This is a genomic window from Curtobacterium sp. MCPF17_003 (genome assembly GCF_003224385.1).
GTDB lineage: Bacteria > Actinomycetota > Actinomycetes > Actinomycetales > Microbacteriaceae > Curtobacterium > Curtobacterium flaccumfaciens.
Genome location: NZ_QKLC01000002.1, coordinates 1 through 115,343 on the forward strand (window position 1 = coordinate 1; position 115,343 = coordinate 115,343).

Sequence of the window (115,343 nt, forward strand, 5' to 3'; positions counted from 1 at the left end):
GCATCTTGGTACGAGTGGCGGGACGCGGATCGGTGCTGCCCCGCACGCCGTGAGCATCTTGGTACGAGTGGCGGGACTTGAACCCGCACGCCGTGAGGCAGAGCATTTTGAGTGCCCCGTGTCTGCCGATTCCACCACACTCGCGAGGAGGCCAACACTACCAGCCCGACCCGCGCCTCCCGGCCCGTCGTCGACCGTCTCAGGAGCCCTCGAGCGCCTCGATCGCCGCCACGAGACCAGCCCGTCGCGGCGACCGCCGCGGCAGCACCGCGAGCAGCGCGCGGAGCACGAGCGCGTCGGTCGCACCGTCCGGGGTGCGCGCCCACGCGAGCAGGGCGTCGACGCCGCCGTCGGCGACGACCGACTCGCGGAACCGCAGCCGCACCAGGTCACGGACAGCGTCGACGCCGGGTGCGGCGGAGCCCGGCAGGACCGGTCCGGCGTACCGGTCGACGGCCTGGAGGCGCGCCCCGCGTTCGAGCGCGGACAGCACGCCGTCGACGTCGGTCCGGACCCCGGTCACCCGGTACGGCCGCGACGTCACGGTCACGTCCGGGGCGTGCTGCGCGAGGACCCGGCGCAGCCGGACGACCTCGGCGCGCAGGGTGACGACCGAGCCCGGGTCTCCGTAGACGGCGGCGGCGAGGTCGGTCGCCGCGAGGCCGGCGGGGTGCGCGGCGAGCACGACGAGCAGTTCGGAGTGCCGGGCGGACAGCTCGACCCGGCGGTCGGCGATCCGGAGCACGGCGGTGTCGGTACCGAGCACGGTCAGCTCGGCCGACGGCACGCCGGGTGTCCGCACCGGTGGGCGGACCGCGGCCAGGGCGAGCTGGGCCTCGGCTGCGGCGACCGTGGCGGCGAGCAGCGACAGCGTGTGCCGTTCGACTGCGCGGTCGTCGCCCGTCAGGTCGAGCACCCCGACGGTGGCGCCGCTCGCGTCGTGCACCGGGACGGCGGTGCACGAGAAGGGCTTGACGGCGTTCGCGTAGTGCTCATCGGAGCGGATCTGCACCGGACGGTCCAGGCGCAGTGCCGTGCCGGGCGCGCTGGTGCCGATGCGGTCCTCCGACCAGTCGGCTCCGGGGACGAAGCCCATGTCCTCGGCGGCGCGACGCGTGGAGCGGGCACCGTCGACCCAGACGAGACGACCCGCGGCGTCCGCGACGGCGACGACGCACCCGGCCGAGCGGGAGTCGTCGAGCAGCAGCCGACGGACCACCGGCAGCAGGGTGGCGATGGGGCCGTCGTGCCGGACGGCATCGAGTTCCTCGTCGCCGAGGGCGAGGACCGGGGCGGCGTCGGGGTCGACCCGGGCGGACCGCTGCCACGACGCGGCGACGAGCGGGCGGAGCCGACCGGGTGCACGCATGCGTCCTCCGATCGACCCCACCCGCCGCTCCGTCGCGACGCGCGCCATCAGCCTACGTCCGGGCCACCCGCGGGACCAGGCCGAGATCGGCGAGCTCGGCGTCGTCGAACATCCGCGACCGGGTGAGGAACCGTTTGCCCTCGGGGACCTCGACCGAGAACCCGCCGCCCCGGCCGTCGACGACGTCGATCGTCAGGTGCGTGTACTTCCAGTACTGGAACTGCGACACCGACATGTAGACCTCGACCGGGTCCAGCCCGTCGACCTGCAACGCGCCGAGCAGGACGTCCCCCGGGCCGGTCCGGAACATGCCGACGGGGTAGCACATCGGGCTCGAGCCGTCGCAGCAGCCGCCGGACTGGTGGAACATCAGCGGGCCGTGCCGGGTGGTGAGGGTGCGCAGGAGCTCCCCCGCCGCCGGGGTCGCCGCGACGCGTGCCGTGTCGGGCATCAGAAGAAGCCCATCGGCCCGTCGGCGTAGGAGACGAGCAGGTTCTTCGTCTGCTGGTAGTGGTCGAGCATCATCTTGTGGTTCTCGCGCCCGATGCCGGACTGCTTGTAGCCGCCGAAGGCCGCACCCGCCGGGTACTGGTGGTAGGTGTTCGACCACACCCGCCCGGCCTGGATGTCACGTCCGGCGCGGTACAGGGTCGTGACGTCACGGCTCCACACCCCGGCGCCGAGCCCGTACAGGGTGTCGTTGGCCGTGGCGATCGCGTCGTCGTAGCCGCTGAAGGACGTCAGGGCGAGCACGGGCCCGAAGATCTCCTCCTGGAAGATCCGCATCGAGTTGTCGCCCTCGAACACCGTCGGGGTGACGTAGTAGCCGCCCGAGAGTTCACCGCCCAGGTCCGCGCGTTCACCCCCGGTCAGGAGCGTCGCACCCTCCTGCTTGCCGATGTCGATGTAGCTCAGGATCTTCTCGAGCTGGTCGTTCGACGCCTGGGCGCCGATCATCGTGGACAGGTCGAGGGGGTGCCCCTGCTTGACGGCACGGACGCGTTCCAGGCCGTCGGCGACGAACCCGTCGTAGATCTCCTCCGCCACCAGTGCCCGGGACGGACACGTGCAGACCTCGCCCTGGTTCAGGTTGAAGAACGTGAAGCCCTCGAGCGCCTTGTCGTAGAAGGAGTCCTTCTCGGCCGCCACGTCGGGGAAGAACACGTTCGGGCTCTTGCCGCCGAGCTCGAGCGTCACCGGGATGAGGCTCCGCGAGGCGTACTGCATGATCAGCCGCCCGGTGGTGGTCTCCCCCGTGAAGGCGATCTTCCGGATGTCCGGGTGCTGCGCGAGCGGTGCGCCGACCTCGATGCCGAAGCCGTTGACGACGTTGAGCACCCCGGCGGGCAGCAGGTCGCGGATGAGCTCGACGAGCACGTGGATGGACGCCGGGGTCTGCTCGGCGGGCTTCAGCACGACGCAGTTGCCGGCGGCGAGGGCCGGGGCGAGCTTCCAGACCGCCATCAGGATCGGGAAGTTCCACGGGATGATCTGCCCGACGACGCCGAGCGGTTCGTGGAAGTGGTAGGCCACGGTGTCGTGGTCGATCTCGCCGGCGGACCCCTCCTGCGCACGGATCGCCCCGGCGAAGTACCGGAAGTGGTCGATCGCGAGCGGGATGTCCGCGCCGAGGGTCTCGCGGATCGGCTTGCCGTTCTCCCACGTCTCGGCGACGGCGAGCACCTCGAGGTGCTCCTCCATGCGGTCCGCGATCTTGTTGAGGATGACAGCGCGCTCGGCCGCGCTCGTCCGGCCCCAGGCCGGGAACGCCTTCCAGGCGGCGGCGACGGCGCGGTCGACGTCCGTCGAGTCGCCGCGGGCCACCTCGGTGAACACCTTGCCCGTGACGGGCGTCGGGTTCTCGAAGTACTGCCCGCTGGCGGACGGCACGTACTCGCCGCCGATGAAGTGGTCGTACCGGGATCGGTACTCGACCAGGGAGCCGGGCTCGCCGGGTGCGGCGTAGCTGGTGGGCGAGGGTGCGATGGTCATGGTGGTGCCCTTTCGACGACGCTGTCGGGGCGCACGGGTCGCGCGCCTGCTCCGCACGGTACGACCGCGGGGGTTGCAGGTCGTTGCACGGCCCGGGGCTCGGACGGGTAGCGTTCTGGACACCAGCGCTGGCGATCAGGGAGGAGCGCTCGTGGATTCTCGTGCAGTCAGGACGTTCCGGGTGTTCGTCGTCGTCACCGCGGTCGTCGCCATCGCACTGGGCATCGTGGCCATCGTCTGGCCCCGCCCGTCGCTCGTGCTCGTGGCGCTGCTGTTCGGCGTGTACCTCGTCGTGGCCGGGGCACTGCGCGTCTTCGCCGCGGTGCGGGGCCACGGCACCCGGCCGGTGTGGCGGTGGACGTCCGGCATCGTCGGCGGTCTGGTCGCGGTCGCGGGGCTCGTGACGCTGCTCGACCCGGCGATCCCGCTCGTCGTCTACGCCGTGCTCGCCGGGGTCGGGTTCCTGATCGAGGGGGTCGCCGCGATCGTCGGCGGCTTCGTCGGCCACCCGGGATCGTCACGCGTCCCGACGATCGTCAGCGGCGTGCTGTCCATCATCGGGGGCATCGTCGTGCTCGTCGCGCCCGGACTCGCGCTGACCGTCTTCATGGTCTTCGCCGGCATCGCGCTCATCGTCGTCGGGGCCGCGGCCCTGCTGCTCCTGCCGCCGCGCGCTGCCGTCCGCCGCTAGCCGCCGAGCGCCGCCGTCCGCTGCTCGACCGCGGCGCCCCTGCCGTCCGCCGCTAGGCCGACCCGGTGCCGAAGAGCAGCCCGAGTGCGTAGGTGACGATCGCCGCACCGAACCCGATGGCGAGCTGCCGGAAGGCCCGCTTGCCGGGAGACGCTCCGCTCAGCACGCCGACGACGGCACCGGTGCCGAGCAGGGCGATGCCCACCAGCCCGCCGGCCACCGCGATGGCCGGCCACCCCTGCATGCCGAACAGGAACGGCAGCACCGGGATGATCGCGCCCGAGGCGAAGAAGCAGAAGCTCGACACCGCGGCGCTCAGCCCGGTGCCGACCGCCTCGTGGTCGTCGGCGACCGCGGTGGAACCGGTCGCCGGCCGCCGCTCACCGATGCCGGACAGCACCTGCGCAGCGTGCTCGGTCGCCTCGGCCTCGGACATCCCGCGCGCCCGGTAGACCAGGGCGAGCTCGTTCGCGTCGACGTCGAGGTCCGACACCGCCCTGCCGGCCTCGGGATGGGGCGCGGACGCCTCGAGCAGTTCGCGCTGCGACCGGACGGAGACGTACTCCCCCGCCCCCATCGACAACGCACCGGCCAGCAGGCCGGCGATGCCGCTCAGCAGCACGAAGTGCCGGTCGGCCCCCGAAGCGCTGATGCCGATGATGAGCGCCAGGTTGGACACCAGGCCGTCGTTCGCGCCGAACACCGCCGCCCGGAACGTGCCGGACAGCCGCATCCGGCCACGGTTCGCGAGCCCGCGCACGACCTCGCCGTGGATCCGCTCGTCGGCGGCCATCCGCGCGGTCGCGTCCGAGTCGTCGGCGTACGGCGAGCGGTCCTCGGCGCGCTGCATGAGCGCGAGGACGAAGACCGACCCGAACCGCTTGGCCAGCACGGCGAGCACCCGGGTGCGCAGGCTCCCCCGCTGCGGCCGTCCGACGTCGTCGCCGAGCAGGTCGAGCCAGTGGTCGGCGTGCCGTCCCTCGGCCTCGGCCAGCGCGGCGAGGATCTCGCGCTCCTCGCCGGAACGGCGGGCAGCGAGGTTGCGGTACACGGCCGCCTCGGCACGTTCGTCGGCCAGGTAGCGACGCCAGCGGCGGACGTCGGCGCGCGGCGCCGGGGTGTCGGATCGGAGGCTCACAGCGACCATCCTGCCGCCTGCGGCCGACGTCCGGTCACCACCAGGGCCGTGGAGACGCGGCAGGGCGCGGACCGGAAGCGGTCGGCGCTGCTCGCACCGGGCCTCCAGTCCGCGCCCTGGTGGCGACGGAGCCTCGGGATCAGTCCCGGACGTACGCCGGCGCGGCCTCGGCGTGGGCGTCGCCCACCCGGTGCACGCGCAGGTCGTTCGTCGAGCCCTCGATGCCGGGAGGGGACCCGGCCGTCACGATGACGCGGTCGCCGGGGGCGGCCAGGCCGTTCTCGAGGAGGACGTCGTCCACCTGCGAGAAGAGCTCGTCGGTGTGGGTCTTCCGCTCCACCAGGAACGAACGGACACCCCACGTGAGGGCCATCCGGCGGCGCGTGGCCTCGTTCGGGGTGAAGGCGATGATCGGCAGACCGTGGCGCAGGCGCGACATGCGGCGGGCCGAGTCGCCGGACTCCGTGAAGACGCAGAGGTACGACGCCTCGGTGAACTCGGCGATCTCGACGGCGGCGAGGGTGATCGCTCCGCCGAGGGTGCGCGGCTTGGTGCCGAGCGGGGCGATGCGCTCGAGACCGTGGTCCTCGGTGGACTCGACGATGCGGGCCATGGTGCGGACGGTCTGCACCGGGTACTCACCGACGCTCGTCTCACCGGACAGCATGACCGCGTCGGCACCGTCGAGGACGGCGTTGGCGACGTCGGACGTCTCGGCGCGGGTGGGGATCGGCGACGAGATCATCGACTCGAGCATCTGCGTCGCGACGATGACCGGCTTCGCCATGCGGCGGGACAGCTCGACGGCGCGCTTCTGCACGATCGGGACGGCCTCGAGCGGGAGCTCGACGCCGAGGTCACCGCGGGCGACCATGATGCTGTCGAAGGCGTCGATGATCTCCTCGAGCGCGTCGACGGCCTGGGGCTTCTCGACCTTGGCGATGACCGGCAGGCGCTTGCCCTCTTCGTCCATGATCTCGTGGGCGCGCACGACGTCGCTCGCGTTGCGCACGAACGACAGCGCGATGAGGTCGGCGCCCTGGCGGATCGCCCAGCGCAGGTCGGCCTCGTCCTTCTCGCTCAGCGCGGGGACGTTGACGGCGACACCGGGCAGGTTGATGCCCTTGTTGTTGGACACCGTGCCGGGGACGACGACCTCGGTGCGGACCCGCACGCCGTCGGTGTCGAGGACACGGAGGCGGACACGGCCGTCGTCGATGAGCAGGGGGTCGCCGGGCTTGACGTCCTGCGGCAGGCCCTTGAACGTCGTGCCGCAGATCTCCTTCGAGCCGGGGACGTCCTCGGTCGTGATGGTGAAGATGTCACCGACCGCCAGGTCGTGCGGGCCGTCGGCGAACCGAGCCAGACGGATCTTCGGACCCTGCAGGTCGACGAGGATCGCGACGGGCTTGCCGAGTTCTTCGGCGGCACGACGGACGTTGACGTAGTTGGCCTCGTGGACGCTGTAGTCACCGTGGCTGAGGTTGAGGCGGGCGACGTCGACGCCCGCTTCGATGATCTCCTTGACGGTCTCGTAGTCCGACGTTGCCGGTCCGAGCGTCGAAACGATCTTTGCGCGTCTCAATGGATTCCTTCGTGGTGGTGGATGGAGCTTGGGTTTCCGCGCTGTGGGGCCGCGCGGAACGAAGCGAGGCCACCAGCACCCTACCGAGTGCTGGTGGCCTCGCGCTCACGGGAGCGTGAGCATCTGGTGGATCGCCGACATCAGACGGAGATCGCCCGGTCGGTCGCCTTGACCGGTGCCGGCAGGATCGTGGAGCCCTCGAGGTACTCGTCGACCTGGGCGGCCGCGGCACGGCCCTCGGCGATCGCCCACACGATGAGCGACTGCCCACGACCCGCGTCGCCGGCGACGAACACGCCGGCCTCGTTGGTCGCGTAGTCGGCACGGCGGTCGAGCGCCCCGGAGACCGTGGTCGGCAGACCGAGCTGCGGCTCGATCGTGTCCGACTCGGGGCCGGTGAAGCCCATCGCGATGAGGACGAGGTCGGCCGGGATCTCCCGCTCGCTGCCCGCCTTCGGGACCCGTCGGCCGTCGAGGTACTCGGTCTCGGCGACCCGCAGCGCACGGACCTCGCCGGCGTCGTTCGACAGGAACTCGACGGTGGAGGCGAGGAAGTGCCGCTCGCCGCCCTCTTCGTGGGCGCTCGTGATCTCGAACACGGTCGGGAACATCGGCCACGGCTGGTCGGACGGACGCTCGAGCGGCGGCTGCTTGCCGATCGCCAGGTTCGTCACGCTCAACGCACCCTGGCGGTGAGCGGTGCCGATGCAGTCCGCGCCGGTGTCGCCGCCGCCGATGACGACGACGTGCTTGCCCTCGGCCGTGATCTGGTTGTCGACCGTCGTGCCCGCGTTCGCCTTGTTCTGCTGGACCAGGTAGTCCATGGCGAAGTGCACGCCCTCGAGGTCGCGCCCCGGGATCGGCAGGTCGCGCGGCACCGTGGCACCGGTGGCGACGACGACCGCGTCGTAGCGTGACTTCAGGTCGTCCCAGGTGATGTCCCTACCGATCTCGACCCCGGCACGGAACCGGGTGCCCTCGGCCTGCATCTGGGCGAGACGCGCGTCGATCTGGCGCTTCTCCATCTTGAAGTCCGGGATGCCGTAGCGGAGCAGGCCGCCGATGCGGTCGTCCCGCTCGTAGACGGCCACCGTGTGGCCGGCACGCGTGAGCTGCTGCGCGGCGGCGAGCCCGGCGGGGCCGGAGCCCACGACGGCGACGGTCTTGCCCGTCAGGCGCTCCGGCGGGTGGGGCGTGACCCAGCCGTTCTGGAACGCCTGGTCGATGATCGAGACCTCGACCTGCTTGATCGTCACCGGGGGCTGGTTGATGCCGAGTACGCACGACGACTCGCACGGCGCGGGGCAGAGCCGACCCGTGAACTCCGGGAAGTTGTTCGTCTCGTGCAGGCGCTCGATCGCCTGCCGGCCCTCACCGCGCCACGTCAGGTCGTTCCACTCCGGGATCAGGTTGCCGAGCGGGCAGCCCTGGTGGCAGAACGGCACGCCGCAGTCCATGCAGCGGCCGGCCTGGCGCTTCAGGACACCGGACTCCTGCTGCTCGTAGACCTCTTTCCAGTCCATGAGCCGCACGGGCACGGGTCGCCGGGGCGGGAGTTCGCGTTCCTGGACCTTCAGGAATCCCTTGGGGTCAGCCACCGGTCACCTCCATGATCCTGTTCCAAACGATGTCACCGTCGGGGTCGAGCCCCTCGTCGACGGCCTGTCTGCGCGTCTCGAGCACCGCCGCGTAGTCGCGCGGCAGCACCTTGACGAAGTCGCTCAGGTCTCCGGACGCCAGCAGGTCGGACGCGAGCGTCGACCCCGTCTCGTCGGCGTGCCGGGTGAGCAGGTCGGTGACGATCTCGACGTCGGCGCTGTCGAGCGCCTCGAGCCGGAGTTCGCCGGACGCCAGGGCGTCGGTGTTCACGTGCTCCTCGCGGAGCCCACGGACGTACGCCGTGCCACCGGACATGCCGGCACCGAGGTTCCGGCCGGTCTCGCCGAGGATGAGCGCGAGCCCGCCCGTCATGTACTCGAGCGCGTGGTCCCCCACGCCCTCGACGACGGCCGTGGCACCGGAGTTCCGCACCAGGAACCGCTCGCCCACGATGCCGCGGATGAACATGCTGCCCTGGGTGGCGCCGTACCCGATGACGTTGCCGGCGATGACGTTCTCGGCGGGGTCGAAGCCCGAACCGGCGTCGGGGCGGACGACGATCTGGCCGCCGGAGAGCCCCTTGCCGACGTAGTCGTTGCTGTCGCCGATCAGCCGCAGCGTGATGCCCGCCGGCAGGAACGCGCCGAGCGACTGCCCGGCGGAACCGCGCAGCGTCACGTCGATCGAACCGTTCGGCAGACCGTGTTCGCCGTGCCGCAGGGTCACCTGGTGGCCGAGCATGGTGCCGACGGCACGCTCGGTGTTGCGGATGGGCAGGTCGAGCGCGATCGAACCGCCGTGGTCGAGCACGTCCGCTGTCTGCTGGATGAGCTGCACGTCGAAGTGCTGGTCCAGCTCGTGGTCCTGCTCACGGTGGTGACGGCGCGGTTCCGCGTCGTCGAAGTGCGGTCCCTTGAGCACCGGCGCGAGGTCGAGCCCCGAGGCCTTCCAGTGCTCGACGGCACGGTCGACGTCGAGCACGTCGGTCTGCCCGATCGCCTCGTCGAGGGTGCGGAAGCCGAGCTCGGCGAGGAGCTCGCGGACCTCTTGCGCGATGAACTCGAAGAAGTTCACGACGAACTCGGGCTTGCCGGAGAACCGCTTGCGGAGCTCGGGGTTCTGCGTGGCGACGCCGACCGGGCAGGTGTCCAGGTGGCAGACGCGCATCAGGATGCAGCCCTCGACCACGAGCGGGGCGGTCGCGAAGCCGTACTCCTCGGCACCGAGCAACGCGGCCACGACGACGTCGCGCCCGGTCTTCATCTGCCCGTCCACCTGCACGACCACGCGGTCGCGCATGCCGTTCAGCATGAGCGTCTGCTGGGTCTCGGCCAGGCCGATCTCCCACGGGGTGCCGGCGTGCTTGAGCGAGTTCAGCGGGCTCGCGCCGGTGCCGCCGTCGTGGCCGGACACGAGCACGACGTCGGCCAGGGCCTTCGTCACGCCGGCCGCGACCGCACCGATGCCGGACTGGCTCACGAGCTTCACGTGGACGCGGGCAGCCGGGTTGGCGCGCTTGACGTCGAAGATCAGCTGCTTGAGGTCCTCGATGGAGTAGATGTCGTGGTGCGGCGGCGGCGAGATGAGGCCGACGCCCGCGGTGGCGTGCCGGGTGCGGGCCACCCACGGGTAGACCTTCGCCGGGGGCAGCTGACCGCCCTCGCCGGGCTTCGCACCCTGCGCCATCTTGAGCTGGATGTCGGTGGCGTGCGTGAGGTACATGCTCGTCACGCCGAAGCGGCCGGAGGCGACCTGCTTGATCGCGCTGCGGCGCTCGGGGTCGAGCAGCCGGTCGACGTCCTCGCCGCCCTCGCCCGTGTTCGAGCGACCGCCGAGTCGGTTCATCGCGATGGCGAGCGTCTCGTGGGCTTCCTTCGAGATGGACCCGTAGGACATCGCACCGGTGTTGAACCGCTTGACGATCGACTCGATCGACTCGACCTCGTCGAGTGCGATGGGCTTCCGCGTGCCCTGCTTGAAGCGGAACAGCCCGCGGAGCGTCATGAGCTGCTCGGACTGGTCGTCCACGGCGCTCGAGTACTCGCGGAAGATGTCGTACCGGCGAGCACGCGTGGCGTGCTGCAGGCGGAACACCGTGTCCGGGTTGAACAGGTGCGGCGGGCCCTGACGGCGCCACTGGTACTCGCCGCCGATCTGCAGTCGCTCGTGGGAGAGCACCGCGCCGTCCTGCGGGTACGCCTGGGCGTGCCGCTCGGCGTTCTCCTTGGCGATGACGTCGATGTCGACGCCGCCCAGGATCGACGAGGTGCCCGTGAAGTACTTGTCGACGAACTCCTGGCTGAGCCCGACGGCCTCGAACGCCTGCGCACCGGCGTAGCTGGACACCGTGGAGATGCCCATCTTCGACATGATCTTCAGCACGCCCTTGCCGAGCGCCTTGATGACGTTCTTGACGGCCTGCTCCGGAGTGATCCCGGGGATCATGCCGGCGCGCACCAGGTTCTCGCAGGTCTCCATCGCCAGGTACGGGTTGATCGCCGAGGCGCCGTACCCGATGAGGGTCGCCACGTGGTGGACCTCACGCACGTCGCCGGCCTCGACGATGAGCCCGACCTTCATGCGCTGTTCGGTGCGGATCAGGTGGTGGTGGACCGCGGCGAGGAGCAGGAGGCTCGGCACCGGTGCCTGCTCGGAGTTGCCGTCGCGGTCGGACAGCACGATGAACTGCTTGCCGGACTCGATCGCGGCGTCGACCTCGTCGCACACGGCAGCGATGCGCTTCTGCATCGCCTTCTTGCCGGCGTCGACGCGGTACAGGCCCTTGATCGTGACGGTCAGGTGGCGACCCGACTCGGTCTCGAAGTGCTGCACCTTGGCGAGCTGGTCGTTGTCGATCACCGGGAAGTCGAGCGTGATCTGCTTCGCGTGCTCGGGACCGGCGGAGAGCAGGTTGCGCTCCGGACCGAGCCCCATCCCCATCGAGGTGATGACCTGCTCGCGGATCGAGTCGAGCGGCGGGTTGGTCACCTGCGCGAACTGCTGCGTGAAGTAGTCGAAGAGCAGGCGCGGACGCTCCGACAGCACGGCGATCGGGGTGTCCGAGCCCATCGCGCCGAGGGGCTCGGCTCCCGCTGCCGCCATCGGGCGCAGCAGGATCCTGACCTCTTCTTCGGTGTACCCGAACGCGCGCTGACGACGGGTGACCGAGGCCGGGGTGTGCACGATGTGCTCGCGCTCCGGCAGGTCGTTGAGGTTGATGCGGCCGGCTTCGAGCCAGTCGCCCCACGGACCCGAGGCGGCGAGCTCGCGCTTGACCTCGTCGTCCTCGATGATGCGGCCGGCCTCGGTGTCCACCAGGAACATCCGGCCCGGACGCAGACGCCCCTTGCGCACGACCTTGGCGGCCGGCACGTCGATGACCCCGGTCTCGGAGCCCATCACGATGAGGCCGTCGTCCGTGACCAGGAAGCGTCCGGGGCGCAGGCCGTTGCGGTCGAGGGTGGCGCCGACGAGCGAGCCGTCGGTGAAGGTGATCGCGGCGGGGCCGTCCCACGGCTCCATGAGCATCGAGTGGTACTCGTAGAACGCGCGGAGGTCCGGGTCCATCCCGACCTGGTTCTCCCACGCCTCGGGAACCATCATCGACACGGCGTGCGGCAGGGTCCGGCCGGTCAGGGTCAGCAGCTCGAGGACCTCGTCGAACGAGGCCGAGTCGCTCGCCCCCGGGCTCACGATGGGCAGCAGCGGGGCCATGTCGCCGAGCAGTTCGCTCTCGAGCTGCGACTGGCGGGCGCGCATCCAGTTGCGGTTGCCGCGCACCGTGTTGATCTCGCCGTTGTGGGCGATCGTCCGGAACGGCTGCGCGAGCGGCCACGACGGGAACGTGTTGGTGGAGTAGCGCGAGTGCACGATCGCGAGCTTCGAGGCGAAGCGCTCGTCGCTGAGGTCCGGGTAGAACGGTTCGAGCTGCAGCGTCGTGACCATGCCCTTGTAGACCATGGTGCGGCTCGACAGCGACATGAAGTAGAGGTCGTTGTCGTGCTCGGCGCGCTTGCGGAGCCGGAAGGCCTGGCGGTCCAGCGCGATGCCGCTCCACGACGCACCGTGCACGTCGTGCCGGATGGAGGCGACGAAGAGCTGTTCGAAGGCCGGCATCGCGGCACGGGCCAGCGTGCCGAGGACCTCCGGACGCACCGGGACCTCGCGCCACCCGAGGACCTTCAGGCCCTCTTCACGGGCGAGCCGCTCGACGGCGCCCTTCACCGCGTGGCGCGCGTCGTCGTCCAGGGGCAGGTAGGCGGTGCCGACGGCGTACTCCCCCGCTGCCGGCAGCTCGAAGGGCACGACGGCCCGCAGGAACTCGTCGGGCACCTGGCACAGGATGCCCGCGCCGTCACCGGTGCCCGCGTCGGAGCCCACGGCACCGCGGTGCTCGAGGTTCCGGAGCGCACCGAGCGCCGCGTCGACGATGTCGTGACCGGGCGTGCCGCGCAGGGTCGCGACCATCGCGAGCCCGCATGCGTCCTTCTCGTTCGCCGGGTCGTACATGCCCGTGGCGTCCGGGATCGCGGAGAAACGGCGGTGCGGCGGCACGAGGCTCGTCGGTGCCGAGGGCTGGGTTGGCTGGAGCGCCATGGGGAACCGTCCTCACGAGGAAGTGGAACAGGGACAGCGGTGGCCCGGTGGTGCGTTCCGCCCGAGCGGGCGGGACTGGTGCCCGTGCCCGCCGTCAGTGAGTTGCCCTGCCGGCCGGCGAGGTTGCTGGGCCCCGCTTGTGGCGGGGGCCGTCTGGTGCTGCTGGTGGTGCTGCTGCGCGTCACCGGTGGTGGTCGGGAGGGGGTGTCTCCGCGACGCGATCAGCGAGTGGTCGTGACCGGATCGTCGCTCGTGACGCCGTCTGCTGCGTCGTCGTCGTGCTCCGAGAAGGTGTCGTCCGAGTCTACAACGGACCTCGGACGGGGCTCGCGCCCCGGCAGGTACGGGCTCGGCTCCTTGCCGGTGTGCCGACGGCTCTGCACCACGAAGATCAGGATGCCGATGACGACCGCGGCGAGGGCGACCCACACGTTGGTGCGGACGCCGAAGAAGGTCTCGCTCGTGTCGACGCGGATGGACTCGAGCACCGAGCGTCCTGCGCCGTACCAGATCAGGTACAGACCGAGGACCTTGCCCCACTGCAGCGTGAACTTGCGCGCCAGGAACAGGATGACGACGACACCGAGGACGTTCCAGATGATCTCGTACAGGAACGTCGGGTGGAACAGCGTGCCCTCGGGCAGGCCCTTCGGGAACGCGGCGTTGCTCGAGTCGATCTCGAGGCCCCAGGGCAGGCTCGTCGGCATGCCGAAGAGCTCCTGGTTGAAGTAGTTGCCCAGGCGGCCGAAGGCCTGCGCGAGCAGGACGCCCGGCACGACGGCGTCGATGAACGACGTGAACCGCAGGCCCACCTGGCGGCAGCCGATCCACGCGCCGACCGACCCGAGGATGAGCGCGCCGAAGATGGCGAGCCCGCCCTCCCAGATGTACAGGAAGGACAGCGGGTCGATGCCGGGGCCGAAGTAGTCGGACACGTGGGTGAACACGTGGAAGAGGCGACCGCCGATGATGCCGGCGGGCACGGCCCAGATCGCGATGTCGATGATGATCCAGCGCTCGACGCCGCGGGCGTTGAGTCGGCGGTTCGCCAGGACGACCGCGGCCACGATCCCGATCAGGATGCAGATCGCGTACGCGTGGATGCGGAAGTCGAGGGGCAGCGACCAGCCGAACGCGTCGCGGAGCCAGGCGGTCAGGTCGAAGTACTGCCAGGCGGTGCTCGGGCTCGGGATGCTCAGGAGGGGCATGGAGGTGCTGTCGCCTTTCGGAACTGACGGGGCGCGGTCGACGTGGCGTCGGCCTCGCTCACTGTAGCGCGGGTCGCGGGCCCGACAGGAACTGGACTAGCGGCGGCGGGCGCCGGTGGAGAGGTCGGCGGCACGGTCGGCCACACCCTGCACACCGAGGTCGGCCAGCGCGCGGACGAACGCGGACCCGACGATGGCACCGTCGGCGTACTCGAGCACCTCGCCGACCTGCTCGGCCGTCGAGATCCCGAGACCCACGCAGGTGCGCTCGACCCCGGCGTCGCGCAGGCGCGACACCACCGTGCGAGCGGCGACGTCGACCCCGGCCCGTGCACCGGTCACACCCATCGTGGAGACGGCGTAGACGAACCCACGGCTGGCCTGGACCGCCTGGCGCATGCGCTCGTCGGACGAGGACGGTGCGGCGAGGAAGACCCGGTCGAGCCCGGTCCGCTCGGAGGCCTCGGTCCACGCGGAGGCCTCGTCGGGGATGAGGTCGGGCGTGATCAGGCCGGCGGCACCGGCGGCGACGAGGTCGTCCGCGAAACGGTCCACGCCGTAGCGCAGCACCGGGTTCCAGTAGGTCATGACGAGCACCGGCACGTCGGCCCGCTCGGTGATCTGCTGCACGGCATCGAAGACCTGTGCGACCCGGAAGCCGTTCGCCAGGCTCTCCTCGGCCGCCCGCTGGATCACGGGGCCGTCCATCACCGGGTCGGAGTACGGCAGGCCGAACTCGATGACGTCCACGCCGTTCTCGGCGAGGGCGACGGCGGCGTCGACGCTGGTCTGCAGGTTCGGGTACCCGGCGGGCAGGTAGCCGACGACGGCTCCGGCGCGCTCGGCGTTGGCGGTGTCGATCGTCGTGGCGACGGTCCGGTTCGTGGTCACAGCTGCACCGCGTTCTCGTCGAGGATGCCGAAGTAGCGACTGGCGGACGCGACGTCCTTGTCACCCCGGCCGGACAGGTTCACGAGCACGACGCCCTCGGGGCCGAGCTCCTTGCCGAGCTTCATCGCACCGGCGAGGGCGTGGGACGACTCGATCGCCGGGATGATGCCCTCGGTCTGGCTCAGCAGTCGGAACGCCTCCATCGCCTCGGTGTCGGTGATCGGCTGGTACTTCGCGCGGCCGATCGACGCCAGGTACGCGTGCTCCGGTCCGACGCTCGGGTAGTCGAGTCCGGCGGAGATGCTGTGGCTCTCGATCGTCTGGCCGTCCTCGTCCTGCATCAGGTACGACTTCGCGCCCTGCAGCACGCCCTCGCGACCGAGCGTGATGCTCGCCGCGTGGCGACCGGTCTCGACGCCGTCGCCGCCGGCCTCGAAGCCGTGCAGCGCGACGGACTCGTCGTCGAGGAACGCCTCGAAGATGCCCATCGCGTTCGAACCGCCGCCGACGCAGGCCGCGACGGCGTCCGGCAGGCGCCCGACGCGGTCGAGGACCTGCTGCCGCGCTTCCTCGCCGATGACCTTGTGGAACTCGCGCACCATCTCGGGGAACGGGTGCGGACCGGCGACCGTGCCGAGCAGGTAGTGCGTCGACTCGACGTTGGCGACCCAGTCGCGCAGGGCGTCGTTGATGGCGTCCTTCAGGGTGCGCGAACCGGTCTCGACGGGGATCACCTCGGCGCCCAGCAGGCGCATCCGGGCGACGTTGAGGGCCTGTCGCTCGGTGTCGACGGCGCCCATGTAGACGACGCACTCCATGCCGAACAGTGCGGCAGCGGTCGCGGTGGCGACGCCGTGCTGGCCGGCACCGGTCTCGGCGATCAGGCGGGTCTTGCCGAGCCGACGGGCGACGAGGGCCTGGCCGAGGACGTTGTTGATCTTGTGGGAGCCGGTGTGGTTCAGGTCCTCACGCTTCAGGATGACCCGGGCACCACCGGCGTGCTTCGCGAACCGCGGCACCTCGGTGATGATCGAGGGGCGCCCGGTGTAGTCACGCTGCAGCTCGTCGAGCTCCGCACGGAACGCCGGGTCCGCCCAGGCCTGACGGAAGGCGGCCTCGAGCTCGTCGAGCGCGAGGACGAGGGACTCGGGGACGAAGCGTCCGCCGAAGTCACCGAAGTAGGGGCCGTGCAGGTCGCGGAGTGAGGTCACGATGTGTCTCCCGGGACGAGTCCGACGCGGCCGGTCGGCCGCGTCGGACGGGTGGAACGTGCGGCCGCGGTCGGCGGCCTCGATGCGTTGGCGGGTCAGGCCGCTCTTCGGCGGCACCGTGGGCGGATCGGGCCACGATTCGGCGGGCCCGTGGGCCGGTCAGGCCTGGTCGGCGGCGTCGACGAACGACGCCAGGGTCGCGGCGGGGTCGTCGCCCGTCACGAGCGCTTCACCGACCAGCACGACGTCGGCACCCGCTGCACGGTAGTGGGCGACGTCGGCCGGACCGGAGACCGCGGACTCGGCGACCCGTACGACCCCGGCGGGGATGCGGTCGGCGAGCGACCCGAACAGGTCGCGGTCGAGCGAGAAGTCGGTCAGGTCACGGGCGTTGACGCCGAGGATGCGGGCACCGGCGTCGAGGCCACGCGTGACCTCGTCACCGGAGTGCGCCTCGACCAGCACGCGCATGCCGAGTTCTTCGGCCAGGGTGTGCAGTTCGACCAGGCGGGCCTGTTCGAGCGCCGCCACGATGAGCAGCACGACGTCGGCTCCGGACGCCCGGGCCTCGATCACCTGGTACGGGTCTGCGATGAAGTCCTTGCGGAGCACGGGGACCCCGACGCGGGCCTTCACGGCTTCGAGGTCGGCCAGGCTGCCGAGGAACTTGCGGCCCTCGGTCAGGACGCTGATCGTCGAGGCCCCGCCACGCTCGTAGTCGGCGGCGAGGGCGGCCGGGTCGGCGATCGCGGCCATCGACCCGCGGGACGGGCTGGCACGCTTGACCTCGGCGATGATCTTCACCCGATCGCCCGGGCTGAGGAACGCGAGGGCGTCGAGCGGCGACGCCACCCGGTCGAGGTCGCGTTCGACGTCCGAGTACGGACGATCGACACGACGGGCGGCGGCGTCCTCGAGCGCGCCCGCGACGAGGGTCTCGAGCACGTTCGGCATCGGGAGACCCCTACTCGCCGTGGTGCTTGGGGACGAACTTCGGACCGTCGACGCCGTAGCCGGCCTTCTTCATCACGCCACCGGCGATGAGGCCGATGAGGACGACGCCAGCGGAGGCCCAGACGCCCCACGGCTGGTCGAACCAGAAGAACAGCGTGCCTGCCGCGAATCCGATCAGCATGATCACGACGGCGGTCCAGGCGGCCGGCGAGTGGCCTTCGCCGAGTTCTGCGGGCTCAGTGTTGCTCACGGTGCTCCTCGTTCTGCTCCGGCGTCGTCGGTCGAGCGACGCCCTGTCGATCCTACCGTGTCGTCACTCGGCGCCCCCGCGCCCGCGCCGTCGGCGGTGGTCGGGTCCACGCCCGCGCTCAGGTCGTCCCAGTCGACGACCGCGTCGCGCTGGACGGGTGCTGCTGCGCGTGCCGCCGCGGCGGCCCCGGCGGTAGCGGCACCGTACTTCCGGCTCGGGCCGGGCCAGGCGCGCTGGACCACGATGACGACCACGCCGAGCAGCACGGCGAGCACGCCGCCCGCGATCCCGACGGCGGGCCACGGGCTCACGGAGACGCTCGACACGACACCGCGGACGGCGCCGAGGTCGCTGACCCCGGCGACCTCGCCGACGGCACCGCGTGCAGCGGCGATCGGGTCACCGAGTGCGGTGATCCCGCTGACGACCACGCCGAGGCCGAGCAGGATCTCGACGGCGGCGAGCACGATGCGCAACACCCGGCCGGCGATGGTCATCGCCAGGAAGAGTGCGAGGCTGGCGATCGCCAGCGCGGTGTACTGCGGCACGACCGCCGCCCCGTCGGCCGAGACCGTCGAGGTGACGGCGGCACCCGCGTGCAGGCGCACGGTGAACCAGGTCTGGGTCCAGGCGAGCATGATGACGCCGGCGACCAGGAGCCCGGCAACCACGACGATCGGACGCGAGCGCTTCACGAGCGGACCTCGCGCATCCGGTTGGCCGTGGCGACGGCACGCAGCGGCGCGGCGGCCTTGTTGACCGCCTCGACGTGCTCGGTCTCCGGGTCGGAGTCCGCCACGAGCCCGGCACCGGCCTGCACGCGGGCGACGCCGTCCTTGATCAGGGCCGTTCGGATCGCGATCGCCAGGTCGGCGTCACCGGCGAAGTCGAAGTACCCGACGACTCCGGCGTACGCACCGCGCTTCGCCGGCTCGAGCTCGTCGATGATCTCGAGCGCACGCGGCTTCGGCGCACCCGAGAGCGTGCCGGCCGGGAACGTCGCCCGGAACACGTCGATCGCCGAGGCGTCGGGACGCACCCGCCCCTCGACGCTCGACACCAGGTGCATGATGTGGCTGAACCGCTCGACGGTCATGAACTCGGTGACGCTGACGGTGCCCGGCTCGCACACCTTCTGCAGGTCGTTGCGGGCGAGGTCGACGAGCATCAGGTGCTCGGCGCGCTCCTTCGGGTCGCCGAGCAGGTCCTCGCCGAGGCGGACGTCCTCTTCCGGGGTCGCACCGCGCGGGCGGGACCCGGCGATCGGGTGTGTGATCGCGCGGTCGCCCTGCACCTTGACCAGGGCCTCTGGCGAGGCCCCGACGATCCAGAACCGCTCGTCGGCGGTGTCCGCGAGGGCGAGGAAGTACATGTACGGACTCGGGTTCAGCGTCCGGAGGACCCGGTAGACGTCGAGCGGGTCGGCCGTGACCTCGTGGTCGAACCGCTGCGAGATGACGACCTGGAACACGTCGCCGTCGCGGATGAAGCCCTTCGAGCGCTCGACGGCCGCCATGTAGTCGGCCGGGCTCGTGCGGTGGGTCGGGGTCGGCTCGGCGATCTCGAAGGCCTCGGCGACGGTCGCGACGCTCGGTTGCACCAGGTCGCCCTGCATGCGGTCGAGGCGCTGCTGCGCGTCCGCCCAGAGGGTGTCCGCGTCGTCGGTGCCGTCGTTCAGCACGCTCGCGACGAGCAGCACGAGACCGGTGCGGTGGTCGAGCGCGGCGAGTTCGGAGACGAACGACAGCGCCTGTCCGGGGACGTCGAAGTCGGCTGGCGGCACGTTCGGCAGGTGCTCGAGCTGCCGCACGGCCTCCCACCCGATGAAGCCCACGGTGCCGCCGACGAGCGGCGGCGAGCCGGGCACCCGCGGCGTGGCCCAGCGCTCGTGCAACCGTGCGAGGACCTCGAGGGGGGCGCCCTCGAGCGACCCGACGGCGCGCTCGGCGTCGATGCCGGTGTCGATCCAGGCCGCGCGGTCGCCGTCCTGCGTCAGGACGCCGAAGCTCCGGACGCCGACGAACGACCAGCGCGACCACAGGCCGCCCTGGCCGGCGGACTCGAGCAGGAAGGACCCGGGGCGGCCGTCGGCGAGCTTGCGGTAGACGCCGACCGGCGTCTCGCTGTCGCCGTACAGCGCGCGGACGACCGGCAGGACCCGGTGGTCGCCGAGCAGGCCGTCGAACTCAGGTCGGGAGGTCGTGTGCGGGGTGTCGGAGATCGTCGCGGTGGTCATCGCGTCGGCTCCCCGGCCGTGTCCGCCGGGGCGGACATGGTCACGGGCGCGAGCGGGTCGACGTCGAAGCACCGGTGCGCCCCGGTGTGGCACGCCGCCCCGACCTGCTGCACCGTGACGAGGAGCGTGTCGTCGTCGCAGTCCAGCGCAGCGCCCCGGACGTACTGGGCGTGTCCCGACGTGTCGCCCTTCCGCCAGTACTCGTTCCGCGACCGCGACCAGAAGGTCACACGGCCTTCGGTGAGGGTGCGGCGGAGGGCTTCCCGGTCCATGTAGCCGAGCATGAGGACGTCCTTCGACGATTCCTCCTGCACGATGGCGGGGAGCAGGCCGTCCGCACCGAAGCGTGCGCGGTCGAGGACCGCCTCGGTGTCGGTGCTGGTGCTGTCGGTCATGAGACTCCTAGCCTACGGCGGCGGATCAGCGGACGGCGTGGCCGGTCGCGCGGAGCGCGGCCTTGACGTCCCCCACGGTCATCTCGCCACGGTGGAAGACGCTGGCGGCGAGGACTGCATCCGCACCCGCGTCGACGGCCGGGGCGAAGTGCTCGACGCGACCCGCGCCTCCCGAGGCGATCACCGGGACGGACGAGACGGCGCGCACCGCGGTCACGAGTTCGAGGTCGAACCCGTTCTTCGTGCCGTCGGCGTCGATGGAGTTGACCAGCAGTTCCCCCGCGCCGCGCTCGACGGCCTCGCGTGCCCACGCGATGGCGTCGAGGTCGGACTCGGTCCGCCCGCCGTGGGTGGTCACCACGAAGCCCGAGGGCATCCGGTCGGACCGCTTGACGTCGAGCGACAGCACGACTGCCTGGGCGCCGAACCGGTCGGCGATCTCGCCGATGAGCTCGTGCCGTGCGATGGCTGCGCTGTTCACGCCGATCTTGTCCGCGCCGCACTGCTGCAGCCGCGAGACGTCGTCGACACTGCGCACCCCACCGCCGACGGTGAGCGGGATGAAGACCTGCTCGGCCGTCCGGGTCACGGTGTCGTACATCGTCGCGCGGTTCTCGACCGTGGCGCCGACGTCCAGGAAGGTCAGCTCGTCGGCACCCTGCTCGTAGTAGCGAGCCGCGAGCTCGACGGGGTCACCGGCGTCCTGGAGGTCCAGGAAGTTGACGCCCTTGACGACGCGACCGCCCTTGACGTCGAGGCACGGGATGACCCGCACCGACACGCCACCGGCGGTCACAGGCGTGCGGCGTGGATCGGGCTGACGAGGATCGCCCGGGCGCCGAGGTCGTAGAGCGCGTCCATGATGAGGTTCGCGTCGTCGCGCGGGATCATCACGCGGACCGCGGCCCAGTCGCGGTCGTGCAGCGGCGACACGGTGGGCGACTCGATGCCGGACGCCACCGCGGTCGCCTGCTCGAGCAGGGCCGTGGGGACGTCGTAGTCGAGCATCACGTAGCCACGGGCGACGAGCACGCCCTGCAGACGCCGGCGCAGCACGTCGATGCCGGGGATGGTCTCGTCGGTGGAGACGAGCACCGCGGTCGACTCGAGGATCACCGGGCCGAAGATCTCGAGGCCCGCCTGCCGGAGCGTGCTGCCCGTCGACACGACGTCGGCCACGGCGTCGGCGACCCCGAGCCGGACGGCGCTCTCGACCGCGCCGTCGAGCTTCACGAGCGTGGAGCTGACCCCGTGCTCGGCGAGGAACGCACCGACCAGTCCGGGGTAGCTCGTGGCCACGCGCACGCCGTCGAGATCCTGCAGCGAGGCGAACCGACCCGGGGTGCCGGCGAACCGGAAGGTGGAGTCGGCGAAGCCGAGCGCGTCGACCTCGTGCGCCTCGGACCCGGAGTCGAGCAGCAGGTCGCGGCCGGTGACGCCGACGTCGAGCGCGCCGGACCCCACGTACGTGGCGATGTCCCGCGGGCGGAGGAAGAAGAACTCGACGCCGTTGCGCTCGTCGAGCAGGTGCAGCGCCTTCGGGTCGCGGCGGCCGGCGTACCCGGCCTCCCGCAGCATGTCGGACGCGGTCTCGGACAGGGAGCCCTTGTTGGGCACGGCGATGCGGAGCATCAGTGGGTCTGCTTTCTGTGGGGTCGTCGGCGGTCGTCGGTGCGCCGGGCGGCGCTTCCTACAGATGTCGCCAGACGTCCGCCGGGGTGAGCCCCTTGGCGACCATGAGGACCTGGAGGTGGTAGATCAGCTGCGAGATCTCCTCCGAGGTGCGCTCGTCGCCCTCGTACTCGGCCGCCATCCAGACCTCGGCGGCTTCCTCCACGATCTTCTTGCCGATCTGGTGCACGCCGGCGTCCAGTTCGGCGACGGTGCCGGAGCCCTCGGGGCGCGTGCGCGCCTTCTCGGTGAGCTCCTGGAACAGGTCGTCGAACGTCTTCACGGGGTCCAGGCTACCGGTCTCCGCCGACGCTCCCGACGCACCGTCCGGACGGGAGGCAGTGGTCGCCCCGGTGACGCCGGTGCGCTCCGGCGCTCCCCCGGTCACGAGCGCGCCCGAGCGGCGGCGTCACGCAGGTCGGCGATGCGCGCGGCGGGTTCGCCGCCGTAGACCGCGGAGCCCGCCACCAGGGTGTCGGCACCGCTCCGGACGGCATCGGGCACGGTGTCGACCGCGATCCCGCCGTCCACCTCGAGCCAGACGTCGAGCCCCGAGGCGTCGACGGCGGCGCGGGCGTCGGCGAGCTTCGGCATCACGGACGGCATGAAGGACTGTCCGCCGAACCCGGGCTCGACCGTCATCAGCAGGATCATGTCGTAGGCGTCGAGGTGGTGCAGTACCTGCGTGATCGGGGTGCCGGGCTTCACGGCGACGGCCGCGCGGGCACCGTTCGACCGGATCGCGGCGGCGGTGGCCACCGGGTCGTCGGCTGCCTCGAAGTGGAACGTGACGCTCGACGCACCGGTCTCGGCGTACTTCGGCGCGTTGCGATCGGCGTCGGTGATCATCAGGTGCACGTCGAGCGGCACCGGCGACACCTGCTGCAGCCGCTGCACGATCGGCAGCCCGAGCGTCAGGTTCGGGACGAAGTGGTTGTCCATCACGTCGACGTGCACCAGGTCGGCGGTCTCGATGCGCTGGAGTTCGCGCTCGAGGTTCGCGAAGTCGGCGGACAGGATGCTCGGCGAGATGCGGATCGTCACCGGGCAAGCCTACCGGCGCGCCGTGGGCCGGGGCCTCAGTCGACGCGACGGAACAGCGCGATGAACATCGCGTCCGTCCCGACGCGGTGCGGCCACAGCTGCGCGGTCGCACCGTCCGCGATCTCGGGGTCGCGTGCGGCGACGCCCCGGACGATCGTGGCGGTGTCGAGCTGCTCGAGCCGGTCACCGTGCCGCCCCATCAGGGCGTCGACCTGCCCGCGGGTCTCGGCCAGGTGCGGCGAGCACGTCACGTACGCCAGGGTCCCGCCCGGTGCGAGCACCCGCACGGCGGCGTCGAGCAGTTCGGTCTGCAGGGCCGCGAGCTCCTCGACGTCCTCGGGGAGCTTCCGCCAGCGTGCCTCCGGCCGGCGACGCAGCGCGCCGAGCCCGGTGCACGGGGCGTCGAGCAGGATGCGGTCGAAGGTCATCCCGGTGCCGTCCCGGCCGTACCGACGGGCGTCGCCCTCGACGACCCGCACGTGGTCACCGAACACACCGAGGGCGTTCCGCACGAGTCCGGCGCGGGCGGGCACGAGCTCGTTGGCGACCAGGGTCGCCCCGCCCTGCTGCGCCTCGGCGGCGAGCAGCGCGGCCTTGCCGCCGGGCCCGGCGCACATGTCGAGCCACCGCTCCCCCGCACGCACGTCCGACGAGCGGCTCAGCGCCAGCGCGGCGAGCTGCGACCCCTCGTCCTGCACGCGCAGGCGTCCGGCGGCGACGCCCGGCACGCGCGCCGGGTCGCCGCTGATGCCGCGGATGCCGACGGGCGACACCGGCGCGGCATCCGCCTGCACGACGGGCTCGTCGGCCCGGACGGGAGGCACGGTGCCGGTCGCGCCGTCGGCCTCCGGTTCGTCGTCGGCCGGCACCAGGGCCGCGGGCACGTCGTCCGCACCGGTCGCGTCGGCGAACGCGGCGTCGGTGTCGTCGTCCGGCGTGGTGCGGGCGGTCGCGGTGGCGATGTCCTCGTCGGTGGCGAGTCCGGGCAGGGCCGCGAGCTGCACCCGGGGTGCTGCGTTGTCGGCGGCGAGCAGGGCGGCGAGCTCGTCGCGCGAGCGTTCGGCGGCCAGGGCGTCGCGGAGCGCCGAGACGACCCAGACCGGGTGCGACCAGCGGGTGGCGAGCAGGGCGTCCCCGGCGCGGCCCTCGGTGATCAGGGCGTCCCACTCCTGATCGGTGCGGGCGGCGATCTTGCGCATCACGGCGTTCACGAACCCGGTGGCGCGGCGGGCGCCGACCTCGCGGGCGAGCTCGACCGTGGCGTCGACGGCCGCGTGCGTCGGCGTGCGCATGGCGAGCAGCTGGTGCGCACCGAGGCGCATCACGTCGAGGACGTCCGCCTCGATGTTCTCGGCCCGGCGACCGGAGGCCAGCGCGATGATCACGTCGTAGCGGCCGAGCATCCGGATCGAGCCGTACGTGAGCTCGGTCGCGAACCCGGCGTCGCGAGCGGTGAGACCGGCGCGGCGGATGCGCGTCGGCAGCAGCAGGTTCGCGTAGGCGTCGTCGACCTGCACGGCGCGGAGCACGTCGAACGCCACGCGGCGGGCGCTGGCCGGACGCGGGCCGCGGCGGGCACCCTGGGGCTTCGTCTGGGGGCTCATGCGAGGACCTTCCCGTCCAGTTCGCCGAGGCCACGGGCCCAGGCGGCGGCGTCCATCGCCTTCTTGCCCGCCGGCTGCACCTCGAGCAGCACGAGCGGGGTGTCGGCGGTCCCGACCAGCAGCCGACCGCCGTGGAGTGCGAGCGCACCCGGCGCGAGCGACGGGGCGGGGTCCTGCGTGCCTCCCGGCCGGAGTGTGCTGCGGAGCAGCTTCACGCGGGTCTCGCCCAGGTGGGCGTACGCGCCGGGCTCGGGCGTGACCCCGCGCAGCCGCGCGTGCACGACGGTGGCGGGCACGGCGAAGTCGATGCGGCCGTCGTCGATCGTGAGCTTCGGGGCGACCGTGGGCTCGCCGGACTGCTCGGTCGCGACGGCGGTGCCGGCGGCGATGGCGTCCACGACGTCCGCCACGACGTCGGCGCCGACCTCGGCCATCGCGGCGAGGACCTCGCCCGAGGTCGCCTCGGGGTCGATCTCGAAGGGCCGCGCAGCGTGGACGGGGCCGGCGTCGAGCGCCTCGACCAGCTGGAAGACCGTCGCGGCGGTCCGGGTGTCGCCGGCCATCACCGCACGCTGCACGGGAGCCGCACCGCGGTACGCCGGCAGGTCGGAGAAGTGCAGGTTGATCCACCCGTGCCGCGGGGCGTCGAGGGCCGGGCGGCGGAGCAGGGCGCCGTACGCGACGATGACGCCGAGGTCGACGTCGAGGTCCGCGATCCGGACGGTGACGGCGTCGTCGACGCGCGAGGCCTCGATGACGGGCAGTCCGAGCTCGGCGGCGACGACGGCCACCGGGGTCGGGGTGAGGACACGCTTGCGGCCCTGCGGGGTGGCCGGCCGCGTGAGCACCGCGACGATCTCGTGGTCGGACGCCGCCAGACGGCGGAGGGTGGGGACGGCCGCAGCGGGGCTGCCGGCGACGACGAGACGCATGGGTTCGATCCTCCCACGCCGACCGGCCCACCCGACCCCGACGCCTGTCCGGGGCACGCGGTGCTCGGCACTGCCTGTGCACCAGCAGAGCGTGGGCTGCGTACGTTGTGGCTGCATCGACGGAAGGAGCACCATGACCGACCGAGACCTGCCCATCCCGGACTTCGACCACGTCCCGCTCGGCAACCTGACGGAGCACCTGACGGCCCTCGACCGCGAGCAGCTCGAGGTGCTGCTCGACCACGAGAACGCCCACGGCGCACGGTTGCCGGTGCTGGAGCGGATCCGTCACCGGATCGAGGCCCTGGACGGCGGTGCGGAGCCGACCGGTTCCGTGCCGGAGCACCTCCCCGAGACGTCTGCGGGGGCCTCGGCACCCGCGGACGTCACGCCGGCCACCGCCGGTCCGACGATCAACCCGCCGTCCCACGGCGTGCCCACCAACCCCGCGCAACCGCGCTGAGATCAGGAGACACCATGAGCGACGTCACCACCGCCACCAACCGCTACGCCGGTTCGTCCGTCCAGAAGGCCGCCCTCGTGGTCGGCATCGTGTTCCTGCTCGTCGGGATCGCCGGGTTCATCCCCGGCATCACGACCGGCGACCTGGCCGGGGCCGGACACGAGTCGATGGGCATGCTGCTCGGCATCTTCCAGGTGTCCGTGCTGCACAACATCGTGCACCTGCTGTTCGGCGTCGTCGGACTGATCGCCGCCAACCGTGCCTCCGGCTCGCGGATGTACCTGGTGATCGGCGGGATCGTCTACTTCGTGCTGTGGATCTACGGCCTCTTCACCGCCGGTCACAGCTCGGGTGCGAACTTCGTCCCGCTGAACAACGCCGACAACTGGCTGCACCTCGTCCTCGCCATCGGCATGGTCGCCCTCGGCGTCGTGCTGCCCCGCGAGCGTCGCCGGCCCGCCAACGCCTGACCGGCCCGCACCAGCCCGTCGCCACTCGGCGGCAGACCCTGAACGACACCGCCGACGTCCGACGACGTCGGCGGTGTCGTTCTGCGTCGGGGCGCTCGCGGTCGGGCCCACGCGGGCCCGGCCGGGTCAGACCTCGGAGAACGGTTCGGCGTCGTCCAACCGCACCCGCAGCGTCGGAGCGGCGCGTCGGCGGTTGCCGCCCTTGAGCACCCGCCTGGTCGACGAGCGCCGGATCACCTCGGCCTTGAGCGTCGCGGCGACCTCGGCCCCGTGCGCGTACGGGAACCGCACGATCGCCCGGACCGTGCCCGGCAGGGCGTCGTCCTCGACCGGGACCGGACCGAGCACCGGACCGACGACGGCGTCGCCGAGCGCTTCGACCGCAGCGGTGACGGCTTCGTCGGTGCCGGTCATCGTCGCGACCCGGACCGCCGGCGGGAAGTGCAGTTCGCGGCGGTCGGTCAGCTCGTCGTGCGCGGGCCCGTCGAGTCGCCACAGGGCCATCGCCGAGGCCAGCCGACCGCCGATCCCGACCAGGTACACCTCGGCACCGGGGGCCGACTTCGCCGCCGCGTTCGTCCAGAAGCGCAGGACGTCCTCCTGCACGCGCAGCCCCTCGCGGGCGAGCATCTTCTCACCGTCCAGCAGCAGCACGCAGGCGTAGCCCCCCGGCACCGACGGCTCGGCCCCACGGGTGGCGACGACGACGGAGGGCCGGGCGGGGACCTCGTCGAGCGGGCGTGAGCCGTCGGCGACGACGATCCGGGTACCGGGGAACGCCCGCCCGAGTTCGTCGGCCGTCCGTTGCGCCCCCTGGCCGACCGGCTTGACGGTGCCGTTGCCGCACGTCGGGCAGCGGAACCCGACGGCCAGCGCGCCGCAGAACCGGCACTGCGGCGTGGCGCCACGGTGCGGGCTGCCGAGCGGCCCGCCGCAGACGCGGCAGTGCGCGCGTTCGCCGCATTCGGCGCAGACCAGCCCGGTGCCGAAGCCCGGGCTCGCGACCTGCACCAGGACGGCACCGTGCTGGCTGGCCTCGCGCGCGGCACGCCAGGCGGAACTCGGGATGCGGGCCTGTGCGGCGAACCCCTCGGCCCCGGTCTGCTGCACGGTGGGGATGACCTTCGGGGTCTTCACGCGGTGGGGCACGACGTCCTGCAGCCAGTGCAGCTCGACCAGTCGCTGCACGTCGGTGCTGCGCGCGTGCGAGACGAACAGCAGGGCGGCACCGGACTGGGCGGCCCGCACCAGGGCGACGTCGCGCGTGTGCACGTAGGGCGCCCGCTGCTCGATGAACGAGGCGTCGCCGTCGTCCCACATGGCGATCAGCCCGAGCTCGGTCGCCGGCGCGTACACGGCCGTGCGGTTGCCGATCGCGACCACCGGGTGCGTGCGGGCCTGCAGCAGGGCCTTCGCGCGCTGCCCGTTCGTCTGCTTGGCGTCGAACCGCACCACCCGCTCCGGTGGCAGCACGGCGAGCAGAGCACGCTCGAGGTCGATGACGTCGCGGAAGTCCGGCACGGCGATCACCGCGGACTGCTCGGCCGCCACCGTGTGCGCGGCCGCCTGGGCGAGCGTCGCGGCCCAGCCCGGGACCCAGACCGGCTCGCCCGCGTCGCCCACCGCCACGGGCTGGGGCACGGCGGCGACCGCGGCGCGTCCGTGCTCCGTCACCACGGCCTCCAGGACGCCGTCGGCGTAGCCGGTGACGGGCGGGGCGCTCACCGGCGGGGGCGACCACGCGGTGTCCCGGGCGAGCCAGGCCTTCTCGGCGCGCACCTGCCGCGGGGGCACGGCGAGGCGCAGGACGTCGGAGGCGACACCCGCGGCCCGGTCGGCGACGGCGCGCGCGAGGGCCCAGATCTCCGGCGCCAGGACGGGCACCGGGGACAGGACGGCCTCGATCTGGCTGAGCTCCCCCGGGTACTCACCTTCGGTGACGATCTCGACCACGTAGCCGTCGGACATCCGTGCCCCGGTGCGCAGCGGCACCTTGACGCGGACCCCCGCGACGCAGTCGTCCTCGAGCTCGGCCGGCACCCGGTAGTCGAACAGACGGTCCAACTGCGGGAGCGGCGAGTCGAGGACGACGCGCGCGACGGTGGTCACGCGGTGCTTCAGACGGTCGCGGCGACGAGTCCTGCGGCGGCGCGGAGTTCCTCGACACGGTCGAGCTGCTCCCACGTGAACCCGGGGAGCTCGCGGCCGAAGTGGCCGTAGGTCGCGGTCTGCGCGTAGATCGGTCGGAGCAGGTCGAGGTCGCGGATGATCGCGGCCGGACGCAGGTCGAACACCTGGCGGATGGCTGCCTCGATCGTGGCGTCGTCGACGTGTCCGGTGCCGAAGGTCTCGACGTAGAGCCCGACGGGCTTCGCGCGGCCGATCGCGTACGCGACCTGCACCTCGAGCCGGTCGGCCAGCCCCGCGGCGACCGCGTTCTTGGCGACCCAGCGCAGCGCGTACGCCGCCGAACGGTCGACCTTCGACGGGTCCTTGCCGCTGAACGCGCCGCCACCGTGACGGGAGGCCCCGCCGTAGGTGTCGACGATCACCTTGCGGCCGGTGAGCCCGGCGTCGCCCTGGGGGCCACCGATCTCGAAGCGACCGGTCGGGTTCACGATGACGTCGACGTGCGACGAGTCGAGGTCGACCAGGTCGAGGACCGGACGGATCACGTGTTCGGTGATCGCCGCGGTGAGCTCGTCGAGCGTGACGCTCGGCGAGTGCTGCGTGGAGAGCACGACGGTCTCGACGGTCTTCGGCACGACGCCGTCGTACCCGATGGTGACCTGGGTCTTGCCGTCGGGGCGGAGGAACGACAGCTCGCCCGACTTGCGGACCGCGGCCAGGCGCTCGGCCAGGCGGTGGGCCAGCCAGATCGCGACCGGCATGTACTCGGGGGTCTCGTTCGTCGCGAAGCCGAACATGATGCCCTGGTCGCCGGCACCCTGGCGGTCGAGCGGGTCGACCGCACCGGTGCGGGAGTCGAGCGACTCGTCGACACCCTGCGCGATGTCCGGCGACTGCGCACCGATCGAGACCTCGACACCGCACGTGGCGCCGTCGAACGAGACGTCCGACGAGTTGTAGCCGATGCCGGTGATGACGTCACGGACGAGCTTGGGGATCTCGACGTAACCGGAGGTCGTGACCTCGCCGGCGACGTGCACGAGCCCGGTGGTCACCATCGTCTCGACGGCGACGCGCGCGTTCGGGTCGACCGTCAGCAGTGCGTCGAGGATGCTGTCCGAGATCTGGTCGCAGATCTTGTCGGGGTGCCCCTCGGTCACCGACTCGGACGTGAAGAGGCGGAGAGCAGCTGCAGTCACCGGGATCAGTCGGTGGGCTGCTGCTGCTTGGTGACGGTGAGCTTGTCCTCGTTGATCTCGTGGAGCGCGACGGACAGCGGCTTGTCGTCGATCGTCGAGTCGACGAGCGGTCCGACGTTGTCGAAGAGCGAGCCCTCGTGCAGGTCGGCGTAGTAGTCGTTGATCTGGCGGGCGCGCTTGGACGCGAAGATGACGAGCGCGTACTTCGACTCGACCTTGCTGAGCAGGTCGTCGATGGGCGGGTCGATGATGCCCTGGGGGTTGGCCATGGTGTCTCCTCGAAGTCAGTGCACCCGTCAGGGCGCAGAGAACAAGTCTACGACCTCACGTGCCGCGGTGCCGACATCGGAGTTCACGATCCGCACGTCGAACTCGTCCTGGGCAGCCAGCTCGACCTTCGCGGTCTCGAGGCGACGCGCCTGTTCCTCCGCGGATTCCGTACCGCGGCCGATGAGCCGGCGCACCAGTTCCTCCCACGTCGGGGGCAGCAGGAACACGAGCACCGCCTCGGGCATGGCGTCGCGGACCTGCCGGGCGCCCTGCAGGTCGATCTCGAGCATGACCTTCTCGCCGGCGTCGAGCGCCCGGTCGATCGGCGGGCGCGGGGTGCCGTAGCGGTACGAGTTGTGGACGGTCGCCCACTCGAGCAGCTCGCGATCGCGGATCATGCGGTCGAACTCGTCGTCGTCCACGAAGTAGTAGTGCACGCCGTCGACCTCGCCGGGGCGCGGCTTCCGGGTGGTGGCGGAGACGCTGAGGTTGACGTCCGGGTACTGCTCGCGGATGTGGGCGCTGACCGTGCCCTTGCCGACCGCGGTGGGTCCGGCGAGCACGACGAGCTTCGAGGCACCACGCTTGCGACCGCGGGCGGCGAGCCAGTCGGCCAGGGCGGCGCGCTGCCGGGTCCCCAGGCCACCGAGGCGCTTCGACGGCGCGATCCGCAGGGACCCCATGATCGCCTCCGCACGCGCGGGGCCGATGCCCGGCAGGCTCACCAGCAGGTCACGGACCCGCAGCGAGCGTTCCGCCGAGGTCGTCTCGACCAGCGAGTCGTCCCACGCGGCACGGGCGACGTCGAGCGCGGAGCGTTCCCCCGACGCGATCGCGGCCTTCACCGCGGCCCGGGCGCGTCGCGCGGCGACGGCGGCCTTCGCCGCGGCGACGCGGTCGACCTCTGGCGGGGTGCGGTGGGCGGGCAGGCCCTCGTGGTCGTCGGTCACGCTGCCGCCGCCAGTGCAGCGCGGATGCGGTCGGCGCGGGCGGTGACGAGCGCCGCGACGCCGTCCGGACCGTCGGTCAGCAGGCCGCGCGACTCACTCACGAGCACCTGCTCGGCACGGGCGCCGTACAGCGCACGGAGGTCCTCGATGCGGGCACCCTGGGCACCGAAGCCCGGGGCGAGGACCGGCGCGGAGCCGATCGCGTCCGCGTCGATGCCGAAGTCGTCGAGGTGAAGGGTCGCGCCGAGCACGAGCCCGACGTCGCCGAGGGCCTGATCGCCCACGGACCGGTTGTCGTCTGCCACGTCCAAGACGATACCGGCCGCGACCGTCCGGCCGGTACGCGGCCCCTCCGCGACGACCGCGGTCTGCAGCACCCGGGCCTCGGGGTTGCTCGTCGCCGCGAGCACGAAGACCCCCGCACCGTTCCGGCGCGCGACGTCGACCGTGCCCCGGAGCGAGCCGTACCCGAGGTACGGCGACACCGTCATCGCGTCGGCCGCGAACGGCCCGTCGCGGTCGAGCCACGCGAGCGCGTAGTCGTCACCGGTGGTCCCGATGTCGCCCCGCTTCACGTCGGCGACGACCAGGAGGCCCGCATCGCGTGCCCGGCGGACCGTCGCGTCGAGCGCACGGTAGCCCGCCACCCCCGCCGCCTCGAAGAAGGCCACCTGCGGCTTCACGATCGCAGCGCGGCCGGCGGCCGCGTCGACCATGGTCGCGCCGAAGGCGGTGAGGCCCTGCTCGTCGCGGGCGAGCCCCCACGCCGCCAGGGTGGCGGCGTGGGGGTCGATCCCGACGCAGAGCGGTGAACGCTCCCCCATGGCGGACGCGAGGCGGACGCCGAAGGAGGCCGGGCCTCCCGACCGGGTCGTGCCCACGCTGGCAGCCGTCACCAGGTCGCGCGCTCGCGCGCGTAGTCCTGCAGGCTGCGGACGTTGAGCGGCGAACCGATCGTCTCGATCGCCGCGACGGCCGCACCGATCTGCGCGATCGTCGTGAACAGCGGCTTGTCCGCCGCCACCGTGGCCGCGCGGATCTCGTACCCGTCCGCACGACCGGCGGCACCGGACGGCGTGTTGATGACGATGTCGACCTCGCCCGTGGCGAGCAGGTCGACGACGCTCTCGCCGCCCTGGCTGTACTTGCCGACGATCCCGACCTCGATGCCGTTGCGGCGGAGGATCTCCGCCGTGCCCTCGGTCGCGATGATCGTGAAGCCGAGCTGCTGCAGGCGGTGCACCGGCAGCACGATCGCGCGCTTGTCGGTGTCGGCGACGCTCACGAAGACCGTGCCGCTGGTCGGCAGGCCGCCGTACGCGGCGTCCTGCGACTTGAGGAACGCCCGCGGGAAGTCGCGGTCGATGCCCATGACCTCGCCGGTGGAGCGCATCTCGGGGCTGAGCACCGAGTCGACGACCTGGCCCTCGCGGGTGCGGAAGCGACGGAAGGGCAGCACGGCCTCCTTCACGGCGACCGGCGACTGCGCGGGCACGAACGCACCGTCACGCTCGGGCAGCATGCCCTCGGCGACGAGCTCGGCGACCGTGGTGCCGGTCATGATGCGGGACGCGGCCTTGGCCAGCGGGATGCCGAGCGCCTTCGAGACGAAGGGCACCGTGCGGCTGGCGCGCGGGTTCGCCTCGAGGACGTAGAGCACGCCGGCGCCGATGGCGAACTGCACGTTGAGCAGGCCCTGCACGCCGATGCCGCGGGCGATCTTCTCGGTCGCGTCGACCACGCCCTGGATCTCCGCGCGGCCGAGGCCGACCGGGGGCAGGGTGCACGCCGAGTCGCCGGAGTGGATACCCGCCTCTTCGAGGTGCTCCATGATGCCGCCGATGTAGAGCCGCTCGCCGTCGAAGAGCGCGTCGACGTCGATCTCCACGGCGTCGTCCAGGAACCGGTCCACCAGCAGCGGGAGCTCCGGGCCGATGATCGCCTGGTCGGCCATCCGGTCGAAGTAGTCCGCCAGCGACGGGGAGTCGTACAGGATCTCCATGCCGCGGCCGCCGAGCACGAACGACGGGCGGACGAGGACGGGGTACCCGATCTCCTCGGCCACCGTGGTCGCGCTCGCCAGGTCGTGGGCCGTGCCGTTCCGCGGTGCGAGCAGACCGGCTGCGTCGAGGATGGCGGAGAACTGCCCGCGCTCCTCGGCGGAGTCGATCGCGGTCGGGCTGGTGCCGAGGATCGGGATGCCCGCGGCCTCGAGCGGCTTCGCCAGGCCCAGGGCGGTCTGGCCACCGAGCTGCACGACGACGCCGACGAGCTCGCCGGACGCCGCCTCGGCCTCGATGACCTCGAGGACGTCCTCGGCGGTCAGCGGTTCGAAGTACAGGCGGTCCGAGGTGTCGTAGTCGGTCGACACGGTCTCGGGGTTGCAGTTGATCATGATCGTCTCGAACCCGGCGGCGCTCAGCGCGAAGGACGCGTGCACGCAGGAGTAGTCGAACTCGACGCCCTGCCCGATGCGGTTCGGGCCGGAGCCGAGGATGACGACCTTCTTGCGGTCGCTCGGGACGACCTCGGTCTCGGTGTCGTAGGACGAGTAGTGGTACGGCGTCAGGGCCGGGAACTCACCGGCGCAGGTGTCGACCGTCTTGAAGACGGGCCGGATGCCCTGGGCGTGCCGCTCGTCACGGACCTGCTGCTCGGAGACCGGTGCCGCGTCTGAGCTGCGCAGGCTCGCGATCTGGGTGTCGCTGAAGCCGTGCTCCTTCGCCCACCGCAGGGTGTCCGCGTCGAGGGACTCGGCGGCCCGGACCTCGTCCGCGACCTCGTTGATGAGCACGATCTGGTCGATGAACCAGGGGTCGATCTTCGTGGCCTCGAAGACCTCGTCCGCGGTGGCGCCCGCGACCAGGGCCTGCTGGACCGTCACGATGCGACCGTCGGTCGGGATCGACGACTTCGTCAGCAGGGCGTCCTTGTCGAGCTCGGCCGCCGGGGTGTCCCAGTGGAAGCTCGACCCGCGCTTCTCGAGCGAGCGCAGCGACTTCTGCAGTGCGGTGGCGTAGTTCCGGCCGATGGCCATCGCCTCGCCGACGCTCTTCATCGTCGTGGTGAGGGTGGCGTCGGCGGCCGGGAACTTCTCGAACGCGAACCGCGGGGTCTTCACGACCACGTAGTCGAGCGTCGGCTCGAAGCTCGCCGGGGTGACCTTCGTGATGTCGTTCTCGATCTCGTCGAGCCGGTAGCCGATGGCGAGCTTCGCGGCGATCTTGGCGATCGGGAAGCCCGTGGCCTTCGACGCGAGGGCCGACGAGCGGGACACGCGCGGGTTCATCTCGATGACGATGACGCGGCCGTTGGACGGGTCGACGGCGAACTGGATGTTGCAGCCGCCGGTGTCGACACCGACGCGACGGATGATGTCGATGCCGATGTTCCGCATGTTCTGGTACTCGCGGTCGGTCAGGGTCAGCGCGGGGGCGACCGTGATCGAGTCACCGGTGTGGACACCGACCGGGTCGACGTTCTCGATGGAGCAGATGACGACGGTGTTGTCGTAGTTGTCGCGCATCAGCTCGAGCTCGTACTCCTTCCAGCCGAGGATGGACTCCTCGAGCAGGACCTCGGTCGTCGGGCTGGACTGCAGCCCGTCGCCGACGAAGCGGACGAGTTCTGCCTCGTTGTAGGCGAACCCCGAGCCCAGGCCGCCCATGGTGAAGGACGGGCGGACGACCAGCGGGTACCCGAGGTCCTTCGCGAACTCCTTCGCTTCTTCGAGCGTGTGCGCGATGTGGCTGCGGGCGACGTCGGCGCCGGACTCGAGGACGAGCTCCTTGAAGAGCTGGCGGTCCTCGCCGCGCTGGATCGCCTCGACCTTGGCACCGATGAGCTCGACACCGTGCTTGGTGAGGATGCCGGCCTCGTCGAGCGCGATGGCCGCGTTCAGGGCCGTCTGACCGCCGAGGGTCGGCAGGACGGCGTCCGGCTTCTCGATGCGGATGATCTCCTCGAGCGACGCGTTCGTGATCGGCTCGATGTAGGTCGCGTCGGCGAAGTCGGGGTCGGTCATGATCGTCGCCGGGTTCGGGTTGACCAGGATGACCCGGACCCCCTCGGCGCGGAGGACGCGGCACGCCTGGGTGCCGGAGTAGTCGAACTCGGCGGCCTGACCGATGACGATCGGGCCGGAACCGATGACGAGGACGGAGTTGATGTCTGCGCGCTTGGGCATCAGTTCGCTTCCTTGGTGATGTCTGCTGCGGGGGTCGTGGCGTCTGCGGTGGCCGCGTCGAGCGGCTCCCCGTCGCGACGCTCGCGCACCATGTCCGCGAACCGGTCGAAGAGGTACATGCTGTCGTGCGGTCCGGCGGCGGCCTCGGGGTGGTACTGCACGCTGAACGCCGGCACGTCGAGCGCGCGGAGGCCCTCGACCACGTTGTCGTTCAGCGAGTAGTGCGAGACCTCGACCCGACCGAACCCGGCCGGCGACTCGAGGACCTCGCCGAGGGGCGCGTCGACCGCGAAGCCGTGGTTCTGGCTCGTGATCTCGACCTTGCCCGTGGTCGTGTCGAGCACCGGCTGGTTGATGCCGCGGTGGCCGAAGGGCAGCTTGTAGGTGCCGAAGCCGAGCGCGCGGCCGAGCAGCTGGTTGCCGAAGCAGATGCCGAAGAACGGCCGGCCGGTGCGCAGGCTGTCCTGCAGCAGTTCCACCTGTGCGTCCGACGCGGCGGGGTCGCCGGGGCCGTTCGAGTAGAACAGGGCGTCCGGGTCGAGTGCCGACAGTTCGGCGGCGGAGATGTCCTGCGGCACCACGTGCACCTCGAAGCCGCGGGCGGCGAGGTAGCGGGTGGTCGAGGCCTTCACGCCGAGGTCGAGCACGGCCAGGGTGCCGATCTGCTCGCCCTCGGCGGGGACGACGTAGGTCTCCGGGGTGGACACGACCGACGAGAAGCTCGCCCCGGCCATGCCGGCCTGGTCGCGCACGAGCTGCTCCTGCTCGGACGCCGGCAGTGCGGCGTCCGCACCGCTGAAGACGCCGCCCTTCATGGCGCCGGCGTCACGGATGCGGCGGGTGAGTGCGCGGGTGTCGAGCCCTGCGATGCCGACGATGCCGTCGCGCACCAGGTGGTCGTCGAGCGTGGCGTTCGCGCGGTGGTTCGACACCACGCGGCTGGGGTCGCGCACCACGTACCCGGCGACCCAGATGCGACGGGACTCGGGGTCCTCGTCGTTCACGCCCGTGTTGCCGATGTGCGGCGCGGTCTGCACCACGATCTGTCCGGCGTAGGAGGGGTCGGTCAGCGTCTCCTGGTAGCCGGTCATGCCGGTCGCGAAGACCACCTCACCGAGCGTGCGCCCACGGGCGCCGTAGGCCCAGCCGTCGTACCGGGTGCCGTCTTCGAGGACCAGGACGGCCCGTTCGCGTGTCATGCTTTCTTCCCTTCGCCCGCGGTTCGCGGAGCATCGGCCGCAGTCGCCTGCGGCCCGGTCTCGGTCAGTCCCTGCAGGGCGTGCAGCGCGGCTGCGTCGCCCTCCGGGAACCGGAAGTAGGTGTCGAGGTCCGTCGCACCTGCGGCGCCGGTCGCCGTCCATCGCAGACGGACCAGTCCCCCGGGTTCGACCACTCGGTCGATCGCCCACGTGGACCGGTCGGCGCCGCGGACCGCGTCGCGCGCGATCCAGCGGTCGTCGGTGCCGGCGAGGCGCATCACCACGCCGGTCGCGTGGACCGTCACCCCACCGCGGCCGCGGAACCCGAGGCCGCCTGCGGTGATGCGTTCCAACGGCTGGTCGGCACGGGTGGTCGCGACGGTGAACCCGTCCCACGACCCGACCGCCGGTGCCAGGTCGGCCGGCACCCGGACCGGAGGCACGGCTTCCGCCTGCTTCTTGGTCCGCGTCCGCCAGGTGCGCGCCATCGCGACGAACAGGGCGGCGACCGCGAGCAGGATCACCGCGCCGAGGAGCCAGCGCTGGGCGTCACCGCTCATGCGCGCGCCCCCGTCCGCAGCGCCGCGGCGTGCGCCGCGGCGTGCGCCGCGGCGTGCGCCGCGGTCGTCTCCGCGTCGACGACGCGGCCGTCGAGCACGGTCGCGTACCCCTGGTGGAAGGTGGCGACGACCCGGCCCGGCAGCGTCATGCCGAGGTACGGCGAGTTCTGCGACTGCCCGGCGAGGTCGGTGACCGCGAACTCGCGACTGGCTGACGGGTCGTAGAGGGTGATCTCGGCGGGGGCTCCCTCGGCGATCCGCTGCCCGTGCCCCTCGACCTGGCCGATCCGCGCCGGTGCCTCGGACAGCACCCGGGCGACGTCGGCCCAGTCGAGCCGGCCGTCGTCGACCACCGCGGCCTGCACCACGCTCAGCGCGGATTCGAGGCCGACCATGCCGTTCGCGGCGGCGGGCCACTCGCAGCACTTCGCCTCGGCGGTGTGCGGTGCGTGGTCGGTCGCGACGATGTCGATGGTGCCGTCGGCCAGGGCAGCGCGGAGTGCCTCGACGTCCTCGCGCGCGCGGAGCGGCGGGTTCACCTTGTAGCGGGCGTCGTACCCGGGGGCACCGTCGTGGCCGGCGATGAGGTCCTCGGTGAGCACCAGGTGGTGCGGCGTGACCTCGGCCGTGACGTCGATGCCGCGGGACTTGGCCCACCGGATCACCTCGACGCTGCCGGCCGTCGAGACGTGGCAGACGTGCAGGCGTGCTCCGACGTGGTCGGCGAGCAGGACGTCGCGGGCGATGATCGCCTCTTCCGCGACGGCGGGCCAGCCGGCGAGGCCGAGTTCCGATGACAGTCGGCCCTCGTTCATCTGCGCGCCGATGGTCAGCCGGGGCTCCTGGGCGTGCTGCGCGAGCACCCCGCCGAAGCCCTTGATGTACTCGAGTGCGCGGCGCATGAGCAGCGGGTCGGCCACGCAGGAGCCGTCGTCCGAGAAGACCCGGACCTTCGCCCGGGACGTCGCCATCGCGCCGATCTCGGACAGGTGGGTGCCCTGCAGCCCCTGTGACACGGCGCCGATCGGGCGGACCGTCACGTAGCCGGCGTCGTCCCCGAGGGCCTGGACCTGCTCGACGACCCCGGCGGTGTCCGCGACGGGGCTCGAGTTCGCCATGGCGTTGACGGCGGTGAACCCGCCGGCAGCCGCGGCACGCGAGCCGGTGAGGACCGTCTCGGACTCCTCGTGACCGGGCTCGCGCAGGTGCGTGTGGAGGTCCACGAGACCGGGCAGGGCGATGAGGCCGTCCGCGTCCACGGTGGTGGCGCCGGCCGTGTCGAGACCGGACCCGACCGCGGTGATGCGCCCGCCCTCCGTTCGGATGTCGGCACGCGAGCCGTCGACCAGCTGCGCGCCACGGATCAGGTGAGCGGTCATGCGGCGGACTCCTTCGCGTCGGTGCCGTTGCCGGCACTGCCCGTCAGGGCGAGGTAGAGGACGGCCATCCGGACCGAGACGCCGTTCTCGACCTGCTCGACGACGGTCGAGCGGGGGTCGTCGGCGGCGACGCCGGCGATCTCGAGACCGCGGTTCATCGGACCGGGGTGCATGATCAGCGTGCGCTCGGACAGTCGCCCGAAGCGCGCCGCCGTCAGGCCCCAGTGCCGCGTGTACTCGCGCGGGTTCGGGAAGAAGGCGTCGTTCATGCGTTCCTGCTGGATGCGGAGCGTCATGACGACGTCCGGGTCCTCGGCCAGGGCGGTGTCGAGGTCGTGGTGCACCGCGGCGCCGAACGGGGTCGGGGTGGCGGGCAGCAGCGTCGGCGGCGCGGCGAACGTCACGCTCGCCCCGAGGGTGCGGAGCAGCCACGCGTTCGACCGGGCGACCCGGCTGTGCAGCACGTCGCCGATGATCAGGACGCGCACGCCGTCGAGCCCCTGGCCGCGCGACCCGGCGCCGTGCAGGCGGCGGCGCATGGTGAAGGCGTCGAGCAGAGCCTGCGTCGGGTGCTCGTGGGTCCCGTCACCGGCGTTGACCACCGGCACGTCGATCCAGTCGGCGTCGGCCAGCACCCGTGGGGCGCCCGATGCTCCGTGGCGCATGACGATGCCGTCGATGCCCATCGCGCCGAGGGTCTGCACGGTGTCCTTCAGGGATTCACCCTTCGAGACGCTCGAGCCCTTCGCGGCGAAGTTCAGGACGTCGGCGGACAGGCGCTTCGCGGCGGCCTCGAAGGAGATGCGGGTGCGCGTGGAGTCCTCGAAGAACAGGTTCACCACGGTCTTGCCGCGCAGGGCCGGGAGCTTCCGGACCTCGCGCGTGTTGACCTCGGCCATCTCCTCGGCGACGTCGAGGATGTGGACGGCCTGGTCGCGGGACAGGTCGGCGGTCGAGAGCAGGTGCCGCATCACGCCACCCCCTGCTCGATGAACACGGTGTCGTCGCCGTCGGTCTCGGCCAGGTGCAGCGTGACCCGCTCGTCGGACGCGGTCGGCAGGTTCTTGCCCACGTGGTCCGCACGGATCGGCAGCTCGCGGTGGCCGCGGTCGACGAGCACGGCGAGCCGGACGGCGCGCGGCCGCCCGATGCCCTGCAGCGCGTCGAGCGCGGCGCGGACGGTGCGGCCGGAGTAGAGCACGTCGTCGACGAGCACGACGACCTTGCCGTCGATGCCGCCGGCGGGGATGACCGTCCGGTGCGGCGCGCGACCGATGCCGTGGCCGAGGTCGTCCCGGTGCATGGTGACGTCGAGCGTGCCGACACGCTCCGTCCCGATGCCGCCGGCGGCCGAGGACCACTCCGGCTCGATGCCTGCCAGGATCCGGCCGAGGCGTTCCGCCAGGACGGCACCGCGGGTCGGGATGCCGAGGAGCACGAGATCCGAGCCCCCGTGGTTGGCTTCGAGGATCTCGTGCGCGATGCGTGTCAGGGCACGCGTGATGTCGGGCTGTTGCAGGACCGTTCTGGTTCCCACGTCGACCCCCTTCCCCGCCTCACTGGACGGCATTAAAGGATGCTGACGTGGTCAACCCTACCGGGACTCCTGGTCTCCTGCGACCGTCCGACCGGACGGTGCGCGACCGCCGGCGACCGCCCCGAGCACGCCGTTGACGAAGCCCGCCGAGTCCTCGGTGGACAGCGACTGCGCGAGCTCGACCGCCTCGGCGATGGCGACGGCGTCGGGCACCTCCGGGTTGAACCGGAGCTCCCACACGGCCATCCTCAGGATGCAGCGGTCGAGGACCGGCATCCGGGCGATCGACCAGCCCTGGGCGTGGTCGACGATGACGGAGTCGATCTCGTGACGAGCGTCGTCGACACCGGTGACGATCTGGCGGGCGTAGTCCCAGCTGGAGGCACGCTCCGGCTGGTCCAGGTGCCGGACCGTCTCGGTGGCGAGCACGTCCGCGATCGGCAGCTCGCGCACCTCGGCCACGTACAGCATGTCGAGGGCGCGCTTGCGGGCCTTCGAACGAGCACTCATACGGTCAGCGCCTAGGAGTTGACGCGGCCGAGGAAGCTGCCGTCGCGCGTGTCGATCTTCACCAGGGTGCCGCTCTCCAGGTACAGCGGGACCTGGATGCGGTGGCCGGTCGCGATGATGGTCGCGTCCTTGGTGCCGCCGGAGGAACGGTCGCCCTGCAGGCCCGGCTCGGTCTCGACCTCGGTGACGATCGACGTCGGGAGCTCGACGTACAGCGGGTTGCCCTCGTTCATCGCGATGGTGACCATCGCGGACTCGAGCAGGTAGTTCTTGGCGTCGCCGACCACGGTCGCGGAGACCGGGATCTGGTCGTACGTGTCGGTGTCCATGAACACGTAGGAGTCGCCGTCCTCGTAGAGGAACTGGTAGTCACGACGGTCGACGGTCGCGGTGTCGATCTTCGCGCCGGCGTTGAACGTGCGGTCGACGACCTTGCCGGAGACGACGTTCTTGAGCTTCGTGCGGACGAACGCGCCGCCCTTGCCCGGCTTGACGTGCTGGAACTCGACGACCGACCACAGCTGGCCGTCGATGATGAGAACGGCGCCGTTCTTGATGTCTGTGGTACTGGCCATGAGTCGTCGGTGTCCCGTTCGGTCGTGTTGTGAAGTGTCCTCGAGCCGCGGACGGCCCCGGACGAGTGTAGCGGACGCCCGCCCGGCGACCGCAGCGGTGCGCGCCGCGGTCAGCGTCGCCGTCGGGCGAGCCAGGCGTCGATCGCCGCCCAGCCGAGCAGCGCCACCGCCGCTCCCCCGAGCAATCCGCCCGCGACCCCGGTGGACAGGGCCGCCGTCGGTCGTGCCGGCAGCGCCAGGTAGACGATCGCCAGGATCCCCGCCCCCGCGCCGAGCAGCACGAGCAGGATGCGCCGGATCATGCCGGACACGAGCTGCCGGTCGCGGCTGTCCGCGAAGAGCCGGATGTTCACCGTGAACCGTCCGGTCTCGATCGCCTCGCCGATGCGGTCCACCCGGCGGGGCAGGCGTCGTGCCGCCGACACGACGCCGAGCAGCTCCTTCGCCGCGAGGTCCCGGAGCTTGCCCGGCCGGAGCTGGTCGGTGATCTGCTCCCGGGCGAGTCCGCGGGACTCCTCGAGCAGGTCGAACGACGGTGCGAGCGTGCGGAGCGTGCCCTCGAAGATGGCCAGGGCACGAGCCGCGGCGACGAAGTCCGGCGGCGGCTTCAACCGGTACCGCCCGAAGACCTCGACCGCGTCGTCCACGGTGTCGACACCGATGCGCGCACCCGGGCCGAGCTCGTCCGCGACGAAGCGGGCGATGTCCCGACGGAAGTCGGGCTCGTCGTGCGCATCGCGCACGGGCGCCATCCGCAGGACCGCATCGGCGATCCGCGACGTGTCGTCCTGCAGGTAGGCGGCCAACAGGTCCTGGACCGTGTCCCGGAGACCCGGGTCGAGCCTCCCGACCGATCCGAAGTCGATCAACGCGGGCCGCCCGTCGGGCAGCACCAGGACGTTCCCCGGGTGCAGGTCCGCGTGGTACAGGCCGTCGAAGACGACCTGGCGCAGGAAGGCGCGGAGGATCGCGCGCATCGGCGCGTCGAGGTCGCGCTCGGAACGCTCGGCGCGGATCGCGCTGAGCGTGTCGCCCTCCAGGAACTCCATCACGAGCACACGCCGGCCGGACAGGTCCGGGTAGGGGTCCGGGAACCGGACCTCGTCCGGACGCGCGCTGCGGGCCTGGGCAGCACGCAGCGCCGTGAGGTTCCGGAGCTCCGAGACGAAGTCGACCTGCCGGATCAGGTCGTCCGCGTACTGGCCCGCGATGTCCTGCACGCCGACCTGTCGCGCCTCGGTCGACCACCGGGCCATGAACCGGACGACCCGCAGCGCGATGTCGACGTCGCGGCGCACCGCGGCGTCGATCCCCGGCCGCTGCACCTTGACGGCGACCGCGGTGCCGTCGGGCAGCCGGGCGCGGTGCACCTGCGCGATGGACGCCGCTGCGACGGGCACCTGGTCGAAGGTCGCGAAGACCTGGTCGACCGGGGCACCGAGCTCCTGCTCGAGGAGCGCACGGACCTCGTCCGCCGGCGCCGCCGTGACGTTCCGCTGCAGGTGGGCGAGTCCCTCGGTCCACTCCTCGGGCAGCAGGTCGTCGCGGGTGGAGAGCAGCTGGCCCATCTTCACGAACCCGCCACCGGCTTCCTCGAGCGCCCGGCGCAGGTGCTCGGCCTGGTCGCGACGCAGGTCCGACGTGGCCGGGTCGTGCGAGAAGTCGAGACGACGGAACGGCACCAGGTGGTGGCGGCGGGCGATCGAGAGGAGTTCGGTGAAGCGTCGACCACGGGAGCGCAGGGTGCCGGTGTCGGCATCGCGCGGGCCGGAGAGGTCGCTCAGTCGGGGTGGGGTGGGCACGCCCGCCAGTCTGCTCCCCGGCGCTGGGTCCGCAGCGTGCGGGTGGCCCGGTCCGTCGCGTCGCCCCGTCCTCCTCCACAGCCTGGAGGCCCGGCGCGGCTTCCACAGGTCGGCGCGGGCCCGGCGCTGGCCTCGGTCCTGCGGCGGACACTCGTGCCGTGGAGACAGCACTGACGACTGTGCTCCGCGAACTCGAGAGCCGACTCGCCGGGCGCGCGCTCCGCAGACGTCCGGCGTCCGGCCGCACACCGCCCGACGGCCAGACCGAGCAGGAAGGACCCGGCTGATGTCGACCCTGCGACCGCTTCCGGACGCTCCGGACATCGACGAGGACGACGACGTCCTCTTCGCCTGGGACCACGGCGCCACCGTCGACGAATGGCGGGAGTCCCAGCGCACCGGTGTGGTCACCGTCTCGATGCGTGTCACGTGGTGGTGGCGCAGGACCCGATGGGTCCTGCGCTGACCGAGGTGGCTAGACGCCGACCTCCTGGTAGGCGGTGAAGAGCAGGTGGTCCTCGGGGCCCTCGAGCACGACGGGCTTGCCGACGCCGTCCAGGATGATGAACCGCAGCATGCCGGCACGGGCCTTCTTGTCGCGACGCATGGTGGCGAGCAGCCCCTGCCACCGCCCGACGCCGTACGAGGTCGGCAGGTCGAGCGACTCGAGGATCGTCCGGTGCCGGTCGACCGTCGCGTCGTCCAGGTGGCCCGTGAGTCGGGCGAGCTCGGCGGCGAACACCATGCCGACCGACACCGCTGCCCCGTGGCGCCACTGGTACCGCTCGGCGTGCTCGATCGCGTGCCCGAGGGTGTGCCCGTAGTTCAGGATCTCGCGTCGGCCCTGCTCGGTGAAGTCGTCCGAGACGACCTCGGCCTTGAGCGCGATGGCGAGCTCGACGACCCGCCGGAACTCCGGCGTCGTCGGGTCGGTCACCCGGTCGACGTCGGCCTCGACGATGTCCAGGATCTCGGGTACGGCGATGAACCCGGCCTTCACGATCTCCGCGAAGCCCGTCAGGATCTCGTTGCGCGGCAGCGTGCGGGCGAGGTCGAGGTCCACGACGACGGCACGCGGGGCGGAGAAGGCGCCGACCAGGTTCTTGCCCTCGTTCGTGTTGATGCCCGTCTTCCCGCCGACGCTGGCGTCCACCATGCCGAGCACGCTGGTCGGGACGGCCACGTACGGCACACCGCGCAGCCAGGTCGCGGCGACGAAGCCGGCCAGGTCGGTGACGGCACCGCCACCGAGGCCGATGACCGCGTCGGTGCGGGTGAAGTCCGCCTGCCCCATGATCTGCCAGCAGAACGCCGCGACCTCGACGCGCTTGGCGCCCTCGGCGTCGGGGACCTCGGCGATCAGGGCTTCGAGCCCGGCCTCGACCAGCAGCGCACGGAGCTCGTTCGCCCGGGCACCGAGCGTCGGCGAGTGCACGATGAGGACCTTGGCGACGCGCGGGCCCAGGATCGAGGGCAGGGCGCCGAGCAGGTCCGTGCCGACGGCCACCGTGTAGCCGTCGTCACCGCCGACCCGGATCTCGGTGGTCCCGGCGGGCAGGGTCGACTCGGTCACGGTGCTCCTTCGGTGCTGGTGGTCGCGCTGCCGGGCGCGGTGGTGGTGCTGCCGGGCGCGGTGGTGGTGCTGCCGGGCGCGGTGGTGGTGGTGCCGTTGCGCTCGGAGGCGTTTGCGTCGCTGCGCTCGGTGGTGCCGGCGTCGCTGCGCAGCCACGTGACGACCTCGTCGACCACCCGGGACATCGGCCGGCGAGACGTGTCGACCACCACGTGCGCGAGCTCGGCGTAGGTGGCGGCCCGCTCGTCCATGATCGTCTGCCAGGCGTCGATCCCGCCGTTCGCCAGCAGCGGCCGGTCGGACCCGGCGATGCGGTCGGCGACGGCCTCGGGCGACACGGTGAGCAGGACGATGCGCGCCCCGCTCAGGGCCTGCCGGGTGTCCGCGTGGGTGACGGCTCCCCCGCCCACGGCGATCACGCCGCCGATGGCGAGCGCTCCCCGGACGGCCTCGGCTTCGAGCGCGCGGAACGCCGGCTCACCGCGGTCGGCGAAGATCCCGGGGATCGGCCCGTGCTCGCGCACGATGACCCGGTCGGTGTCCGTGAACGGGACGCCGAGCGCCTTCGCGACCCGCTTGCCGACGCTCGACTTGCCGGCGCCCATCGGGCCGATGACGACCACGGGCGCGTCGGCGCGTCCGACGTCGGTGCTCACAGGTCGGTCGAGGTCGCCGACGGCTCGGTCCGGCGCGTCCGCAGGGTCTCCGGGATCGCGGCGAGGTAGGCGTCGAGGTTGCGCTTCGTCTCGACGACGTTGTCGCCGCCGAACTTCTCGAGCACCGCGTCGGCGAGCACCAGGGCCACCATCGCCTCGGCGACGACACCCGCCGCGGGCACGGCGCAGACGTCCGAGCGCTGGTGGTGCGCCGAGGCGTCCTCTCCGGAGACGACGTCCACCGTGTGCAGGGCGTGCGGGATGGTCGCGATCGGCTTCATGCCGGCGCGGACCCGCAGCACGGTGCCCGTGGACATCCCGCCCTCGGTCCCACCGGCGCGGTCGCTCGTGCGGTAGATCTCGCCGTCCTCGCGGTACAGCTCGTCGTGGGCGGCGGAGCCCCGGCGCCCGGCGGTCGCGAAGCCGTCGCCGACCTCGACGCCCTTGATGGCCTGGATCCCCATGATCGCCGCGGCGAGGCGGGCATCGAGCCGGCGGTCCCAGTGCACGTGCGAGCCGAGGCCCGGCGGGACGCCGTAGAACAGCACCTCGACGACGCCGCCGAGGGTGTCGCCGTCCTTCTTCGCGGCCTCGACCTCGGTGACCATGCGTGCGGAGGTCTCGGCGTCGAAGCAGCGCAGCTGGTCCTCGTCGAGGCGGTCCACGTCGTCGGGCAGCGGCAGGTCCGTGCCGTCCGGGACCCGGACGGTCCCGACCTGCAGCGTGTGCGCCACCGAGCGGATGCCGAGTTCGGCCAGGAACGACTTCGCGACGGCGCCGAGCGCCACCCGGGCAGCGGTCTCGCGGGCGCTCGCACGCTCCAGGATCGGGCGGGCCTCGTCGAAGCCGTACTTCTGCATGCCGACCAGGTCGGCGTGACCCGGACGCGGTCGGGTCAGCGGGGCGCTCCGACCGCGGGACATCTCGGTGGACTCGATCGGCTCGGGGTTCATGACCTCGACCCACTTCGGCCACTCGGTGTTGCCGATGCGGATCGCGATGGGGCTGCCGAGCGAGTAGCCGTGCCGGACGCCGCCGGACACGTGCAGCTCGTCCTGCTCGAACTTCATCCGCGAGCCACGGCCGTAGCCGAGCTTGCGGCGCGCCAGATCGGCACGGATGGACTCGAACGACACCGGGACACCCGCGGGCAGGCCCTCGAGCATGGCGATCAGTTCGGGTCCGTGGGACTCACCAGCAGTCAACCAACGAAGCATGCCGCAATCCTCCCACAGCGCACCGCCGTGCGACGTCGCCGTCCTACTGGTAGTCGGGGTGCGCCCGGAGCCACGCCTGGAACTGCTTCACCGCGACGAGGTGCTCGTCGTAGGTGTTCGAGAACACCGTCTCGCCGGTTTCCAGGTTCACCGTCACGAAGTACAGCCACTTGCCCGGGGCCTCGTTCGTCACGGCCTTGATCGCGATGTCCCCGGGGTTGGAGATCGGTGCCGGCGGCAGCCCCTCGTGCACGTAGGTGTTGTACGCGTTCGACTCGTCGGCCCGTTCGGCGTCGGTCGTCGTCACGGTGTGCGTGTTGCCCGTGCCGTAGGCGACGGTGGCGTCGGACTGCAGGCGCATGCCCTGGTCGAGGCGGTTCTGGAACACCCGCGCGACCTTGGGGTAGTCGGCCGCGAGGCCGGCTTCCTTCTGCACCAGCGACGCGAAGACGATGGTGCGCTCCTGGTCGGCTTCCTTGACGCCGGCTGCGGACAGGTGCTCCTTCATCGTGTCGACCATCGACTTGAAGTACTGCTCGGCGGTCCAGCCCGGGTTGATCGGGTAGGTCGCGGGGAACAGCCAGCCCTCGAGCGTCGTGACGCCGGTCGGCAGGTCGTAGGCGGACAGGTCCTTCGCGGCCGCGTCGACCTCCTTCGCGGTCAGGCCGGCCTTCGAGACCATCCCGGCCTCGATGTCGGCGAGAGCGGTGCCCTCCGGGATGATGATCGACGCCTGCACGCGGTTCTTCGTGTCCTGCAGTGCCGCGAGCGCGGACTTCGAGCTCATCTGCTTCTTCAGCGCGTACGAACCGGGCTGGAACTGCACGTCCGGCGAGGCCAGCAGGAGCTTGTAGAACACCTTCGAGTCCTTGACGACGCCGCTGCGCTGCAACGTCGCGGCGACGTTCTCGCCGATGTCGCCCTGCTTGATGGTGATGGTCACCTTCGAGGTGCCGTCGCCCGTGTAGTCGTCCGGCTCCTGCGCGCCGCTGATCGCCGCGACGAGCTGCTGGATCTTGGGGGCGGCGAAGGTGTACGCCCCGACGCCGGCGGCGAGCACGACCGCGACGATGACGAGCCCCGCGATGAGCGGTCCGCGTCGGCGCTTCGGCCGTGGCTCCCGGGGCGGCCTGGAGGCGCGTCCTCCCCCGCCTCGTCCTCCGCGGCCGCCGCCTCCCGCGGCGCCACCGCCGCCGGTCACGTCACCGTCGTCCGTCCCGTCGGCCCCGGATCCGCCGCCGGCAGCGGTCGCCCCGGGCTCCGTCGGCAGCTCGCCGGTCAGCAGTGCGGCGACCTCGGGGTGCAGGTCTTCGGGACGGGTGGCGATCGGCGCGTCTGCGGGGGACGCCGCGCGTTCGTCGTGTGCGGCTGCCGGCGCATCGGTGGTCCGTTCGGGGACCGGCGGCTCGTCGATCGCTGCGACACGGGCTCGTTCGGCCTCGAGGGCACGGGCTTCGCGTCGGGACATCGGAGGCGCCGGGGGTGGGGTCACCTGACCAGCGTCGTCGCGGTCATCGGTGCCTGTCGTGCGGTCGGAAGTCGCCTTCCGCCGCTCGGCGTCGTTGCCGGGCGCGATGATCGCGTTCCAGTCCAGATCGTCTGCCAACGTCCTCGGTCTCTCGGTCGGGAACTCCACCTGGGCACCGTCGTCCTCGCAGCTGACGACGAGAGCACCCATGTGCGGTACCGGGCAGCCCTGTCAGGGAAGCGTGGTGCCCGGAGGGGCACCGGCACTGCGCTCGTGGTCGAGCGCGTGTTGCAGAATGATAACAGCGGCGGCTTGGTCGATCACGGCCCGGGACTTCTTCGTGTTCTTGCCGGCGTGGTGCAGCCCCCGCTGGGCCGTCACGGTCGACAGTCGTTCGTCGACCAGGCGCACCGGCCGACGCGCCGCGATCCGGGCGGCGAAGACGCGGGCGTCCTCGGTCGAGGCCGTGTCCCCACCCGACATCGACAGGGGCAGCCCGACGACGACCTCGAGCACGTCGTACTCGTCCGCGAGCTCGAGGATCCGCCGGAGGTCCTTCGAGTCGTCACGACGGACGGTCTCGACCGGGGTCGCCAGCAGACCGTCGCGGTCGCACACGGCGACCCCGATCCGGGCGCGCCCGACGTCCACGCCGAGCCGCCGCCCAGACCGGATGCCCACGGTCAGCCCGCGAGCCGTGCGGTCACGGCACGCAGCGCCGCGGGGAGCGCGGCCGCGTCGGTCCCGCCGCCCTGCGCCAGGTCCGGCTTGCCGCCGCCACCGCCACCGAGCACGCCGGCGGCCTCCTTCGCGAGGGGGCCCGCCTGCACGCCCGCAGCACGAGCGGCGTCGTTGGTCGCGACGATCACGATCGGCTTGCCGCCGACGACCGCCCCGAGCACGACGACGGCCGCGCCGTCACCGAGCTGGCCGCGCACGCCGGTGGCGAGCGAGCGCAGGTCGTCGCCGGACTGCAGACCGTCGACCGTCTCGGCGACCACGGTGGTGGCGCCGACGGTCGTGGCGTTGCGGGCGATGGCGGGCACGCGCTGCTGCAGGTTCGCCGACTCGTACTCGGCGAGCTTCTTCTGGGCGGACCGGAGGTCCTCCATCAGGTTCTGGACGCGGGCCGGCAGGTCGGCACGGGGTGCCTTGAGCGCGCTGGAGAGCTGCGACACGATCGTGCGCTCGACGGCGAGGTCGCGGAACCCCTCGAGGCCGACCAGTGCCTCGACGCGGCGGTTCGTCGAACCGACGCTCGACTCCCCCACCAGGTTGACGAGCCCGATCTGCGCGCTCGAGGCGACGTGCGTGCCACCGCAGAGCTCGCGGGACCACGGGCCGCCGATGTCGACCATGCGGACCTCGGCGCCGTACTTCTCACCGAACAGGGCCTGCGCCCCGAGGGCCTTCGCCTCGTCGATGGGCAGGATGCGCGTGGAGACCTCGAGATCGGTGCGGATCGCGGTGTTCACGACCTCCTCGATCTCGGAGCGGGTCTCGAGCGAGACCGGCTGGGACCACGAGAAGTCGAGGCGCATGTAACCGGACTTGTTGTACGAACCGGCCTGCAGCGCCTCCGGGCCGAGGATGTCGCGGAGGGCCGCGTTGACCAGGTGTGTCGCGGAGTGCGCCTGGGTCGCACCGCGGCGGTACTCCGCGTCGACGACGGTGCTCGCGGCGTCGCCGACACCGACCTCGCCGGAGCGGACCTGCACGGTGTGGCTCCACAGCCCGGAGACCGGTCGCTGGACGTCGAGGACCTCGAGGTCGAACCCGTTGCCGACGATCGAGCCCTGGTCGGCGTCCTGGCCACCCGACTCGGCGTACAGGGAGGTCTCGCCGAGGATGACCTCGGCGATGTCACCAGCGACCGCACGGTCGACGCTCACGCCGCCGACGATGATGCCGAGCACGCGCGTCTCGGCCTCGAGCGCGTCGTAGCCGAGGAACGTCGTCTCGCCCTTCGCCCGGAACGCGCTGTACACGCTCAGGTCGGCGATCGCGGTCTTCTTGCTCTTCGCGTCGGCCTTCGCCCGGGCACGCTGCTCGGACATCAGGGTCTCGAACGCCGTGCGGTCGACGTGCACGCCGGCTTCCTCGGCCATCTCCATCGTCAGGTCGATGGGGAACCCGAACGTGTCGTGCAGCAGGAACGCCGTGTCGCCGCCGATCGACGGGGCGCCGTCCTGCTTCGCGCGCTCGACCGCGACGTCCAGGATGGTCGTGCCCTGCGCCAGGGTGCGGAGGAAGGTCTCCTCTTCCGCGTAGGCGATGCGGGAGATCCGGTCGTAGTCGGACGCCACCTCGGGGTAGGCGTCGCGCATGGCGTCGCGGGACGCCGGGAAGAGCTCGGGGAACGTGGGGGCCTCGACACCGAGCAGGCGCATCGCGCGGACGGTGCGACGGAGCAGCCGACGGAGGATGTACCCGCGGCCCTCGTTCGACGGGCTCACGCCGTCGGCGATGAGCATCAGCGAGGAACGGACGTGGTCGGCGATGACGCGCATCCGCACGTCGTCCTCGTGCACGGCACCGTAGGGCCGGCCGGAGATCTCGGCCGCACGGTCGAGCACCGGGCGCACCTGGTCGATCTCGTACATGTTGTCGACGCCCTGCTTGATGAAGGCGACGCGCTCGAGCCCCATGCCGGTGTCGATGTTCTTGTTCGGCAGCTCGCCGGTGATCTCGAAGTCGTACTTCGACCGCACGTCGGCGATCTGGTACTGCATGAAGACGAGGTTCCAGATCTCGACGTACCGGTCGTCGTCCGTCGCCGGGCCGCCGTCGATGCCGTACTCGGGGCCACGGTCGAAGAAGATCTCCGAGCAGGGACCCGCCGGTCCGGGCTGTCCGGTCGACCAGTAGTTGGTGTCCTTGCCGAGGCGCTGGATCCGCTCGTCGGGCAGCGAGGAGTGCTGCTTCCAGAAGCCGATCGCCTCGTCGTCCTCTTCGTAGACGGTGACCCAGAGGTCGTCGGGTGAGAAGCCGAGCCCACCGTCGGTCTCGGGCTTGGTCAGGAACTCCCAGGCGAACTGGATCGCCTGCTCCTTGAAGTAGTCGCCGAACGAGAAGTTCCCGTTCATCTGGAAGAAGGTGCCGTGGCGAGGGGTCTTGCCGACCTCTTCGATGTCGTTCGTGCGGATGCACTTCTGCACGCTCGTCGCCCGCGGGAACGGCGCCGGGATGAGACCCGTCAGGTACGGGATGAACGGCACCATGCCGGCGACCGTGAAGAGGAGCGACGGGTCGTCGGAGACGAGGGACGCGGACGGGACGACGGTGTGGCCGCGGTCACCGAAGTACTGGAGCCAACGGCGGCGGATCTCTGCGGTCTGCATGGTGCTTCCTGGGTTCAGGTCGTGGGTGGAGGAGGGTCGTGGCTGCTCGGTCGGAGCGCTCAGACGTCGGTACGGAGCTCGGCCTCGCGCGACCGGTAGCCGTCCGCGACGGCACCCGTGAAGGCCTTCGTCTTGGCGTTCACCTCGGCGAAGAGCCGGGCGCCACCGGAGGTCTGGGCGACCCGGTGTGCGACGGCGAACCCGATGACGATGCCGACGGCGACGAAGAACAGCTGTTTCACGGTGCCTCTCCCTCTGTGCACCCGGGCGGTGCATGCCCGGACAAGCTTAGTCGCCGGGCACTTCCGCGCGTCCCCGTCTGCAAGACGCCGTCGTGTCGGCGCGACGCCGCCGAAACCGACGGCGTCTCGCGCACACCGAGGCGCCTCGCCGAGACGACGGCGTGTTCCGGCGCCGGAACGCCGAACGGCGGGTCGCCCTCGAGAGGACGACCCGCCGTTCGGGTGTGATCAGTGGATCAGCGAGCTGCGTAGTACTCGACGACGAGCTGCACTTCACAGGTCACGGGGACCTCGGCGCGCTTCGGGCGACGCACGAGGCGCGCCTGGAGCTTCTCGATCTCGACCTCGAGGTAGCCCGGGACCTTCGGGAGGACTTCCTGGTGGCCACCGGCAGCGGCGACCTGGAAGGGCTCCATCGACTCGGACTTCGCCTTGACGTGGATCAGCTGGCCCTCCTTGACGCGGAAGGAGGGGCGGTCGACGAGCTTGCCGTCGACGAGGATGTGGCGGTGCACGATCAGCTGACGGGCCTGCGCGGTGGTGCGGGCGAAGCCGGCACGGACCACGAGGGCGTCGAGGCGCTGCTCGAGGAGCTCGACCAGGTTCTCACCGGTCAGGCCCTTCGTCTTGCGGGCCTCTTCGAAGACGATGCGGAGCTGCTTCTCGCGGATGCCGTACTGGGCGCGCAGACGCTGCTTCTCACGGAGGCGGACGGCGTAGTCGCTGTCCGCACGACGGCGCGTACGGCCGTGCTCACCGGGCCCGTAGGGGCGCTTCTCGAGGTAACGGGCAGCCTTCGGCGTCAGCGGGATGCCGAGTGCGCGCGACAGGCGGGTCTTGCTGCGGGTACGTGACTTGGTAGACACAGGGTCCTTTTCTCTGTTCGAACTGAATACTCACCGGAGGCCGGGCACGCGAGTGCCGGTGGCCCCGACGACGGGATCCAGAGGGATGAGCCTGTGGGATCGGACGGCTACAGTCCGAACCTCTGCCCCCGTACCACCGGAGTGGCACTCTGTCCTCGACGCAGCCGTGCTCGAGGACCAGGACGTAGGCCCGGCAATGCTAGCAGCATCGGGGCGAGCGCAGAAGCACCGACGCTAGTGGCCGCGTGTGATCTTCCGGAGTCGTTCGAGCCGCGGCCCGACCTCGCGCTCGTACCCGTTGGCAGTCGGCGTGTAGTACTCGGTGCCCTCGAGTGCGTCCGGCAGGTACTGCTGCTCGGCGACCCCGTGCTCGGCGTCGTGGGAGTAGACGTACCCCTTGCCGTGCCCGAGGCGCTTCGCCCCGGCGTAGTGCGCGTCGCGCAGGTGCATCGGGACCGTGCCCATGCGCCCCGCCTTGACGTCGGCCATCGCCTGGTTGACCCCGTTGTAGGCGGCGTTCGACTTCGGCGCCGTCGCCAGGTAGACGACCGCCTCGGCCAGCGGGATCCGCCCCTCGGGCATCCCGATGAGCTGGACGGCCTGGGCCGCCGCGACGGCGATGGGCAGCGCCTGCGGATCGGCCATGCCGATGTCCTCGGACGCGGAGATGATGATCCGCCTCGCGATGAACCGGGAGTCCTCGCCGGCCTCGATCATCCGGGCGAGGTAGTGCAGGGCGGCGTCGACGTCGCTCCCCCGCACCGACTTGATGAACGCGCTGATGACGTCGTAGTGCTCGTCGCCCTGTCGGTCGTAGCGCAGCAGGGCCCGGTCGACCGCTGCCGCGACGGTGTCGGCATCGACGACGGGCACGGTATCGTCGTCCTCGTCCTGCGCGGCGCTGGCCGACGCCGCCGCGGCCTCGAGCGCGGTGAGGGCACGTCGGGCGTCACCGGACGCGAGCCGGATGATCGCGCTGCGGGCTTCGTCACCGAGGACGACGGCACCGCCGAGCCCGCGGGGGTCTTCCACCGCGCGGTCGACGAGCATGCCGAGGTCGGGATCGGTGAGCGGTTTGAGCGTCAGGAGCAGCGAACGGGACAGCAGCGGCGAGATGACCGAGAACGACGGGTTCTCGGTGGTGGCCGCGATGAGGATGACCCACCCGTTCTCGACGCCGGGCAGCAGGGCGTCCTGCTGGGCCTTGCTGAACCGGTGGATCTCGTCGAGGAACAGCACCGTGGTCGACCCGTACAGGTCACGGTGGGTCAGCGCCTTCTCCATGACCTCGCGCACGTCCTTCACACCGGCGGTCACGGCCGAGAGCTCGACGAACTCGCGACCGGACTGCCGTGCGATGGCCTGCGCCAGCGTGGTCTTGCCGGTTCCGGGTGGTCCCCACAGGATCACGGAGACCCCGCCGGGGTTCTCACGCGTGCCGGTGGCGAGCTGCACCAGGGGCGAACCCCGGCCGAGCAGGTGCTGCTGACCGGCGACCTCGTCGAGGCTGGTGGGGCGCATCCGGACGGCGAGTGGGACGGAACCCTGCGCGAGACCGGCGCGACCACCCGTGGTGGGCGCGTGCATTCCCGAACGATCCGCTGCCATCCTGCAATCGTAGGCCGGTCCACCGACGCAGGCCGCGCCTCCCGACTGGTGGCGGCGACCGTTCGGCTACGCTCGTTGCACACTGCGACGAGAGGGCAGACCAGCACCGTGGCACCGAAGAACCCAGCGCGTGACAACCGTGAGGCGCGCGAGCGCCTCCGCCTCTACCAGGCCCGCCAGGGCCTCCACGAGCGGCAGCGACGCCGCCGCGTGCGGGACAACCTGATCGGCGCCGGTGCCCTCGTCCTCGTCGCGGCCCTCGCCACCGGGTCGCAGCTCGCCTTCGCAGGATCGCGGGGATCGGACGCCCAGGCCCCGAGCGCCTCCGCGTCGTCGACGGCCACGCCGTCGGCCAGCGCCACGGCCGGCAACACCGGCGACGTGCCGAGCAAGTCGATCGCGAAGGGCACGACCTGGACCGGCACCCTCACGCTCAACGAGGACATCGACCTCGGCATCGAGCTGGACGGCGCGAAGGCGCCGCAGGCCACGAGCGTCGAGATCTCGTTGATCCGTGAGCAGTTCTACAACGGCACCACCTGCCACCGGCTCGCCGACAGCGACGGGCTGAAGTTCCTGCAGTGCGGCTCCGCGAACGGCGACGGCACCGGTGACGCCGGCTTCGAGTACGGCCCGCTCGAGAACGTGCCGGAGGACGGCGTCTACGAGGAGGGCACGATCGCCATCGCACGGTCGGACTCCCCGTACTCGCAGTCGACGCAGTTCTTCATCGTCTACGGGGACACCACGCTCGACGGCTCCACGGGCGGCTACACGGTCGTCGGCAAGGTCACGAGCGGGCTGTCCGAGCTCGAGTCGAAGATCGCCGCGAAGGGCATCGCATCGCCCGGCGGCGACGGCACCGGCGAGCCGAAGGTGGCGACGAAGATCACCGACGCGACCATCGCGGAGCAGAAGTAGTCCACAACCCGGCGCACCGGTCGGGCGGCGGAGCCCGTCCGTGCAATAGGCTGACGACCTGACCGTGCCGACGGTGACGTCGGCGATGCACGACCACGATCGAGGCGAGACCTGTGGGATCTGACGAAGCAACGACCTGGGGGCGGGTCGACGAGAACGGGACCGTGTACGTCCGGTACGAAGAGACCGAACGTGCTGTCGGTGAGTACCCGGACGCCACCCCCGAAGAAGCCCTCGCCTACTTCGCGCGGAAGTACGCCGACCTCGAGGGGCAGGTGAAGATCGCCGAGCAGCGCGTCCAGCGCGGTGCGTCGGCGAACGACGTCGCCCGGACGGTGGAGCACCTGACCGCTCTGGTCGCCGACGCGCGGGTGGTGGGTGACATCAAGTCGCTCGAGACCCGCGTGGGCGCGCTCACCGAGCAGCTCGGCTCGCTCACCAAGGAGCAGGCGGAACAGGCGCAGCAGGCGCTGCAGGACGCCCTGGCGCACCGCACCGCCCTGGTCGAGGAAGCCGAGGCACTCGCCGCGGTGGATCCGGCGCGCGCGCAGTGGAAGCAGATCACGGCGCAGCTCGACGACGTGTTCGCGCGCTGGCAGCAGCACCAGCACGACGGCCCGCGCATCCCCAAGAACGAGGCCAACGACCTCTGGAAGCGGTTCCGCGCAGCGCGGTCCACCGTTGACCAGCACCGTCGTGCCTTCTACTCCGAGCTGGACGCACAGCACCGTGACGCCCGGACCCGCAAGCAGGAGCTCGTGGCGCAGGCCGAGGCCCTCGCGCCCCGCGGTTCCGACGCGATCCCGGACTACCGCCAGCTCCTCGACGACTGGAAGAACGCCGGGCGTGCAGGCAAGCGCCACGACGACGCACTCTGGGCGCGCTTCAAGGCCGCCGGAGACGTGCTGTTCGAGCAGCGCCACGCCGAGAGCGCAGCTGAGAACGAAGAGTTCTCCGCCAACCTCGAGGCGAAGCAGGCCCTGCTGACCGAGGCCGAGCCGCTCCTGCAGGCGACCGACCGGGTGGCCGCGCGCAAGACCCTCACCGGGATCCAGCGCCGGTGGGACGAGATCGGCAAGGTCCCCCGCGGTGACGTCCGTCGGGTCGAGGACCGCCTGCGTGCCGTCGAGGACCACGTGCGTGGGCTCGAGGACGCGCACTGGAAGGAATCGAACCCGGAGCGCAAGGCCCGTCAGAACGGCCTCGCGAGCCAGCTGGAAGACGCGATCGGCAAGCTCCAGTCCGAGCTCGCCGCGGCGCAGGCCACCGGCGACGCCCGGAAGATCAAGGACGCGCAGGAAGCCCTCGACGCCCGCAAGATCTGGCTCGACGCCCTGGGCGGCTGAGCCTCCGCACCACGAACGACGCCCCCGTGACCGATCGGTCACGGGGGCGTCGTTCGTGCCGGGGGAACCAGCGGGCGAGCCGGACCAGCGTGCTGGCCGATCCAGCGTGCTCAGCAGGTCAGACCGGCGCGGGCAGTCCGAGCAGCAGCCGGATGTCGAGGTCGTCCTGCCGCATCTGCGCGGCGAGCTCGTCCATCGACGAGAACTTCACCATGCCGCGCACGTACGACACGAAGAGCACCGAGATGCGATCGCCGTACAGGTCGATGTCGACGTCGAGCAGGTGCGCCTCGATCTGCTTCGCCGGCACGCCCTCGAACGTCGGGTTGTTGCCGACCGACACCGCTGCCGGGTAGACGGTGCCGTCGTGCAGCACCCGGGCGGCGTAGACGCCGTCGGCGGGGACGAAGCCCTCGCACGCCGGGTCGAGGTTCGCGGTGGGGTACCCCATCGCCCGGCCGCGCTGGTTGCCGTGCACCACGACGCTCCGCACGGCGTGTTCCCGCCCGAGGAGTCGTGCGGCCTCGGCCACACGGCCCTGACCCAGGAGCTCCCGGATCCAGGTGGAGGACACCCGGCGCTCACCGTCGGGTCGGACGTCGTCGATCAGGTCCACGTCGTCGATGAGCTCGACCGTGAACCCGTGCTGCTCCCCCATGGCACGCAGCAGCGCGACGTCGCCGGCGCCCTTCGCGCCGAAACGGAAGTCGCTGCCGACGAAGACGAGCCGGGCGTGCAGGGTGTCGACGAGGATCTCGGACACGAACGCCTCGGGCGACTTCGACTGCAGTTCCTGGTCGAACCGGAGCAGCAGGGTGGCGTCCACCCCGGCATCCTCGAGCAGTTCGCGGCGCTGCGCGGTGCTCGTCAGGGCCGGCGGGACGTGCGGCGGGTCGATGACGTTGAGCGGGTGGCGGTCGAACGTGACCACGGTGGCCACGAGGTCGTGCTCGCGAGCGGCACGCTCGAGGTGTGCGATGACGGCACGGTGCCCGACGTGCACGCCGTCGAACTTGCCGATGGTGACCGCACTCGGCCCGAACCCGTCCGCCACGTCGGCGGTGTCCTCGTAGAACTGCACGGCTGCTCCTACTCGCTCGCCGGGGCGGTGGACGAGGACGCAACCGGTGCCGACGACTCGGTGACCGCGGTGCGGTGGTGCTTGCGGAGCCACCAGAGCCCGGCGATCGGCAGCACGAGCGGCGCGAAGGCGTAGCCCATCCCGTAGTACGACCAGATGGTGTCGTCGGGGAACAACTGGCGGTCGAACAGCGACAGGGTGCCGATGACGAGCACGCCGGTCATCTCGAACACGATCGTGACGCAGGCGACCCGGTACCAGAACCGGCCGGGCACGATGAGGGCGATCATCGCGACGATGTAGACGACGGCAGCGATGGCACTGAGCGTGTAGGCGAACGGTGCGAACGAGAACTTCTCGATGATCTGCACGACGCTGCGTCCGGTCGCCGCCAGCGCGAGGATGCCGTACACGGCGATGAGGACGCGGCCGATGCCGGTCGCGAGTGAGGATCTGGTCGCCATTGCACCGATTCTACCGACGCGCGGCTCCGCGCATGACCTCTGGCGTCAGTTCAGCGCGAACCAGATCTGGTACATCCGGTAGACCATCACCGCGACGGTGAAGGCCCCGGCGCCGAGCACCACGGTGCTCCACTTCGTGCGGTCGACCAGTGCCCACACGACCGCGGCCGGTGGGACGAGCAGCACCGACACGGCGTACACCCCGAACTCGAGCGCGTTGCCGTCGGGCGGACTGCCCGTCGCGGGCAGCACGATCGAGATGACGCCCTGCACCAGGAGCAGCAGTTCGATGAGCACGAGGGCGCCGACGGTGTAGTCGTTCGGCTTCCAGCCGATGAACCCCACGACGACCGCGAAGAGCCCCACCACCACGGCGAGCACCAGCTGCACCCACATGTACCACTCGATCACGCGCGGGCTCCGGTCTGCGAGGAGGACGACGCACCGGGCGTCGGGAAGTTCGTGATGACCCGGAGCAGTCCACGGCGGACGGAGACGAGGCCGACCAGCCGGTCGTCGGACGCGGTGACCGCTGCCACCGGACCGTCCGAGTCGGGGTGCTCGGCCGCGACGCGCTTGCCGTCGCTGAGGTCCTTCGCCGAGGCTGCGTCGAGGGTCACGGACGAGAAGAGCCGCCGGGCGATGTCCGCCGGACGTGCGAGCGCGGCGCGGACGTCGACGGTGTCGTCCTCGAGGTCGATCGCGTCCTGCACGTCGAACGGTCCGACGCGGGTCCGCCGGAGCGCGACGAGGTGCGCTCCGGTGCCGAGGGCAGCGCCGACGTCACGCGCGAGCGCGCGGACGTAGGTGCCCGACGAGCAGGTCACGACGACGTCGAGGTCCACCACGGCGACGTCGGTGCCGTCGACGGCGACGGTCCGCTCGTTCCGCGTCGTCACGTCGAACTGCGAGACGGTCACCGTGCGCGACTTGAGCTCCACCGCCTCGCCCTTGCGCGCCAGGTCGTAGGCACGGCGCCCGTCGACCTTGATCGCGCTGACCGTGGACGGGACCTGGTCGATCACACCCCGCTGTGCTGCGACGGCGGTCTCGACGGCGTCGTCCGAGACGTCGGCAGCGATCACACCGACGGCAGTGGTCGGCGTGCCGTCGGCGTCGTCCGAGTCCGTCGAGACACCGAGCCGGATGGTCGCCGTGTAGGTCTTGTCCAGGCCCACCAGGTGCGTCAGCAACCGGGTGGACGGCCCGATGCCGAGCAGCAGCAGCCCGGTGGCCATGGGGTCGAGGGTCCCGGCGTGGCCGACCTTCTTCAGGCCGAGGCGCCGACGGGCGATGGAGACCACCCGGTGGCTGGAGATCCCCTGCGGTTTGTCGACGAGGAGGATGCCGTCCGGCGCGGTTTCGAGCACCAGGCGAGATTACCAGCGCCGGTCAGCAGGCGTCGTTCCACTCGCGACGGGGGTGCTCGGGATCGGTGACGTCGAGCACGGCGGAGGCCGCGATCTTCACGTCGGCACGGCGCTCGAGCCGGCCGGACTCCTGCTCCACCCACAGCGACCAGCGCCACAGGGTGCGCACCCCCGGGGCCAGGACGCCCCGTCCGTGCACGACCAGGACACCGTCACCGGCTCCGGTCGTGCGGAACGGCGTCACCAGGTCGGACCGGAGCGTGTCCTGGTCGGCGGACGGCGCGGCTGCCGCCATCGCGGAGACCCCGTGCTGCTCGAAACCGGTGACGAGCGCGGCCGCGACCCGTTCGAGGTCGGTGCCGTCCTGCCCGTCGACGCCGATGACGGTGCGGTTCGTGCCGACCTGCGCGATCGCCTCTGCAGCGATCGCAGCCATCGTGTCGGTCTCTTCTGGTGCCCAGCGTGCCATGCGTCCACCGTAGGCTGTCGAGGTGAACGCGAGTCGGGCCTCCAGACCGGATGTGGACGAACCGACCGCGCGACGCGGCGTGCAGGAGCCGGCCACGCCGGAACGGCCCGACATCGCGACCCCGCTGATCGCGTGGTTCCGGCAGCAGGCGCGGGACCTGCCGTGGCGGCGCCCCGGCTTCCCCGCGTGGGGGACGCTCGTCAGCGAGATCATGCTGCAGCAGACGCAGGTCGCGCGCGTGATCCCCCGTCTGGAGGCGTGGCTCACCCGGTGGCCGACGCCTCGCCACCTCGCGGACTCGCCGCCGTCCGAGGCGGTGCGTGCCTGGGACCGGCTCGGCTATCCGAGACGCGCGCTCGCGCTGCACGCGGCGGCGACCGCCATCGCGACCCACCACGGCAACGTCGTGCCGCGCGACGTCGACGCCCTGCTCGCGCTGCCGGGCATCGGCGACTACACCGCGCGGGCCGTCGCGGTCTTCGCGTACGGCGACCGGCACCCGGTCGTGGACGTCAACGTGCGCCGCGTGCTCGCACGTGCCGTCCTCGGCCAGGGCGAACCCGGCCCGGCGAAGGCGAAGCAGGACCTCCCGCTGATGGAGTCCGTGCTGCCGGCGGACCGCGACGACGCAGCCGCCACGAACGCCGCCGTGATGGAGCTCGGCGCGCTCGTGTGCGTGTCCCGCTCCCCCGCGTGCGACGCGTGCCCGATCGCGGACCGCTGCGTGTGGCGTGCGGCCGGGTACCCGGAGCACGACGGGCCGCGAGTTCCGCGGCAGGCGAAGTTCGCCGGCAGTGACCGCCAGGTGCGCGGCCTGATCATGGCCGAGCTGCGCGCCAGCGACGTGCCGGTCACCCGGTCCGAGATCGAACCGGTGTGGCCGGACGCCGACCAGCGCGACCGGGCGCTCGCGTCGCTCCTGCGTGACGGACTGGCCGTCGGCGACGACGCGAGCGGCTACCAGCTGCCCGGGACCTAGGAACGCGGCTCGGTGGAGCCGTCGGTCTCGGCAGCGTCGTCGGCTTCGTCGTCCTCGTCGCGCTTGTACGGGTCGGCGTCGCCGGCGTACGTCGCGCCCACCGAGGCTGCCCGCACCTGCTCGTCACGCACCTGGGCCTGCACGAGCAGGTCCTCCATGTGTGCCGAGGTCTCGGGCAGGGCGTCGGCGATGAACTCGAGCGACGGCGTGAGCCGGGCGGTGATGTTCTTGCCGACCTCGGACCGGAGCATGCCGGTCGCGGCCTTGAGCGCCGCGGCCGAGTCCGCACGCTCCTCGTCGGTGCCGTACACGGTGTAGAAGATCGACGCGTGCTGCAGGTCACCGGTCACACGGACGTCGGTGATCGTGACGAACCCGAGTCGCGGGTCCCGCAGACCCTTGTCGAGTCGACGTGCGACGACTTCCTTGATGCGGTCCGCCATCTTGCGTGCGCGCTGCGGATCGGCCATTGGTGCCTCCTGAGGCAGTGGCGGGACGCTTCCCGCCGGTGGTCCTGCGTGGGAAAGGGGTCGGGCCCCGGCCTCCCGCACGGGGAGGCCGGGGCCCAGAGGAGTCACGCGATCAGTCGCGCGGCTTCTCGACGAGTTCGGTCGTCTCGACCTCGTCGCCGATCTGGATGTCGTTGAACTTGCCCAGACCGATACCGGCTTCGAAGTCCGTGCGGACCTCGGTCACGTCGTCCTTGAAGCGACGCAGCGACTCGATGGCCAGGCCATCGGCGATCACCACACCCTCGCGGATGACGCGCGCCTTGGCGTTGCGCGTGATCGTGCCGGAGCGGACGATGACACCCGCGATGTTGCCGAACTTCGAGGAACGGAACACCTCGCGGATCTCGGCGACGCCCGACTGGACCTCTTCGTACTCGGGCTTGAGCATGCCCTTGAGGGACTGCTCGATGTCGTCGAGTGCGTTGTAGATGACCGAGTAGAAGCGCACGTCGATGCCTTCACGCGCCGCACGCTCACGGGCCTTGACGTCCGGACGGACGTTGAAGCCGATGACGATGGCGTTGTCGATCGTGGCGAGGTCGATGTCCGACTCCGTGATCGCACCGACACCGCGGTGCAGGATGCGGAGCTGGACGCTGTCGTCGACCTCGATGTCCAGGAGCGACTGCTCGAGTGCCTCGACGGCACCGGAGACGTCACCCTTGATGATGAGGTTGAGCGACTCGACCTTGCCCTCTTCGAGAGCACGGGTGAAGTCCTCGAGCGAGATGCGCTTGCGCGACTTCGCCAGCAGGGCGTTGCGCTCGGCGGCTTCTCGCTTCTCGGCGATCTGACGAGCCGTGCGGTCCTCTTCGGTGACGAGGAAGGTGTCACCGGCGCGGGGCACCGAGGACAGACCCTGCACCTGGACCGGGCGGCTCGGCGTCGCGGCCTTGACCGCGACCCCGTTCTCGTCCGTCATCGCACGGACTCGGCCGTAGGCCGTGCCCGCCACGATGGCGTCACCGACGTGGAGCGTGCCGGACTGGATGAGGACCGTGGCGACTGCACCGCGACCCTTGTCGAGCCGGGCCTCGATCGCGACACCACGGGCGTCCTTGTCGGGGTTCGCACGCAGGTCGAGACCGGCGTCCGCGGTGAGCAGCACGGCGTCCAGGAGCTCCTGGATGCCGATGTTCTGCCGCGCCGACACGTCGACGAACATGACGTCGCCGCCGTACTCCTCGGCCACCAGGTTGTACTCGGTGAGCTGCTGGCGGACCTTGGCGGGGTTCGCGCCTTCCTTGTCGATCTTGTTGACCGCGACGACGATCGGCACACCGGCCGACTGCGCGTGGTTCAACGCCTCGATGGTCTGGGGCATGATGCCGTCGTCCGCCGCGACCACGAGGATCGCGATGTCCGTCACCTGCGCACCGCGGGCACGCATGGCCGTGAAGGCCTCGTGACCCGGGGTGTCGATGAAGGTGATCGGGCGGTCGATGCCCTCGTGCTGGGCGACGATCTGGTACGCACCGATGTGCTGGGTGATGCCACCGGCCTCGCCCTCGACGACCTTCGAGTTGCGGATCGCGTCGAGGAGGCGGGTCTTGCCGTGGTCGACGTGACCCATGACGGTGACCACCGGCGGCCGCTGCTGCAGCACGTCGTCGTCTTCGTCCTCGAGTTCTGCGTCGAGGTCGATGTCGAAGCCCTCGAGGAGCTCCTTGTCCTCGTCCTCGGGCGAGACGATCTGGATCTTGTAGCCCAGCTCGTCACCGAGGACCTCGAACGTGGCCTCGTCCAGCGACTCGGTCGCGGTCGCCATCTCACCGAGGTGGAACAGCACCGTCACGAGGTTGCCGGGCATGGCGTCGATCTTGTCCGCGAAGTCCGAGATGCTCGCACCACGACGGAGTCGGACGACCGTGTTGCCGTCGCCGCGAGGGACCTGCACACCGCCGAGCGACGGTGCCTGACGCATCTCATACTCGGCGCGCTTCGTCCGCTTCGACTTGCGGGCACGGCTCTTGCCGCCACCGCGACCGAACGCACCGGCGGTACCACCACCGGGGCCACGACCACGGCCACCGCCACCGGCGGGACGCGGGCCGCTGAAGGCCGGACGCGGGAAGCCGCCACCGGCACCGCCGCCGGCACCCGGACGGGCACCGGGGCCGCCACGGCCACCACCCTGGCCCGGGCGCTGCCCGAAGCCGTTGGGACGGTTGCCCTGACCGGGACCACCGGGACGCGGAGCACCCGGACGGGGCGTGCCCGGACGCGGGGGCTGCGGACGCGGGATGCCACCGCCACCGGCTGCGCCGGCGGCCGGGCGCTGGCCCATGCCCTGGTTGGACGAGTACGGGTTGTTGCCGGGGCGCGGCGGGCGCGAGCCCATGCCCTGGTTCGACGAGTACGGGTTGTTGCCCGGACGTGCACCGGGCTTGGGGCCACCCGGCTTCGGACCGGCGGCCGCGGGAGCCTTCGGGCTGGTGCCCGGCTTCACGGCGTCGGACTTCGGCGCTGCGTCGGTCGACCCGCCTGCCTCGGCGGCCTGCTTCTCAGCGGCCTGCTTCTCGGCGCGGGCCTTCTGCGCGGCCTCGGCCTCGGCCTGTCGCTGGGCGACGGACTTCGGTGCGGCCGGTGCGGGCACGTCGGCAGCGGGTGCTGCCGGGGCCTCGGGCTCGGGAGCCGGTGCCGGACGAGCCGGGCCCGGACGGGGGCCGCCGGGCTTCGGTGCACTCGACTTCGGCGCGCTTGCCTTGGCGGGTGCGCTCGGCGCGGAGGCCGAGGCGGCGGGCTTCGCCGCGGGGGCGCCGTCTGCCTGGAGGGCGGCACGGAGCTTCCGTGCCACGGGGGGCTCGATGCTCGAGCTGGCACCCCGGACGAACTCGCCGAGCTCCTTGAGCTTCTCGAGTGCGGTCTTGCTGTCGACGCCGAGTTCGCTTGCGATCTCGTGTACGCGTGGTTTAGCCACTGTTCTCCTTCACGGGTCCCACCCCGTGAAGGGGCAGGACTCAATGGATGACGGGTCTCATTTCGAGCCGCTCATCAGTTGTCCATAAGCCGTTCAGCCTGTTCTGTCATGTCCGGGCGCTCGGCCGGTTCCTGTGGGAGACCGACGATGTGGTCGAGCACCGCGGACGTGTCGGGATCGCGATCCAACCGGAGCGCACGGCGGAAAGCCCTGCGCTTGACGGCCAGATCGTAGGCATCGACGGTCGGTGTGAGCCACGCTCCCCGCCCCGGCATGACTGCCTTCGGATCCGCCACGACACGGCCGTCGCTCAGGGCGACGACTCGGAGGAGGGAGGATCGGGAAGCGCGACGACGACTGCCGATGCACGTTCTGACGGGAACCACTCTACTCCTTGCCTCGGACGTGCGCGATCCGGCGCGCCCTCGCAGGGCGCGCCGGGAGCGAAATCGTCCTAGTCCTCGCCGTCCAGGATGGAGTCCGGCTGGATGTCGATGCGGGCACCGGTGAGCTTCGCGGCGAGGCGGGCGTTCTGCCCTTCCTTGCCGATCGCGAGCGACAGCTGGTAGTCCGGCACGAGCGCGCGGACGGCCTTCGTCGAGGCGTCGAGCACGAACGCACTCGTCACCTTGGCCGGCGACAGGGCGCTCGCGACGAACGACGCCAGGTCGGACGAGTAGTCGACGATGTCGATCTTCTCGGCACCGAGCTCGTTCGTGACGGCGCGGACACGTGCGCCGAGCTCGCCGATGCAGGCACCCTTCGCGTTCACACCGGGCTCGTTCGCCTTGACGGCGATCTTCGTGCGGTGCCCGGCCTCGCGGGCGAGCGAGGTGATCTCGACGACACCGGACGCGATCTCCGGGACCTCGAGCGCGAAGAGCTTCCGGACGAGGCCCGGGTGCGTGCGCGAGACGATGATCTGCGGGCCCTTGTTGCCACGGGCCACGCTCGTCACGTAGACGCGGATGCGGGAGCCGTGCGTGTAGGACTCCCCCGGCACCTGCTCCTCGGGCGGCAGGATCGCCTCGATCGTCCCGAGGTCGACGTGCACCATCTTCGGGTTCGGGCCCTGCTGGACCACGCCCGCGACGATGTCGCCTTCCTTGCCGCGGAACTCGCCGAGGATCTTGTCGTCGCCGATGTCGCGCAGGCGCTGGTTGATGACCTGCTTCGCCGCGAAGGCCGCGATGCGTCCGAAGTCACTCGGCTGGTCGACGGCTTCACCGATGACGGTGCCCTCGTCGTCGAGCTCGGGGACGTAGACGCTGACCTCGCCGGACTTGCGGTCGAGCTCCACACGCGACTGCGCGTGGGCCGGCTCGCCGTTCTCGTCGGCGTGCTTCTGGTAGGCGGTCAGGATGGCAGATTCGATGATCTGGACGAGCTCGTCGAACGGGATCTCCCGCTCGCGCTCCATGAGTCGCAGGACTGCGAGATCGATCTTCACCGAGGTGCCTCCGTATTCAGATGAGTCGCTCCTGCGGGGTGGAACTGCGCAGAAGTCGGCCACAAGCCTACCCCAGAACCAGGAGACGGACAGGAGGCCCGTGGCGGCGTCGCCACGGGCCTCCTGTCCGTCAGGGGTCGCGTCTAGATCGCCCGGACCGCGTCGAGCAGGTCGGCCACCGGCACGTCGCGGCGGTCGCCGGTCGCGCGGTCCCACAGCTCGACGACGCCCTCGGCGGCGCCGCGGCCGGCGACGACGACGATCGGCATGCCGAGCAGCTCGGCATCGCGGAGCTTCACGCCGGGCGACACCTTCGGGCGGTCGTCGTACAGCACGTCGAACCGCTCGCCCTCGAGCTCGGCGACGACGGAGGCCGCCAGGTCGTAGGCGACCTGGTCACGTCCGGTGGCGACGATGTGCACGTCGAACGGCGCGACGTTCTTCGGCCAGACCAGGCCCTTCTCGTCGTTGTGGGACTCGGCCAGGATCGCGAGGATGCGGGTCACGCCGATGCCGTACGAGCCCATCGTGACCGTGGCGAGCTTGCCGTTCTCGTCCTGCACCTTGAGACCGAGCGCCTCGGCGTACTTCCGACCGAGCTGGAACACGTGCCCGATCTCCATGCCGCGAGCGGTCTCGAGCGGGCCGGAGCCGTCCGGGGACGGGTCACCGGCGCGGACGTCGGAGACCTCGACGACACCGTCGGCCACGAAGTCGCGGCCGGCGACGAGGCCGGAGACGTGCACGCCGCGCTCGTTGGCGCCGGTGATCCAGCTCGTGCCGTCGACCACACGGGGGTCGACGAAGTAGCGGATGCCGGTGGCGCTGTCGGCTCCGAGGACCTGCGGGCCGATGTAGCCCTTCACCAGGCCCCGGTGCTTCTTGAAGTCGTCGTCGCCGGCGGCCTCGACCTCGGCCGGGGCGAACGACACCTCGGCGCGCTTCAGGTCGACGTCGCGGTCACCGGGCAGGCCGACGACCACGACCTCGCGCGTGCCGTCGAGGTGGGTGAGCGCGAGGACGACGTTCTTCAGCGTGTCGGCCGCGGTCCACGGAGCACCATCGCGCGGCGCGACCTGGTTCGCGTGGGCGACGAGCGTGTCGATCGTCGGGGTGTCCGATGCCGGCAGCAGCACGGGCTCGGGCTGGCCCTCGATCGGCAGCGACTCGGGGACGGGGGTGACGTAGGCCTCGACGTTGGCCGCGTAGCCGCCGGCGCTGCGGACGAAGGTGTCCTCGCCGACGCCGATCGGGTGCAGGAACTCCTCGGACTTGGAGCCGCCCATCGCGCCGGCGTCGGCCTTGACGATGACGTAGTCGAGGCCGAGGCGGGCGAAGATCTTCTCGTACGCGTCGCGCATGACCTGGTAGCTGCGCTCGAGGCCCTCGTCGGTGAGGTCGAACGAGTACGCGTCCTTCATGGTGAACTCGCGGCCGCGCAGGAGTCCGGCGCGGGGCCGGGCCTCGTCGCGGTACTTGTCCTGGATCTGGAACAGCGTCACCGGCAGGTCCTTGTAGGACGAGTACAGGTCCTTCACCAGGAGCGCGAACATCTCCTCGTGCGTGGGCGCGAGCAGGTAGTCGGAGCCCTTGCGGTCCTGCAGGCGGAACATGCCGTCGCCGTACTCGGTCCAGCGGTTCGTCGCCTCGTACGGCTCGCGCGGCAGCAGCGCCGGCAGCAGGACCTCCTGCGCACCGGCGGCGACCATCTCGTCGCGGATGATCGCCTCGATCTTGGCGCGCACGCGGAGTCCGAGCGGCAGCCAGGCGAAGATCCCCGGGGACTGGCGACGGACGTACCCGGCGCGGACGAGCAGCTTGTGGCTCGTCACCTCGGCGTCGGAGGGGTCGTCGCGGAGCGTACGGAGGAACAGATGCGAAAGCCGTGTGACCACGGGGCAAGCCTAGTGGCGGTGCCTGCCCGGTGCGTGCGGCCCCTCGCACCACGCGCGAGAACGACGCGTCGCGCGCCACGCGCGAGAACGACGCGTCGGGCGCCCACCGCGCGAGAACCGGCGCTAGACGGTCGTGACGACCTGGGGCGTGCCCGTGGCGGCGGCCGGACCCATCTCGTCCGCGATGCGGTTCGCCTCGTCGATCAGGGTCTGGACGATCTCGGCCTCGGGCACGGTCTTGACGACCTGGCCCTTGACGAAGATCTGCCCCTTGCCGTTGCCCGAGGCGACGCCCAGGTCGGCCTCGCGTGCCTCGCCCGGGCCGTTCACGACGCAGCCCATGACGGCGACTCGGAGCGGGACGGTCATGCCCTCGAGCCCCTTGGTGACGTCGTTCGCGAGCTGGTACACGTCGACCTGCGCGCGACCGCAGCTCGGGCAGGAGACGATCTCGAGCTTGCGCTCCCGCAGGTTGAGCGACTGCAGGATCTGCAGGCCGACCTTGACCTCTTGCGCGGGCGGGGCGGAGAGCGACACGCGGATGGTGTCGCCGATGCCCTCGGCCAGCAGGATGCCGAACGCGGTGGCGCTCTTGATGGTGCCCTGGAACTCCGGGCCGGCCTCGGTCACGCCGAGATGCAGCGGCCAGTCGCCGGCGGCGGCGAGCTGGCGGTAGGCCTTGACCATGACGATCGGGTCGTTGTGCTTGACCGAGATCTTGAAGTCGTGGAAGTCGTGCTCCTCGAACAGCGAGGCTTCCCACACGGCGGACTCGACGAGCGCCTCGGGGGTGGCCTTGCCGTACTTCTGCAGCAGGCTCGGCTCGAGCGACCCCGCGTTCACGCCGATGCGGAGCGAGACGCCGGCGGCCTTGGCGGCCTTGGCGATCGCGCCGACCTGGTCGTCGAACTTGCGGATGTTGCCCGGGTTGACGCGGACGGCGGCACAGCCGGCGTCGATCGCCTGGAAGACGTACTTCGGCTGGAAGTGGATGTCGGCGATCACGGGGATCTGCGACTTCTTCGCGATGATCGCCAGCGCGTCGGCGTCGTCCTGGGTGGGCACGGCGACCCGGACGATGTCGCAGCCCGAGGCCGTGAGCTCGGCGATCTGCTGCAGCGTCGCGTTGATGTTCGTGGTCTGCGTCGTGGTCATCGACTGCACGGACACCGGGGCGTCGCCGCCCACGAGCACCTTGCCGACCCGGATCTGCCGCGACCTGCGACGCGGAGCGAGGGTTTCGGGGGACTTGGGCATACCGAGGTTGACTGCGGGCACGTGAGCACTCTACGCGCTCGGTCTGACCGTGCCGGGTCCGGTCCCCGTGGGTCCGTTCAGAGGTCCCCGACCGAGTCCACGACGGTGATGAGCGGGGCGTAGAGCCGCATCACCGCGAGCGCACGGTCGTGGTCCTCGTCGGTCCCGCCGGCGCACGCGTCGGCCACGACGGTCACCGTCGCACCGGCGTCGGCCGCCGCCAGCGCGGTCGACAGCACGCAGCAGTCGGTCGAGACCCCCGTCAGCACCAGGTGCGGGTGGTCGCCGACGACGGCCTGGAGGCTCGTCCCCCACTTGCCGAAGGTCGGCTCCGTCACGACGGGGTCGTTCCGGTCCGCGGCGGCCGACGCGAACGGCTCGGTGAGCGCGTACAGCGGGTCGGCGTCCGGGACCAGTGCGAAGGGCCAGTCGCGGTAGTACGGCACCCACGCGCCCTCGGGCTGCGCCGGTGCCACGAAGCGGGTGAACACCGTGCGGCCCGTGAACCGCGGCAGGAGCCGCTCGACGCCGGCGCCGGCGTGGTCGTACCGCGGTGCGGCCCACGGGTTCTCGCCGGTGAAGACCTGCTGCATGTCGATGACGACGAGCCAGGCGTCGTCGCGGATCGCAGCGCTCATCGCAGGCCATCCGGGGTGCCGAGTGCTTCCTGACGGCGGATCGACCCGCGCGCGAACAGCAGCGTGCCGAGGAACCCGACGACCAGGGCGACGAGGACGCCGAGGTTCGCGTACGCCCACGGCCCCTCGCGGCCACCGAGGCCGAACGGGCCGAGCAGGTAGCCCTGCCAGTTGAGCCAGGCGGGGACGCCGTAGGTGTTCGTCACGAGGCCCCACCCGAGCACGGTACCGAGCACGACGAGCGCGATCGGCAGCCATCGGACATCGCCGTAGCGCCCGCGGCGGTCGTCGAGCTCGGCCTCGGCGTAGGCGCGTCGACGGAGCAGGACGTCGGCGACGAAGATCCCGGCCCACGCGGCGATCGGGACGCCGAGGGTCACGAGGAAGGCCTGGAACGGCGAGATGAAGTCCTGCGCGAAGAAGGCGACGTAGACGGCACCGGCGACCATGATCACGCCGTCGACACCCGCGGCGGCCGGACGCGAGATCTTCACACCGACGCTCAGCAGTGCGAGGCCCGACGAGTAGATGTCGAGGACGGCTCCCCCGACGAGCCCGAGGATCGCCACGATCGCGAACGGGATGAGGAACCAGACGGGGAGCACCGTCGTGAGCGCGCCGATCGGGTCGGCTCCGATCGCGTCGTTCAGGTCCGGTGACGACCCCGCCAGCATCACGCCGATCACCACGAGGACTGCCGGTGCGAGGGCACCGCCGAACGTCGTCCAGCCGACGACACCGCCCGTCGAGGCGTTCCGTGGCAGGTACCGCGAGTAGTCAGCGGCGGCGTTCACCCAGCCGAGTCCGAACCCGGTCATCACGAGGACGAGCGCCCCGATGACGTTCTGCCCGCTGCCGGACGGGAGGGCACCGAGCGCTGCGAAGTCGATCGTCGGCGCGGCGAGCACGATGTAGACAACCGTCAACACGGCGGTGACGACGGTGATCACGGTCTGCAGGCGCATGATGACGTCGAACCCGGCGATGCCGGCTCCGACGATCAGTGCGGCGACCACGACGAGCGCGACGATCTTCGTCAGCACCCCGCCGTCCCAGCCGAGCTCGGTGAACACCGTCGAGGTCGCCAGGACCGCCAGCGCGGCGAGCGACGTCTCCCACCCGACGGTGAGGACCCAGCTGAGGAACGACGGCACGCGGTTGCCACGGACCCCGAAGGCCGCGCGGCTCAGCACCATCGTCGGCGCGGACCCGCGTTTGCCGGCGATCGCGACGACGCCGCACAGCAGGAACGAGAACACCACCCCGATGACCGAGACGATCGTCGCCTGGGCCAGCGAGATGCCGAAGCCGAGGACGAAGGAGCCGTAGCTCAGGCCGAGGACGGAGATGTTGGCGGCGAACCACGGCCAGAACAACCCCCTCGGGGTGCCCTTCCGGTCGGACTCGGCGATGACGTCGAGCCCCTGGCGTTCGACGGCGCGAACCTCGGGCGGGTTCGTGGCGGCTGTGCTCATGCGCTGAGCGTAGTGGCTCGGCAGCCCTACCCGAAGAGGTTCACCGGTCGAACGATGTCGGCGTAGATGAGCAGGGCGCTCATGCCCGCCAGCAGCACCACGACCACCATCGTCAGCGGCATCGTCTTCGCCAGGTCGATGGGCCCCGGGTCCGCCTTGCCGACGAGCTTGAACGAGCGTCGCTTGATCGCTTCCCAGAGCGCACCCGCGATGTGTCCGCCGTCGAGGGGCAGCAGCGGCACCATGTTCAGCACGAACAGGCCGATGTTGAGCGAGGCCAGCAGCCCGAGGATCGTGTACGCCTTGTCGACCACGGGGACACCGCTCATCGACGAGACCTCGCCGATCGCACGGCCCACGCCCACCACCGACACGGGGCTGTCCTGCGACCGCTCCTGGGCACCGAACGCGGCGTTCCACACCGCGACCAGGCGCTGCGGCAGGTCGATGATCAGGTGCGCCGACGCCGCGATCTGGGCGCCGGTCGCGGGCAGCACCTCGGCCGGGGACTGCCGCACCAGGGACTGCCCGATGCTCACGCCGACCACGCCGACGCGCTGGGTCTTCGTGGTGCCGTCGTCGTTCTCGACGACCTTGCCCTCGGCGTCGTAGACGTCGCGGGTGGCGGTCGTCGGGGTGATCTCGAGGGTCTTGCGGGCGCCGTCGCGCTCGACCACCACGGTGACCTGCTCACCGGCGGACTCCTGGAAGACCTCGGAGACGCGGGTGATCGTGGGGTCCTGCTCGCCGTTCACCGAGAGCACGACGTCGCCGGACTCGATGCCCGCCTGCTTCGCCGGCGACACGGCGTCGCCGGGCGAGCACTCGGTCGTCCGGCTGTTCGGCAGCACGCACCCGACGCTCGACGTGAAGGTCGTGGTCGGCGCCCCGAACCCGCACAGCAGGACACCGAACAGCACGATGCCGATCACCAGGTTCATGGCCGGGCCAGCGACCATCACGATGATCCGCTTCCACGGCGTCAGGCGGTAGAAGGCGCGGGAGTCGTCGCCACCGGAGTCCGCGATCTGCTCGGCGCTGGCCTGGCGGGCGTCCTGCACGAACGCGCCGTACATGCCGGTGTTCGTGATGGCGTTCGCCCGGCCCGAGGCGCGCGGCTTGAGCATGCCGACCATCGAGATGTACCCACCGAGCAGGATCGGACGGATCCCGTACTCGGTCTCACCCCGCTTGAACGACCACATCGCCTTGCCGAAGCCCAGTGAGTACTGCGTCACCTTGACGTTGAAGAGCTTCGCGAAGGACAGGTGCCCCAGCTCGTGGAGTCCGATCGAGACCAGCAGGCCGATGATGAAGACGACCACGCCGAGGACGAAGAGCAGGACGGATTCGACGGTCACCGGGAAAGAGTACGGGACTGATTCCATGACGGAGCCGAGCGCCGTCTGAGAGGTGATCAGGGCCTCCCGTCCGTCGCCGTCCGCGGTCTGCCGCCTCCGCGTCGGACGGGAGGCGCGACTCGCGTCAGCGGGTCAGCGCGCGGTCCGCAGCGGTGCGCGCCCACTGCTCCGCCGCGAGCACGCCGTCGAGTGACGGCTCCCCCGCGGTGTGCTCCTCGACGATGCGCTCGACCGTGTCGACGATGTCCAGGAAACCGATCGCGCCGGCGTGGAACGCGGCGACGGCCTGCTCGTTCGCGGCGTTGAACACGGCCGGGAACGTCCCGCCCAGCTCGCCCACCCGCTTCGCCAGGGCGACGGCGCCGAAGGCCTCCTGGTCGAGGGGCTCGAACGTCCACGTGCTCGCGGTCGTCCAGTCGAGCGGCACGCCGACACCCGGCACCCGGTCCGGCCAGGCCAGGCCGAGCGCGATCGGCAGGCGCATGTCCGGCGGCGACGCCTGGGCGATGGTGGAACCGTCGACGAACTCGACCATCGAGTGCACGATCGACTGCGCGTGCACGGTGACGTCGATGCGGTCGTACGGCACGTCGAAGAGCAGGTGGGCCTCGATGACCTCGAGCCCCTTGTTCACCAGGGTGGCGGAGTTCGTCGTGACGACGAGCCCCATGTCCCAGGTGGGGTGCGCCAGCGCCTGGGCAGGGGTGACGTCGCGGAGCTGCTCGCGGGTGCGCCCGCGGAACGGGCCCCCGCTCGCGGTGAGGACGAGCCGCTGCACCTCGGTGTCGACGCCGGCGCGGAGCGCTTGCGCGATCGCGGAGTGCTCGCTGTCGACGGGCACGATCTGACCGGGCGCCGCGGCCTGCTGCACGAGGGAGCCGCCGACGATCAGGCTCTCCTTGTTCGCGAGGGCGAGTGTGGCACCGCTCTCGAGTGCGGCCAGCGTCGGACCGAGCCCGACCGAACCGGTGATGCCGTTGAGCACGACGTCGGCCTCGACGCTCCGGACGAGCCGCTCCGAGTCGGCCGCTCCGAACGCGGTGTCGCGCACGCCGAAGCGGGCGGCCTGCTCGGCGACGAGATCGCGGTTGCTGCCGGCGGTGAGGCCGACGACCTCGAACCGGTCGGGGTTGCGGGCGACGACGTCGAGCGCCTGGGTGCCGATCGAGCCGGTGCTGCCGAGGACGACGATGCGTCTGCGATCCGGACCGGTGCTGCCGGGGCGGCCGTCCGTCACGGTCAGCCCTTGGCGAGGATGTCGACCACGAAGACGAGCGTGGCGTTCTTCGGGATGCCCGAGCCCTCCTGCGGGTTGGCGCCGTAGGCGTCCTCCGGCGTGGCGACGATCAGGACCTGTGAGCCGACCTTCTGCCCGACGAGCCCGGTGACGAAGCCCTTGATGAGTGCGCTCTCCGACACGGTGAAGGTGGTGGGGACGCCCTTCGACCACGAGGAGTCGAACTCCTTGCCGGTGTCGTAGACGACGCCCTTGTACTGCACGAGTGCGGTGTCGCCGTCGGCGATCTCGGTGCCGTCGCCCTGCTTCAGCACCTCGACCGTGGTCTTCGTGGGCGCCTTCACGCCGTCGGGGACCGTGATCTCCGGCTCACCCGAGGCCTTGTCCTCGACCGTGGGCAGGGCCGGGTCCTGGTCCCGCGGGGTGCCGGTCGCCTTGGTCGGCGTCTGCGCGACGACGTCCGCGACCACGACGATCTCGCCGCCGGTGTTGAAACCGAGTGCGGAGGACTGTCCGACCGCGGCAATCCGGTCGCCCACCTTCGAGCAGGCGAGGAGCGCGCCGAAGCCCGACCCGCCGACGGACAGGACCTGCGGGTTGCCCTCGTCGAAGCCGACGGTGCCGAGCTTCTTGGCGTCCGACGTCTCGTACACGCTGTAGGACACCTGCGCGTAGTCGCCCTCGTCGAGCGCCGCGCCCTTCCCCTTCACGAGCCGGGTGGCCTGCGGCGTCTTCGCGGACAGGCCCGAGGCGAACTTCACCGTCGGGGCCTTCGTGCCACCGAACGACCCGGTCGCCTCGACGGCGTCGGAGGACTTCCCCGGGTCGGGGCAGGAGGTGATCGCCGAGGCCGTGGCACTGGCCGACGGGGTCGGCGAGGCCGAGGACCCGTCCGAGCCGGAGCCGGAGCAGGCGGCGAGTCCCAGCACGACGGCGGGGACGATGGCGATCGGGAGCAGGCGGAGACGCTTCACGAGGACCTAGTCTGCCCCACCAGTCGAAGAGTCCCCTGCCAATGACGCAGGTCGGACGACCAGCTGCGGCTCGTGGTGCACCGGGAACGCCACGGACCGCGCGATGAAGCAGAGCTGGTTGGCGGTGACGTGTGCGGCTTCGGCGTCCTCGACGCGGTCGGCCTCGAGGATCGTGACGACCGGGTGCAGGGTCGCCTCGGTCAGTTCACCCGAACCGTCACGGTTCAGGCGGAGCGACGCGGTCGCGGTGTCCTGGTAGTCCACGACGGTGAAGCCCTTCGTGACCGCGACGTGCAGGTAGCTGAGCATGTGGCACTGGGCGAGCGCCGCGAGCACCATCTCCTCGGGGTTCCAGCGGTCACGGTCCCCGCGGAACGTCGGGTCGGCGGAGCCGGGGACGTCGGGTTTGCCCGTCGCCGAGACCACGTGTTCGCGGCCGTAGTCGCGGTACCCGGACGTGCCGGTCCCGCGGTCGCCGGTCCAGCTGACGGAGACCTCGTAGGAGTGGTCGTGCACGGGTGCGCCCCTTCGCCTTGGCTAGCATGGCGGCATGACGGTGAGCCCCGAAGTCCGCAGTGATCGCCATCCTCTCACCGCCGACGGTTCGGTCGAGCTGGCGGTGCTCGAACGCTCAGGGTTCGACGAGAGCCGACACATCGGCGCCGGCGTCGTCGTCGACGCGACCGGCACGGTGATCGACTCCGTGGGCGACGTGACGGCGAGCATCTACCCGCGTTCCACCATGAAGCCGTTCCAGGCCCTGGCGGTCCGACGTGCCGGTGCGCTGTTCTCGGACGAGGAGCTCGTCCTCACCACGGCGAGCCACGCCGGTACCGCGGCGCACCAGGCGCTCGCCCTGCACATGCTCGAGTCCTTCGACCACATCGAGGCCGACCTCGGCTGCCCGCCCGACATGCCGTTCGACCGCGGCACCGCCCGCACGATGGACGGACCCCGCCGACTGGCGATGAACTGCTCCGGCAAGCACGCCGGCATGCTCGCGGCCTGCCGGGTGAACGGGTGGGACGAGGCCACCTACCTCGACATCGAGCACCCGTTGCAGCAGCGGGTGCGTTCCGTGGTCGAGGAGTACACGCACGAGACCGTCGACCTGGTCGGCACGGACGGCTGCGGCGCCCCCGTGTTCCCGCTGACCCTGACGGGGCTGGCACGCGGGTTCGCCGGCGTCGTGGCACGGGCCGACGACGACTCCGCCGCGCTGACCGACGCGGTCCTGGCGCACCCGTGGGCGATCGATGGAGTCGGGCGCGCGAACACGGTCACCATCGAGCGGCTGCAGGTGCTGGCGAAGCTCGGTGCCGAGGGCGTCATGGTCATGGGGTTGCCCGGCGGCGCCGCGGTGGCGGTGAAGGTGCTCGACGGCTCGCAGCGGGCCGGCACCCTGGCAGCACTGGCCCTGCTCGAGCGGAACGGCCTCGTGGCGTCCGACGGTGTGGCCGAGGTGCTCGAGGCGACCGGTGAGCGGGTGCTCGGTGGTGGCGTCCCCGTCGGTGCGGTGCGCGCCGGCGCCGGGCTGCGCTGATCCGTCGCGAGTGCTGTTCCTCGGTCGGCGCTGATACCCGGACCGCGCTGGTCATCGGTCCGCACTGACGGGGTCGGGGGCGAGGACCGGCAGCGCCGGGGACACGCGGACGACCCCGTGGCCGTCGAGTCGACGGACGGAGCAGCCGTACCGCGAGACCTCGACGGTGACGTCCCGGTGTCGGGGCGCTGCTCCGAGTCCGGGGACGAGCACCACCGTGCCGAGCGGTCGGCCGTCGGCGCCCATCCACACCGCGATCGAGGTCCCCGACGGAAGGGTCTCCGCTGACGGCGTGCTCGGGGTGGTCGGGGCCGGATCGTCGCTGCCGGAGCCCGCTGCGTCGAGGACTCCTGGCGCGACGGCCCATCGCAGATCGTCGTCGGCGTGGACGGCAGCGGCTCGGAGCTGCTCGGCGAGCCCGCGGAACACCGCGACGGCGAGTGCTCCGGCACCGACGACCACCACGTGGGACCCGGCGTCGACGCGGAGCAGGTCACCGCCCGGCCCGTGCCCGAGGACGAGTGCCGGCAGGCCGTCACCGTCCTCGGGGGTCGGTCCCATCGGCTGCTCCGGCGCGCCGAGCGGATCGGCCGCGGCGGGTTGGTCCGGCCCGTGCGGCGCAACGACCTGGGCCGGACGGGTTCCGGGATCCGGCGGCGCCGACTGGTGCAGCACCACGTCGACCAGGGCGCAGCACGCACCCGCCCCGAGCAGGACGGTCTGCCCCGCGCCACCGATCGGCGCGAGGACGCCGGCCACGACGAGCGCGACCGCGGCCCCCACGATCACACAGCGGGCGGTGAAGCGGGTCATGTCCCCATCGCACCAGGTACGAAGGGCCCAGCGCTGGTCCGCGACGGATCTGTGGAGAAGTCGCCTACTGCACGAGGAAGAACTGCTCACCGATGTCGACGCGGGCGCCACGCTCGACGCGGTACCGCCGACCGGGCTCGCAGCGGCGGATCGATCCATCGATGTGCCGGACCACCGTGCCGTTGCCGGAGAACCGGTCGGAGACCCACAGGTCGTCGCCGTCGCGGCCGAGCTCGAGGTGGGTCTTCGACACGGACTTGCCCGGGTCGTGCACGGTCAGCAGGTCGTCGTACCGCTCCCCCGGCTGCGGTCGCGGCAGGCGTCCGAGCAGGCCGGTGCCGTGCACCCCGAGCCGTTCACCCGTGCTGAAGTGCAGGACGAACGGCGCCCGGGTCGGGGTCTTCGCGACGATGCGGGTCTCGTCGACGTCGTCGTCGTCGGCGGCGTCGGCGTCGTCGTCGTCGTCGAGCGCATCGGCTCCGGCGTTCGACTCCGACCGGCTCGCCGCCGGGAACGGCAGCGCGGGTCCGGTCGCTCCGGGGATCGGGGGCAGCGGTGCAGCCAAGGGCGCACCGGTGGTGGTGGCGGACGGCGCGGAGGACGGGACGGTCGCGGAACCGAGCACCGGCGGGAGTGGGGTGCGCGGCACGGCGGACGCCTCGGGCTCGCCCACCGGGGCAGCGTGCGCCCCTCGGGGGCGACGGCCCGCACCGGACTGCTCGACCCCGGCACGGAGCGACTCGTCGTCCACCCGGACCTCGTCGTTCGGCTCGTCGCCCTGCTCGTCGCGTGCAGTGATCTCGTCGGAGCTGTTCTCGTCGGAGCCGCTCTCGTCGGACTCGTCCGAGCCCGTGGGCTCAGACGATCCACCGGCCGGCTCGTCCGCATCGTCGGTCGTTCCGGACGTCTCGGTGCCGTCAGACCCCTGGGCGCCGTCAGACCCCTGGGTGCCGTCGGATCCCTCTGCTGCCCAGTCGGGTCGGGTCATCGGCAAGGGCACGACGGGGCCGGTGAAGGCCGCGGTGACCGCCGGGCGGACGGCTCCGCACTCGCCGCAGAAGATGTCGTCGGGCTCGAGCCGGTTGCCACAGACGTGGCAGATGGTCGTCTCGTGCATGCCGGGGGTGACGAGCGGGGCCGGACGCGGCGGCCGTCGATCGATGAGCGGCTCGACCACGGCGGTGTCCCCGGGCTGCGGGGGCGACACGACGGCGGGGCGGTCGTCCGCGGCACTCGTCTCCGACGCCGCCACGATCACCTCGTCGCGCTCCGGCTCGGAGCCGGCCTGGGCATCCTGTTCGCCCTGTGCGCCCTGTGGTTCCGACGCAGGAGCCCCGGCGCCCTGCTCGGCCGCCGGTTCGGCAGCTGCTCCTGGCACCGGCGGAACGACCGGCTCGGACGGCGTCTCGGCAGCCGGGGTACCGCGGCCCACCCACCAGGACGGACCGGCGGGTGCCGCTGGGGGTGCGGTGGCGGCTGGCGGCGCCCACACGGGCAGAGCGGGCTCCGCGGTGTGCGGAGGTGCGACGGGCTGCTGCGCCGTCTGCTCAGGAGCGGGCGACGCGGCATCACGCACCGGGGTCGCGGGCGTCGCTGGGCGACCGGGAGCCGGGGCGATGCGGGTGCGCTCGGGATCGTCGGCGTCGAGGGGCTCGGACGGGTAGGCGTCGGGGTCGAGAGCCGGCTCCGGATCCGACTGGCCCGGCGCACCCGACCAGTCCCCGAGTCCGGATCCGGCGCCGTGAACGTGGGAGGGCGCCTGGCGCGGTGCGAAGTCGTCGGGACGCTGCACCGGCACGGGTGCCGGCGGTTCGGTTCCACGGCGGTCGGCACCGGTGAGCCAGGCGCGGGTGGCGGGATCGAGCGTGGCTTCGGGCAACCAGGCGTCGGAGGCCGGGTCGGACCGTCGGCCATGGGCGTCGGGCTGCTGCAACGGTGGCGGCGGTGCCTGTTCGACGGGGGTCGGCGCGACCGGGCGACGGCTCGCCGCGGCGGTGACCGCGCGTCCGCATTCACCGCAGAAGATCGCTCCGTCCGGGAGCATCGATCCGCAGTGTTCGCATCTGATCACGTGGTGCCTCTGTCCTCACTCGGCCGTCCACGACGCTCGTCCGGCCTCTGGACATCGTAGTCGCCGTGCCCCGACGCAGTCTGGCCGTCGGTCACACGACGGGACCGTGGCGTCGGACGACGCCCGGTTCCCCGCAGCGACCGGAGTGACACGGCGGTGCGGAACCGTTCCCGCCGGGTCCGCCCGGTCCGGAGCGAAGCGACCGCGTCGTCCGTCGCCGCCCACATGCGATCGGCGGTCGTCTGGTCGGCGTCGCTCGGACCGAACACCGCTCGGTCGGCCAGTGCCGCGAGTCCGGTGCCGCCGTCACCCGGTGCACCGACCACGGCTTCACGTCGGGTGGCGGAACGCCGCACGTCGTGCCCGCGGTCGAGCAGCGCGTCGCGGTACTCGTCCCAGGCACCGACGATGCGACCCCGGTGCGTGGTGGCGTTCCGTCGTCGTCGCCGTCGCAGTCGCTTCAGCAGCACGATCACGGCGAACGGCAACAGGACGAGTGCGACCACGCCGAGGGTCCCGAGGGCCCAGGGCAGCACGGCGAGCAGGATCCGGAGCCAGAGCGGCTGCACCGGCGGCGTGTTCCGGTCGCTCTCGGGCGGCGTCTGCTGGTCCTGGTCCTGCTGGTCCACCGGGGGCGGCGGCACGACCGTCTCCGGTCGGGTCACCGGCTGCGGGGTCTGCTGCTGCTCGTCCGGGATCTCACGCACCTCGGGGTTCGGGTTGAGCATCACCCACCCCCACTGCGCGGTGTCCACCTCGATGCGTGCCGTGACGTCGGACCCACGGAAGGTCGTCGTCCCGCCACGCGCTGCGGTGCCGTCGCTGCCCGAGTCACCCCCGGCCGTGAAGCCCATCACGACCCGCGCGGGGAACCCGAGCTGGTCGGCCATCAGCGCGGCCGCCGCGGCGTACTGTTCCTGGTCACCGATCATCAGGGGCGCGGTGAGGAGCTCCTGGACGCGGTCGGCGCCGTGGCCGGACCGACTCATCCGGTCGTCACCGACACCGTGACTGACGTACCCCTTCCGCTGCAGAGCCTGCACCGCGGCGAGGAGCTTCGCGCCGGGTGCCGACACGTCCTCTGTCGTCGACTCCACGGTGTCGCGCACGGCGTCGGGGACGTTCCGTGCGGTGGGAACCGCGGCGCTCCCTGGCCGCGCGGTGGCCAGCTGCCGTTCCGTCGGCTGGTCGGGCAGCACCGCCGTCAGGTCGTAGGACGTGCCGTCCCCCACTCCGCCGACCACGGCGCCGGTGCCGGTCGATCCGTTGTAGAAGAAGGCGCCGCGCTCGTCGTCCGCGTCCTGCCCGGTGAACTCCACGCGCTCCAGGGCGCCGACGGTCGGCAGCCACACACCGCGGTACCCGTCGACCGTCACACCGACGTCGACCGTGGTGCCCCGGACGCCACGGACGTCGACCGCGGTCGGCACGCGTTCGAAGGTGCCCGAGCCCGCCGAGCCGTCGGCGCCGCCGACCCGGTAGACCACGCCGTCGTAGGTGTCGAGCGTCGCGATGCGGACGAACCCACCCTCGGGCAGGCCGGTCACCCGGAGCTGGATCGCGTCCGAGGCAGTGGATTCCTCGTAGGCGCGGAACCCGCTGAGCGGACTGACGTAGTCGCGGGGGTCGAACGGCTTCACGACGTCGGTGCGCGCGACGGTGCGGTCACCGGAGGGCGGTGCGACCAGGCCGAGGCCGGTCGCGACGACCGCCGCGGCCACGATGGTGCCGGTGCCCACGAGCGCGGGTCGGACGATGGACCGTGCGACCGGCACCCGTGAACCGATGGTGGTCGCCACGGCGACCGCACGACGCGCGTGCCGGACCGTCAGCGCCCAGACGAGGGCGAGACCGACCAGGACGACCGCCGTCACGATCGACGTGTCGAGCCGGCTCGGCCCGACGACCACCCCCACCGCGAAGAGCACCAGTGCCGGGATGCTCGCGAGTTCCTGCCGGGAGGCGCGGGTCGCCACGCTCACGGCGGTCACCGTCGCCACGAGCAACGTCACGAAGTAGGGCACGAGGAGCGCTTCGTAGGAGCCCACCGGGAGGCTGATGGTCACCAGCTGCTTCCAGCCGAGGGCGACGCCGGCGAAGAGGTCGAGGAGTCCGTGTCCGGTGGGCAGCAGGCCGTTCGCCTGGCTCGGCACGGCGGCGGGGACGCCGGTCAGCGTGAACGCGGCGACGGTCGCGATCGCCACGACAGCCGTCGGGAGCCTGAGCAGGGTGCCGAGGAGCGCGACGATCGTGCCGATGACGATCGCGGTGACCGCGGCGGTGATCATCGCGCCGTCCCGGTACACCGGCCACCAGGACGTGCTCGCGACGGCCAGCAACAGCCAGACCGCCAGCGTGCCGCCGGCGAGGCGGAACGGGACGAGCCGACGGGCATCGCGACGGTCGGATCGCCGGGTCGAGCGTCTCGCCCGGTCCGCCGCAGGGGTCGGGGTGGTCACGGGTGCGGCGCTCATGCTGCCGACGCCGATCGGTGCAGGGCGTGCCGGAGGTCGTCCAGGTAACCGATGGTCATCACGGTCAGACCCGCGACACGCAGGAACCGCGGCTGGGCCTCGGGCTCGCACATCACCGCGACGACCTCCACCCCGACGGGGAACCGCGTGGCGGCGAGTCGGAGCGCGGGCAGGCCGACGGTCGAGCCCACGACGAGGAACGCGACGGAGATGCCGTCGGTGTCGCTGCCGACGATCCGGGAGACCTCGGCGATCGGCAGGCACGCGTCGGCGAGGCCGACCGAGGCGAAGTCGTCGAGCAGGCGCGTCGGCGTGACGGTGGGGAGCATCCGGACGGCGTACACCGCACGCTTCGCGAACTCCGGAGTGCGCTGGGACACCACGACCGAGACCTCACGGCCGTCGCGGATCGCCCGCGCGCCGAGGGAAGCGGCCGCGCTCACCGCGAGCTCGAACTCCTCGTCGTCGGCGAACTCACCGCGCGCGATGCCGAGCGCGACGACGAGGTGCGAGCGACGGGTGTCCTCGAACTGCCGGACCATGAGCGCGCCGGACTTCGCGGTCGACTTCCAGTGGATGGTGCGCGGGTCGTCGCCGGGCATGTACTCGCGGATGGCGTGGAAAGCGATGTCCGCGGGCGACAGGTCGGTCGTCGCCTGCCCCTCGAGGTCACGCACCAGGCCTGTGCTCGTCGACGGGATCGCGATGGTGCGCGGGTGCACGATGACCTGCTCGCGGGCGGTCCAGACGAGCTCACGGCGGACGAGTCCCACCGGGTCTGCGCGGACCCCCGTCACGGGCCCGACGTCGAGCACCCCGCGGCGGAGCGTCGGGACGGGGACCTGGCGCTCGAAGGTGCCGTGCGGCCCGATGGCCGGGATCGCGACGTCGACCAGGCCTGATCCGACCGGCACCTCGACGGTGGTCGGCACCGACGGCAGGCGCGTGGGGTTCTCGGCCGTGATGACCACGCCAGCGTCGTCGCCGACCGCCACACGGTGCTGCGGCAGCCGCATCCGGATCTCCAGCCGCGACCGGCCGATCAACGCCACCGCAGCGACCACCGCGAGCACGGCGCCGGCGAACCCGACGACGACGACCTCCCGCAGGCCGAACCGGTAGCCGGCCACGAACGCGACGAGCGTCAGCGCGGCGACCGTCCACCCGAGCCCGGTGACGACGGACGAGACCTCGCCCCAGAGACGCAGGACGAGCCTCCAGGCCGTTGCCCAGAGCCGGACGATCCCGATGACCGCATCCGCTGCGACGCCCTCGCGGTCACCGACGATCCTCGTCCGGACGTTGGTCATGCCGGTGACCGTCCCCGTGCGCTCGTACGCCGCTGTGCCACGACGCGACCGCGTCGAGGACGGACGGCGTGAGCGCGTGGAGACGGGCCGGCGGTCCGTCACGTCGTGACTCGGTCGGCGGGCGGCGGGGTCTCCACCAGGAGCTGCGCGATGACGCTCGGTGCGCTGACGCCGTCGAACTCGGCCTCGGCGTCGAGCACCAGGCGGTGCGCGAGGACCGGGACGGCCAGCGCCTTCACGTCGTCCGGTGTGACGTAGTGGCGACCACTCAGCGCCGCGAGGACACGGGAAGCACGGATCAGACCCATCGCCCCGCGGACGCTGACGCCGAGTCGGACCTCGCTCGCGGAGCGGGTCGCGTCCACCAGGCGGGCGACGTAGTCGGCGATCACGGCGTCGACGTGCACGGTGCGCGCCAGGGCGGCCATCTCGGTGATGGTCGCGGCGGGCACGACGCTCGCCAGCGGGACTGACGCCGACGGAGCCGACGAGGTCTCGAGGATCTTCACCGTCGCGGCGTGGTCGGGGTAGCCGATGGACGTCTTCATGAGGAAGCGGTCGAGCTGCGCCTCGGGCAGGCGGTAGGTGCCGGCCTGCTCGATCGGGTTCTGGGTCGCGATGACCATGAACGGCGCAGCGAGACGGTGGTTGACGCCGTCGACCGTGATCGCGGACTCCTCCATCGCCTCGAGCAGCGCGGACTGGGTCTTCGGGCTCGCACGGTTGATCTCGTCGGCGAGCACGATGTTCGCGAAGACCGGCCCGCGGTGGAAGTCGAACTCCTGCGTCCGCTGGTCGTAGACGCTGATGCCGGTGATGTCGCCCGGCAGCAGGTCGGGGGTGAACTGGATGCGGTTCGTGGAGCCCTGCACGCTCTGCGCCATCGCTCGGGCGAGGCTCGTCTTGCCCGTGCCGGGGACGTCCTCGAGGAGCAGGTGCCCCTCGCTGAGCATCGCCGTGACCGCGAGACGGATCACGAACGTCTTCCCGAGGAGCACCTGCTCGACGTTGGTCACGATGCGGCCTGCGACGTCGGCGAACCAGGTGGCCTGCTCCGGGGTCATGCTCATGCGGGATGGTCCTCGTCCTTCTGGATGGTCACTTGCCGGCGGCGGGGGTGATGACGAACGTGTCCGGGCTCGGGTCGGGCGTGCCGTTGACGGTTGCGGTGACACGGATCGCATCGAACCCGACCGGCACGTTGTCGCTCAGCGCGTACTTCCCCGCACCGTCGGGCTTGTCCTCGGTGCAGTTGTAGCTTCCCAGAAGCCCGTCGGTGCAGTACTCCACCTTGTACGTGGGGACCAGAGCCGCGTTGTTGCTGTTGTCGGGTGGGTTCACGACCGGCCCCTGGCCGACCACGGCGCTCACCACCGAGGCGCGGGTGGTGTACGCAGTGCCCTTCGACTCGCTGCTCGATGCGCAGTAGTCACCATCGGTCGCACACGCGGTGAAGACCACCCTCGACTCGATCCCGTTCCCGGCGCCGGCACCGAGCGAAGCGCTGCCGTTGAACCGAACCCGGGGACCGTCGTTCACCGAGTAGTACAGGTAACGGGTCGTCCCGCTCGCAGCGATGTCGACGACGTGGTTCTGTGGGTTCCGGACGTCGGTTCCGATGCTGACGCTGCCGGTGGGCGCGTCCGGCGTCTGGTAGCCCTCGACGCCGGCGGGCTGGGAGGGCGCGCAGAACAGGCCGTTGTCGGCGTACGCGACGTAGCGGTACTGGCTCGTGATCGTGTCGCTGGCGCTGCTGCTCGACCAGGTCCTCTCCGCGCCGTCGGTCGAACACCCGGCCGGGATCGGAGTGTTGGCGGCGTACTTCGCGATCGTCCATCCCGGTGCTCCACCGGCCCAGTTCGACTCGGTCGCGTTCAACGAGACAGCAGTGGTCGAGCCCTGACGGTTCCCCGTCGCGCTCAGGGAGGGGGTTCCGGGTCGACCGATCGCCGAGCCCGTCGCCGACGCCGAGTTCCACTGCACCACCGTGCCGTTGCGATCAGCGCTGTTCCGCGCCGACACGGTCACCGTGTACTGCGCCGCGCTCTGGGCACCGGCGAACGAGGTGTTCGTCGCAGTGCCGGTGTTGCGGGTGTCGGACAACCCCGGACCCTCGATCGTCACGACGTAGTTGTCGACCGAGCTGCCCCGGTTCGGAGTGGCGACGGCGCTCCACTTGACGTCGAGCTGGTTCGGCGTCGACCCGTTCGGCGTGACGGTGATGCCCTTCGGCGGCGCCGGCACGAAGTCCGCACTGATCGGAGCGGAGCTGCCCGACGGCTTCGAGTCGCCGATCGCGTTGGTGGCGATGACGTGGAACCGGTAGGACGCCTTCGGGTCGAGCCCGGTCAGCGTGCAGACGGTCGCGGTGCCGCAGTTCTTCGAGACGCCGTTCGTGCCCGTCACGCGGTACCCGGTGATCGGCGAGTTGTTCCCCTGCGGCGTCGACCAGGTCAGGGTGGCCTGACCGCCGTCGTACGAGCCGGTGCGGGTCGGTGTGCCCGGGGCGTCGGGGACGTCCTGCACGGAGACGGTCACGTCGCCCCACACGTACCGGTCCGGGTCGTTCGTGGCGTCCGCGACCTGGTACTGCAGGTGGGCGTCGACGGGCTTCGCGGTGTCGGAGACCCGGACCTGCAGGCGGGAGCGATCGGCACTCGGCGTCACCGAGACACCGCTCGGCAGCCCGCCGGAGAGCCCGCGGATGTTCACGACGCGCAGCCGCTCACCGGGGAACGGATTGGTCGGCTGGTCGTTCGTCAGGACGTCGATGGTCGTGGTCGCGCCACGCTTGGTGATCGACCTGTCGGCGCCGGGTTGCACGAGCGGGCGGGTGGACGCCACCACGCCGACGGTCACGGTGCCGGCACGTCCGGTGTTGGCGTCGTCCTGCACGCCTATGCCGATCGACGCCGTCGTGTTCTTCTTCGCGGTGTCCGGCACTGCGATGGTCAGCTGCTGGCCCGAGATCGTCGCGGTGGCACCGCTGGTCGGCTTGCTCACCACGGAGTACCGGAGCTCCGGCAGGTCCTTCGGGTACGGGTAGTCGGTGAGCTTCGTCAGGTCGATCTTCCGCGTCTCGCCCGGCTGCATCTCGATCGAGGAGCCCGCGAACGCCGGCGGCTGGTTCGACCGGGGCGTGACCGTGATCGGGAGCACGAGGGTGGCGACGCGGCCCTTGCCGCCGTTCGCCGACGACCCGTCGGTGACCTCGAACGAGATCGACGCCTTGCCGTAGTAGAGCTTCGACGACGTGAACTGCAGCGTCGACGAGTCGACCACCAGGGTCTGCCCGTTCGCGTGGGTGGCCTTGACCGTGCCGCGGTCGGTGATCTTCGCGGTCTGGCCGTTCGCCGTCACGACGAAGTCCTGCAGCGGGATGCGAACCGTGGCCTCGCTCTTCACCGTGACCGCGCCGGCGCTGCGGTTGATCTGGGGCAGGGCGTCGTCGAAGCCCGGCACGTTGATGAAGCCGTAGGAGACGATGTCCGGGTGGTCGAGCCGGGCGACCGAGAACGGGATCACCTGCGAATCGTCGGTCAACCGGACGGTGATGCGGCCATCGTCGGTGGGCGTCGCCGTGTCGCCGTAGCCGGGGACGACCCCGACCCGGAGGTCGGCCGCGGTGCCCTCGGCGAAGAAGACGTTGTCGAGCACGTCGACGGTCACGCTCTGCCGGCGCAGGATGTCCTGCAGGTCGAGGGTCGTGTCGTCGACCTCGGGCCGGAGGGGCTGGGCGTCCGGGTCGACGGTCACCGTGAGGAACGCCGTGCTCGATCCCCCGCTGCTGTTCGCGACGGTGTAGAGCACCGCGAAGTCACCACGCTTCGCCGACTTCGGCGGCGTGACGCGGATCTGCTGCTTCCGGAGGATCTTCGCGGAGACGTCCTCGGCCGTCGGCTCGGCCTGCGCGACGGTCAGCTGCCCACCCTCGGGGTCGGAGTCGTTCTGCAGGACACGCACCGTCACCGACCCACCGGGACGGATCGTGACGTGGTCGGCCTCGGCCACGGGGTTCGAGGCCTGCTCGGCGCGGGGTGCGATGCCCACCCGCACGGTGCCGGTCGCACGGGCACCGAGGGCGTCCACGACCGTGTAGGTGAACTCGTCGGTACCTGCCGAGTAGTCGCCGGCCTCGTAGCTGAGGGCGTCAGAGGCCACGTCGGCGACCGATCCCTTGTCGGGGTTGGAGCCCACGCCGACGAGCTGGACGGAGTCGCCGTCCGGGTCGATCCCGTTCAACGGCACGCTGATCCGCACCGACGACCCGGCGACCACGCGCGCGGTGACGGTCTGCGGGACGGGTGGGTTGTTGGTCGCGGCGTCACGCTCGCGCACCGAGATCGACACGGCGGCATCGGCGTACTGGCCGTCCGGGCCGGCGACCCGGTAGACGGCGGTGTAGTTGCCCGGCGTCTTCGGGGCGAGGTAGCGCAGGTGGTCACCGGAGACGAACAGCAGGCCGCCGTCGCCCGGCACGTTCTGCACCAGCTCGGGCTGGAGCGTCAACGGTTCGCCCTCGGGCTGGGTGTCGTTGCCGAGCACGTCGATGTTCGCGACGTCGCCGACGCGCACGGTCGCGGTGTCCGGCTGGGCGACCGGGGGCTGGATGCGGTCGGGCTTCGGGATCTCGACGACGGTGATCGTGCCCGGGGACGACGCCAACCCGTTCGTCTCCGTGTACCCGAACGACACCGGACCGTCGAGCGGCGCCGTGAGCGTCACACGGACCGTGTGCTGGTCGAGGATGCTCGCCTGCACGCCGCTGCCCCGCGCGGGTCCGTCGAGCGCCGTCACGAGCAGCACACCGCCCGCCGGGTCGATGTCGGTGGCGGTCACGTCCGTGTCCTTGGTGGACAGCGTGTTGACGAACACCGTCTTCGGCGTGGTGATCGGCGCCGTCGAGGCGTCCGGTGGCGCGAGGACGGTCACGCGGACGATCCCGCTCGACGTCTTCACGCCGTCGGTCACCGTGTACTCGAGCTGGTGGTCGCCCGCCCGCTCCCCCTGCACCCGGAAGGTCCCGGCGTCGTAGCTCGGGGTGACGGTGAGCCCGGACGCCGACGACACGCTCGTCAGCGTCACGGTGCCGTTGCCACCACGGACGTGGTCGAGCGGCTCGACCGTGAAGGCCTTCCCGGCGTACCCGGACACGGGGAACGGATCGGCACGCAGCGGGACGGTGCCCTGCTTGGCCACGCGCACCGTCACGGCACCCCGGCCGTCGGCGCGTCCGTCGCTCACGACCAGCTGCACCGACCGCTCACCGGTCCGGCCGCTGTCGTTCCGGAAGTCGAGCAGGCCGTCCGGTGTGGTGGACACCCGGTCGCCGTTCGACGCGGTCGCCGACTCCAGGTACACCGGGTCGCCGTCCGGGTCGACCCAGTCGCCGAGGACGTCCGAGACGACGTGCCCGTTCTGGACGACGTCAGCCGAGGTGTCACGGACCTGCCGCGGCGCCTCGTTCTGACTGTCGGGGCGCACGCTGATCCGGACGGTCGCTGTGTCCGATCCGCCGTTGCCGTCGGTGATCGTGTACGGGAACGTCACGGTCCCGGAGGCGCGCGACGACAGCGTGACCTGCAGGCGTTGGCCGTCGCCGACGATCGCGACGCGGCCGGCGGCCTTCGAGATGGTGCCGACCTCGCTCACGATGATCGGGTCACCGTTCGGGTCGTAGTCGTTCAGCAGGACCGGGAGGCTCGTGGTGCGTCCCGGACGAGCGCCCAGTTCGTCGTCCACCGCCACCGGCGGCTTCTGGTCCTTGTCGACCTCGGGGTCGTCGTCGGAGACCTGCTCCTGCTGCTGCTCGTCGTCCTGCTTGATCAGGTCGGCCCAGTTGTCGATGAGCTGGCCACTCCGGTCGATCGCCCAGGAACGGCCGCTCGTCGGGTCGTTGGCGACGACGGTGTCGCCGTTGTGCAGGATCTGCAGTTCGCTCGCGCCGCCGGTGCTCGCCAGGCGCTGCAACGCGCTGCCGTCACACGTGTCGATCGCCTGTCCGCCCGCCCACGCCGCGTACGTGCAGGACCCGTCGACGTAGGGCCGCGCGGGTCGCCCGGACACCTGGAGCGCGGTGGCGTCCACGGTGCCGGAGGCGCTGACGCGGACCAGGCCCGCCGTGCCCGCGACCGTGACCTCGGCCGTGCTGTCGGAGGACCGCTGGAGGGCAGGCGACGCCCCCACCCGGTCGCCGAGCTCGACCGTGCGGCCGTCGACCGACAGGGCACCGCTCGTGCGGTCGAGCACGGCGAGGTGCCCGTCGAACGTGGCGACCTGGAAGTCGTCGCCCCGGCCCATGTCGACCTTCCACCGTTCGGAGACGGTGAGTGTCGCGCCGACGTCGACCAGCGACGCCGTCCCGGTCTTCGCGGAGTAGACCGCGACGTGGCCGTCGGAGGCGTCGAAGACGGTGTCGGCGCCCAGGGTCAGGTCGGCCTTGGCCGACGCGTCGAACTCGCCGAGGTCGCTCGTGGGGGTCGCCCAGAGTTCGCCCGTGTCCGCGTTGCCGATGACCGCGGTGTCGCCCGCGAAGAATACCTGCGGCGTCCCCGCCGGCAGCGTGATCGCATCACCCACGGTGGCGTCGGCGACGTCGACCCGGGCGACCGTGCCCTTGGTCTCGTCGACGCTGTAGACGGTGGAGCCGCGCTGCAGCACCGACAGGTCGTCGCTGGCCGTCTCGACCGCGGTGTTGAGCTGCAGGATGCCGGTGTTCGCCCGGCCGACCGCGCCGTACTCGGCCGAGGGGACCCAGACGGTGCCGTCGCCGAGGTCGACGCGTTGGGTGTGGTACCCGGTGGAGACGATCGCCGTGGTCGCGACGACGGCGGCGACGAGCACCGAGGCACCCGTGGTCACGGCAGCGGAGCGGTGCTTCGCGAGGAGGGCGCGGATCACCCGGCGCTCCCGATCGTCGCGCACTTCTGCGCGCTCGCGGCACCTGTCCTGCCGTCGCGGTTCACCGCGACGGCGATGCACTCCTCGTCGCCGCGTTCACCGGAGACGACGAACGTCGTGCCGGTCTGCTGGCTCGAGGACCCGTTGGACGAGATGACGTACGTGTCGCCGCTGCGCAGCCCGGGGTCGGTCCAGCTGAAGGACACGAACTGCGGCGACGGCTCGGCACGGACCTCGGCCACGACCGGGATGGCCCCGGCGCCGAGCCGACCGACGACGACGACCGTGGCGATCGCGAGGGCGGCGACCACGACGACGGCGAGGGACGTCGCCCACACCAGGGTCGAACGGGTCCGGCGCCGCGAACGGGTCACGGACCCGGTGCGGTGCACGGTGCCGACGCTGTGCGAACCGCCGGCCACGACCCCGCCCTGCACCGCGCGGCGGGTGCGACGACGCCCGCCGACCCGGGTGGGTGGCTGCAGCTCACGGATCACGGTGCGGTCACCGTGCGGGGTCGGCGTCGAGATCGCCCAGGCCTCGACCGCGACGTCGGCGGTCGTCTGCGGGATGCCGAGTTCGGCCTCGACCTGCTGGAACCCGCGCACGAGTTCGATCACCGTCGCGGGGCGTCCCTGCGGCTTGCGGGACAGCGCCGAGGCGAGCAGGCGCTCCAGCGAGGGCGGCACGTCGGTGCGACCGGTGGGCTTCACGCCGCCCTTGTCGATCCGGTGCATCAGGTCGTTCGCGCCGTTCTTGCCGCCGCGGACCTCGAACGGGCTGCGCCCGGCGAGGAGCGAGTACACCGTCGCCGCGAGGGAGTACACCTCGGACTGGATCGTGCCGCGCGACTCGTCGATCAGGACCTCGGGCGCAGACCACGGGATCGACATGCCGATCGGCTCGTCCGGGTCGGTGCCCCCGATCGTCGCGGCGATGCCGAAGTCGGAGAGCACGGGGTTGCCGTAGGCCGTCAGCAGGATGTTCGACGGCTTGATGTCGCGGTGCAGCACGCCCTCACGGTGTGCGGTCTCGAGCGCCGACCCGATGCGGATGCCGATCGACAGCACCTCGGACACGGGGATCGGTTCGCGACGGTACCGCTCGCTGAGGGACGAGGAGCAGAGCTCCATGACCAGGTAGGGACGGCCGTCAGCCGCGACGCTGGCCTGGAAGACGGTGAGGATCGACGGGTGGGTGCTGAGCCGGGCCATCAGGTTGGCCTCGGCCTGGAACATCTGCCGGACGCGGTCGTCGACGACCTCGTCCAGCAGCACCTTCACCGCGACCTGTCGTCGGGGCATGTCCTGCTCGTAGAGAAAGACGTCGGCGAAGCCACCGGACCCGAGGACGTGGACGGGGCTGAAACCGCCGATCACGGGCGGGGTGGACGGCAGGCGTCTCGCCATGGTCCTCTCCTCCCCCGGCCGAGCGGCCAGCTCTCTCGACGTGGCCATGTCATTGTACGAAGCGTGGGTGACGGACATTCCGCACGTCGATCCCCCACAGCTCGACGTGTTCCCCCAGTTCGGGGGCCAGCTAGTGCCGCGGCAGCGTGTCCTCGAGGTCGCCGTCGTCCGGTGCGGCATCGACCTGCAGCACCACCACGGTGACGTTGTCACGACCGCCGGCCACGACGGCGTCGCCCACCAGGCGTTCCGCCAGGTCCTGCGCGCCTGGCTCACGTGCCGCGATGCGCGCGATCCCGGCGTCGCCGAGCTCCTTGGTCAGCCCGTCGGAGCACACGATGTAGCGATCGCCGGCCCGCAGGGGCAGGGTCCACCAGTCCGGCGCCGGCGGTTCGCCGAAGCCGACCGCACGCGTGATGACGTTGCTGTCCGGGTGCTGCTCGGCGTCCTCGGCGCGCAGCAGGCCGGCGTCCACCATCTCCTGCACCACCGAGTGGTCGACGGTGACGCGGCGGAGCACGCCGTCCTCGATGCGGTAGGTGCGGGAGTCACCGACGTTGAACACGAGCGCCGCGGGCTGCCCGAGCGACGCCACGAGCGCGATCCCGGTGACGGTGGTGCCCGCGCCGATGGCGTTGCCGCCGGCTGCACGCTCGATGTCGGCGGTCGCGAGGAGCAGTGCGCGCTGGATGCCCTGGCGCGTGGTGAACGGCTCGGCCGTCACCTGTTCGAGCCGACGCACGACCGCGTCGCTGGCGCGGTCGCCCGCGAGGTGTCCGCCCATGCCGTCGGCGACGACGAAGAACGGCGCCCCCACGATGTAGCTGTCCTCGTTGTGGTCACGCCGTCGACCGACGTCGGTCGCGGCTCCCCACGAGAGCGTCAGGGTGGCGCCGTCGGCACCGGGGACGTCGATGGCGTGCGCAGTGGCTGCTCGGCCGAGTTCGGTCACGTGTCAGGATCGCTCTCTGGTGGGTCGGGGCGTGCCGTGTGCTGTCTGATCGGAGGGCCACGGGGGAACCGGAGGCAGCCCCTCTGCCGTCGGTGCGACCCGGAGGTACGGCGAGAGGACCTCGATGGCGTTGCCGTCACCGATCTCGACTACCGTACCCGTCAGCGCGACGATCGACGCACCCGACGCCATGCGGTAGGCGGGCGCACCGGCCGGGCGGACGACGGTGCCGTTCGTCGACCGGAGGTCCTGCACGACGACGGCTTCGCCCTCGGCGTGGATCCGGACGTGGGACGACGACACCTGCCCGGACGCGGACCGCACGGTCACGAGTTCGGGCTGCGGACCACGGGTGACCCGGGGCAGCGACGGCCGGCGGCCGATGACCACCGGGTGGTCGAGCCGGAAGGTGCGGCCGTCGATGCGGATCGAGGGCACGCGTGTCGCGGGTGCGGCGGGTACCGACGGGACGGCCGGGAGGCCCGGGGCAGCACCCACGAACGGGTTCGCTCCGGCGCCGGGTCGCGCCGGCACCCGGACGACGGTGTCCTCCGGATCGACGTCGTCCCCCGCTGTCGGTGGCTGGCCGGGTGCGCCGAGCGCGGGCCGGATGACCGTGTCGCCGAGGACCCCGTCGTCGGATCCGGGGTCGGAGTCCGGACCGGCGCCGGGGACGACGGGACCTGAGCCGCGGATGACGGTGTCGTCGACGGCGTCCGCCGTCCGGTCGCCCGCCGCCGATCGTCGGGGTCGCCGGATGACGGTGTCCTCGATGTCGTCGTCGCGCAACCGGAGCCCTCCCAGTGTGGTCTCCCCCACCGTAGACGATCCGGTCGACCCCACGTCATCGACGCTCCCACGACGGGCCGCTGCCCGCGACGACCGAGCGCAGGACGAGCCCCGCGAGCGGATCGTCAGCACGGGTCTCGAGGGCGTACCGGGCACGCGTCTCCGCCCGGGCCCACGACCCGAGCGCCCACGCACACCAGGCTCCGAGCGACAGGGCACCGGCGGCACCCGACGATCCGTCGAACGGGCCGTCCTGCGCTCGCCACACCCGCCACGCGTCGGCGCACCGGTCACCGGCGAGCCGCACGCGGCCCCGGTCGGGAGCCGGGCCGAAACCGTGGAGCGCCGGCGGGGTCGGGTCGGCGAAGGGGTCGAACACCCGGATCGACCGGGGGTCCGGAGTGCCCTGCGCCGCGATGAACGGCACCAGGGCCATGCGGGGCGCGAGTGCGCCGCACGCCGTCACCACGGCCGTCGCAGCGGCCTTCGACAGGTCCGCGCGCCCGGGCGCGACGAGCGCGGCCGCTGCGGCTGGGAGGGTGACCGCCGCGGCGATCTCGCGAGGGAAACGGACTGCGGAGCCGGGGCCGGACTGTGCCGTGAGGGGGATCATGCACGCCATCGAAGCGTGCTGCGGGCCTCCAGGCAGGGGCGCCCCGGCCATCTGTGGACCGGAGCGGCCCCGCCCACGCCTGTGGAGGACGAGTCGGCGGAAGCCGCTCAGGCGGCGACGGGCTCCAGGCTCTCGGCGACCAGGTCCCAGCCGCCCTCGTTGCGTTCGACGGCCACGCCGTTCGCGGCCGCCCAGCCGACCAGGTCGTCCATGCTGCCGATGCTCGCACCGGTGCGGGCGAGCAACGCCACCAGGCGGCCCTTCGCGGTCTTGTTCCAGTGGTTCAGTGCACGACGACGACCGGAGCCGTCGACGCTCACCACCCGTGGTGCCACCGCTCCGGACACGGGACCGAGCTGCCGGTACCCCTCGGATCGAAGGTCGAGCACCAGGCCGTCCGCACGGGTCAGCAGGGAACGGGTCGACACCGCGGGCCAGTGCGCTGCCAGTCGGATCGACCCGAGCCGCGAGTCGTGCGACAGCCGGTAGGCCGGGATCGGGTCACCGGCACCGATCGGGCCGAACATCGCGGACTGCACGATCACGTGCTCCGCCCACCACGCACGGGTCGCCGCGTCCGCGTCCTGCGCGCCCAAGGGGTCGTAGAGGACCCCCGTGTACCGCTCGATCGCGGGCATCGTGCCCGAGGTGTCGAGCTCGAGGTTCCGGAGCCGCTCGGCGATCGACTTCGGACCGAGCTTCAGCGCCGTCCTGGCCGAGGACTCCTCGGAACTGACGAAGCGGGCCGCGGTGATCACCGCGGCCCGCTCATCGGCCAGTTCCGGGAACGAGAGTGCACGCAGATCGAGCGTGCGGCTCGTGTCCCCGCCCTCCCGCTTCGTCTCCGAAGGCGGGAGCAGGACGGTCAGTCCGGTCAGGACGCCAGCGCGGCCTGCCGCGCGACGATCGTCACCGTGTCGTGCTCGACCGACAGGAAGCCGTCCTCGGCGTCGACCGCGACGGTCGACCCATCGGCCCGCGTGATGCGGACCTGACCCTGCGCCAGGATCGCGAGCATCGGCTCGTGTCCGGCGAGGATGCCGATCTGGCCCTCTGTCGTCCGTGCGACGACCATGGTGGTGTCGCCCGACCAGACCTCACGGTCGGCCGAGACGACGCTCACGCTGAGACCCGCCATGTCAGCGGTTCTCCTTCTGGATCTGAGCCCACTTCTCTTCCACGTCGTTGATGCCACCGACGTTGAAGAACGCCTGGGTCGCAACGTGGTCGAACTCACCGTCGGCGATGGCGCGGAAGGACTCGATGGTGTCCTTGAGCGGCACCGTGGAGCCCTCGACGCCCGTGAACTTCTTCGCCATGTAGGTGTTCTGCGAGAGGAACTGCTGGATACGACGAGCGCGCTCGACCGTGATCTTGTCCTCTTCGGAGAGCTCGTCGACACCGAGGATGGCGATGATCTCCTGCAGTTCCTTGTTCTTCTGGAGGATCTGCTTGACGCGCGTGGCCGTCTCGTAGTGGTCGGCACCCAGGTAGCGCGGGTCCATGATGCGCGACGTCGACGCCAGCGGGTCGATCGCGGGGTACAGACCCTGCGACGCGATCTCACGGGAGAGCTCGGTCGTCGCGTCGAGGTGCGCGAACGTGGTGGCCGGAGCCGGGTCGGTGTAGTCGTCAGCCGGCACGTAGATCGCCTGCAGCGAGGTGATCGAGTGACCACGCGTCGAGGTGATGCGCTCCTGGAGCACACCCATCTCGTCGGCGAGGTTGGGCTGGTAGCCCACAGCGGACGGCATGCGGCCGAGCAGCGTCGAGACCTCGGAGCCGGCCTGCGTGAAGCGGAAGATGTTGTCGATGAAGAGGAGCACGTCCTGCTTCTGGACATCGCGGAAGTACTCCGCCATCGTCAGCGCCGACAGGGCCACGCGGAGACGCGTTCCCGGCGGCTCGTCCATCTGGCCGAACACGAGGGCCGTCTTGTCGAAGACACCCGCCTCTTCCATCTCACCGATGAGGTCGTTGCCCTCACGGGTGCGCTCACCGACACCGGCGAACACCGACACACCGCCGTGGTCCTGCGCGACGCGCTGGATCATCTCCTGGATGAGGACGGTCTTGCCGACGCCCGCACCACCGAAGAGGCCGATCTTGCCACCCTGCACGTACGGGGTGAGCAGGTCGATGGACTTGATGCCGGTCTCGAACATCGAGGTCTTGGACTCGAGCTGGTCGAAGGCCGGGGCCTTGCGGTGGATCGGCCAGCGCTCGGTGATCTCGAGCTTCTCGTCCGTGTTGAGCACGTTGCCGAGGACGTCGAAGACCTTGCCCTTGGTGACGTCGCCGACGGGGACCGAGATCGGAGCGCCCGAGTCACGGACCTCCTGGCCACGGACCAGGCCGTCGGTCGGCTTCAGGGAGATGGCACGGACGAGGTCGTCGCCGAGGTGCTGCGCGACCTCGAGGCCGATCTCCTGCGACGAGTCACCGATGGTGATGGTCGTGAACAGGAGGTTGTACATCTCCGGGATTGCGTCGTGGGGGAACTCGATGTCGACGACGGGGCCCGTGACACGGGCGATCCGGCCGACACCGGGCGCCGACGACGTCTCGACCGCGGTGGTTGCGGTGTCGGTCATGGCTGGTGCCTTCCTGAGGGTGGGTATCTGTCCGCGAACGACGCGGACTACTTCTTCTTCGACGAGAGGGCGTCGGCGCCGCCGACGATCTCGGAGATCTGCTGGGTGATCTCCGCCTGACGCGCGTTGTTCGCGAGTCGGGTGAAGTCACGGATCAGCGAGTCGGCGTTGTCGCTGGCCGCCTTCATCGCCTTCTGACGCGCGGCGTGCTCGGAAGCAGCCGACTGCAGCATGGCGTTGAAGATGCGGCTCTCGATGTAGACCGGGAGCAGCGAGTCGAGCACCGCATCGGCGTCCGGCTCGAACTCGTAGAGCGGCAGGGGCTCGTTGCCCTCGGGCTCGTCGATGCCCTCGACGACCTCGAGGGGCAGCAGGCGAACGACCTGCGGCTCCTGGGTCGCCAGGCTGATGAACCGGTTGAACACGATGTGGATCTCGTCCACGCCGCCGTCAGCGGTGTCCTGGAGGAACTTCGCCACGACGGCGTCGCCGATCTCCTTGGCCGTCGAGAACTCCGGCTGGTCGGTGTTGCCGATCCACTGCTGCTCGGACGGACGCTCACGGAACGCGAAGTACCCGACGGACTTGCGGCCGACCAGGTAGTAGACGACGTCCTTGCCCTCGCTGCGGAGCAGGGAGGCGAGCTCCTCGCCCTGCTTGAGGACGTTCGTGCTGAACGCGCCGTTCAGGCCGCGGTCCGAGGTGAAGAGCACGACGGCTGCACGGGTCGACGACTCCGGCTCGGTGGTCAGCACGTGGTCGACGTTCGAGAACGTCGCCACGGCCGACACCGCACGCGTGACGGCCCGCGAGTACGGACCGGACGCAGCCATGCGGGCCTGCGCCTTCTGGATCCGCGACGCCGAGATCAGCTCCATGGCGCGGGTGACCTTCTTCGTGGTCTTCGCCGACTTGATCCGCTGGCGGTAGACCCGGACCTGCGCTGCCATCTAGCGACGACCCTTGACGATCTGCTCCTGGTCGACGTCCTCGGCGTCAGCCGCGTCGAACTGCTCGGAGCCGAGGGTCTTGCCGTCGCTCGTCTGGAAGCTCTTCGTGAACTCGTCGATCTGCTTGTCCATCTCGGCGACGGTCTCGTCGCTGAGCTGGTTCGTCTCGCGCAGGGTCGTGAGGACGTCGGAGTTGCGACGCAGGTGGTCGAGCAGTTCGGACTCGAAGCGGAGCACGTCCGGCACCGGGACGGTGTCGAGCTTGCCGTTCGTGCCCGCCCAGATCGAGACGACCTGCTCCTCGACCGGGTACGGCGAGTACTGCGGCTGCTTGAGGAGCTCGGTCAGACGCGCACCGCGCTCCAGCTGACGACGCGACGCCTGGTCGAGGTCGGACGCGAACATCGCGAACGCCTCGAGCGAGCGGTACTGCGCCAGCTCGAGCTTCAGCGTGCCGGAGACCTTCTTGATCGACTTCACCTGGGCGTCACCACCGACGCGGGACACCGAGATGCCCACGTCGACGGCCGGACGCTGGTTCGCGTTGAAGAGGTCCGACTGCAGGAAGATCTGGCCGTCGGTGATGGAGATGACGTTGGTCGGGATGTACGCCGAGACGTCGTTCGCCTTGGTCTCGATGATCGGGAGGCCCGTCATCGAACCGGCGCCGAGCTCGTCGGACAGCTTCGCGCAACGCTCCAGCAGACGGGAGTGCAGGTAGAAGACGTCACCCGGGTAGGCCTCGCGGCCCGGCGGACGACGGAGGAGGAGCGACACCGCACGGTAGGCCTCGGCCTGCTTCGACAGGTCATCGAAGATGATGAGGACGTGCTTGCCCTGGTACATCCAGTGCTGGCCGATGGCCGAACCGGTGTACGGGGCGAGGTACTTGAAGCCGGCCGGGTCGGAAGCCGGGGCGGCGACGATGGTCGTGTACTCCATCGCACCGGCGTCCTCGAGCGCACCCTTGACGGAGGCGATCGTGGAGCCCTTCTGGCCGATGGCGACGTAGATGCAGCGGACCTGCTTCTCCTCGTCGCCGGACTCCCAGTTGGCCTTCTGGTTGATGATCGTGTCGATCGCGATGGCCGTCTTGCCGGTCTGGCGGTCGCCGATGATCAGCTGACGCTGACCACGGCCGACGGGGATCATCGCGTCGATGGCCTTGATGCCGGTCTGCAGGGGCTGGTGGACCGACTTGCGGGCCATGACGCCGGGGGCCTGGAGCTCGAGGGCACGACGGCCCTCTGCGGCGATCTCGCCGAGACCGTCGATCGGGGCGCCGAGCGGGTCGACGACGCGACCGAGGAAGGCGTCGCCGACGGGGGCGGAGAGGACCTCACCCGTGCGGGTGACCTCCATGCCCTCCTCGATGCCGCCGAACTCGCCGAGCACGATGGCGCCGATCTCGTCTTCGTCGAGGTTCTGCGCCAGGCCGAGCGTGCCGTCCTGGAAGCGGATGAGCTCGTTCGCCATGACGCCGGGGAGACCCTCGACGTGGGCGATGCCGTCACCGGCGTCGGTGACGTGCCCGACCTCGGCCGTGGAGGCCTTCGTCGGCTCGTAGTTCGAGACGAAGTCCTTCAGGGCATCACGGATCTCATCGGGGCTGATGGTGATGTCTGCCATGGGATTTTCCTTGTGGTTTTCCGGGGCCCTTCGGCTCCGAGAGGGTGACGCTGCCGGACTCGGCAGTTCCCGTTGTGGACTTGGGGAGGAGCGGCTTCGACCGTACGCCTAGCCGGCGAGCTGGAGCCGGAGCTCCGAGAGTCGCGTGGACACGGTGCCGTCGATGACGTCGCCGCCGATCTGCACCCGGACCCCGCCGACGACCGTGGGGTCGACGACCTGGTTGATGCTGATGTCCTTGCCGTACCGCTCGGACAGACCGCGCGTGACGCGGGCCGACTGGGCGGGGGTCAGTGGCGTCGCCGTGACGACGGTCGCGACGAGCTTGCCGGCCTGCTCGGCCACGATGCGCGAGGCGTCGCGGACGATCTCACCGATGCGGCGGCCGCGGGGCTGCTGCACCAGAGCCGACACGATCGTGATCGTCTGCTCCGATGCCTTGGCACCGAGGAGCCGCTCGACGAGCGCGCCCTTCTGCTCGGGGCTGCCGAGCTTGGTGCCGAGCGCCAGCTCGAGGCCGGCGTCCGAGCGGACGGCGGTCTCGAAGGCGAACAGCTCCGACTCGATCGACGAGTCCGGACCCGCGGTGGCAGCGACGGCGCGGATGCCCGCGTCCTCGATGCCCGCGAGCAGGTCCTGCTGCGAGGACCAGCGCGAGCCGGCCACCGCGGTCAGGACCGCACGCGTCGCGTCCGACTGTCCGGCGAAGACACGGTCGATGAGGACCTTCTTGCCGGCCGCGTCGGCCGTGGGGTCGGACAGCAGCCCGAGCAGCTGCGGCGCACCGGCGATCGCACGCCCGGAGGCGAGGATCTCGGCACCCGCGGCCAGGCCGGCGCTCGGACCGAGGTCCGACAGCACCGCCCTGGTGGACGCGAGTGCTTCTCTGGTAGCGCTGCGCATGCTCAGTGCTCCCCCGTCTTCGTGGCCTGCGAGGCCTCGAGGTCGGCGAGGAAGCGGTCGACCACTGCGGTCGACTTGGCGTCGTCCTTGAGGGACTCACCGATCACACCGGACGCGAGGTCCAGCGCGAGGGTGCCCACTTCGGACCGGAGTGCCTGGACGGCGCTCTGGCGCTCGGCCTCGATCTGCGCCTGGGCGTTGGCCGTGATGCGTGCTGCATCGGCGGCCGCCTGCTCGCGGACCTCGTTGCCGATCGCCGTGGCGTCGGCGCGGGCCTGCTCACGGATGCGCGATGCCTCGGCGCGTGCATCGGCGAGCTGCTTGTTGTACTCGTCGAGCGCAGCGGCAGCCTGCTCCTGGGCGGCCTCGGCCTTCTTGATGCCACCCTCGATGGCCTCGGTGCGCTCATCGAGCATCTTCGTGATGCGCGGCGTGACGACACGCCACATCACCAGGAAGATGATGACGAAGGCGAGCGCCGACCACACGATGTCGTACACCGGCGGGATCAGCGGATTGTGCGCTTCCTCCGCCGCGATGATGAGTGCGTTCTGCATCGAGGAACCTTAGTTGGTGAAGATGAAGTACGTGGCGATACCGATGAAGGCCAGGGCCTCGGTGAAGGCGATACCGATGTACATGAGGGTCGTCAGGCGGCCCTGGAGCTCGGGCTGGCGAGCGACGGACTCGATCGTCTTACCGACGACGATGCCGACACCGATGGCCGGGCCGATCGCTGCGAGGCCGTAGCCAACCGTCGCGATGTTGCCGTTGATCTCCGCGAGAACGGTCGTTGCGTCCACGTGTTTTCCTTTCGAGGTGCGGGTCCGACGGTCGCCGGTCCCGTAGGGGGTCAGTGAGGAATCAGTGCTCGTCGGCCAGCGCCAGCTGGATGTAGACGGCGGTGAGGAGCATGAAGACGTAGGCCTGCAGCAGCGCGACGAGGACCTCGAAGAAGCTGAACGCGATGCCGAACGCGATGGTCCCGACGCCGAAGGCCTTGAAGCCGAGCGAAGCGTCGAAGAAGAAGAACTGCGTGGCCGAGAAGAACAGCACGAGGAGCAGGTGCCCCACGACCATGTTCATCAGGAGTCGCAGCGTCAGGGTGACGGGACGGAGCACGAAGGTGGAGACGAGCTCGATCGGCGTCACGATGATGTACAGCGGCCACGGAACCCCGGGCGGGAAGAGCGAGTTCTTGAGGAACGTGCCCGGGTGCTTGCGGAGACCGGCGTAGATGAAGGCGAGGTACGCGACGATCGCCAGGATCATCGGCATCGCGATGCGGCTGGTGCCGGCGAGGTTCATGCCCGGGATCAGACCGGTCAGGTTCATGAACAGCACGCCGAAGAAGATCGTCGCCAGGAGCGGCAGGAAACGCTTGCCGTCCTTCTCTCCGAGGTTGTCGAAGGTGTTGCGACGGACGACGTCGAACGCGTACTCGATGAACGCCTGACCGCGGTTCGGCACGAGCTTCAGTGCACGGGTACCCACGAACGCGAACACCAGGAGCACGGCGACGGCGAAGAAGCGGATGAGGACGACCCGATCGATCTCGAACGGCGTCCCGGCGAAGAAGATCGCATCCGGGAAGAACTCGTTGATCGACGGACCATGGAACTCGGCGGCCTTGCTGCTCCCCGCCGCGACGGTGTCAACCGCAGCGGAGAGGGACAGGGGAAGAGCGTGGGATAGCAGCGCTGTCTCCTGTGTCGGCGCGCGCACATCATGGCACGCGATGGTGGACGTTGTGGAGGCTCGCCCGCCCCGAGCGAAAGGCTCCGGTAGCGGACTCCGAGAAGCCTATCAGGTGCGAGAGGCTTCCCGGCTTCTCAGATGCGGGGGGCCGGGTTCCCAGGGTCCGCGGAGTCGTCGAGGCCGTCTCCTGGCAGCCGGACGCCGATCGGGATGCGGGCCTTCGCGACGGCGACGACGTCGATCACCAGGGAGCCGACGACCCCCGCGATGATCACGATCGCCAGCACCGGGAAGTCGACCCAGTCGCGGTCCTTGAGCAGGACCAGCAGCACGATGAAGACGATGAACTTGAGCAGCCAGGTCCCCATCACGATGCCGAAGAAGGCACCGGAGATCATCTGGCCCTTCGAGACGCGCAGCGCGACGAGGACACTGACCGCGGTGAGCCCGAGGAACACGACGCTCAGCACCGCGCCGAGCAGTCCCCCGACCAGTCCGGGGCCGTCCGCGACGAGGAACCCGATGAGCCCGCCGACCACCGCGAGGGCGACGGCGAGGACCGCTCCCCAGGTGATGATGCGGCGGAACACCGGCCGGACGTGGTCGAGCGCGTTCGGTGCGGTCACGTGATGTCTCCAGGGATCGTGCGGTCGTTGGCGGCCCGGTCGAGCGGGTCGAGGCTGGCGTCCACCACGGCGGCGGAACGGTTGGCGGTCTGGGCGGCGATCTCGGTGCGTTTCCGGCCGAGCGGCGCGAACGTCGCGACGGCGCAGACGGTGAAGCCGACGGACACGAAGACGACGACCCAGTACCAGTCCACGAAGAGGAACAGCAGGCACCCGAAGGCGACGGTCGCGGTCCACGCGTAGAAGATCAGCACCGCGTGGAAGTGCGAGTGCCCCATGTCGAGCAGGCGGTGGTGCAGGTGCTTCCGGTCGGCCGAGAACGGCGACTTGCCCGCGCTGAGCCGTCGGGTGACCGCGAGACCGAAGTCCAGGATCGGCACGATCAGGATCGCGAACGGCAGCAGGATCGGGATGAACGCCGGCAGCAGCGCCTGGCGTGTCTGCACCGCCGCCGGGTCGATGTTGCCCGTGACCGACACCGCGCTCGTGGCCATCAGGAACCCGACGAGCAGCGCGCCGGCGTCACCCATGAAGAGCTTGGCGGGGTGCCAGTTCAGGATGAGGAAGCCGAAGCAGGCCCCGACGAGCACCGCGGTGAGCAGCGACGGCAGGTTGAAGAAGAACTCGGTCTGCACGACCACGCGGTTGATGAAGAACGTGTAGAGGAAGAAGACCCCGCCGGCGATGATCGCGACGCCGGCCACCAGGCCGTCGAGCCCGTCGATGAAGTTCACCGCGTTCATCACGAGCACCACCGCCAGCACGGTGAAGATCAGGCTCATGTACGACGAGCCGACGCCCAGCGTGTTGCCGATGGGCAGCGAGACGATCGCGACGCCCTGCCAGGCGAGGATGCCCGCCGCGATGATCTGCCCGGCGAGCTTCGTCATCCAGTCGAGGTCCCAGATGTCGTCCGCGACGCCGAGGACCACGATGATGGTCGCTCCCCCGAGCACCGCGAGCACGCGGCCGGGTTCGGAGAACACGAGCCGGAAGTAGTCGGTCCCCGCTATCGACGGGAACAGGAACCAGGCCGCGAGCAGCGAGACGATGACGCCGATGTACATCGCGATGCCGCCGAGCCGCGGCGTCGGGGTGCGGTGCACGTCCCGCTCGCGGACCTGCGGGTACCACTTGTACTTCAGCCCGAGCTTCCAGACGATCAGGCTCATCACGAAGCTCACGACCGCGGCGATGGCCCCGGCGAGCAGGTAGTACTTCATGTGACGAGGTCGGCTCCGACGACCCGGATGATCTCCTCGTCGGGGATCACCCCGTGCCGGACGATGCGGAGCTTGCCGCCGTCCGACAGCCCGGTGGCGTCGACGATGGTCGACCCGGTGCTGGCCTCGAAGCCGTCGTGCACCTCGACGGGTCCGCCGTCCAGGTAGATCGCGACGCTGTCACCGAGCATGCGCTCGGCGTCGTCGACGTCCATCGCGGCCGGGTCGCCCGTGGAGTTCGCGGACGAGACCGCAAGGGGCCCGACCTCCTGCAACAGCTCGAGGGCGATCCGCGAGTCCGGCATCCGCAGCGCGACCGTGCCACGCGTCTCGCCGAGGTCCCAGTCGAGCGACGGCTGTGCGTGCAGGATGACGGTCAGCCCGCCCGGCCAGAACTCGGCCACCAGGTCGCGCACCGGCTGCGGGACCTCGCTGGCGAGGGCGTCGAGCGTGGGCGGACCGGGGATGAGCACGGGCGGCGGCGACTGCCGCGTGCGGCCCTTCGCGTCGAGCAGCCGCTGCACGGCCGTCGCGCTGAAGGCGTCCGCGGCGAGGCCGTAGACGGTGTCGGTGGGGACCACGACGAGCTCTCCGCGTCCGAGGGCGGCACGTGCGAGCCGCATCCCGGTCAGGAGCCCGTCGGAGTCGGTGCAGTCGTATCGGGATGCCATGACTCGACGATGATAGTGCGACAGAATGGTGGACATCGTGAACGAGACGCCCGCACCCCCGCTCCTGTTCCTCTTCGACATGGACGACGTCCTGGTCCGGTACGACTGGCAGGTGCGCATGGCCGCACTCTCCGAGTTCACCGGACACGAGTTCCAGGAGCTCCGTCGCCGCTGGTGGGACTGCGGCCACGAGATGCGTGCCGAGGCCGGTGGGTTCGCCGACGGCGACGAGTACCTGGCCGCGTTCGAGCGTGCGATGGAGTGCGACGTCCCCGAGGCCGAATGGGCCCGGATCCGCGGCGCGGCCATGACCGAGCTGCCGGAACGCATCGAGGCGGTCCGGATCGCGAGCGAGCACGGGCGTGTCGGGCTGCTCACGAACAACGGTCCGCTCGCCGGCCGCTGGATCCACGAGTGGGCACCGTCCCTGCCCGAGGTCTTCGGCGAGCACCTGGACACGTCGAGCAACTTCGGTGCCCGGAAGCCCGAGCCCGAGGTCTTCCAGCGTGCGGTCGCGCACCACGGGGTCCCCGCGGAGCGCACGTTCTTCGCCGACGACATGCCCGAGAACGTCGCGGGTGCCCGGAGCGTCGGCATCCACGCGGTCCTGGTCGAGCACGACACCGACCTGCGCGAGCACGTCCGCGCCTTCGTCGCGGCACAGCAGCGCGAGGCCTCCCCCGTCGCGTAGCCCGCCACGCCCGTTCCTTCCCATCGCGGTCGCGCTGGAAAGCAAGAACGGGCACACCTGGTCATCCCGTACGACCCGGTACGCCCGATCCCACCAGGTACGCCCGGATCCACCCGGCACATGCACGCGCGGGCGAGCGACGGGAGGCCCGCCCCGCGCCCGCCACGCCCGTTCCTTCCCAGCGCGGTCGCGCTGGAAAGCAAGAACGGGCACACCTGGTCATTCCGAACAGCCCGGTACGCCCGGATCCCCCCGGCACACGCACGCACGGCCGAGCGACGGGAGGCCCGTCGCGTAGCCCGCCACGCCCGCTCCTTCCCATCGCGGTCGCGCTGGAAAGCAAGAACGGGCACACCTGGTCATCCCGAACAGCCCGGTACGCCCGATCCCGCCCGGTACGCCCGGATCCACCCGGCACACGCACGCGCGGCCGAGCGACGGGAGGCCCGCCCCACGCCCGCCAGGCCCGCTCCTTCCCATCGCGGTCGCCCTGGAAAGCAAGAACGGGCATACCTGGTCATCCCGAACAGCCCGGTACGCCCGATCCCACCAGGTACGCCCGGATCCACCCGGTACGCCCGATCCCACCAGGTACGCGCGGATCCACCCGGCACACGCACGCGCAGGCGAGCGACGGGAGGCCCGCCCCCACGCTCAGCGCGTCGCGGTGGTCGTGCGGTCGCGCCCCGTCAGGTCGACGTGCGTCTCCGGGCTGCGGAACCCCCGGCGCGCCAGGACCTGCCGGACGCCGGTGCCCTGCGGCTCGGCGTGCTCGACGACCAGGACTCCCCCGGGCACCAGCAACCGCCAGGCGGTCTCGGCGAGTGCCCGGACGGCGTCGAGGCCGTCCGGCCCGCCGTAGAGCGCCATCGCCGGGTCGTGGTCGCGGACCTCGGGGTCGATCGGGATCGCGTCGTCCGGCACGTACGGCGGGTTCGACACGACGACGGACACCGTGCCGTCGAGTTCCGGCAGTGCGTCGGCGAGGTCGCCCTCGACGAGTCGGACCGTCCCGCCATGGGCGTCGACGTTGCGCCGGGTCCAGGGCAGGGCCTCTGCTGACCGCTCGACGGCGTAGACCACGGCGTTCGGCACCTCGGTGTCCATCGCGATCGCGATCGCACCGCTGCCGGAGCCCAGGTCCACGGCGATCGGCTCGGGGAACGCGGTCGCCCGCAGCGCGTCGATGCCGAACTGCACGACGCCCTCGGTCTCCGGACGGGGTACGAACACGCCCGGTCCGACGGCCAGGGTGAGCGCGCGGAAGTACGCATGCCCGGTGATGTGCTGGAGCGGCTCACGGGTGGCCCGGCGGGCGACGGCGTGCCGGAAGCGCTCGACGTGCTCCGGCGCGATGCCGCCACCGATGAGCGCACGGGCCTGGACGGCACCGCGCGAGGTGTCGGTCGCCCACGCGAGCAGCAGCTCGGCGTCGACCCGGGGCGTGGGGACGCCGACGGCGACGAGCGCCGCGGTCGCCTGCTCGAGCAGGCGATCCGCGGCGTACGTGAGGGGCGTGTCGGCGGTGATCCGGGCCTCCAGGCTGGGTGTGCGGTTACGCGTCCTGGTCGCCGATGGCGGCCAGACGTGCCTCTTCGTCCGCCTGGATGGCGGACTGGATGACGGGCTCGAGGGCACCGTTCATCACACGGTCGAGGTCGTACGCCTTGTAGCCGGTGCGGTGGTCCGCGATCCGGTTCTCCGGGAAGTTGTACGTGCGGATGCGCTCCGAACGGTCCATCCCGCGGATCTGCGACTTTCGCGCGTCCGAAGCGATCGCGTCGAGCTCCTCCTGCTGGCGCGCGAGGATGCGTGCGCGGAGCACCCGCATGCCGGCCTCGCGGTTCTGCAGCTGCGACTTCTCGTTCTGCATCGCCACCGTGATGCCCGTGGGCAGGTGGGTGATGCGGACCGCGGAGTCCGTCGTGTTGACGGACTGTCCGCCCGGGCCGGAGGACCGGTAAACGTCGATCTTGAGGTCGTTCTGGTTGATCTGGACCTCTTCGGGCTCGTCCACCTCGGGGAACACCAGCACGCCGGTGGTCGAGGTGTGGATGCGCCCCTGCGACTCGGTCTGCGGCACACGCTGGACGCGGTGCACACCGCCCTCGTACTTCAGGTGGGCCCAGACGCCCTGGGACGGATCGGTCGTGTTCGACTTGATCGCGACCTGGACGTCCTTGTAGCCACCCAGGTCGGACTCGGTGCGCTCGAGGAGCTCGACCTTCCAGCCCTTGGTCTCGGCGTAGTGCGAGTACATGCGCAGCAGATCGGCCGCGAACAGCGCCGATTCCTCGCCGCCTTCCCCGCCCTTGATCTCCATGATCACGTCACGGCCGTCGTCGGGGTCACGCGGGATCAGCAGCCGGCGGAGACGCTCCTGGCGTTCCGACAGCTGCTCCTCGAGCCCGGGGACCTCGTCCGCGAACGCCGAGTCCTCGCGCGCGAGTTCCTGGGCGGCGGCGAGGTCGTCCCCCGCCGCCTGCCAGGCCTCGTACGCGGACTTGATCTGGTTGAGCTCGGCGTACCGCCGGTTCACCTTCTTCGCCCGGGCCGCATCGGCGTGGAGCGCGGGGTCCGACAGCTGCTGCGTCAGGTCCTCGTGTTCCGCCAGCAGCCCTGCCACCGACTCGAACACGCGTTACTCCTGGTGACCGTTGTGGTGGGCGCCGGTCGTGGGGACCGACTTCTGCACCTGCACCAGGAACTCGACGTTCGACTGCGTCTCCTTGAGGTTCCGCAGCACGATCTCGAGGGCCTGCTGCGGGTCGAGCCCGGCGAGGGCCCGGCGCAGACGCCAGGTGATCTTGACCTCGTCGGCGGAGAGCAGCTGCTCCTCGCGACGGGTGCCCGAGGCGTTTACGTCGACGGCGGGGAAGATCCGCTTGTCGGCGAGGTGACGGTTCAGGCGGAGCTCCATGTTGCCGGTGCCCTTGAACTCCTCGAAGATGACCTCGTCCATCTTGGAGCCGGTCTCGACGAGCGCGGTCGCGAGGATGGTCAGCGAGCCGCCGTCCTCGATGTTGCGCGCGGCACCGAAGAAGCGCTTCGGCGGGTACAGCGCCGCCGAGTCGACGCCACCGGAGAGCACGCGGCCCGACGGCGGGGTCGACAGGTTGTACGCACGGCCCAGGCGGGTGATCGAGTCGAGCAGCAGCACGACGTCGTGGCCCAGCTCCACCAGGCGCTTCGCACGCTCGATGGCGAGCTCGGCGACGGTGGTGTGGTCCTCGGCGGGACGGTCGAAGGTCGAGGCGATGACCTCGCCCTTCACCGTGCGCTGCATGTCGGTGACCTCTTCGGGCCGCTCGTCGACGAGGACGACCATCAGGTGCGCCTCGGGGTTGTTCTTGGCGACGGCGTTCGCGATGGCCTGCAGCACGACGGTCTTGCCGGCCTTCGGCGGGGACACGATGAGACCGCGCTGGCCCTTGCCGATCGGCGACACGAGGTCGATGATGCGGGTCGACAGCTTGCCCGGCTCCGTCTCGAGGCGCAGGCGCTCGTTCGGGTACAGCGGGGTGAGGTCGTTGAAGTCGACGCGGGCCGCGGCCTCGTCGGCGGACTGGCCGTTGATCGACTCGACGGCGACGAGCGCGTTGTACTTCTGGCGGCTCTGCTGCTCGCCATCACGCGGCTGCTTGATCGAACCGACGACGGCGTCGCCCTTGCGCAGGTGGTACTTCTTCACCTGGCCGAGGGAGACGTAGACGTCGCTCGGGCCCGGCAGGTAACCGGTGGTGCGGACGAACGCGTAGTTGTCGAGGACGTCGAGGATGCCCGCGATCGGGATCAGGACGTCGTCCTCGGTGACCTCGGGCTCGAAGTCGTCGTTCTGGCCGCCACGGCCGCGCTTGCGGTCGCGCTGGCGACGGCTGCGGCCGCTCTCGGCCTCGTCGGCGTGCTGTTGCTGCTGCTGCTTCTGCTGACCGCTGGTCTGCTGCTTCTGCTGACCGGCGTTCTGCTGCTGCTTCTGGTCGGCCTTGTCGTCCTGCTTGGCCTCGGCCTGCTTCGGCTGGTCGTTCTGCTTCTGGCCGCCGTTCTGCTGGCCGTTCTGCTGGCCGTTCTGCTGCTCGCCGCCGTTCTGCTTCGGCTGGTCGGCGCCGTTCTGCTTCTGCTGGCCGGCGTTCTGGCCGCCGTTCTGGCCGCCGTTCTGCTGGTCGGCGCCGTTCTGCTGCTCGCCGTTCTCGGCGTTCTGCCCACGGCCACGACCGCGACCACGGCTGCGACGACCGCGACGCGAGCCGCCCTCGCCCTGCTCGGAGTTCTGGTCGCCCTGGTCGTTCTGGTCGCCGGACTCGTTCTGGTCCTGGTCGGCCTGCACCGCGGACGTCGGGGCCTGCTGGCCCGCCTGGCTCGGCTGCTCGGCCTCGGCCGATGCCTGCTGGCCCTGGTCGGTGCCGCGCTGCTCGGTGCCGCGCTGCTCGGTGCCACGCTGCTCGGCGTTCCGCTGGCCACGGCCACGGCGCTGGGAGCCGGACTGCGCGGCCTCCTGGGCGTCCTTCTCGGCGCGGACCTGGTCGAGCCCGGCGAGGAGGTCCTCGGTGCCGGTCTGGCCGTGGTTGGTGTGCTCGGCGGCCGAGGTCGGCGCGGCGTTCACGGTGCCACCGGACGACGCGCGGCGCGAACGACGGGCACGGATCGGGGCTGCCGACTCGGCGGGTGCCTCGGGGTCGGCGACGGGTGCCTCGGCAGCGGGCTGCGCGGGGGTCTCGGCGGGCTCCGGCGGGGTCGGCTGCTCGGTGGCGGCCGGCTCGGCGGGGGTCTCGGCGACGGCGGCGGCCGGGGCGGCGGGCGTCTCGTCGACGGGACGCTTGTCCTCGATGGAGGCGATCAGGTCGCCCTTGCGGAGCTTGGAGAGCCCGGTGATGCCGAGCGAGGAGGCGATGCGCTGGAGCTCCGGGAGACGGAGGGCACGCAGGTCGCTGGGGATCTCCACCTGGGCGGAGTTGTTGTCGGTCAAGGTCGGTGTTTCCTTTCGAACCGCAGAACGCGGAGAGTTTCCACCGTCCCGGATGCAGGTGAGCATCGACCGCCGTTCAGACGACGGATCGGGATTCGGTGATCAGAAAGAGATGCACACTCGCGCACCGGACCCTGCGACGTCGCAGGAGCTGTCCTGAGGACGAGCGATCCGTGCGGTTACGCGGGTTCGGCTTCGAGCGCCGAGTGCGCTGCCACTGTAGCACCACCGAGATCGACGGCCAGCATGAGCGGCCGCCAGTCGGATTCGGCGTGTCGCTGCACCAGTTCGGCGGCGGTCAGGCGCTGTGCCGGGTCGCTGCCGAGGACGAGCAGGCTCGGCCCGGCGCCGGAGACCACCGCGGCGAGGCCGTGCTGCCGGAGCAACCGGATCAGGGCGTCGGTCTCGGGCATGGCGCTGGCGCGGTACGCCTGGTGCAGACGGTCCTCGGTCGCGGCGAGCAGCAGCTCGGGGCTCTGGATGAGCGCCGCGACGAGCAGCGCCGAGCGGGAGACGTTGAACGCGGCGTCGGCGTGCGGGACCTGCTCGGGCTGCAGGGAGCGCGCGAGCTTGGTCGAGAGCGTCGAGGTCGGCACGAACACCACCGGGGCGACACCGCGGTGCACCAGGAGCCGCTTGTAGGCCGGACCCTCGGCGGTCATCCACGCGATCGTCAGGCCGCCGAAGAGCGCCGGCGCGACGTTGTCCGGGTGGCCTTCCATCTCGGTGGCCAGGGTCAGGAGCGTCGAGGCGTCGAGGTCGACGATGCCCTCGAGCAGTCCGCGGGCAGCCATGAGCCCGGCGACGATCGCCGCGGCGGACGAACCGAGGCCGCGGCCGTGCGGGATCGCGTTCGTGGCGTGCAGCTCGAGACCGGGCTGGTCGACACCGGCGTGCTCCAGGCCACGACGGACCGCACGGACGACGAGGTTCGTGTCGTCCGTGGCGACCTCACCGGCACCGACGCCCTCGACCGTGACGGTCGCGCCGGGCTCGGGACGCACGCGCACGACGACCTCGTCGTAGAGCGAGAGCGCGAGGCCGAGCGAGTCGAAGCCGGGGCCGAGGTTCGCCGACGTGGCCGGCACCCGGACGCGGACCGCCGATCCGGTCGGCAGCGCACGGACCGCCCGTCCGGCCGGTACAGCGCTGCGGGCGGTGACGCCCTCCCCCGGTCCGGACGAGCGGTCGGAGATCACTGCTCGCTGACCAGACCGAGCACGTCGGCGATCGACTTCGTGTCGACCGGCACGCTCGTCGGGGTGACCTCGCCGCCGTCCGGCGTGCGGAGGGCCCACTGCGGGTCCTTCAGGCCGTGGCCCGTGACCGTGATGACGACCTTCGCGCCCTTCGGCACGACGCCGGCGTCGGCACGCTCGAGCAGCCCGGCGACACCGATGGCCGACGCGGGCTCGACGAAGACGCCGACCTCGGCCGACAGGATGCGGTGTGCCGCGAGGATGGCCTCGTCGGTGATGGCACCGAAGTAGCCGTCGGTCTCCTGCTGCGCCTCGAGCGCGAACTGCCACGAGGCCGGGTTGCCGATGCGGATCGCCGACGCGATGGTGTCGGGGTGCCGGACGACCTCGCCGTGCACGATCGGGGCGGAACCGGCGGCCTGGAACCCGAACATGCGGGGCAGCTTGGTGCTGCGGCCGGCGGCGACGTCCTCGCGGTAGCCGCGCGAGTACGCGGTGTAGTTGCCCGCGTTGCCGACGGGCAGGAAGTGGAAGTCCGGTGCGTCACCGAGGACGTCGACGACCTCGAACGCGGCGGTCTTCTGCCCCTCGATGCGGTCGTTGTTGACGGAGTTCACGAGGTGCACCGGGTAGTTCGCCGCCAGGTCGCGGGCGATGTCGAGGCAGTCGTCGAAGTTGCCCTGCACCTGCAGCAGCTGGGCGTCGTGGGCGACGGCCTGGCTGAGCTTGCCCATGGCGATCTTGCCCTCGGGCACGAGCACCGCAGCGGTGATGCCGGCGTGCGTGGCGTACGCGGCGGCCGAGGCGCTGGTGTTGCCGGTCGACGCGCAGATGACGGCCTTCGCGCCGTGCTCGACGGCCTTCGAGATCGCCATCGTCATGCCGCGGTCCTTGAACGAACCCGTCGGGTTCATGCCCTCGAACTTCACGTAGACCTCGGCGCCGGTGCGCTCGGAGAGCCGACGAGCCGGGATGAGCGGCGTGCCGCCCTCTCCGAGCGTGACGATGGGCGTCGCCTCGGTCACGTCGAGTCGGTCGGCGTACTCGCGCAGGACTCCCTGCCACTGGTGGGCCATCAGGCTTCTCTCTCTGTCCGGTGGGGTGGATCTGGTGGTGGTTCGGCTCGGTGAGCCTGCTGGTCGGTCTGGAGGCCCGTGGTCGCGTCAGCGACCGACGACGCGCAGGACGCTGGTGACGTCCAGGACGACGTCCTCGCCGCGGAGGGCGACGACGGTGTCCGCCAGGTCGGCCTCACGCGCCAGGTGGGTGCCGATGACGAGCGTCGCGGTCCCCTCGGCTGCGCCGGTGGTGGTCTGCTCGACCGTCTCGACGCTGACGCCGTGCTTCGCGAGCACGCCGGCGACCGTCGACAGCACGCCGGGGGCGTCCGTGACGTGCAGGGTGATCTGGTAGCTCGTGCGGACGGTGCCGATCGGGAACACCGGCAGCTCGGACTGCGTCGACTCGGCGACCCCCGGACCGCCGATGACGTGCCGACGGGCCGCGGAGACCAGGTCGCCGAGGACCGCCGAGGCCGTCTCGACGCCACCGGCACCCGCGCCGTAGAACATCAGGTCGCCGGCGGCCTCGGCCTCGACGAACACGGCGTTCTTCGCACCGTGCACGCTCGCGAGCGGGTGCGACTCGGGCACGAGGGCCGGGTAGACGCGGGCGCTGACGCCCTCGCGGCCGTCCTCGTCGGTCAGACGCTCGGCGGTCGCCAGGATCTTCACGACGTAGCCGGCCTTGCGGGCGGCGCGGACCTGGTCGATCGTGACGTGGGTGATGCCCTCGCGGTGCACGGCGGCGAGCGGCACCGAGGTGTGGAACGCCAGCGAGGCCAGGATCGCGGCCTTCTGCGCGGCGTCGTAGCCCTCGACGTCTGCGGTCGGGTCGGCCTCGGCGTACCCGAGCTCCGTCGCGGTGGCCAGGGCGTCCTCGAACGTGGATCCCTTGCGGTCCATCAGGTCGAGGATGAAGTTCGTGGTGCCGTTGACGATGCCCATGATCCGGACGATGCGGTCACCGGCGAGCGAGTCGTGCAGCGGACGGATGATCGGGATCGCCCCGGCCACGGCGGCCTCGTAGTAGAGCTGCGCGCCGACCTGCTCGGCCGCGGCGAAGAGCTCCGGGCCGTGGGTCGCGAGCAGCGCCTTGTTGCCGGTGACGACGTCCGCGCCCGACTGCAGGGCCTGGAGCACGAGGGTGCGCGCCGGCTCGATGCCGCCGATGAGCTCGACGACGATGTCCGCGCCGAGGATGAGCGATGCAGCGTCCGTGGTGAAGAGCTCCGCCGGCAGGTCGACGTCGCGCTGGGCGTCCACGTCGCGCACGGCGATCCCGACGAGCTCCAGCCCGGCACCGGCGCGCGAGGCCAGCTCGTCGCCGTGCTCGAGGAGCAGTCGCGCGACCTGGGAACCGACCGAGCCGGCCCCGAGCAGCGCGACACGGACGTTGCGGTATTCGATCATCTGGTAGCGGTTCCTGTCGGTGGGGGCGCGCCCTGCGGGGTGGGCGGACCCGGTCGGGTCGGAGGTCAGCGGCCGGTGCCGTCGGCGGGCACGGCGGTGACCCCGGTGTCACGGGCGAGGAGGTCGTCGATCGTCTCGCCCCGCACGAGGATACGGGCTGCACCGTCCGCGACGGCGACGACCGGCGGGCGGCCCACGTGGTTGTAGTTGCTCGACAGCGCCCAGCAGTAGGCACCCGTGGCCGCGACGGCCAGCAGGTCGCCGCGCTGCACGTCGCCGGGCAGGTACTCGTCGTTCACCACGACGTCGCCGCTCTCGCAGTGCTTGCCGACGACGCGGCTCAGCACCGCGGGGGCGTCGGAGGTGCGGGCGAGCCGGGCCGTGTAGTCGGCGCCGTACAGGGCGGGACGGATGTTGTCGCTCATCCCGCCGTCGACCGAGACGTACGTGCGGGTCGCGCTGCCGCCGTCGTCGGTCTCGAGCGTGACGGGCTTGATCGTGCCGACGCGGTAGAGCGTCACCCCGGGCGGGCCGATGATGTAGCGGCCCGGCTCGACGGCGATGTCCGGCACCGGGATGCCGCGCTCGGTGCAGGCCTCGCCGATGATCGTGGCCAGTGCGTCGGCGACGTCCTCGGGGGCGAAGGCCGAGTCGGCCTCGGTGTAGTCGATGCCCCAGCCGCCGCCGAGGTTCAGCTCGGGCACCGGACCGGAGGCCACGAGCGTCGCGTGCACGTCCATGAGCCGGCGTGCGGCCTCGCGGAAGCCGGCGTCGTCGAAGATCTGCGAACCGATGTGCGAGTGCAGCCCGACGAAGGCGAGCGAGGGCTCGGCGCGGACGGCTGCCGCGGCCTCGACGGCCTCGGACAGCGGGATGCCGAACTTCTGGTCCTCACGAGCGGTCGCCAGGTACTCGTGGGTGGACGCGTGCACGCCGGTGTTGATCCGGATGCGGACACGCTGCACGACCCCGGCGTCGGCAGCGGCACGGGCGACGCGCTGCACCTCTTCGTGGCTGTCGAGCACGATCGTGCCGATGCCGACCTCGACCGCGCGAGCGATCTCGGCGTCGGACTTGTCGTTGCCGTGGAAGCCGAGCCGGCCGGGGTCGATGCCGCCGGCCAGGGCGACCGCGAGCTCGCCGGCGGTGCAGACGTCGACGCGCAGGTCGGCCTCGGCCATCCACGCGACGACCTGCGTCGTCAGGAAGGCCTTGCCGGCGTAGTAGACGTGCGCGTGGCTGCCGATGCGCTCGAACGCCTCGGCGAACGCGTTCCGCACGCGGACGGCGCGCGACTGGACGTCACGCTCATCGACGACGTACAGGGGCGTGCCGAACTGCGCGACCAGGTCGGTCGCGCTGATGCCGCCGATCGCCAGGGTGCCGTCGTCGGTCCGCGTCGCGGACGCGGGCCAGATGCGGTCCACCAGTTCGGAGGCGTCCGTCGGGAACCGCAGCCGCGGCGGTGCAAGGGGGTTCTCGCTCACGGGACCCGATCCTACCGACGCGAGCCGATCCTCCAGGCCGCGTTACGCACCCGTCCGCTCAGCCGCAGCTGCCGACGGTCCGCAGGCCGTCCTCGTTGAGCGGCAGCGCATCCGCGGTGATCCGGACCGTGGCGTCCGACCTCGACACGTCGAGTGAGCGCACCCGCAGCGCCTCGGGCAGGAACTGCGCGGTGCAGACCTGTACCGGGACGCCGGTGACGCCCGGGATCGAGTCGACCTTGAGGCCGAGGTCGGAGTTCGTGATCCGGACGCTCTCCGGGGTGATGGTGATGCCGCGGCCGTCGTCCTGCGCGACGACGGCGCCCTTCGCCGCGTAGGTGATGTCGTAGCCGAGCACCGACGACGACCCCGTCAGTTCGACGCCGCCGTCGACCAGGTTCAGTCGGTCGAACAGCGGGCTGTACTTCGCCAGGTCCTTGACGCTCGACGACGCCAGGGTGACCGTGCCGTCCACGTCGCGGACGTCGCCCTCGCCGTCCACGGGGACGTCCTGCGCGGTGACGTCGGCGGCGAGCGGGATGCCGTCGACCGTGAGCTTCGCCGAGGAGATCTCGACGCGGTCGAGCGTGCCGTTGATGAGCTGCGGGATGACGATGCCCTCGGCGTGGGCGTCGACCTCGCCGGTCGTGCCGTCCGGCAGCGACTGCTCGACCTGCTGGGCGATGATCCGGTCGACGACGCCGCGCAGCACGAACTCGGCGATCACGACGAGGGCGGCGAGCACGACGACGACCACGAGCAGGACGACGGGCCAGCGGCGGCGCGTGGTGGGACGTTCGGTGGCTGCGGGCATGCGTCCCACCCTGCCAGTCCGGTCTGCGGCGCAGCTGCGGCCCGGCTGCGGGCCGGACGCAAAACACCGGTGTTCGCGCTCGACACCGCGGAATGCGGGTGTCCGGTGCGCGAACACCGGTGTCTTGCGGACGGGGCGACCGCTACATGCGGGACGGAGCCGACACGCCGAGCAGGCCGAGACCGTTGCGGACGACCTGCCCGGTGGCGTCGTTCAACCACAGGCGCGTGCGGTGCAGGTCGGTCACGGGCTCGTCGCCGAGGGGCGTGACACGGCAGGAGTCGTACCAGCGGTGGTACAGGCCGGCGAGCTGCTCGATGTACCGGGCGATGCGGTGCGGCTCGCGCAGCTCGGCGGCGTGCCGGACGACCCGCGGGTACTCGGCGAGGGCTCCGAGGAGGGCGCTCTCGGACTCGTGGGTCAGCAGCGAGGCGTCGAACACCGACCGGTCGACCCCGGCCGCCGCGGCGTTCCGGGCCACCGACTGCGTGCGGGCGTGGGCGTACTGCACGTAGAAGACGGGGTTGTCGTTCGTGCGCTTCGTGAGCAGGTCGAGGTCGATGTCGATCGCGGTGTCGCTGGCGAACCGGACCAGGGCGTACCGGCCGGCGTCGACACCGACAGCGTCGACGAG

102 protein-coding genes and 1 tRNA gene (1 of these 103 running past the window's edge) are annotated in these 115,343 nt (G+C 71.3%); 10 read left to right on the forward strand and 93 right to left on the reverse strand.

Annotated features, from left to right (window positions below):
- Positions 1 to 59 precede the first annotated feature (59 nt).
- From DEJ30_RS02675 to DEJ30_RS02690, 4 genes are all read right to left on the reverse strand, one after another.
- Positions 60 to 144, reverse strand: a tRNA-Leu gene (locus DEJ30_RS02675).
- Positions 145 to 199: 55 nt separating this feature from the next.
- Positions 200 to 1,369 carry a helix-turn-helix domain-containing protein gene (locus tag DEJ30_RS02680; RefSeq protein WP_181419973.1) on the reverse strand — a complete coding sequence of 390 codons (1,170 nt, stop codon included), beginning with the start codon at positions 1,367 to 1,369 and terminating at the stop codon, positions 200 to 202.
- Positions 1,370 to 1,421: 52 nt separating this feature from the next.
- Positions 1,422 to 1,820, reverse strand: a complete 399-nt coding sequence (locus tag DEJ30_RS02685; RefSeq protein WP_110858956.1) for a DUF779 domain-containing protein — start codon at positions 1,818 to 1,820, stop codon at positions 1,422 to 1,424.
- Complete coding sequence (locus DEJ30_RS02690) at positions 1,820 to 3,361, reverse strand: aldehyde dehydrogenase family protein (RefSeq protein WP_110858957.1); 1,542 nt, start codon at positions 3,359 to 3,361, stop codon at positions 1,820 to 1,822. Before DEJ30_RS02690 ends, DEJ30_RS02685 begins: the two co-directional genes overlap by 1 nt.
- A gap of 151 nt (positions 3,362 to 3,512) precedes the next feature.
- On the opposite strand from DEJ30_RS02690, the gene DEJ30_RS02695 reads away from it, so the two are divergent.
- Positions 3,513 to 4,052, forward strand: a complete 540-nt coding sequence (locus DEJ30_RS02695) for an HdeD family acid-resistance protein (protein ID WP_181419974.1) — start codon at positions 3,513 to 3,515, stop codon at positions 4,050 to 4,052.
- 52 nt (positions 4,053 to 4,104) lie between these two features.
- On the opposite strand, the gene DEJ30_RS02700 is transcribed toward DEJ30_RS02695, so the two are convergent.
- The 18 genes from DEJ30_RS02700 to fmt form a co-directional block, all read right to left on the reverse strand.
- Positions 4,105 to 5,199: a VIT1/CCC1 transporter family protein gene (locus DEJ30_RS02700; RefSeq protein ID WP_071244751.1), complete on the reverse strand. Its 1,095-nt coding sequence runs from the start codon at positions 5,197 to 5,199 to the stop codon at positions 4,105 to 4,107.
- A gap of 130 nt (positions 5,200 to 5,329) precedes the next feature.
- Positions 5,330 to 6,775 carry a pyruvate kinase gene (gene pyk / locus DEJ30_RS02705; protein ID WP_017887208.1) on the reverse strand — a complete coding sequence of 482 codons (1,446 nt, stop codon included), beginning with the start codon at positions 6,773 to 6,775 and terminating at the stop codon, positions 5,330 to 5,332.
- Positions 6,776 to 6,915: 140 nt separating this feature from the next.
- Positions 6,916 to 8,373 carry a glutamate synthase subunit beta gene (locus DEJ30_RS02710; protein WP_110858958.1) on the reverse strand — a complete coding sequence of 486 codons (1,458 nt, stop codon included), beginning with the start codon at positions 8,371 to 8,373 and terminating at the stop codon, positions 6,916 to 6,918.
- Positions 8,366 to 12,970, reverse strand: a complete 4,605-nt coding sequence (gene gltB / locus DEJ30_RS02715; RefSeq protein ID WP_375231862.1) for a glutamate synthase large subunit — start codon at positions 12,968 to 12,970, stop codon at positions 8,366 to 8,368. Before gltB ends, DEJ30_RS02710 begins: the two co-directional genes overlap by 8 nt.
- 221 nt (positions 12,971 to 13,191) lie before the next feature.
- Positions 13,192 to 14,178, reverse strand: coding sequence for a prolipoprotein diacylglyceryl transferase (gene lgt / locus DEJ30_RS02720; protein WP_181419975.1), 987 nt, complete (start codon positions 14,176 to 14,178; stop codon positions 13,192 to 13,194).
- 96 nt (positions 14,179 to 14,274) lie between these two features.
- A complete protein-coding gene (trpA, locus tag DEJ30_RS02725; protein WP_110858959.1) occupies positions 14,275 to 15,069 on the reverse strand; it encodes a tryptophan synthase subunit alpha in 795 nt (264 codons plus the stop codon).
- Positions 15,066 to 16,280, reverse strand: a complete 1,215-nt coding sequence (gene trpB / locus DEJ30_RS02730) for a tryptophan synthase subunit beta (RefSeq protein ID WP_071244754.1) — start codon at positions 16,278 to 16,280, stop codon at positions 15,066 to 15,068. Before trpB ends, trpA begins: the two co-directional genes overlap by 4 nt.
- A 159-nt stretch (positions 16,281 to 16,439) precedes the next feature.
- A complete protein-coding gene (gene trpC, locus DEJ30_RS02735; RefSeq protein ID WP_110859138.1) occupies positions 16,440 to 17,225 on the reverse strand; it encodes an indole-3-glycerol phosphate synthase TrpC in 786 nt (261 codons plus the stop codon).
- 19 nt (positions 17,226 to 17,244) lie between these two features.
- Positions 17,245 to 17,484, reverse strand: coding sequence for an HGxxPAAW family protein (locus tag DEJ30_RS18035; RefSeq protein ID WP_111090420.1), 240 nt, complete (start codon positions 17,482 to 17,484; stop codon positions 17,245 to 17,247).
- Positions 17,481 to 18,179 carry a Trp biosynthesis-associated membrane protein gene (locus DEJ30_RS02745; RefSeq protein WP_110858960.1) on the reverse strand — a complete coding sequence of 233 codons (699 nt, stop codon included), beginning with the start codon at positions 18,177 to 18,179 and terminating at the stop codon, positions 17,481 to 17,483. The genes DEJ30_RS18035 and DEJ30_RS02745 overlap by 4 nt, the downstream gene beginning before the upstream one ends.
- Positions 18,176 to 19,720: an anthranilate synthase component I gene (locus DEJ30_RS02750; RefSeq protein WP_110858961.1), complete on the reverse strand. Its 1,545-nt coding sequence runs from the start codon at positions 19,718 to 19,720 to the stop codon at positions 18,176 to 18,178. The genes DEJ30_RS02745 and DEJ30_RS02750 overlap by 4 nt, the downstream gene beginning before the upstream one ends.
- Positions 19,717 to 20,115, reverse strand: coding sequence for a phosphoribosyl-AMP cyclohydrolase (hisI, locus tag DEJ30_RS02755; RefSeq protein ID WP_110858962.1), 399 nt, complete (start codon positions 20,113 to 20,115; stop codon positions 19,717 to 19,719). The genes DEJ30_RS02750 and hisI overlap by 4 nt, the downstream gene beginning before the upstream one ends.
- Positions 20,116 to 20,140: 25 nt before the next feature.
- Complete coding sequence (gene hisF, locus DEJ30_RS02760) at positions 20,141 to 20,911, reverse strand: imidazole glycerol phosphate synthase subunit HisF (protein ID WP_110858963.1); 771 nt, start codon at positions 20,909 to 20,911, stop codon at positions 20,141 to 20,143.
- A complete protein-coding gene (hisG, locus tag DEJ30_RS02765) occupies positions 20,908 to 21,747 on the reverse strand; it encodes an ATP phosphoribosyltransferase (RefSeq protein ID WP_110858964.1) in 840 nt (279 codons plus the stop codon). The genes hisF and hisG overlap by 4 nt, the downstream gene beginning before the upstream one ends.
- Positions 21,748 to 21,805: 58 nt before the next feature.
- Positions 21,806 to 22,069, reverse strand: a complete 264-nt coding sequence (locus tag DEJ30_RS02770) for a phosphoribosyl-ATP diphosphatase (protein WP_027465728.1) — start codon at positions 22,067 to 22,069, stop codon at positions 21,806 to 21,808.
- Between the two features lie 101 nt (positions 22,070 to 22,170).
- Positions 22,171 to 22,830 (reverse strand): ribulose-phosphate 3-epimerase, encoded by a 660-nt coding sequence (rpe, locus tag DEJ30_RS02775; protein WP_110858965.1) that lies wholly within the window; start codon positions 22,828 to 22,830, stop codon positions 22,171 to 22,173.
- Between the two features lie 35 nt (positions 22,831 to 22,865).
- The gene (locus DEJ30_RS02780; RefSeq protein ID WP_258369789.1) at positions 22,866 to 24,434 is read right to left on the reverse strand and encodes an RsmB/NOP family class I SAM-dependent RNA methyltransferase; all 1,569 of its coding nucleotides are present in this window, start codon (positions 24,432 to 24,434) and stop codon (positions 22,866 to 22,868) included.
- Entirely contained in the window at positions 24,431 to 25,366 is a 936-nt protein-coding gene (gene fmt, locus DEJ30_RS02785) for a methionyl-tRNA formyltransferase (RefSeq protein WP_110858966.1), read from the reverse strand. Before fmt ends, DEJ30_RS02780 begins: the two co-directional genes overlap by 4 nt.
- A gap of 133 nt (positions 25,367 to 25,499) precedes the next feature.
- Here fmt and DEJ30_RS02790 point away from each other — a divergent pair, with 133 nt between their 5' ends.
- Together DEJ30_RS02790 and DEJ30_RS02795 are read left to right on the forward strand one after the other, a co-directional pair.
- A complete protein-coding gene (locus DEJ30_RS02790; protein WP_110858967.1) occupies positions 25,500 to 25,829 on the forward strand; it encodes a hypothetical protein in 330 nt (109 codons plus the stop codon).
- A 14-nt stretch (positions 25,830 to 25,843) separates the two neighbouring features.
- Positions 25,844 to 26,299, forward strand: a complete 456-nt coding sequence (locus DEJ30_RS02795) for a DUF4383 domain-containing protein (RefSeq protein WP_110858968.1) — start codon at positions 25,844 to 25,846, stop codon at positions 26,297 to 26,299.
- Between the two features lie 126 nt (positions 26,300 to 26,425).
- Here DEJ30_RS02795 and DEJ30_RS02800 read toward each other — a convergent pair whose 3' ends face one another.
- From DEJ30_RS02800 to DEJ30_RS02865, 14 genes are all read right to left on the reverse strand, one after another.
- Entirely contained in the window at positions 26,426 to 28,408 is a 1,983-nt protein-coding gene (locus DEJ30_RS02800; RefSeq protein ID WP_110858969.1) for a primosomal protein N', read from the reverse strand.
- Between the two features lie 8 nt (positions 28,409 to 28,416).
- On the reverse strand, positions 28,417 to 29,628 hold the full coding sequence (metK, locus tag DEJ30_RS02805; RefSeq protein ID WP_110858970.1) for a methionine adenosyltransferase: 1,212 nt from the start codon (positions 29,626 to 29,628) through the stop codon (positions 28,417 to 28,419).
- A 5-nt stretch (positions 29,629 to 29,633) separates the two neighbouring features.
- Positions 29,634 to 29,897 carry a DNA-directed RNA polymerase subunit omega gene (rpoZ, locus tag DEJ30_RS02810; RefSeq protein ID WP_017887186.1) on the reverse strand — a complete coding sequence of 88 codons (264 nt, stop codon included), beginning with the start codon at positions 29,895 to 29,897 and terminating at the stop codon, positions 29,634 to 29,636.
- A 27-nt stretch (positions 29,898 to 29,924) separates the two neighbouring features.
- Positions 29,925 to 30,848: a guanylate kinase gene (gene gmk, locus DEJ30_RS02815; RefSeq protein ID WP_258369790.1), complete on the reverse strand. Its 924-nt coding sequence runs from the start codon at positions 30,846 to 30,848 to the stop codon at positions 29,925 to 29,927.
- On the reverse strand, positions 30,845 to 31,729 hold the full coding sequence (gene pyrF, locus DEJ30_RS02820; RefSeq protein ID WP_258369791.1) for an orotidine-5'-phosphate decarboxylase: 885 nt from the start codon (positions 31,727 to 31,729) through the stop codon (positions 30,845 to 30,847). The genes gmk and pyrF overlap by 4 nt, the downstream gene beginning before the upstream one ends.
- 11 nt (positions 31,730 to 31,740) lie before the next feature.
- Positions 31,741 to 35,034 carry a carbamoyl-phosphate synthase large subunit gene (carB, locus tag DEJ30_RS02825; protein ID WP_110858972.1) on the reverse strand — a complete coding sequence of 1,098 codons (3,294 nt, stop codon included), beginning with the start codon at positions 35,032 to 35,034 and terminating at the stop codon, positions 31,741 to 31,743.
- Complete coding sequence (gene carA / locus DEJ30_RS02830) at positions 35,034 to 36,233, reverse strand: glutamine-hydrolyzing carbamoyl-phosphate synthase small subunit (protein ID WP_110858973.1); 1,200 nt, start codon at positions 36,231 to 36,233, stop codon at positions 35,034 to 35,036. The genes carB and carA overlap by 1 nt, the downstream gene beginning before the upstream one ends.
- A complete protein-coding gene (locus tag DEJ30_RS02835; RefSeq protein WP_110858974.1) occupies positions 36,230 to 36,793 on the reverse strand; it encodes a hypothetical protein in 564 nt (187 codons plus the stop codon). Before DEJ30_RS02835 ends, carA begins: the two co-directional genes overlap by 4 nt.
- On the reverse strand, positions 36,790 to 38,172 hold the full coding sequence (locus tag DEJ30_RS02840) for a dihydroorotase (protein ID WP_110858975.1): 1,383 nt from the start codon (positions 38,170 to 38,172) through the stop codon (positions 36,790 to 36,792). The genes DEJ30_RS02835 and DEJ30_RS02840 overlap by 4 nt, the downstream gene beginning before the upstream one ends.
- Entirely contained in the window at positions 38,169 to 39,143 is a 975-nt protein-coding gene (locus DEJ30_RS02845) for an aspartate carbamoyltransferase catalytic subunit (protein WP_027465742.1), read from the reverse strand. The genes DEJ30_RS02840 and DEJ30_RS02845 overlap by 4 nt, the downstream gene beginning before the upstream one ends.
- Complete coding sequence (gene pyrR / locus DEJ30_RS02850; RefSeq protein WP_017887177.1) at positions 39,143 to 39,742, reverse strand: bifunctional pyr operon transcriptional regulator/uracil phosphoribosyltransferase PyrR; 600 nt, start codon at positions 39,740 to 39,742, stop codon at positions 39,143 to 39,145. Before pyrR ends, DEJ30_RS02845 begins: the two co-directional genes overlap by 1 nt.
- Positions 39,743 to 39,766: 24 nt before the next feature.
- Entirely contained in the window at positions 39,767 to 40,219 is a 453-nt protein-coding gene (gene nusB / locus DEJ30_RS02855) for a transcription antitermination factor NusB (protein ID WP_027465744.1), read from the reverse strand.
- 11 nt (positions 40,220 to 40,230) lie between these two features.
- On the reverse strand, positions 40,231 to 40,794 hold the full coding sequence (gene efp / locus DEJ30_RS02860) for an elongation factor P (RefSeq protein ID WP_027465745.1): 564 nt from the start codon (positions 40,792 to 40,794) through the stop codon (positions 40,231 to 40,233).
- Positions 40,795 to 40,904: 110 nt separating this feature from the next.
- Positions 40,905 to 42,596: an AarF/ABC1/UbiB kinase family protein gene (locus tag DEJ30_RS02865; RefSeq protein ID WP_181419976.1), complete on the reverse strand. Its 1,692-nt coding sequence runs from the start codon at positions 42,594 to 42,596 to the stop codon at positions 40,905 to 40,907.
- Positions 42,597 to 42,754: 158 nt separating this feature from the next.
- Here DEJ30_RS02865 and DEJ30_RS18460 point away from each other — a divergent pair, with 158 nt between their 5' ends.
- Positions 42,755 to 42,883, forward strand: coding sequence for a hypothetical protein (locus DEJ30_RS18460; RefSeq protein ID WP_258369792.1), 129 nt, complete (start codon positions 42,755 to 42,757; stop codon positions 42,881 to 42,883).
- Positions 42,883 to 43,062, forward strand: coding sequence for a hypothetical protein (locus DEJ30_RS02870; protein ID WP_110858977.1), 180 nt, complete (start codon positions 42,883 to 42,885; stop codon positions 43,060 to 43,062). The genes DEJ30_RS18460 and DEJ30_RS02870 overlap by 1 nt, the downstream gene beginning before the upstream one ends.
- Positions 43,063 to 43,071: 9 nt before the next feature.
- Here DEJ30_RS02870 and aroB read toward each other — a convergent pair whose 3' ends face one another.
- The 9 genes from aroB to DEJ30_RS02915 form a co-directional block, all read right to left on the reverse strand.
- Positions 43,072 to 44,169: a 3-dehydroquinate synthase gene (gene aroB, locus DEJ30_RS02875; RefSeq protein ID WP_110858978.1), complete on the reverse strand. Its 1,098-nt coding sequence runs from the start codon at positions 44,167 to 44,169 to the stop codon at positions 43,072 to 43,074.
- Complete coding sequence (locus DEJ30_RS02880; RefSeq protein WP_181419977.1) at positions 44,166 to 44,825, reverse strand: shikimate kinase; 660 nt, start codon at positions 44,823 to 44,825, stop codon at positions 44,166 to 44,168. The genes aroB and DEJ30_RS02880 overlap by 4 nt, the downstream gene beginning before the upstream one ends.
- Positions 44,822 to 46,042: a chorismate synthase gene (aroC, locus tag DEJ30_RS02885; protein WP_110858979.1), complete on the reverse strand. Its 1,221-nt coding sequence runs from the start codon at positions 46,040 to 46,042 to the stop codon at positions 44,822 to 44,824. The genes DEJ30_RS02880 and aroC overlap by 4 nt, the downstream gene beginning before the upstream one ends.
- 43 nt (positions 46,043 to 46,085) lie before the next feature.
- Positions 46,086 to 47,648 (reverse strand): endolytic transglycosylase MltG, encoded by a 1,563-nt coding sequence (gene mltG / locus DEJ30_RS02890; RefSeq protein WP_258369793.1) that lies wholly within the window; start codon positions 47,646 to 47,648, stop codon positions 46,086 to 46,088.
- 93 nt (positions 47,649 to 47,741) lie between these two features.
- Positions 47,742 to 48,185, reverse strand: coding sequence for a Holliday junction resolvase RuvX (gene ruvX, locus DEJ30_RS02895; RefSeq protein ID WP_181419994.1), 444 nt, complete (start codon positions 48,183 to 48,185; stop codon positions 47,742 to 47,744).
- A gap of 8 nt (positions 48,186 to 48,193) precedes the next feature.
- Positions 48,194 to 50,851: an alanine--tRNA ligase gene (alaS, locus tag DEJ30_RS02900; protein ID WP_110858981.1), complete on the reverse strand. Its 2,658-nt coding sequence runs from the start codon at positions 50,849 to 50,851 to the stop codon at positions 48,194 to 48,196.
- A 59-nt stretch (positions 50,852 to 50,910) separates the two neighbouring features.
- Positions 50,911 to 51,093, reverse strand: coding sequence for a hypothetical protein (locus DEJ30_RS02905; protein WP_027465751.1), 183 nt, complete (start codon positions 51,091 to 51,093; stop codon positions 50,911 to 50,913).
- 236 nt (positions 51,094 to 51,329) lie between these two features.
- Positions 51,330 to 51,959: a 30S ribosomal protein S4 gene (gene rpsD / locus DEJ30_RS02910; RefSeq protein WP_017887166.1), complete on the reverse strand. Its 630-nt coding sequence runs from the start codon at positions 51,957 to 51,959 to the stop codon at positions 51,330 to 51,332.
- A 234-nt stretch (positions 51,960 to 52,193) separates the two neighbouring features.
- Positions 52,194 to 53,546 (reverse strand): replication-associated recombination protein A, encoded by a 1,353-nt coding sequence (locus tag DEJ30_RS02915; protein ID WP_110858982.1) that lies wholly within the window; start codon positions 53,544 to 53,546, stop codon positions 52,194 to 52,196.
- Positions 53,547 to 53,675: 129 nt separating this feature from the next.
- Between DEJ30_RS02915 and DEJ30_RS02920 the strand changes: the two genes are divergently transcribed.
- Positions 53,676 to 54,488, forward strand: coding sequence for a peptidylprolyl isomerase (locus tag DEJ30_RS02920; protein WP_110858983.1), 813 nt, complete (start codon positions 53,676 to 53,678; stop codon positions 54,486 to 54,488).
- Positions 54,489 to 54,601: 113 nt separating this feature from the next.
- Complete coding sequence (locus DEJ30_RS02925) at positions 54,602 to 55,834, forward strand: DUF349 domain-containing protein (RefSeq protein WP_027465754.1); 1,233 nt, start codon at positions 54,602 to 54,604, stop codon at positions 55,832 to 55,834.
- 118 nt (positions 55,835 to 55,952) lie between these two features.
- Here the strand turns inward: DEJ30_RS02925 and DEJ30_RS02930 are convergent, their stop codons facing one another.
- The 5 genes from DEJ30_RS02930 to DEJ30_RS02950 are packed head-to-tail and all read right to left on the reverse strand — an operon-like array spanning position 55,953 to position 59,218.
- A complete protein-coding gene (locus DEJ30_RS02930; protein WP_110858984.1) occupies positions 55,953 to 56,915 on the reverse strand; it encodes a bifunctional riboflavin kinase/FAD synthetase in 963 nt (320 codons plus the stop codon).
- A gap of 8 nt (positions 56,916 to 56,923) precedes the next feature.
- Entirely contained in the window at positions 56,924 to 57,379 is a 456-nt protein-coding gene (locus tag DEJ30_RS02935) for a hypothetical protein (RefSeq protein ID WP_110858985.1), read from the reverse strand.
- A gap of 45 nt (positions 57,380 to 57,424) precedes the next feature.
- The gene (locus DEJ30_RS02940; RefSeq protein ID WP_110858986.1) at positions 57,425 to 57,790 is read right to left on the reverse strand and encodes a hypothetical protein; all 366 of its coding nucleotides are present in this window, start codon (positions 57,788 to 57,790) and stop codon (positions 57,425 to 57,427) included.
- Positions 57,787 to 58,749: a tRNA pseudouridine(55) synthase TruB gene (gene truB, locus DEJ30_RS02945; protein WP_110858987.1), complete on the reverse strand. Its 963-nt coding sequence runs from the start codon at positions 58,747 to 58,749 to the stop codon at positions 57,787 to 57,789. The genes DEJ30_RS02940 and truB overlap by 4 nt, the downstream gene beginning before the upstream one ends.
- A 22-nt stretch (positions 58,750 to 58,771) precedes the next feature.
- Positions 58,772 to 59,218 (reverse strand): hypothetical protein, encoded by a 447-nt coding sequence (locus DEJ30_RS02950; RefSeq protein ID WP_111123646.1) that lies wholly within the window; start codon positions 59,216 to 59,218, stop codon positions 58,772 to 58,774.
- Between the two features lie 52 nt (positions 59,219 to 59,270).
- Between DEJ30_RS02950 and DEJ30_RS02955 the strand changes: the two genes are divergently transcribed.
- On the forward strand, positions 59,271 to 60,197 hold the full coding sequence (locus DEJ30_RS02955) for an A/G-specific adenine glycosylase (protein ID WP_375231863.1): 927 nt from the start codon (positions 59,271 to 59,273) through the stop codon (positions 60,195 to 60,197).
- On the opposite strand, the gene rbfA is transcribed toward DEJ30_RS02955, so the two are convergent.
- From rbfA to DEJ30_RS03015, 12 genes are all read right to left on the reverse strand, one after another.
- Positions 60,194 to 60,667 carry a 30S ribosome-binding factor RbfA gene (gene rbfA / locus DEJ30_RS02960; protein ID WP_110858989.1) on the reverse strand — a complete coding sequence of 158 codons (474 nt, stop codon included), beginning with the start codon at positions 60,665 to 60,667 and terminating at the stop codon, positions 60,194 to 60,196. The two genes, DEJ30_RS02955 and rbfA, sit on opposite strands and share 4 nt — an antisense overlap.
- 112 nt (positions 60,668 to 60,779) lie before the next feature.
- A complete protein-coding gene (gene infB, locus DEJ30_RS02965) occupies positions 60,780 to 63,629 on the reverse strand; it encodes a translation initiation factor IF-2 (RefSeq protein ID WP_110858990.1) in 2,850 nt (949 codons plus the stop codon).
- 74 nt (positions 63,630 to 63,703) lie between these two features.
- On the reverse strand, positions 63,704 to 64,015 hold the full coding sequence (locus DEJ30_RS02970) for a YlxR family protein (protein WP_031259737.1): 312 nt from the start codon (positions 64,013 to 64,015) through the stop codon (positions 63,704 to 63,706).
- Positions 64,016 to 64,083: 68 nt separating this feature from the next.
- Entirely contained in the window at positions 64,084 to 65,079 is a 996-nt protein-coding gene (gene nusA / locus DEJ30_RS02975; RefSeq protein WP_027465762.1) for a transcription termination factor NusA, read from the reverse strand.
- A gap of 143 nt (positions 65,080 to 65,222) precedes the next feature.
- Positions 65,223 to 66,974: a proline--tRNA ligase gene (locus DEJ30_RS02980; RefSeq protein WP_110858991.1), complete on the reverse strand. Its 1,752-nt coding sequence runs from the start codon at positions 66,972 to 66,974 to the stop codon at positions 65,223 to 65,225.
- A 123-nt stretch (positions 66,975 to 67,097) separates the two neighbouring features.
- Positions 67,098 to 68,252, reverse strand: a complete 1,155-nt coding sequence (ispG, locus tag DEJ30_RS02985; protein WP_181419978.1) for a flavodoxin-dependent (E)-4-hydroxy-3-methylbut-2-enyl-diphosphate synthase — start codon at positions 68,250 to 68,252, stop codon at positions 67,098 to 67,100.
- Between the two features lie 56 nt (positions 68,253 to 68,308).
- Positions 68,309 to 68,869 carry a cysteine hydrolase family protein gene (locus tag DEJ30_RS02990; protein WP_110858993.1) on the reverse strand — a complete coding sequence of 187 codons (561 nt, stop codon included), beginning with the start codon at positions 68,867 to 68,869 and terminating at the stop codon, positions 68,309 to 68,311.
- The gene (locus tag DEJ30_RS02995; protein ID WP_110858994.1) at positions 68,866 to 70,344 is read right to left on the reverse strand and encodes a cytosine permease; all 1,479 of its coding nucleotides are present in this window, start codon (positions 70,342 to 70,344) and stop codon (positions 68,866 to 68,868) included. The genes DEJ30_RS02990 and DEJ30_RS02995 overlap by 4 nt, the downstream gene beginning before the upstream one ends.
- Positions 70,345 to 70,370: 26 nt before the next feature.
- Entirely contained in the window at positions 70,371 to 71,705 is a 1,335-nt protein-coding gene (locus tag DEJ30_RS03000; RefSeq protein WP_181419979.1) for an RIP metalloprotease, read from the reverse strand.
- Positions 71,706 to 71,829: 124 nt separating this feature from the next.
- Positions 71,830 to 72,942 (reverse strand): 1-deoxy-D-xylulose-5-phosphate reductoisomerase, encoded by a 1,113-nt coding sequence (gene dxr / locus DEJ30_RS03005; protein ID WP_110858996.1) that lies wholly within the window; start codon positions 72,940 to 72,942, stop codon positions 71,830 to 71,832.
- A gap of 2 nt (positions 72,943 to 72,944) precedes the next feature.
- Positions 72,945 to 73,916, reverse strand: coding sequence for an FKBP-type peptidyl-prolyl cis-trans isomerase (locus DEJ30_RS03010; protein ID WP_110858997.1), 972 nt, complete (start codon positions 73,914 to 73,916; stop codon positions 72,945 to 72,947).
- Between the two features lie 6 nt (positions 73,917 to 73,922).
- Positions 73,923 to 74,432, reverse strand: a complete 510-nt coding sequence (locus tag DEJ30_RS03015; protein ID WP_110858998.1) for an OsmC family protein — start codon at positions 74,430 to 74,432, stop codon at positions 73,923 to 73,925.
- A 34-nt stretch (positions 74,433 to 74,466) separates the two neighbouring features.
- Here DEJ30_RS03015 and DEJ30_RS03020 point away from each other — a divergent pair, with 34 nt between their 5' ends.
- Positions 74,467 to 75,459: an asparaginase gene (locus DEJ30_RS03020; RefSeq protein ID WP_110858999.1), complete on the forward strand. Its 993-nt coding sequence runs from the start codon at positions 74,467 to 74,469 to the stop codon at positions 75,457 to 75,459.
- A gap of 51 nt (positions 75,460 to 75,510) precedes the next feature.
- Here DEJ30_RS03020 and DEJ30_RS03025 read toward each other — a convergent pair whose 3' ends face one another.
- The 22 genes from DEJ30_RS03025 to DEJ30_RS03130 all read right to left on the reverse strand — a co-directional run bounded on the left by DEJ30_RS03025 (position 75,511) and on the right by DEJ30_RS03130 (position 103,084).
- Positions 75,511 to 76,272: a hypothetical protein gene (locus tag DEJ30_RS03025; RefSeq protein WP_110859000.1), complete on the reverse strand. Its 762-nt coding sequence runs from the start codon at positions 76,270 to 76,272 to the stop codon at positions 75,511 to 75,513.
- Between the two features lie 64 nt (positions 76,273 to 76,336).
- Positions 76,337 to 78,343, reverse strand: coding sequence for a zinc-ribbon domain-containing protein (locus DEJ30_RS03030; protein ID WP_110859001.1), 2,007 nt, complete (start codon positions 78,341 to 78,343; stop codon positions 76,337 to 76,339).
- A complete protein-coding gene (locus DEJ30_RS03035; RefSeq protein WP_110859002.1) occupies positions 78,340 to 80,817 on the reverse strand; it encodes a transglutaminaseTgpA domain-containing protein in 2,478 nt (825 codons plus the stop codon). Before DEJ30_RS03035 ends, DEJ30_RS03030 begins: the two co-directional genes overlap by 4 nt.
- The gene (locus DEJ30_RS03040) at positions 80,814 to 82,127 is read right to left on the reverse strand and encodes a DUF58 domain-containing protein (RefSeq protein ID WP_258369794.1); all 1,314 of its coding nucleotides are present in this window, start codon (positions 82,125 to 82,127) and stop codon (positions 80,814 to 80,816) included. Before DEJ30_RS03040 ends, DEJ30_RS03035 begins: the two co-directional genes overlap by 4 nt.
- A 98-nt stretch (positions 82,128 to 82,225) precedes the next feature.
- Positions 82,226 to 83,197, reverse strand: coding sequence for a MoxR family ATPase (locus tag DEJ30_RS03045; RefSeq protein ID WP_110859004.1), 972 nt, complete (start codon positions 83,195 to 83,197; stop codon positions 82,226 to 82,228).
- A gap of 28 nt (positions 83,198 to 83,225) precedes the next feature.
- Positions 83,226 to 89,027, reverse strand: a complete 5,802-nt coding sequence (locus DEJ30_RS03050) for an Ig-like domain-containing protein (RefSeq protein ID WP_146238485.1) — start codon at positions 89,025 to 89,027, stop codon at positions 83,226 to 83,228.
- Positions 89,024 to 90,436, reverse strand: a complete 1,413-nt coding sequence (locus tag DEJ30_RS03055; RefSeq protein WP_110859006.1) for a serine/threonine-protein kinase — start codon at positions 90,434 to 90,436, stop codon at positions 89,024 to 89,026. The genes DEJ30_RS03050 and DEJ30_RS03055 overlap by 4 nt, the downstream gene beginning before the upstream one ends.
- Positions 90,437 to 90,566: 130 nt before the next feature.
- Complete coding sequence (locus DEJ30_RS03060) at positions 90,567 to 91,388, reverse strand: PP2C family serine/threonine-protein phosphatase (protein ID WP_017885739.1); 822 nt, start codon at positions 91,386 to 91,388, stop codon at positions 90,567 to 90,569.
- Between the two features lie 3 nt (positions 91,389 to 91,391).
- Positions 91,392 to 92,231 carry an FHA domain-containing protein gene (locus DEJ30_RS03065; RefSeq protein ID WP_220032923.1) on the reverse strand — a complete coding sequence of 280 codons (840 nt, stop codon included), beginning with the start codon at positions 92,229 to 92,231 and terminating at the stop codon, positions 91,392 to 91,394.
- A 1-nt stretch (position 92,232) separates the two neighbouring features.
- Positions 92,233 to 92,790 (reverse strand): hypothetical protein, encoded by a 558-nt coding sequence (locus DEJ30_RS03070; protein WP_110859008.1) that lies wholly within the window; start codon positions 92,788 to 92,790, stop codon positions 92,233 to 92,235.
- 107 nt (positions 92,791 to 92,897) lie between these two features.
- Positions 92,898 to 93,668: a peroxide stress protein YaaA gene (locus tag DEJ30_RS03075; RefSeq protein WP_309146756.1), complete on the reverse strand. Its 771-nt coding sequence runs from the start codon at positions 93,666 to 93,668 to the stop codon at positions 92,898 to 92,900.
- A complete protein-coding gene (locus DEJ30_RS03080) occupies positions 93,665 to 93,928 on the reverse strand; it encodes a F0F1 ATP synthase subunit epsilon (RefSeq protein ID WP_027465776.1) in 264 nt (87 codons plus the stop codon). The genes DEJ30_RS03075 and DEJ30_RS03080 overlap by 4 nt, the downstream gene beginning before the upstream one ends.
- A 1-nt stretch (position 93,929) precedes the next feature.
- Complete coding sequence (gene atpD, locus DEJ30_RS03085; protein ID WP_017885744.1) at positions 93,930 to 95,384, reverse strand: F0F1 ATP synthase subunit beta; 1,455 nt, start codon at positions 95,382 to 95,384, stop codon at positions 93,930 to 93,932.
- A 47-nt stretch (positions 95,385 to 95,431) separates the two neighbouring features.
- A complete protein-coding gene (locus tag DEJ30_RS03090) occupies positions 95,432 to 96,334 on the reverse strand; it encodes a F0F1 ATP synthase subunit gamma (protein ID WP_110859010.1) in 903 nt (300 codons plus the stop codon).
- The gene (atpA, locus tag DEJ30_RS03095) at positions 96,335 to 97,963 is read right to left on the reverse strand and encodes a F0F1 ATP synthase subunit alpha (protein WP_110859011.1); all 1,629 of its coding nucleotides are present in this window, start codon (positions 97,961 to 97,963) and stop codon (positions 96,335 to 96,337) included. It lies immediately after the preceding gene.
- A gap of 108 nt (positions 97,964 to 98,071) precedes the next feature.
- The gene (locus DEJ30_RS03100) at positions 98,072 to 98,866 is read right to left on the reverse strand and encodes a F0F1 ATP synthase subunit delta (RefSeq protein ID WP_027465779.1); all 795 of its coding nucleotides are present in this window, start codon (positions 98,864 to 98,866) and stop codon (positions 98,072 to 98,074) included.
- A 2-nt stretch (positions 98,867 to 98,868) separates the two neighbouring features.
- The gene (locus tag DEJ30_RS03105) at positions 98,869 to 99,423 is read right to left on the reverse strand and encodes a F0F1 ATP synthase subunit B (protein WP_110859012.1); all 555 of its coding nucleotides are present in this window, start codon (positions 99,421 to 99,423) and stop codon (positions 98,869 to 98,871) included.
- 9 nt (positions 99,424 to 99,432) lie between these two features.
- The gene (atpE, locus tag DEJ30_RS03110; protein ID WP_027465781.1) at positions 99,433 to 99,669 is read right to left on the reverse strand and encodes an ATP synthase F0 subunit C; all 237 of its coding nucleotides are present in this window, start codon (positions 99,667 to 99,669) and stop codon (positions 99,433 to 99,435) included.
- Positions 99,670 to 99,730: 61 nt separating this feature from the next.
- Positions 99,731 to 100,591: a F0F1 ATP synthase subunit A gene (gene atpB, locus DEJ30_RS03115; protein WP_027465782.1), complete on the reverse strand. Its 861-nt coding sequence runs from the start codon at positions 100,589 to 100,591 to the stop codon at positions 99,731 to 99,733.
- 107 nt (positions 100,592 to 100,698) lie between these two features.
- A complete protein-coding gene (locus DEJ30_RS03120; protein ID WP_258369795.1) occupies positions 100,699 to 101,190 on the reverse strand; it encodes a hypothetical protein in 492 nt (163 codons plus the stop codon).
- Positions 101,187 to 102,413: an MraY family glycosyltransferase gene (locus DEJ30_RS03125; protein WP_027465783.1), complete on the reverse strand. Its 1,227-nt coding sequence runs from the start codon at positions 102,411 to 102,413 to the stop codon at positions 101,187 to 101,189. Before DEJ30_RS03125 ends, DEJ30_RS03120 begins: the two co-directional genes overlap by 4 nt.
- A complete protein-coding gene (locus DEJ30_RS03130) occupies positions 102,410 to 103,084 on the reverse strand; it encodes an L-threonylcarbamoyladenylate synthase (RefSeq protein ID WP_110859013.1) in 675 nt (224 codons plus the stop codon). Before DEJ30_RS03130 ends, DEJ30_RS03125 begins: the two co-directional genes overlap by 4 nt.
- A 37-nt stretch (positions 103,085 to 103,121) precedes the next feature.
- Between DEJ30_RS03130 and DEJ30_RS03135 the strand changes: the two genes are divergently transcribed.
- Positions 103,122 to 103,775 carry an HAD family phosphatase gene (locus DEJ30_RS03135; protein ID WP_181419980.1) on the forward strand — a complete coding sequence of 218 codons (654 nt, stop codon included), beginning with the start codon at positions 103,122 to 103,124 and terminating at the stop codon, positions 103,773 to 103,775.
- Between the two features lie 654 nt (positions 103,776 to 104,429).
- Here DEJ30_RS03135 and prmC read toward each other — a convergent pair.
- From prmC to argS, 9 genes are all read right to left on the reverse strand, one after another.
- Positions 104,430 to 105,305, reverse strand: coding sequence for a peptide chain release factor N(5)-glutamine methyltransferase (gene prmC, locus DEJ30_RS03140; protein ID WP_110859146.1), 876 nt, complete (start codon positions 105,303 to 105,305; stop codon positions 104,430 to 104,432).
- A 25-nt stretch (positions 105,306 to 105,330) separates the two neighbouring features.
- On the reverse strand, positions 105,331 to 106,413 hold the full coding sequence (prfA, locus tag DEJ30_RS03145) for a peptide chain release factor 1 (protein WP_110859015.1): 1,083 nt from the start codon (positions 106,411 to 106,413) through the stop codon (positions 105,331 to 105,333).
- Between the two features lie 3 nt (positions 106,414 to 106,416).
- Positions 106,417 to 108,738, reverse strand: a complete 2,322-nt coding sequence (rho, locus tag DEJ30_RS03150; protein ID WP_110859016.1) for a transcription termination factor Rho — start codon at positions 108,736 to 108,738, stop codon at positions 106,417 to 106,419.
- 179 nt (positions 108,739 to 108,917) lie between these two features.
- Complete coding sequence (gene thrB, locus DEJ30_RS03155; protein ID WP_110859147.1) at positions 108,918 to 109,856, reverse strand: homoserine kinase; 939 nt, start codon at positions 109,854 to 109,856, stop codon at positions 108,918 to 108,920.
- A 77-nt stretch (positions 109,857 to 109,933) separates the two neighbouring features.
- Positions 109,934 to 111,013 carry a threonine synthase gene (gene thrC / locus DEJ30_RS03160; protein ID WP_027465789.1) on the reverse strand — a complete coding sequence of 360 codons (1,080 nt, stop codon included), beginning with the start codon at positions 111,011 to 111,013 and terminating at the stop codon, positions 109,934 to 109,936.
- A gap of 87 nt (positions 111,014 to 111,100) precedes the next feature.
- Positions 111,101 to 112,408 (reverse strand): homoserine dehydrogenase, encoded by a 1,308-nt coding sequence (locus tag DEJ30_RS03165; RefSeq protein ID WP_027465790.1) that lies wholly within the window; start codon positions 112,406 to 112,408, stop codon positions 111,101 to 111,103.
- Positions 112,409 to 112,473: 65 nt separating this feature from the next.
- Positions 112,474 to 113,895, reverse strand: coding sequence for a diaminopimelate decarboxylase (gene lysA / locus DEJ30_RS03170; RefSeq protein WP_110859017.1), 1,422 nt, complete (start codon positions 113,893 to 113,895; stop codon positions 112,474 to 112,476).
- Positions 113,896 to 113,953: 58 nt separating this feature from the next.
- The gene (locus DEJ30_RS03175; RefSeq protein WP_110859018.1) at positions 113,954 to 114,709 is read right to left on the reverse strand and encodes an LmeA family phospholipid-binding protein; all 756 of its coding nucleotides are present in this window, start codon (positions 114,707 to 114,709) and stop codon (positions 113,954 to 113,956) included.
- A 142-nt stretch (positions 114,710 to 114,851) separates the two neighbouring features.
- Positions 114,852 to 115,343, reverse strand: partial view of an arginine--tRNA ligase gene (argS, locus tag DEJ30_RS03180; protein ID WP_110859019.1) — the 3' portion only. The gene runs 1,179 nt beyond the window's last position; 492 of the gene's 1,671 nt are visible here — the last part of the coding sequence; its start codon lies off the right edge, out of view; the stop codon is at positions 114,852 to 114,854.

Coding starts and splice junctions, on each gene's coding strand:
- pyrR (WP_017887177.1), bottom strand. CDS start 39,742: ATGCCGTCCAGTGAGGCGGGGAAGGGGGTCGACGTGGGAACCAGAACG.
- DEJ30_RS03025 (WP_110859000.1), bottom strand. CDS start 76,272: ATGACCCGCTTCACCGCCCGCTGTGTGATCGTGGGGGCCGCGGTCGCG.
- DEJ30_RS02780 (WP_258369789.1), bottom strand. CDS start 24,434: ATGAGCCCCCAGACGAAGCCCCAGGGTGCCCGCCGCGGCCCGCGTCCG.
- DEJ30_RS03045 (WP_110859004.1), bottom strand. CDS start 83,197: ATGAGCATGACCCCGGAGCAGGCCACCTGGTTCGCCGACGTCGCAGGC.
- DEJ30_RS02685 (WP_110858956.1), bottom strand. CDS start 1,820: ATGCCCGACACGGCACGCGTCGCGGCGACCCCGGCGGCGGGGGAGCTC.
- DEJ30_RS02680 (WP_181419973.1), bottom strand. CDS start 1,369: ATGCGTGCACCCGGTCGGCTCCGCCCGCTCGTCGCCGCGTCGTGGCAG.
- hisG (WP_110858964.1), bottom strand. CDS start 21,747: ATGCTCCGCATCGCCGTGCCCAACAAGGGCTCCCTGTCCGAGACCGCG.
- DEJ30_RS02935 (WP_110858985.1), bottom strand. CDS start 57,379: ATGGCGACCAGATCCTCACTCGCGACCGGCATCGGCCGCGTCCTCATC.
- DEJ30_RS03035 (WP_110859002.1), bottom strand. CDS start 80,817: ATGAGCGCCGCACCCGTGACCACCCCGACCCCTGCGGCGGACCGGGCG.
- DEJ30_RS03055 (WP_110859006.1), bottom strand. CDS start 90,436: ATGGCGAGACGCCTGCCGTCCACCCCGCCCGTGATCGGCGGTTTCAGC.
- alaS (WP_110858981.1), bottom strand. CDS start 50,851: ATGCAGACCGCAGAGATCCGCCGCCGTTGGCTCCAGTACTTCGGTGAC.
- DEJ30_RS03125 (WP_027465783.1), bottom strand. CDS start 102,413: ATGAAGTACTACCTGCTCGCCGGGGCCATCGCCGCGGTCGTGAGCTTC.
- DEJ30_RS03165 (WP_027465790.1), bottom strand. CDS start 112,408: ATGATCGAATACCGCAACGTCCGTGTCGCGCTGCTCGGGGCCGGCTCG.
- nusB (WP_027465744.1), bottom strand. CDS start 40,219: ATGAGTGCTCGTTCGAAGGCCCGCAAGCGCGCCCTCGACATGCTGTAC.
- carA (WP_110858973.1), bottom strand. CDS start 36,233: ATGACACGCGAACGGGCCGTCCTGGTCCTCGAAGACGGCACCCGGTAC.
- rbfA (WP_110858989.1), bottom strand. CDS start 60,667: ATGGCCGATCCGCAGCGCGCACGCAAGATGGCGGACCGCATCAAGGAA.
- hisI (WP_110858962.1), bottom strand. CDS start 20,115: ATGACCGACAGCACCAGCACCGACACCGAGGCGGTCCTCGACCGCGCA.
- aroC (WP_110858979.1), bottom strand. CDS start 46,042: ATGCTTCGTTGGTTGACTGCTGGTGAGTCCCACGGACCCGAACTGATC.
- DEJ30_RS03100 (WP_027465779.1), bottom strand. CDS start 98,866: ATGCGCAGCGCTACCAGAGAAGCACTCGCGTCCACCAGGGCGGTGCTG.
- DEJ30_RS02995 (WP_110858994.1), bottom strand. CDS start 70,344: ATGAGCACAGCCGCCACGAACCCGCCCGAGGTTCGCGCCGTCGAACGC.
- DEJ30_RS03080 (WP_027465776.1), bottom strand. CDS start 93,928: ATGGCGGGTCTCAGCGTGAGCGTCGTCTCGGCCGACCGTGAGGTCTGG.
- DEJ30_RS02950 (WP_111123646.1), bottom strand. CDS start 59,218: ATGGCACGCTGGGCACCAGAAGAGACCGACACGATGGCTGCGATCGCT.
- DEJ30_RS03020 (WP_110858999.1), top strand. CDS start 74,467: ATGACGGTGAGCCCCGAAGTCCGCAGTGATCGCCATCCTCTCACCGCC.
- DEJ30_RS02795 (WP_110858968.1), top strand. CDS start 25,844: ATGAGCGACGTCACCACCGCCACCAACCGCTACGCCGGTTCGTCCGTC.
- DEJ30_RS02870 (WP_110858977.1), top strand. CDS start 42,883: ATGTCGACCCTGCGACCGCTTCCGGACGCTCCGGACATCGACGAGGAC.
- DEJ30_RS02790 (WP_110858967.1), top strand. CDS start 25,500: ATGACCGACCGAGACCTGCCCATCCCGGACTTCGACCACGTCCCGCTC.
- lgt (WP_181419975.1), bottom strand. CDS start 14,178: ATGCCCCTCCTGAGCATCCCGAGCCCGAGCACCGCCTGGCAGTACTTC.
- DEJ30_RS03175 (WP_110859018.1), bottom strand. CDS start 114,709: ATGCCCGCAGCCACCGAACGTCCCACCACGCGCCGCCGCTGGCCCGTC.
- DEJ30_RS03130 (WP_110859013.1), bottom strand. CDS start 103,084: ATGGCATCCCGATACGACTGCACCGACTCCGACGGGCTCCTGACCGGG.
- DEJ30_RS02700 (WP_071244751.1), bottom strand. CDS start 5,199: ATGGTCGCTGTGAGCCTCCGATCCGACACCCCGGCGCCGCGCGCCGAC.
- DEJ30_RS02750 (WP_110858961.1), bottom strand. CDS start 19,720: ATGACCACCGCGACGATCTCCGACACCCCGCACACGACCTCCCGACCT.
- gltB (WP_375231862.1), bottom strand. CDS start 12,970: ATGGCGCTCCAGCCAACCCAGCCCTCGGCACCGACGAGCCTCGTGCCG.
- DEJ30_RS02915 (WP_110858982.1), bottom strand. CDS start 53,546: ATGCACGCGCCCACCACGGGTGGTCGCGCCGGTCTCGCGCAGGGTTCC.
- DEJ30_RS02990 (WP_110858993.1), bottom strand. CDS start 68,869: ATGAGCGCTGCGATCCGCGACGACGCCTGGCTCGTCGTCATCGACATG.
- DEJ30_RS02845 (WP_027465742.1), bottom strand. CDS start 39,143: ATGCGGCACCTGCTCTCGACCGCCGACCTGTCCCGCGACCAGGCCGTC.
- DEJ30_RS02835 (WP_110858974.1), bottom strand. CDS start 36,793: ATGAGCGGTGACGCCCAGCGCTGGCTCCTCGGCGCGGTGATCCTGCTC.
- DEJ30_RS02840 (WP_110858975.1), bottom strand. CDS start 38,172: ATGACCGCTCACCTGATCCGTGGCGCGCAGCTGGTCGACGGCTCGCGT.
- DEJ30_RS03090 (WP_110859010.1), bottom strand. CDS start 96,334: ATGGCAGCGCAGGTCCGGGTCTACCGCCAGCGGATCAAGTCGGCGAAG.
- atpA (WP_110859011.1), bottom strand. CDS start 97,963: ATGGCAGACATCACCATCAGCCCCGATGAGATCCGTGATGCCCTGAAG.
- rpoZ (WP_017887186.1), bottom strand. CDS start 29,897: ATGGCCAACCCCCAGGGCATCATCGACCCGCCCATCGACGACCTGCTC.
- thrC (WP_027465789.1), bottom strand. CDS start 111,013: ATGGCCCACCAGTGGCAGGGAGTCCTGCGCGAGTACGCCGACCGACTC.
- fmt (WP_110858966.1), bottom strand. CDS start 25,366: ATGCGTCTCGTCGTCGCCGGCAGCCCCGCTGCGGCCGTCCCCACCCTC.
- DEJ30_RS03105 (WP_110859012.1), bottom strand. CDS start 99,423: ATGCAGAACGCACTCATCATCGCGGCGGAGGAAGCGCACAATCCGCTG.
- carB (WP_110858972.1), bottom strand. CDS start 35,034: ATGCCCAAGCGCGCAGACATCAACTCCGTCCTCGTCATCGGTTCCGGC.
- DEJ30_RS03070 (WP_110859008.1), bottom strand. CDS start 92,790: ATGATCCCCCTCACGGCACAGTCCGGCCCCGGCTCCGCAGTCCGTTTC.
- efp (WP_027465745.1), bottom strand. CDS start 40,794: ATGGCCAGTACCACAGACATCAAGAACGGCGCCGTTCTCATCATCGAC.
- atpD (WP_017885744.1), bottom strand. CDS start 95,384: ATGACCGACACCGCAACCACCGCGGTCGAGACGTCGTCGGCGCCCGGT.
- DEJ30_RS02690 (WP_110858957.1), bottom strand. CDS start 3,361: ATGACCATCGCACCCTCGCCCACCAGCTACGCCGCACCCGGCGAGCCC.
- DEJ30_RS03040 (WP_258369794.1), bottom strand. CDS start 82,127: ATGACCAACGTCCGGACGAGGATCGTCGGTGACCGCGAGGGCGTCGCA.